Annotated in this window: 145 protein-coding genes (1 of these 145 cut by a window edge); 133 read left to right on the plus strand and 12 right to left on the minus strand. The window is 61.1% G+C overall.

Annotated features, from left to right (window positions below; all coding sequences use genetic code 11):
- The 3 genes from ACI1V7_RS24485 to ACI1V7_RS24495 all read left to right on the plus strand — a co-directional run.
- Positions 1 to 909: hypothetical protein (locus tag ACI1V7_RS24485; RefSeq protein WP_404534601.1), on the plus strand; the 909-nt coding region annotated here is incomplete at its 5' end.
- A 57-nt stretch (positions 910 to 966) separates the two neighbouring features.
- Positions 967 to 1,311 carry a hypothetical protein gene (locus ACI1V7_RS24490; protein WP_404534602.1) on the plus strand — a complete coding sequence of 115 codons (345 nt, stop codon included), beginning with the start codon at positions 967 to 969 and terminating at the stop codon, positions 1,309 to 1,311.
- 55 nt (positions 1,312 to 1,366) lie between these two features.
- Positions 1,367 to 1,639, plus strand: a complete 273-nt coding sequence (locus tag ACI1V7_RS24495) for a hypothetical protein (RefSeq protein ID WP_404534604.1) — start codon at positions 1,367 to 1,369, stop codon at positions 1,637 to 1,639.
- Between the two features lie 555 nt (positions 1,640 to 2,194).
- Here ACI1V7_RS24495 and trfA read toward each other — a convergent pair.
- Positions 2,195 to 3,226 (minus strand): plasmid replication initiator TrfA, encoded by a 1,032-nt coding sequence (gene trfA / locus ACI1V7_RS24500; RefSeq protein ID WP_404534605.1) that lies wholly within the window; start codon positions 3,224 to 3,226, stop codon positions 2,195 to 2,197.
- 62 nt (positions 3,227 to 3,288) lie between these two features.
- Positions 3,289 to 3,702, minus strand: coding sequence for a helix-turn-helix domain-containing protein (locus ACI1V7_RS24505; protein WP_404534606.1), 414 nt, complete (start codon positions 3,700 to 3,702; stop codon positions 3,289 to 3,291).
- 288 nt (positions 3,703 to 3,990) lie between these two features.
- Here ACI1V7_RS24505 and ACI1V7_RS24510 point away from each other — a divergent pair, with 288 nt between their 5' ends.
- The 23 genes from ACI1V7_RS24510 to ACI1V7_RS24620 all read left to right on the plus strand — a co-directional run bounded on the left by ACI1V7_RS24510 (position 3,991) and on the right by ACI1V7_RS24620 (position 14,258).
- Positions 3,991 to 4,221 (plus strand): hypothetical protein, encoded by a 231-nt coding sequence (locus ACI1V7_RS24510; RefSeq protein ID WP_404534607.1) that lies wholly within the window; start codon positions 3,991 to 3,993, stop codon positions 4,219 to 4,221.
- Positions 4,222 to 4,223: 2 nt separating this feature from the next.
- Entirely contained in the window at positions 4,224 to 4,682 is a 459-nt protein-coding gene (locus ACI1V7_RS24515) for a hypothetical protein (protein ID WP_404534608.1), read from the plus strand.
- Positions 4,683 to 4,772: 90 nt separating this feature from the next.
- Positions 4,773 to 5,210 carry a hypothetical protein gene (locus ACI1V7_RS24520; RefSeq protein ID WP_404534609.1) on the plus strand — a complete coding sequence of 146 codons (438 nt, stop codon included), beginning with the start codon at positions 4,773 to 4,775 and terminating at the stop codon, positions 5,208 to 5,210.
- Positions 5,207 to 5,839 carry a hypothetical protein gene (locus tag ACI1V7_RS24525; protein ID WP_404534610.1) on the plus strand — a complete coding sequence of 211 codons (633 nt, stop codon included), beginning with the start codon at positions 5,207 to 5,209 and terminating at the stop codon, positions 5,837 to 5,839. Before ACI1V7_RS24520 ends, ACI1V7_RS24525 begins: the two co-directional genes overlap by 4 nt.
- 80 nt (positions 5,840 to 5,919) lie before the next feature.
- Positions 5,920 to 6,117: a hypothetical protein gene (locus ACI1V7_RS24530; protein WP_404534612.1), complete on the plus strand. Its 198-nt coding sequence runs from the start codon at positions 5,920 to 5,922 to the stop codon at positions 6,115 to 6,117.
- A complete protein-coding gene (locus ACI1V7_RS24535; RefSeq protein ID WP_404534613.1) occupies positions 6,114 to 6,455 on the plus strand; it encodes a hypothetical protein in 342 nt (113 codons plus the stop codon). The genes ACI1V7_RS24530 and ACI1V7_RS24535 overlap by 4 nt, the downstream gene beginning before the upstream one ends.
- A gap of 10 nt (positions 6,456 to 6,465) precedes the next feature.
- Positions 6,466 to 6,672, plus strand: a complete 207-nt coding sequence (locus ACI1V7_RS24540; RefSeq protein ID WP_404534614.1) for a hypothetical protein — start codon at positions 6,466 to 6,468, stop codon at positions 6,670 to 6,672.
- Positions 6,672 to 7,010 (plus strand): hypothetical protein, encoded by a 339-nt coding sequence (locus ACI1V7_RS24545; protein WP_404534615.1) that lies wholly within the window; start codon positions 6,672 to 6,674, stop codon positions 7,008 to 7,010. The genes ACI1V7_RS24540 and ACI1V7_RS24545 overlap by 1 nt, the downstream gene beginning before the upstream one ends.
- The gene (locus ACI1V7_RS24550; RefSeq protein ID WP_404534617.1) at positions 7,007 to 7,381 is read left to right on the plus strand and encodes a hypothetical protein; all 375 of its coding nucleotides are present in this window, start codon (positions 7,007 to 7,009) and stop codon (positions 7,379 to 7,381) included. Before ACI1V7_RS24545 ends, ACI1V7_RS24550 begins: the two co-directional genes overlap by 4 nt.
- Entirely contained in the window at positions 7,378 to 7,596 is a 219-nt protein-coding gene (locus tag ACI1V7_RS24555) for a hypothetical protein (protein WP_404534618.1), read from the plus strand. The genes ACI1V7_RS24550 and ACI1V7_RS24555 overlap by 4 nt, the downstream gene beginning before the upstream one ends.
- A 96-nt stretch (positions 7,597 to 7,692) precedes the next feature.
- Positions 7,693 to 8,151, plus strand: coding sequence for a DUF4262 domain-containing protein (locus ACI1V7_RS24560; protein WP_404534619.1), 459 nt, complete (start codon positions 7,693 to 7,695; stop codon positions 8,149 to 8,151).
- A gap of 115 nt (positions 8,152 to 8,266) precedes the next feature.
- Positions 8,267 to 8,590: a hypothetical protein gene (locus ACI1V7_RS24565; RefSeq protein ID WP_404534620.1), complete on the plus strand. Its 324-nt coding sequence runs from the start codon at positions 8,267 to 8,269 to the stop codon at positions 8,588 to 8,590.
- Positions 8,591 to 8,616: 26 nt separating this feature from the next.
- Positions 8,617 to 8,832: a hypothetical protein gene (locus tag ACI1V7_RS24570; protein WP_404534621.1), complete on the plus strand. Its 216-nt coding sequence runs from the start codon at positions 8,617 to 8,619 to the stop codon at positions 8,830 to 8,832.
- Entirely contained in the window at positions 8,829 to 9,080 is a 252-nt protein-coding gene (locus tag ACI1V7_RS24575) for a hypothetical protein (RefSeq protein ID WP_404534622.1), read from the plus strand. The genes ACI1V7_RS24570 and ACI1V7_RS24575 overlap by 4 nt, the downstream gene beginning before the upstream one ends.
- Positions 9,081 to 9,116: 36 nt before the next feature.
- Positions 9,117 to 9,377 carry a hypothetical protein gene (locus ACI1V7_RS24580; protein WP_404534623.1) on the plus strand — a complete coding sequence of 87 codons (261 nt, stop codon included), beginning with the start codon at positions 9,117 to 9,119 and terminating at the stop codon, positions 9,375 to 9,377.
- A 64-nt stretch (positions 9,378 to 9,441) separates the two neighbouring features.
- On the plus strand, positions 9,442 to 9,801 hold the full coding sequence (locus tag ACI1V7_RS24585) for a hypothetical protein (protein WP_404534625.1): 360 nt from the start codon (positions 9,442 to 9,444) through the stop codon (positions 9,799 to 9,801).
- Positions 9,798 to 10,031: a hypothetical protein gene (locus ACI1V7_RS24590; RefSeq protein ID WP_404534626.1), complete on the plus strand. Its 234-nt coding sequence runs from the start codon at positions 9,798 to 9,800 to the stop codon at positions 10,029 to 10,031. Before ACI1V7_RS24585 ends, ACI1V7_RS24590 begins: the two co-directional genes overlap by 4 nt.
- Positions 10,032 to 10,385: 354 nt before the next feature.
- A complete protein-coding gene (locus ACI1V7_RS24595; protein ID WP_404534627.1) occupies positions 10,386 to 10,727 on the plus strand; it encodes a hypothetical protein in 342 nt (113 codons plus the stop codon).
- A gap of 201 nt (positions 10,728 to 10,928) precedes the next feature.
- Positions 10,929 to 11,411, plus strand: coding sequence for a hypothetical protein (locus tag ACI1V7_RS24600; RefSeq protein WP_404534628.1), 483 nt, complete (start codon positions 10,929 to 10,931; stop codon positions 11,409 to 11,411).
- A gap of 751 nt (positions 11,412 to 12,162) precedes the next feature.
- On the plus strand, positions 12,163 to 12,420 hold the full coding sequence (locus ACI1V7_RS24605; RefSeq protein ID WP_404534630.1) for a hypothetical protein: 258 nt from the start codon (positions 12,163 to 12,165) through the stop codon (positions 12,418 to 12,420).
- A 258-nt stretch (positions 12,421 to 12,678) separates the two neighbouring features.
- Positions 12,679 to 12,873, plus strand: coding sequence for a hypothetical protein (locus ACI1V7_RS24610; RefSeq protein ID WP_404534631.1), 195 nt, complete (start codon positions 12,679 to 12,681; stop codon positions 12,871 to 12,873).
- Complete coding sequence (locus ACI1V7_RS24615; RefSeq protein WP_404534632.1) at positions 12,870 to 13,010, plus strand: hypothetical protein; 141 nt, start codon at positions 12,870 to 12,872, stop codon at positions 13,008 to 13,010. The genes ACI1V7_RS24610 and ACI1V7_RS24615 overlap by 4 nt, the downstream gene beginning before the upstream one ends.
- A 588-nt stretch (positions 13,011 to 13,598) precedes the next feature.
- A complete protein-coding gene (locus ACI1V7_RS24620; protein ID WP_404534633.1) occupies positions 13,599 to 14,258 on the plus strand; it encodes a hypothetical protein in 660 nt (219 codons plus the stop codon).
- A gap of 383 nt (positions 14,259 to 14,641) precedes the next feature.
- Here the strand turns inward: ACI1V7_RS24620 and ACI1V7_RS24625 are convergent, their stop codons facing one another.
- The gene (locus ACI1V7_RS24625; protein ID WP_404534634.1) at positions 14,642 to 15,052 is read right to left on the minus strand and encodes a hypothetical protein; all 411 of its coding nucleotides are present in this window, start codon (positions 15,050 to 15,052) and stop codon (positions 14,642 to 14,644) included.
- 134 nt (positions 15,053 to 15,186) lie between these two features.
- Between ACI1V7_RS24625 and parA the strand changes: the two genes are divergently transcribed.
- Complete coding sequence (parA, locus tag ACI1V7_RS24630) at positions 15,187 to 15,819, plus strand: ParA family partition ATPase (protein ID WP_404534635.1); 633 nt, start codon at positions 15,187 to 15,189, stop codon at positions 15,817 to 15,819.
- Positions 15,816 to 16,112, plus strand: a complete 297-nt coding sequence (locus ACI1V7_RS24635; protein ID WP_404534636.1) for a hypothetical protein — start codon at positions 15,816 to 15,818, stop codon at positions 16,110 to 16,112. The genes parA and ACI1V7_RS24635 overlap by 4 nt, the downstream gene beginning before the upstream one ends.
- Here ACI1V7_RS24635 and ACI1V7_RS24640 read toward each other — a convergent pair.
- The gene (locus tag ACI1V7_RS24640) at positions 16,109 to 16,678 is read right to left on the minus strand and encodes a type II toxin-antitoxin system VapC family toxin (RefSeq protein ID WP_404534637.1); all 570 of its coding nucleotides are present in this window, start codon (positions 16,676 to 16,678) and stop codon (positions 16,109 to 16,111) included. The genes ACI1V7_RS24635 and ACI1V7_RS24640 overlap by 4 nt on opposite strands.
- Positions 16,669 to 16,863: a hypothetical protein gene (locus tag ACI1V7_RS24645; RefSeq protein ID WP_404534639.1), complete on the minus strand. Its 195-nt coding sequence runs from the start codon at positions 16,861 to 16,863 to the stop codon at positions 16,669 to 16,671. Before ACI1V7_RS24645 ends, ACI1V7_RS24640 begins: the two co-directional genes overlap by 10 nt.
- Positions 16,864 to 17,125: 262 nt before the next feature.
- On the opposite strand from ACI1V7_RS24645, the gene ACI1V7_RS24650 reads away from it, so the two are divergent.
- Positions 17,126 to 17,317 carry a hypothetical protein gene (locus tag ACI1V7_RS24650; protein WP_404534641.1) on the plus strand — a complete coding sequence of 64 codons (192 nt, stop codon included), beginning with the start codon at positions 17,126 to 17,128 and terminating at the stop codon, positions 17,315 to 17,317.
- Positions 17,318 to 17,652: 335 nt separating this feature from the next.
- Here ACI1V7_RS24650 and ACI1V7_RS24655 read toward each other — a convergent pair whose 3' ends face one another.
- The 3 genes from ACI1V7_RS24655 to ACI1V7_RS24665 all read right to left on the minus strand — a co-directional run bounded on the left by ACI1V7_RS24655 (position 17,653) and on the right by ACI1V7_RS24665 (position 18,565).
- Complete coding sequence (locus tag ACI1V7_RS24655; RefSeq protein ID WP_404534643.1) at positions 17,653 to 17,949, minus strand: hypothetical protein; 297 nt, start codon at positions 17,947 to 17,949, stop codon at positions 17,653 to 17,655.
- An 11-nt stretch (positions 17,950 to 17,960) separates the two neighbouring features.
- Positions 17,961 to 18,245, minus strand: coding sequence for a hypothetical protein (locus tag ACI1V7_RS24660; RefSeq protein WP_404534645.1), 285 nt, complete (start codon positions 18,243 to 18,245; stop codon positions 17,961 to 17,963).
- Between the two features lie 113 nt (positions 18,246 to 18,358).
- Positions 18,359 to 18,565 (minus strand): hypothetical protein, encoded by a 207-nt coding sequence (locus ACI1V7_RS24665; RefSeq protein ID WP_404534647.1) that lies wholly within the window; start codon positions 18,563 to 18,565, stop codon positions 18,359 to 18,361.
- A gap of 476 nt (positions 18,566 to 19,041) precedes the next feature.
- On the opposite strand from ACI1V7_RS24665, the gene ACI1V7_RS24670 reads away from it, so the two are divergent.
- Positions 19,042 to 19,296, plus strand: a complete 255-nt coding sequence (locus ACI1V7_RS24670; RefSeq protein ID WP_404534649.1) for a hypothetical protein — start codon at positions 19,042 to 19,044, stop codon at positions 19,294 to 19,296.
- On the opposite strand, the gene ACI1V7_RS24675 is transcribed toward ACI1V7_RS24670, so the two are convergent.
- Positions 19,297 to 21,027, minus strand: a complete 1,731-nt coding sequence (locus tag ACI1V7_RS24675; RefSeq protein WP_404534651.1) for a DEAD/DEAH box helicase — start codon at positions 21,025 to 21,027, stop codon at positions 19,297 to 19,299.
- Between the two features lie 72 nt (positions 21,028 to 21,099).
- On the opposite strand from ACI1V7_RS24675, the gene ACI1V7_RS24680 reads away from it, so the two are divergent.
- From ACI1V7_RS24680 to ACI1V7_RS24805, 26 genes are all read left to right on the plus strand, one after another.
- Positions 21,100 to 21,750 (plus strand): ParB/RepB/Spo0J family partition protein, encoded by a 651-nt coding sequence (locus tag ACI1V7_RS24680; protein WP_489672320.1) that lies wholly within the window; start codon positions 21,100 to 21,102, stop codon positions 21,748 to 21,750.
- Between the two features lies 1 nt (position 21,751).
- The gene (locus ACI1V7_RS24685; protein ID WP_404534655.1) at positions 21,752 to 21,922 is read left to right on the plus strand and encodes a hypothetical protein; all 171 of its coding nucleotides are present in this window, start codon (positions 21,752 to 21,754) and stop codon (positions 21,920 to 21,922) included.
- Complete coding sequence (locus ACI1V7_RS24690; protein ID WP_404534657.1) at positions 21,922 to 22,107, plus strand: hypothetical protein; 186 nt, start codon at positions 21,922 to 21,924, stop codon at positions 22,105 to 22,107. The genes ACI1V7_RS24685 and ACI1V7_RS24690 overlap by 1 nt, the downstream gene beginning before the upstream one ends.
- Complete coding sequence (locus tag ACI1V7_RS24695; protein ID WP_404534659.1) at positions 22,104 to 22,772, plus strand: ParB/Srx family N-terminal domain-containing protein; 669 nt, start codon at positions 22,104 to 22,106, stop codon at positions 22,770 to 22,772. Before ACI1V7_RS24690 ends, ACI1V7_RS24695 begins: the two co-directional genes overlap by 4 nt.
- Complete coding sequence (locus tag ACI1V7_RS24700; protein ID WP_404534661.1) at positions 22,769 to 22,927, plus strand: hypothetical protein; 159 nt, start codon at positions 22,769 to 22,771, stop codon at positions 22,925 to 22,927. The genes ACI1V7_RS24695 and ACI1V7_RS24700 overlap by 4 nt, the downstream gene beginning before the upstream one ends.
- A complete protein-coding gene (locus ACI1V7_RS24705) occupies positions 22,924 to 23,109 on the plus strand; it encodes a hypothetical protein (RefSeq protein WP_404534663.1) in 186 nt (61 codons plus the stop codon). Before ACI1V7_RS24700 ends, ACI1V7_RS24705 begins: the two co-directional genes overlap by 4 nt.
- Positions 23,106 to 23,765: an ATP-binding cassette domain-containing protein gene (locus ACI1V7_RS24710; protein WP_404534665.1), complete on the plus strand. Its 660-nt coding sequence runs from the start codon at positions 23,106 to 23,108 to the stop codon at positions 23,763 to 23,765. Before ACI1V7_RS24705 ends, ACI1V7_RS24710 begins: the two co-directional genes overlap by 4 nt.
- Entirely contained in the window at positions 23,758 to 24,084 is a 327-nt protein-coding gene (locus ACI1V7_RS24715) for a thioredoxin family protein (protein ID WP_404534667.1), read from the plus strand. Before ACI1V7_RS24710 ends, ACI1V7_RS24715 begins: the two co-directional genes overlap by 8 nt.
- A 67-nt stretch (positions 24,085 to 24,151) precedes the next feature.
- Positions 24,152 to 25,126, plus strand: coding sequence for a hypothetical protein (locus ACI1V7_RS24720; RefSeq protein WP_404534669.1), 975 nt, complete (start codon positions 24,152 to 24,154; stop codon positions 25,124 to 25,126).
- Positions 25,101 to 25,424 (plus strand): winged helix DNA-binding protein, encoded by a 324-nt coding sequence (locus tag ACI1V7_RS24725; RefSeq protein WP_404534671.1) that lies wholly within the window; start codon positions 25,101 to 25,103, stop codon positions 25,422 to 25,424. The genes ACI1V7_RS24720 and ACI1V7_RS24725 overlap by 26 nt, the downstream gene beginning before the upstream one ends.
- Before the next feature lie 338 nt (positions 25,425 to 25,762).
- Entirely contained in the window at positions 25,763 to 26,416 is a 654-nt protein-coding gene (locus tag ACI1V7_RS24730) for a hypothetical protein (protein ID WP_404534673.1), read from the plus strand.
- Complete coding sequence (locus ACI1V7_RS24735; RefSeq protein ID WP_404534675.1) at positions 26,416 to 27,681, plus strand: phage terminase large subunit; 1,266 nt, start codon at positions 26,416 to 26,418, stop codon at positions 27,679 to 27,681. The genes ACI1V7_RS24730 and ACI1V7_RS24735 overlap by 1 nt, the downstream gene beginning before the upstream one ends.
- A 40-nt stretch (positions 27,682 to 27,721) precedes the next feature.
- Complete coding sequence (locus ACI1V7_RS24740; RefSeq protein WP_404534677.1) at positions 27,722 to 29,359, plus strand: phage portal protein; 1,638 nt, start codon at positions 27,722 to 27,724, stop codon at positions 29,357 to 29,359.
- Between the two features lie 78 nt (positions 29,360 to 29,437).
- Positions 29,438 to 30,310, plus strand: coding sequence for a DUF6651 domain-containing protein (locus ACI1V7_RS24745; protein WP_404534679.1), 873 nt, complete (start codon positions 29,438 to 29,440; stop codon positions 30,308 to 30,310).
- A gap of 129 nt (positions 30,311 to 30,439) precedes the next feature.
- Positions 30,440 to 31,372: a major capsid protein gene (locus ACI1V7_RS24750; RefSeq protein WP_404534681.1), complete on the plus strand. Its 933-nt coding sequence runs from the start codon at positions 30,440 to 30,442 to the stop codon at positions 31,370 to 31,372.
- A gap of 82 nt (positions 31,373 to 31,454) precedes the next feature.
- Positions 31,455 to 31,910 carry a hypothetical protein gene (locus ACI1V7_RS24755; protein ID WP_404534683.1) on the plus strand — a complete coding sequence of 152 codons (456 nt, stop codon included), beginning with the start codon at positions 31,455 to 31,457 and terminating at the stop codon, positions 31,908 to 31,910.
- Positions 31,910 to 32,755, plus strand: a complete 846-nt coding sequence (locus tag ACI1V7_RS24760) for a hypothetical protein (RefSeq protein WP_404534685.1) — start codon at positions 31,910 to 31,912, stop codon at positions 32,753 to 32,755. The genes ACI1V7_RS24755 and ACI1V7_RS24760 overlap by 1 nt, the downstream gene beginning before the upstream one ends.
- Positions 32,755 to 33,396 (plus strand): hypothetical protein, encoded by a 642-nt coding sequence (locus tag ACI1V7_RS24765; protein WP_404534687.1) that lies wholly within the window; start codon positions 32,755 to 32,757, stop codon positions 33,394 to 33,396. Before ACI1V7_RS24760 ends, ACI1V7_RS24765 begins: the two co-directional genes overlap by 1 nt.
- Positions 33,389 to 33,739 carry a hypothetical protein gene (locus tag ACI1V7_RS24770; RefSeq protein WP_404534689.1) on the plus strand — a complete coding sequence of 117 codons (351 nt, stop codon included), beginning with the start codon at positions 33,389 to 33,391 and terminating at the stop codon, positions 33,737 to 33,739. Before ACI1V7_RS24765 ends, ACI1V7_RS24770 begins: the two co-directional genes overlap by 8 nt.
- 5 nt (positions 33,740 to 33,744) lie before the next feature.
- Positions 33,745 to 34,125, plus strand: coding sequence for a minor capsid protein (locus ACI1V7_RS24775; RefSeq protein ID WP_404534691.1), 381 nt, complete (start codon positions 33,745 to 33,747; stop codon positions 34,123 to 34,125).
- Positions 34,125 to 34,598, plus strand: a complete 474-nt coding sequence (locus ACI1V7_RS24780; protein WP_404534693.1) for a hypothetical protein — start codon at positions 34,125 to 34,127, stop codon at positions 34,596 to 34,598. Before ACI1V7_RS24775 ends, ACI1V7_RS24780 begins: the two co-directional genes overlap by 1 nt.
- 81 nt (positions 34,599 to 34,679) lie before the next feature.
- Positions 34,680 to 35,216, plus strand: coding sequence for a hypothetical protein (locus tag ACI1V7_RS24785; RefSeq protein ID WP_404534695.1), 537 nt, complete (start codon positions 34,680 to 34,682; stop codon positions 35,214 to 35,216).
- Positions 35,217 to 35,315: 99 nt separating this feature from the next.
- Entirely contained in the window at positions 35,316 to 35,639 is a 324-nt protein-coding gene (locus ACI1V7_RS24790; RefSeq protein ID WP_404534697.1) for a hypothetical protein, read from the plus strand.
- Between the two features lie 11 nt (positions 35,640 to 35,650).
- Entirely contained in the window at positions 35,651 to 35,998 is a 348-nt protein-coding gene (locus tag ACI1V7_RS24795; protein ID WP_404534699.1) for a hypothetical protein, read from the plus strand.
- A 3-nt stretch (positions 35,999 to 36,001) separates the two neighbouring features.
- Positions 36,002 to 40,474: a phage tail tape measure C-terminal domain-containing protein gene (locus ACI1V7_RS24800; RefSeq protein ID WP_404534701.1), complete on the plus strand. Its 4,473-nt coding sequence runs from the start codon at positions 36,002 to 36,004 to the stop codon at positions 40,472 to 40,474.
- 32 nt (positions 40,475 to 40,506) lie between these two features.
- Complete coding sequence (locus ACI1V7_RS24805; protein WP_404534703.1) at positions 40,507 to 40,830, plus strand: hypothetical protein; 324 nt, start codon at positions 40,507 to 40,509, stop codon at positions 40,828 to 40,830.
- A gap of 1 nt (position 40,831) precedes the next feature.
- On the opposite strand, the gene ACI1V7_RS24810 is transcribed toward ACI1V7_RS24805, so the two are convergent.
- On the minus strand, positions 40,832 to 41,308 hold the full coding sequence (locus tag ACI1V7_RS24810) for a GIY-YIG nuclease family protein (RefSeq protein ID WP_404534705.1): 477 nt from the start codon (positions 41,306 to 41,308) through the stop codon (positions 40,832 to 40,834).
- 9 nt (positions 41,309 to 41,317) lie between these two features.
- Positions 41,318 to 41,779, minus strand: coding sequence for a hypothetical protein (locus tag ACI1V7_RS24815; RefSeq protein ID WP_404534707.1), 462 nt, complete (start codon positions 41,777 to 41,779; stop codon positions 41,318 to 41,320).
- Positions 41,780 to 41,915: 136 nt separating this feature from the next.
- On the opposite strand from ACI1V7_RS24815, the gene ACI1V7_RS24820 reads away from it, so the two are divergent.
- The 41 genes from ACI1V7_RS24820 (at position 41,916) to ACI1V7_RS25020 (ending at position 75,564) form a co-directional block, all read left to right on the plus strand.
- A complete protein-coding gene (locus tag ACI1V7_RS24820; protein WP_404534709.1) occupies positions 41,916 to 42,548 on the plus strand; it encodes a phage minor tail protein L in 633 nt (210 codons plus the stop codon).
- Positions 42,541 to 42,912, plus strand: coding sequence for a C40 family peptidase (locus ACI1V7_RS24825; protein WP_404534711.1), 372 nt, complete (start codon positions 42,541 to 42,543; stop codon positions 42,910 to 42,912). The genes ACI1V7_RS24820 and ACI1V7_RS24825 overlap by 8 nt, the downstream gene beginning before the upstream one ends.
- The gene (gene gpJ, locus ACI1V7_RS24830) at positions 42,902 to 47,629 is read left to right on the plus strand and encodes a TipJ family phage tail tip protein (RefSeq protein ID WP_404534712.1); all 4,728 of its coding nucleotides are present in this window, start codon (positions 42,902 to 42,904) and stop codon (positions 47,627 to 47,629) included. Before ACI1V7_RS24825 ends, gpJ begins: the two co-directional genes overlap by 11 nt.
- Positions 47,626 to 48,084: a hypothetical protein gene (locus ACI1V7_RS24835; protein ID WP_404534713.1), complete on the plus strand. Its 459-nt coding sequence runs from the start codon at positions 47,626 to 47,628 to the stop codon at positions 48,082 to 48,084. Before gpJ ends, ACI1V7_RS24835 begins: the two co-directional genes overlap by 4 nt.
- Positions 48,074 to 49,456, plus strand: a complete 1,383-nt coding sequence (locus tag ACI1V7_RS24840; protein WP_404534715.1) for a tail fiber domain-containing protein — start codon at positions 48,074 to 48,076, stop codon at positions 49,454 to 49,456. Before ACI1V7_RS24835 ends, ACI1V7_RS24840 begins: the two co-directional genes overlap by 11 nt.
- 60 nt (positions 49,457 to 49,516) lie before the next feature.
- Complete coding sequence (locus tag ACI1V7_RS24845) at positions 49,517 to 51,412, plus strand: hypothetical protein (RefSeq protein WP_404534717.1); 1,896 nt, start codon at positions 49,517 to 49,519, stop codon at positions 51,410 to 51,412.
- A 62-nt stretch (positions 51,413 to 51,474) separates the two neighbouring features.
- Positions 51,475 to 51,795 carry a hypothetical protein gene (locus ACI1V7_RS24850; protein ID WP_404534718.1) on the plus strand — a complete coding sequence of 107 codons (321 nt, stop codon included), beginning with the start codon at positions 51,475 to 51,477 and terminating at the stop codon, positions 51,793 to 51,795.
- Positions 51,796 to 51,804: 9 nt separating this feature from the next.
- Positions 51,805 to 52,062 (plus strand): hypothetical protein, encoded by a 258-nt coding sequence (locus ACI1V7_RS24855; RefSeq protein ID WP_404534719.1) that lies wholly within the window; start codon positions 51,805 to 51,807, stop codon positions 52,060 to 52,062.
- Entirely contained in the window at positions 52,059 to 53,015 is a 957-nt protein-coding gene (locus tag ACI1V7_RS24860) for a hypothetical protein (RefSeq protein WP_404534721.1), read from the plus strand. Before ACI1V7_RS24855 ends, ACI1V7_RS24860 begins: the two co-directional genes overlap by 4 nt.
- A gap of 9 nt (positions 53,016 to 53,024) precedes the next feature.
- Positions 53,025 to 54,110 (plus strand): hypothetical protein, encoded by a 1,086-nt coding sequence (locus ACI1V7_RS24865; RefSeq protein WP_404534723.1) that lies wholly within the window; start codon positions 53,025 to 53,027, stop codon positions 54,108 to 54,110.
- A 10-nt stretch (positions 54,111 to 54,120) separates the two neighbouring features.
- Complete coding sequence (locus ACI1V7_RS24870) at positions 54,121 to 55,092, plus strand: hypothetical protein (RefSeq protein ID WP_404534725.1); 972 nt, start codon at positions 54,121 to 54,123, stop codon at positions 55,090 to 55,092.
- Positions 55,093 to 55,188: 96 nt separating this feature from the next.
- Positions 55,189 to 55,899 (plus strand): hypothetical protein, encoded by a 711-nt coding sequence (locus ACI1V7_RS24875; protein WP_404534727.1) that lies wholly within the window; start codon positions 55,189 to 55,191, stop codon positions 55,897 to 55,899.
- Positions 55,900 to 57,348, plus strand: a complete 1,449-nt coding sequence (locus ACI1V7_RS24880) for a hypothetical protein (protein WP_404534728.1) — start codon at positions 55,900 to 55,902, stop codon at positions 57,346 to 57,348.
- On the plus strand, positions 57,339 to 57,878 hold the full coding sequence (locus ACI1V7_RS24885; RefSeq protein ID WP_404534730.1) for a hypothetical protein: 540 nt from the start codon (positions 57,339 to 57,341) through the stop codon (positions 57,876 to 57,878). The genes ACI1V7_RS24880 and ACI1V7_RS24885 overlap by 10 nt, the downstream gene beginning before the upstream one ends.
- Complete coding sequence (locus ACI1V7_RS24890) at positions 57,875 to 58,411, plus strand: hypothetical protein (protein WP_404534731.1); 537 nt, start codon at positions 57,875 to 57,877, stop codon at positions 58,409 to 58,411. Before ACI1V7_RS24885 ends, ACI1V7_RS24890 begins: the two co-directional genes overlap by 4 nt.
- 51 nt (positions 58,412 to 58,462) lie before the next feature.
- Entirely contained in the window at positions 58,463 to 58,819 is a 357-nt protein-coding gene (locus ACI1V7_RS24895) for a hypothetical protein (protein WP_404534733.1), read from the plus strand.
- Positions 58,812 to 59,279: a hypothetical protein gene (locus tag ACI1V7_RS24900; protein ID WP_404534734.1), complete on the plus strand. Its 468-nt coding sequence runs from the start codon at positions 58,812 to 58,814 to the stop codon at positions 59,277 to 59,279. Before ACI1V7_RS24895 ends, ACI1V7_RS24900 begins: the two co-directional genes overlap by 8 nt.
- Before the next feature lie 11 nt (positions 59,280 to 59,290).
- The gene (locus tag ACI1V7_RS24905) at positions 59,291 to 59,899 is read left to right on the plus strand and encodes a hypothetical protein (RefSeq protein WP_404534735.1); all 609 of its coding nucleotides are present in this window, start codon (positions 59,291 to 59,293) and stop codon (positions 59,897 to 59,899) included.
- Positions 59,896 to 60,360 carry a hypothetical protein gene (locus tag ACI1V7_RS24910; protein WP_404534736.1) on the plus strand — a complete coding sequence of 155 codons (465 nt, stop codon included), beginning with the start codon at positions 59,896 to 59,898 and terminating at the stop codon, positions 60,358 to 60,360. Before ACI1V7_RS24905 ends, ACI1V7_RS24910 begins: the two co-directional genes overlap by 4 nt.
- On the plus strand, positions 60,357 to 60,794 hold the full coding sequence (locus ACI1V7_RS24915) for a hypothetical protein (RefSeq protein WP_404534737.1): 438 nt from the start codon (positions 60,357 to 60,359) through the stop codon (positions 60,792 to 60,794). Before ACI1V7_RS24910 ends, ACI1V7_RS24915 begins: the two co-directional genes overlap by 4 nt.
- Positions 60,794 to 62,527: a hypothetical protein gene (locus tag ACI1V7_RS24920; protein WP_404534738.1), complete on the plus strand. Its 1,734-nt coding sequence runs from the start codon at positions 60,794 to 60,796 to the stop codon at positions 62,525 to 62,527. Before ACI1V7_RS24915 ends, ACI1V7_RS24920 begins: the two co-directional genes overlap by 1 nt.
- Before the next feature lie 94 nt (positions 62,528 to 62,621).
- Positions 62,622 to 62,975, plus strand: a complete 354-nt coding sequence (locus tag ACI1V7_RS24925; RefSeq protein ID WP_404534739.1) for a hypothetical protein — start codon at positions 62,622 to 62,624, stop codon at positions 62,973 to 62,975.
- 1 nt (position 62,976) lies between these two features.
- Entirely contained in the window at positions 62,977 to 63,612 is a 636-nt protein-coding gene (locus ACI1V7_RS24930) for a glycoside hydrolase family 19 protein (RefSeq protein ID WP_404534740.1), read from the plus strand.
- Between the two features lie 10 nt (positions 63,613 to 63,622).
- A complete protein-coding gene (locus ACI1V7_RS24935) occupies positions 63,623 to 63,841 on the plus strand; it encodes a hypothetical protein (RefSeq protein WP_404534741.1) in 219 nt (72 codons plus the stop codon).
- Positions 63,838 to 64,281: a hypothetical protein gene (locus ACI1V7_RS24940; protein ID WP_404534742.1), complete on the plus strand. Its 444-nt coding sequence runs from the start codon at positions 63,838 to 63,840 to the stop codon at positions 64,279 to 64,281. The genes ACI1V7_RS24935 and ACI1V7_RS24940 overlap by 4 nt, the downstream gene beginning before the upstream one ends.
- A gap of 10 nt (positions 64,282 to 64,291) precedes the next feature.
- Positions 64,292 to 64,465, plus strand: coding sequence for a hypothetical protein (locus ACI1V7_RS24945; protein WP_404534743.1), 174 nt, complete (start codon positions 64,292 to 64,294; stop codon positions 64,463 to 64,465).
- Between the two features lie 402 nt (positions 64,466 to 64,867).
- Positions 64,868 to 65,635, plus strand: coding sequence for a PhoH family protein (locus tag ACI1V7_RS24950; protein ID WP_404534744.1), 768 nt, complete (start codon positions 64,868 to 64,870; stop codon positions 65,633 to 65,635).
- Positions 65,636 to 65,754: 119 nt separating this feature from the next.
- Positions 65,755 to 66,480, plus strand: coding sequence for a hypothetical protein (locus ACI1V7_RS24955; RefSeq protein ID WP_404534745.1), 726 nt, complete (start codon positions 65,755 to 65,757; stop codon positions 66,478 to 66,480).
- A gap of 75 nt (positions 66,481 to 66,555) precedes the next feature.
- The gene (locus ACI1V7_RS24960; protein WP_404534746.1) at positions 66,556 to 67,011 is read left to right on the plus strand and encodes an LSm family protein; all 456 of its coding nucleotides are present in this window, start codon (positions 66,556 to 66,558) and stop codon (positions 67,009 to 67,011) included.
- The gene (locus ACI1V7_RS24965; RefSeq protein WP_404534747.1) at positions 67,011 to 68,477 is read left to right on the plus strand and encodes a DnaB-like helicase C-terminal domain-containing protein; all 1,467 of its coding nucleotides are present in this window, start codon (positions 67,011 to 67,013) and stop codon (positions 68,475 to 68,477) included. The genes ACI1V7_RS24960 and ACI1V7_RS24965 overlap by 1 nt, the downstream gene beginning before the upstream one ends.
- Before the next feature lie 97 nt (positions 68,478 to 68,574).
- A complete protein-coding gene (locus ACI1V7_RS24970; protein WP_404534748.1) occupies positions 68,575 to 69,681 on the plus strand; it encodes a DNA primase in 1,107 nt (368 codons plus the stop codon).
- A gap of 95 nt (positions 69,682 to 69,776) precedes the next feature.
- Positions 69,777 to 70,226, plus strand: coding sequence for a WGR domain-containing protein (locus ACI1V7_RS24975; protein WP_404534749.1), 450 nt, complete (start codon positions 69,777 to 69,779; stop codon positions 70,224 to 70,226).
- Positions 70,226 to 70,432 carry a hypothetical protein gene (locus ACI1V7_RS24980; protein WP_404534750.1) on the plus strand — a complete coding sequence of 69 codons (207 nt, stop codon included), beginning with the start codon at positions 70,226 to 70,228 and terminating at the stop codon, positions 70,430 to 70,432. Before ACI1V7_RS24975 ends, ACI1V7_RS24980 begins: the two co-directional genes overlap by 1 nt.
- Positions 70,433 to 70,446: 14 nt before the next feature.
- Complete coding sequence (locus ACI1V7_RS24985; protein WP_404534751.1) at positions 70,447 to 71,127, plus strand: hypothetical protein; 681 nt, start codon at positions 70,447 to 70,449, stop codon at positions 71,125 to 71,127.
- Positions 71,128 to 71,142: 15 nt separating this feature from the next.
- On the plus strand, positions 71,143 to 72,546 hold the full coding sequence (locus ACI1V7_RS24990) for an ATP-dependent DNA ligase (protein ID WP_404534752.1): 1,404 nt from the start codon (positions 71,143 to 71,145) through the stop codon (positions 72,544 to 72,546).
- Complete coding sequence (locus ACI1V7_RS24995; protein ID WP_404534753.1) at positions 72,543 to 72,905, plus strand: hypothetical protein; 363 nt, start codon at positions 72,543 to 72,545, stop codon at positions 72,903 to 72,905. Before ACI1V7_RS24990 ends, ACI1V7_RS24995 begins: the two co-directional genes overlap by 4 nt.
- Positions 72,902 to 73,228: a hypothetical protein gene (locus ACI1V7_RS25000; protein ID WP_404534754.1), complete on the plus strand. Its 327-nt coding sequence runs from the start codon at positions 72,902 to 72,904 to the stop codon at positions 73,226 to 73,228. The genes ACI1V7_RS24995 and ACI1V7_RS25000 overlap by 4 nt, the downstream gene beginning before the upstream one ends.
- Entirely contained in the window at positions 73,221 to 73,418 is a 198-nt protein-coding gene (locus tag ACI1V7_RS25005) for a hypothetical protein (RefSeq protein WP_404534755.1), read from the plus strand. Before ACI1V7_RS25000 ends, ACI1V7_RS25005 begins: the two co-directional genes overlap by 8 nt.
- A gap of 53 nt (positions 73,419 to 73,471) precedes the next feature.
- On the plus strand, positions 73,472 to 74,134 hold the full coding sequence (locus ACI1V7_RS25010) for a hypothetical protein (protein WP_404534757.1): 663 nt from the start codon (positions 73,472 to 73,474) through the stop codon (positions 74,132 to 74,134).
- 105 nt (positions 74,135 to 74,239) lie between these two features.
- Positions 74,240 to 74,503 carry a hypothetical protein gene (locus tag ACI1V7_RS25015; RefSeq protein ID WP_404534758.1) on the plus strand — a complete coding sequence of 88 codons (264 nt, stop codon included), beginning with the start codon at positions 74,240 to 74,242 and terminating at the stop codon, positions 74,501 to 74,503.
- Positions 74,500 to 75,564: a site-specific integrase gene (locus tag ACI1V7_RS25020; protein ID WP_404534759.1), complete on the plus strand. Its 1,065-nt coding sequence runs from the start codon at positions 74,500 to 74,502 to the stop codon at positions 75,562 to 75,564. Before ACI1V7_RS25015 ends, ACI1V7_RS25020 begins: the two co-directional genes overlap by 4 nt.
- Before the next feature lie 86 nt (positions 75,565 to 75,650).
- On the opposite strand, the gene ACI1V7_RS25025 is transcribed toward ACI1V7_RS25020, so the two are convergent.
- A complete protein-coding gene (locus tag ACI1V7_RS25025; RefSeq protein ID WP_404534761.1) occupies positions 75,651 to 76,094 on the minus strand; it encodes a hypothetical protein in 444 nt (147 codons plus the stop codon).
- Positions 76,095 to 76,398: 304 nt separating this feature from the next.
- On the opposite strand from ACI1V7_RS25025, the gene ACI1V7_RS25030 reads away from it, so the two are divergent.
- The 36 genes from ACI1V7_RS25030 to ACI1V7_RS25205 form a co-directional block, all read left to right on the plus strand.
- The gene (locus ACI1V7_RS25030; protein WP_404534762.1) at positions 76,399 to 76,590 is read left to right on the plus strand and encodes a hypothetical protein; all 192 of its coding nucleotides are present in this window, start codon (positions 76,399 to 76,401) and stop codon (positions 76,588 to 76,590) included.
- 303 nt (positions 76,591 to 76,893) lie between these two features.
- Positions 76,894 to 78,807: a cobaltochelatase CobT-related protein gene (locus tag ACI1V7_RS25035; protein ID WP_404534763.1), complete on the plus strand. Its 1,914-nt coding sequence runs from the start codon at positions 76,894 to 76,896 to the stop codon at positions 78,805 to 78,807.
- Positions 78,808 to 78,939: 132 nt separating this feature from the next.
- Positions 78,940 to 80,133, plus strand: coding sequence for an AAA family ATPase (locus tag ACI1V7_RS25040; RefSeq protein WP_404534764.1), 1,194 nt, complete (start codon positions 78,940 to 78,942; stop codon positions 80,131 to 80,133).
- Between the two features lie 24 nt (positions 80,134 to 80,157).
- Complete coding sequence (locus ACI1V7_RS25045; protein ID WP_404534766.1) at positions 80,158 to 80,913, plus strand: sigma-70 family RNA polymerase sigma factor; 756 nt, start codon at positions 80,158 to 80,160, stop codon at positions 80,911 to 80,913.
- Complete coding sequence (locus ACI1V7_RS25050) at positions 80,910 to 81,569, plus strand: hypothetical protein (protein WP_404534767.1); 660 nt, start codon at positions 80,910 to 80,912, stop codon at positions 81,567 to 81,569. The genes ACI1V7_RS25045 and ACI1V7_RS25050 overlap by 4 nt, the downstream gene beginning before the upstream one ends.
- 37 nt (positions 81,570 to 81,606) lie before the next feature.
- Complete coding sequence (gene dnaE, locus ACI1V7_RS25055) at positions 81,607 to 85,062, plus strand: DNA polymerase III subunit alpha (RefSeq protein WP_404534769.1); 3,456 nt, start codon at positions 81,607 to 81,609, stop codon at positions 85,060 to 85,062.
- The gene (locus tag ACI1V7_RS25060; protein WP_404534770.1) at positions 85,059 to 85,265 is read left to right on the plus strand and encodes a hypothetical protein; all 207 of its coding nucleotides are present in this window, start codon (positions 85,059 to 85,061) and stop codon (positions 85,263 to 85,265) included. Before dnaE ends, ACI1V7_RS25060 begins: the two co-directional genes overlap by 4 nt.
- 84 nt (positions 85,266 to 85,349) lie before the next feature.
- Positions 85,350 to 86,519, plus strand: a complete 1,170-nt coding sequence (locus ACI1V7_RS25065; protein ID WP_404534771.1) for a hypothetical protein — start codon at positions 85,350 to 85,352, stop codon at positions 86,517 to 86,519.
- 57 nt (positions 86,520 to 86,576) lie between these two features.
- Complete coding sequence (locus ACI1V7_RS25070; protein WP_404534772.1) at positions 86,577 to 87,473, plus strand: hypothetical protein; 897 nt, start codon at positions 86,577 to 86,579, stop codon at positions 87,471 to 87,473.
- 62 nt (positions 87,474 to 87,535) lie between these two features.
- On the plus strand, positions 87,536 to 88,441 hold the full coding sequence (locus ACI1V7_RS25075) for a 5'-3' exonuclease H3TH domain-containing protein (protein WP_404534773.1): 906 nt from the start codon (positions 87,536 to 87,538) through the stop codon (positions 88,439 to 88,441).
- A 10-nt stretch (positions 88,442 to 88,451) separates the two neighbouring features.
- Positions 88,452 to 89,456, plus strand: a complete 1,005-nt coding sequence (locus tag ACI1V7_RS25080; RefSeq protein ID WP_404534775.1) for a RecA family protein — start codon at positions 88,452 to 88,454, stop codon at positions 89,454 to 89,456.
- Between the two features lie 73 nt (positions 89,457 to 89,529).
- Positions 89,530 to 89,883 carry a hypothetical protein gene (locus tag ACI1V7_RS25085; protein ID WP_404534776.1) on the plus strand — a complete coding sequence of 118 codons (354 nt, stop codon included), beginning with the start codon at positions 89,530 to 89,532 and terminating at the stop codon, positions 89,881 to 89,883.
- Complete coding sequence (locus ACI1V7_RS25090) at positions 89,880 to 90,266, plus strand: hypothetical protein (protein ID WP_404534777.1); 387 nt, start codon at positions 89,880 to 89,882, stop codon at positions 90,264 to 90,266. The genes ACI1V7_RS25085 and ACI1V7_RS25090 overlap by 4 nt, the downstream gene beginning before the upstream one ends.
- The gene (locus ACI1V7_RS25095) at positions 90,267 to 90,629 is read left to right on the plus strand and encodes a hypothetical protein (protein ID WP_404534778.1); all 363 of its coding nucleotides are present in this window, start codon (positions 90,267 to 90,269) and stop codon (positions 90,627 to 90,629) included. It begins immediately after the preceding gene.
- Positions 90,630 to 90,705: 76 nt separating this feature from the next.
- The gene (locus ACI1V7_RS25100) at positions 90,706 to 91,074 is read left to right on the plus strand and encodes a cell wall hydrolase (protein ID WP_404534779.1); all 369 of its coding nucleotides are present in this window, start codon (positions 90,706 to 90,708) and stop codon (positions 91,072 to 91,074) included.
- Between the two features lie 19 nt (positions 91,075 to 91,093).
- Positions 91,094 to 92,161 carry a metallophosphoesterase gene (locus ACI1V7_RS25105; protein WP_404534780.1) on the plus strand — a complete coding sequence of 356 codons (1,068 nt, stop codon included), beginning with the start codon at positions 91,094 to 91,096 and terminating at the stop codon, positions 92,159 to 92,161.
- Positions 92,158 to 92,478 carry a hypothetical protein gene (locus ACI1V7_RS25110; RefSeq protein ID WP_404534781.1) on the plus strand — a complete coding sequence of 107 codons (321 nt, stop codon included), beginning with the start codon at positions 92,158 to 92,160 and terminating at the stop codon, positions 92,476 to 92,478. The genes ACI1V7_RS25105 and ACI1V7_RS25110 overlap by 4 nt, the downstream gene beginning before the upstream one ends.
- A 9-nt stretch (positions 92,479 to 92,487) precedes the next feature.
- On the plus strand, positions 92,488 to 94,431 hold the full coding sequence (locus ACI1V7_RS25115) for an AAA family ATPase (protein WP_404534783.1): 1,944 nt from the start codon (positions 92,488 to 92,490) through the stop codon (positions 94,429 to 94,431).
- Positions 94,421 to 95,080 carry a hypothetical protein gene (locus ACI1V7_RS25120; RefSeq protein WP_404534784.1) on the plus strand — a complete coding sequence of 220 codons (660 nt, stop codon included), beginning with the start codon at positions 94,421 to 94,423 and terminating at the stop codon, positions 95,078 to 95,080. Before ACI1V7_RS25115 ends, ACI1V7_RS25120 begins: the two co-directional genes overlap by 11 nt.
- A 15-nt stretch (positions 95,081 to 95,095) precedes the next feature.
- Positions 95,096 to 95,725 (plus strand): hypothetical protein, encoded by a 630-nt coding sequence (locus ACI1V7_RS25125; protein WP_404534785.1) that lies wholly within the window; start codon positions 95,096 to 95,098, stop codon positions 95,723 to 95,725.
- Positions 95,726 to 95,802: 77 nt separating this feature from the next.
- Entirely contained in the window at positions 95,803 to 96,252 is a 450-nt protein-coding gene (locus tag ACI1V7_RS25130; protein ID WP_404534786.1) for a hypothetical protein, read from the plus strand.
- Between the two features lie 76 nt (positions 96,253 to 96,328).
- A complete protein-coding gene (locus tag ACI1V7_RS25135) occupies positions 96,329 to 98,698 on the plus strand; it encodes a ribonucleoside-diphosphate reductase subunit alpha (protein ID WP_404534787.1) in 2,370 nt (789 codons plus the stop codon).
- Positions 98,695 to 99,180 carry an AP2 domain-containing protein gene (locus tag ACI1V7_RS25140; RefSeq protein WP_404534789.1) on the plus strand — a complete coding sequence of 162 codons (486 nt, stop codon included), beginning with the start codon at positions 98,695 to 98,697 and terminating at the stop codon, positions 99,178 to 99,180. The genes ACI1V7_RS25135 and ACI1V7_RS25140 overlap by 4 nt, the downstream gene beginning before the upstream one ends.
- A gap of 65 nt (positions 99,181 to 99,245) precedes the next feature.
- Positions 99,246 to 100,190, plus strand: a complete 945-nt coding sequence (locus tag ACI1V7_RS25145; RefSeq protein ID WP_404534790.1) for a ribonucleotide-diphosphate reductase subunit beta — start codon at positions 99,246 to 99,248, stop codon at positions 100,188 to 100,190.
- Between the two features lie 80 nt (positions 100,191 to 100,270).
- Complete coding sequence (locus ACI1V7_RS25150; RefSeq protein WP_404534791.1) at positions 100,271 to 100,570, plus strand: hypothetical protein; 300 nt, start codon at positions 100,271 to 100,273, stop codon at positions 100,568 to 100,570.
- A gap of 53 nt (positions 100,571 to 100,623) precedes the next feature.
- A complete protein-coding gene (locus ACI1V7_RS25155; protein WP_404534792.1) occupies positions 100,624 to 101,478 on the plus strand; it encodes an FAD-dependent thymidylate synthase in 855 nt (284 codons plus the stop codon).
- An 11-nt stretch (positions 101,479 to 101,489) separates the two neighbouring features.
- Entirely contained in the window at positions 101,490 to 101,789 is a 300-nt protein-coding gene (locus ACI1V7_RS25160) for a hypothetical protein (RefSeq protein WP_404534793.1), read from the plus strand.
- A gap of 76 nt (positions 101,790 to 101,865) precedes the next feature.
- Entirely contained in the window at positions 101,866 to 102,609 is a 744-nt protein-coding gene (locus ACI1V7_RS25165) for a hypothetical protein (protein WP_404534794.1), read from the plus strand.
- A gap of 2 nt (positions 102,610 to 102,611) precedes the next feature.
- The gene (locus ACI1V7_RS25170; RefSeq protein WP_404534795.1) at positions 102,612 to 102,908 is read left to right on the plus strand and encodes a hypothetical protein; all 297 of its coding nucleotides are present in this window, start codon (positions 102,612 to 102,614) and stop codon (positions 102,906 to 102,908) included.
- The gene (locus ACI1V7_RS25175; RefSeq protein ID WP_404534796.1) at positions 102,905 to 103,537 is read left to right on the plus strand and encodes an AAA family ATPase; all 633 of its coding nucleotides are present in this window, start codon (positions 102,905 to 102,907) and stop codon (positions 103,535 to 103,537) included. The genes ACI1V7_RS25170 and ACI1V7_RS25175 overlap by 4 nt, the downstream gene beginning before the upstream one ends.
- A 98-nt stretch (positions 103,538 to 103,635) precedes the next feature.
- The gene (locus ACI1V7_RS25180) at positions 103,636 to 104,067 is read left to right on the plus strand and encodes a hypothetical protein (RefSeq protein WP_404534797.1); all 432 of its coding nucleotides are present in this window, start codon (positions 103,636 to 103,638) and stop codon (positions 104,065 to 104,067) included.
- A gap of 7 nt (positions 104,068 to 104,074) precedes the next feature.
- Positions 104,075 to 104,500 (plus strand): hypothetical protein, encoded by a 426-nt coding sequence (locus tag ACI1V7_RS25185; protein WP_404534798.1) that lies wholly within the window; start codon positions 104,075 to 104,077, stop codon positions 104,498 to 104,500.
- Positions 104,501 to 104,509: 9 nt separating this feature from the next.
- Complete coding sequence (locus tag ACI1V7_RS25190; RefSeq protein WP_404534799.1) at positions 104,510 to 104,884, plus strand: DUF1566 domain-containing protein; 375 nt, start codon at positions 104,510 to 104,512, stop codon at positions 104,882 to 104,884.
- 104 nt (positions 104,885 to 104,988) lie between these two features.
- Positions 104,989 to 105,291 carry a hypothetical protein gene (locus tag ACI1V7_RS25195; protein WP_404534800.1) on the plus strand — a complete coding sequence of 101 codons (303 nt, stop codon included), beginning with the start codon at positions 104,989 to 104,991 and terminating at the stop codon, positions 105,289 to 105,291.
- Positions 105,284 to 105,586 (plus strand): hypothetical protein, encoded by a 303-nt coding sequence (locus tag ACI1V7_RS25200; protein ID WP_404534801.1) that lies wholly within the window; start codon positions 105,284 to 105,286, stop codon positions 105,584 to 105,586. The genes ACI1V7_RS25195 and ACI1V7_RS25200 overlap by 8 nt, the downstream gene beginning before the upstream one ends.
- 41 nt (positions 105,587 to 105,627) lie before the next feature.
- On the plus strand, positions 105,628 to 105,907 hold the 5' portion of the coding sequence (locus tag ACI1V7_RS25205; protein ID WP_404534802.1) for a hypothetical protein. The gene runs 29 nt beyond the window's last position; only the first 280 of its 309 coding nucleotides appear in the window; it begins with the start codon at positions 105,628 to 105,630; the stop codon falls past the right edge of the window.

Here is a 105,907-nt window from a genome sequence, read left to right on the forward strand (position 1 = left end):
CTCGAGGAACTCGAGGGCAACGATCCGACTGTCGGCACGACCGCTGACGAGATCATCGAACCGGAAGTGGTCGACGCAGCCGATGCCCTGATCGACGCGGTCAGCGCGGAAGCGGCCGACACCGTCGCCTCGATGAACGTGGAAGCCGCTGACGAAAACGCCGACCTGGACGTGGACGCTCTGCTGGATGACGTGGGTGCTGCAGCGCCGGTCGATGCAGCTGCGGCAGGCAGTGACCTGGTGGACGATCTTCTGGAAGACGTGGCCCAGCAAGCGGCCAGCATCGAAGCCAAGCAGAAGCTGTACGCCGAACAAGATGCGCCCGAGATCGGCGCTGCCGGCGACGTGCCGCAGACCGATGCAGACGCCGTCGCTGCAGCCGGCACCGAAAAGAAGCCGCGCAAAAAGAAGGATGCGGCGCCGAAGGAGCCGAAGCCGGCCCGTCCCACCAGCGTCACCCACAAGCCCGGCGACCTGCTGATGGCCAAGCTGGGCGCGAAGTCGGGCGACTACCTGATCTTCGACGCTGACCCCGCCGTCAATGAGACCAAGGTGGCTGAGTTCATCGCGCGGATGAACGACCGCGATGCAATCGCCGACAAGGTGCGCGAGAAGATCATCATGCTCATGACTTGGATGGCGGGCGGCGGTACGGGTACGTTGAACGAAGTGCTGCGTCGCACGTTCACGGTGTTGGCGAAGGACGGGACGCTCACGTCCGGTGACAAGGGCAACCTGCAGCAGGATCTGCTGGCGAAGCCGTACAGCATGGGCACCGCCCGCAGCCAGGCGAACCAGATGTTCATGGCTCTGCCCGAGCTGGGCCTGACGCTCAAGAGCAAGGGCGCCATGGTTCCCAATCCGGATAGCATCATGCTGCAAGCCATCAACGCTCAGCTCGGCTTGTAATCCAACCTGGGGAGGCGCTCGCCTCCCCGACTCACTCACAAATGACTTAGGAACATCATGAACGACAAATTGAAAGGCTTACCCGATGACGCGCTCGTGCGCCTGAAGCTCCAGGTTGACGCTGAATTCAAGCTCCGCAAGGGCAAATTGTTCGCGATCGGAAAGCTGGCTACCTTTTTTTCGGAGAAACACGATCGTGAGATCCAGGTCAAGATCACCGGACGTGGCCCGAAAAACGTGCAAGCAGTGGAATGTGACGACTACGGCAATCCGATCGGTTCGGCGCGCTGGCGAATCCACCCGAGCTTCCTGATGCCGGTACTACCCAAGCCGAAACCCGTCGTGACACCTACCGGTGCTGGCAAGGATCGGCCGACCGCAGTACCTGGAGGCGCCTGGTAATGGGCCAGTGCAGCGAACGGATCGGCGCCACAACTACAACCTGAATGAGGAACAGATGGACCAGAATATCAAACGTCGTACCTTCAACAATACTGCCGCTGCCTTGATCGAGTACGACGCCGGCGCAGCAGCACGCGAAGGCGCCTGGAATCGCGTTGAGCAGAACGTGGACGCGGATGCTGCGCAGCAGGCTGACCTGCTGGCGTTGCGTAAGGTTCAGGAGGCCTTCCACAAGGATACGAGCGACATCAACTCCCTGGACAACTGCTATCGCGTGGACATTGATTTCATGCGGCGTGTAGCGCACGTCGATCTGACTCCTGCCTGACCGCCCTCCCCTAGCGCCCTGTTGGGCGCCATTCTTTGTCTTTACAACAGCCTTGGCTTGTAGGTGGATCGTTTTGACTGCTCGGTTGGTGGATCGTTTTGAGTAGATTTAGGGTGGATCGTTTTGAGCGCTACGCAGGTGGATCGTTTTGACTGCTCAGCAGGTGGATCGTTTTGACTGCTCAGCAGGTGGATCGTTTTGAGCAGATGTCGAAGTTGGAGCTGCCTTTAAGGTTATAACTGGTTAAAACAGGTTAACGCCTGTGGACAAATTGCATAAGCTCTTGATCTGCTTTGTGATATTCGTCATGCCAGGTGGATCGATTTGATCAAATCCAAGATCGATTTGAGTAAAAGCAGGATCGATTTGTGCTGCTGGTGGATCGTTTTGACTACCCTTTCGAACGCTGGTGGATCGTTTTGTGTGCTCAGTGGATCGCTTTGACTAGGCAAATTCGCAGTTTTTGACGCGGTGGTGGATCGTTTTGACTAGTCATGCCTGCGTTTACTCCTGTTGGTGGATCGTTTTGAGTAAAAATTGGTGGATCGTTTTGAGTTACGCTGGTTCCGGTGGTGGATCGTTTTGAGTAGCCGGTGGATCGTTTTGAGCTGCATGGCCTGCGCGCGTGACCTTCACCAGTTTTCCTCCGGCGCCTTCGACAACTTCTCCATGGGACAAGACGCCGGCCTCGATCAGCTCGTCCAGGTAGCGACGGATCACCCGCGGCGTGTCTTTCTTGCTGGTCTCGAGCCTCAGCATCTTGGCAAGCGACTCAGCCAGCACTGCGTTCGGCTGGCGATGGCTACCGAAGTATGCTTGAAGCCGGCGTGCGCCTGCGGACAGGTTCTTGCGCGCTTCGAAGTCGACCAGCGTAAGGTAGGACTCAGCGAAGAGGGTCGTCAGCCTCTTGTTCAGTTTGATTTCCCAGGACAGGTTCCCTTGCGGGATTCCGTCTACGACTTTCGTCGCGCCTGAGAAAATAGGGTCGCCGTCGACCAGCGACATCATCATCCCGCTCAGCTTGTCTTCCGGCGACAGCAGGTTCAACTGTTCGCGTCGCTCAAATTCCTCCAGGTCCGCGTATAGCTGTGCCAGCACTTCGGGCGCGGCGCCCTCCTCTCGCGCGCGTTCGCAGGCAAGTGCCTTTGTCAAACGCGCAGAGTAGACCGTAATGACGCCACCCTTCAGTCGTTCGATGGCGCGGAATATCTCGGTGTAGTAGTGCTGCATCTGCCGCTTGCCGGTCAGCTTGCATAGCTGGGCATTGGAGATGCGAACGGTCATGTCGTCCGTAGACAGCGCGCGTGCCGCATGGGCCAGCGCCAGGAAGATGTCTTCGTCGCTGCTGCGCAGTTCTTCGCCGGTATAGGTGACGGCGCCGGTGCCGAGGACGAATAGCTTTTCGCTCTTGAAGTGGCGGCGCGGCTTGCGTACGTCAGCGCAGGAGAACAAAGCTGAGCGTGCCAATTCGTTCGCGATTGCGCGCCGTTCTTCTGGCCAGAATGACATCTGTGCCGGCGTGTATTTCTCGATTTTTGAGGCGGCGACGCGCTGCTTTAGCTTATCGGTGACAGGCTTATTTGCCATAGAGGGATACGGCTGATAAATAAAGCCAAGGATACGCGATGCGTGGGACTACGGCAATCAGATCAGGGCGCAGTGACTTCTCTGGTGTATGTGCGCAATGCCGCTACTGTGGCTCTTAGTTCTGCTGGGTTCAGCTGGAGTGACTTCACTACCAGGAGAAGTTCTTGTTCGGACCCTGACATGCCACATGTTGGGGGCGGCATGTACAGCCGATCGATCACGTCCAATAGTTCAGGCTGGTACTCGCGCATGGCGAGCTGGAACAGCTCCTTTGGGTCAGCTTTGAACTCCTCGGCAAATTGCTGAACACGTATCAACGGCAGTTTTGCCTTGCCGGCCAGGATCATTGAAAGAAGATTTGGCGGGATGCCGATTGCTTCCGCGATCGCAGCCCGGGTGCGGTGAGCGATTACTTGGTGGAGATGCCGGTCAAGATATTCAACGACTGTTTCCGGCTTTGTTGACGAATATTTCATACATTAACTATAGGCAAATCTCATTACAGGGTCAACGCTGACTGATAGCGCGTCAAAAATGGCGACTATCATATGTGGTGAGATCGCACGGTGAGCAGTTGGATCAGCTTCAATGCACCAGCATACCAGTGCAAAGTCCGATAGCTGTAATCCCTTCTATTAAAGTCCACGGCATATTGACAGGAGTTGTTTTTAGGCAACGACAAATAAGTCATCGGTGACTTGTGCATAAATCAGTAATGACTTACCATGTGTTTGTCGCGACGTGCGACGTACTAGGGAACCACTATGAGCACTCAAACGATGGAAGTCGACTTGTCGACGAAGGACGCGCTGCGTGCGCTGAACGAAATCAACCACAGCCGGACGGTCGCGCTGACTCACCGTACTGGCGATCCGATCGAACACGGCAACGCTTACGAGATCATGGCGGACGGTATGTCGATCGGCATGTTCGTGAATCTGTACATGGACGGCACCTGGACCGCCTCCGCGAATATCGCCCTTTCGGGAGACTGAGCATGGGCAAGATCCACGACCGCCTCAAGGCGGGTCAGCAGCGCCAGCACACCGTTACGGTGGACGCGCGGGTTGCTCACGTCTTGGCCTCTATGACTGGCAAATCCAGGGTCGTCGACACGGCGCGCCGCATGAGCGTTTTCCTGCAGGACTTGGACCGTGTGCGTGCGGACCGGAGCCTGGACACCGCCGGCCGCCATTTCACCATGCAGCGCCTGGCCACCGAAGCGAAGGCACTGGGCCTGAAAGGTCGCTGGAATTTGCTGTGCAACCGGACCCAATGCCTGCGCACGCCGGCTGTCTGGTACAACCGCGGCAGCTACGCTTTCTACTGCGAGGATTGCGCGCGCGAGTTGAACCGCGTGAATGCGCGTGATGCGGAAAACCTTAAACCCGGAACTCCGCTTTGCCGCAAAATCGTAAATGCGGAAGAGGCGGCAGATCTGCACTGCATGTCCTAGAAGTGGGTCGGCTACTCAAAACGATCCACCCACACGCCATTGCCCGCTCTCGATAATAGACCTATCGAAACTGATAACAGAAAGCAACACATGGAACAAACTCGTGCAGCTTATCATGCACTCGACACGACGCTGGCCAAGTTCATGCCTGTCGCCCAACGCATGGTCCTGACCTCCCAGCTCGCTGGCGAGGAGGCCGAGGGAATTGCCCAGTCCGTCAACGCGATCGCCAAGGTCATCGCGGAGATGCCCGAGACCTACCAGACCGAAGGACAATGCGGAAGCGCGCTGGTGCACCTGCACTATTTCATCGGCAGCGTCGAAGCCTGGATTGTCGAGAAGGACCGCGGCGACCCGGACAACGGCGACACGTCCCAGACCCAGGCGTACGGCCTGGTCACGCTCACCGGCAACGTGGAGGACGGAGAGATCGGCTACGTCAACATCGAGGAGCTGGTCGCGGCCGGCGCCGAGCTGGACCTGTACTGGACCCCGAAGACCTTGGACCAGGTGCAGGAGCAAAAGTGAGCATCTACCTGCAACTGCGCGACGCTGGCGTCATGCGCGCGCTGCGCCACCCTGCCCTACGTGGCCTGCCGCGCCTGGCACGCGGCGCATTCTGTGCGGTCTACGACAAGGGCGACACGGTCCTCAAGCTAACGTGCGACCCGGTCTCCTACGAATTCGGCGCCGGTTTTGCGCGTCCGCTTGGTGATCACTTTCCGCAGCTGGTGGATGATTTTGACTGTGTTGGCGAAACCCGGGCCGGCGATCCGCTCTACTTGTTTGAGGTGGAAAAGCTGCAGCCGATCCGGCGAAACACGCGGCGCGAGATCAAGCTGGCGGCGGGCCGGCTGTGCGAATCAGTGGACGCGACGTGGTCGAAACATCGCTGGTCAGTGCGTCACTCCAGCAGTGACAGTGTGGCGTCCTATCGCGCCCTGCAGGAGCTGGCTGCCAACGAGGCATTTCCGAACACCGTGCGTGACGCCTTATCCGAACTGGCACTGTTTGCCGGGAACCATGGAGCGATTGTCGACTTCCACCAAGAGAATGTCATGCTGCGAAATGACACCATCGTCCTGAACGACGTCGTAGTAGGCGAAGAAGCACTTGGCAAGTTCAATCGAAAGCGGCACCCCTGCGGCGGCTGGTGAGGATAAGTCACCGGTGACATTGTCGTGCCTGTAGCTGGGCGCGACAATGAGAACTCGACAACAAAAGCGCAAATGAGGAAATGATGCAAACCTTAATTACGGAACACACGAAGAAGCCTGGTCGCGGCTGGCAAATGGGCCGGCAGGCGCCCGCGAACGACCCGAGCTGGTCGCCCGCTGACCGCGCCTGGATCAACACGCTGATGGAGACCGGCGACGACGTGATTACCGTCGGCGACACCATGTATCAGGCTCAGTGGGTAAAGGACGCGAAATGAGCCTGACGCCACGCGAACACCTGAAGCTCCACGGTTCCCTGCCCGAGCGCCAGCTGGAGCAGTTGATCGAATGGCGCGAGCGCACCGAGGAAGTCGTTAGCACCACCGCCTACCTGCAAGAGGCGCGCGGACAGTATCCGGCTGAGGACTTCTTGGCCTGCCCGATCGAGCGCTTGCACCAGCTGGCGAAGAAGCTACGCGGCGAGAACCGTGAGGCGCTGCTGGGTATCATCGAGTCGCTGGACGACATCGCACAGACCACCTTCAACGCCGCCGACTACGGGCGCTCCGAACTGCGCAAGGCGGAAGCGGCGCTCGGTTCGCTGGATAACGACTGAACAGGAAACCATGAGCTTGACTACTGAACAACACCCGATGACCGAGGTGGAATACGCCAGCATCGGCGGGAGCTGCTGCCCATACTGCAAATCGACTCAGATCGCCGGCGGCAGTGTCGATGTGAACGCCGGCGGCGCCTACCAAGAAGTATCCTGCGGCGCCTGCGATAAGGAATGGACCGACACTTACGCCCTGACCGGCTACCAGGAGACCTGATGAACCTCAACGCGAAAGAAACGGCCCTGATCCTGGCCGGCCTGCGGACCCTGCAGGAACAGATGGTCAACGGCGGTACGCGCGACCTGTCGGCCGGCGTGCTCGAGACCCTGGACGACGCTGACATTGCCGAAGGCGGCATCGACGACATCGACAGCCTGTGCGTGAAGGTGAACACTGACGACAGCGCCGAGCGCGCGCTGAACATCATCGCCACACTGCGCGCCCGCCTTGCCGGCTGGATGGAGATCGCGGACGAGGAAGACGAGCGCGAGCTGGACCAGATCGCCCTGGACGAAGCGGACGACTTCCTGCTCGAGGCGGGGCGGACGCCATGAGCGACGAACCGCAGTTCTTGAACCGCTATCGCCACTGCGAGCAAGAATGGACGGACGAATGGAGCTGCACATGCAACGACCGTTGTCCGACGTGCGGCGCCGAGATTGAGCCGCACTTGTCGGAAGACCTGAGTGTCGGCTTCGATCCGACCAACCCCGGCGAGATCGACGTGGTCGACGAGAATGGAGATGTGATCGGCTCCACCGCGGCGCCGAAGCCGGGCATGGAAACGCCCGAGCTGGACAAGCTGCTGACCGAGCTGATGGACACCGACGTGCCGATGGCCAGCCAGGCGGACCTCAACCACCTGTTCGGCATCAAGCCGGCGCCGCCCAGCCCGTACGGCGAGGAATTCGGGAGCTTTGGATGAGCGCCGGTCGTCACCCGATGCAGGAGAACGCCTGGAACGACATCAAGGAGGTCGAGAAGGCGGCCGGCTGGGATGCCTGCGACGACTGCGGCGAGCCGGTCTCGCTGCTCAAGGAGGTGAAGCTGTCGGAGGGCAGGCAGCGTTACCACTGCACCTCCTGCATGCAGCGCTACAACGTCCGCTGGCACCGGTATACGAACTTCGGCAGCTTCTGATCGTCCACCCACACGCCAGCGCCAGGTCGCGATAATGCATCTGTTGCACGCATTACCGCAAAAGCGCAAAACCTTAAACACAGAAATGAGGAAATAATGAACATTCAAGCACGCACCCGCGCCGACATCAAGCGCGTCGGCTGGTCCGTCATCGGCGTCTTCGCCAGCGCCAACAGCCCGACGTTCGCCTACACGATCGGCGCCACCGAGACCCTGGAAGCACCCGAGCTGCTGCTGTTCGGGCTGCGCGGCGAGTATGCGGCGCCGATCCTGAACTCGCTCAACGAGAAGGTGCGCCAGTCTGGCCAGGCCTTCGCCGACGGCACCGTGGTTGACGACGTGGCCAACCTGCCCTGCGTGATCAAGGACATCAGCCAGCTCGCCGCCGAGCCGTGGTGCGTCCAGGCCCTGCACCTGTACGACGGCACGCGCCTGAACCCGAAGTTCCAGATGGTCGTGCTGCCTGACCAGAAGGGCCTGTTCCCTTGGGATGCCGGCTACGACGAAACGGACGGCCGCATGCGCAAGATCCAGCCCGAGCTGTGGAAGGTGTAAAGGCGCTGTGAGGGCCGACCACCATCGCCTGTGGTGGCCCTCGATAATAGCTCTGTCGCAAATGCGATTAGTCGCAAAAGCGCAAAACCTTAAAACCTGATTCACGGAGAACTGTATGACCATCGCCCACGTTTTATTCCCACCGTCCTACCTGCAGCGCGACGCATGGTTCGCCAGTGCGCAGCCGCAGCTGATCGCTGCGCACCAGGACAACCGCTACCAAACCGCCGGCGTCATCGAGGTGGGCGAGCTGCGCGGCGAAGCAGCGGCGGACGAATGCTTCGACCTGACGAACAATCCGGGCCGCCAGGACCAGCGCGACCAGGCATGGCCACGCCGGCGCTCGATCTCGGTCGGCGACATCGTCCACGTCGACGGGCAGACCTTCTTGTGCCAGAGCGTCGGCTGGGTGGAAATCAGCAAATCCGCAGAATCGTAAATCCTCAAATACGGAAAGGCAGAAATATGGATGACGAAAAGCAACCCCTGCGCTGCCCGAGCTGCGGCAGCGAAGGCGACTTCAAGATTGCGGCGACGGTGTGGGTGAGGGTGGCCGGCGCCGACTCGCTCGCGATCCTGGACGAAGAAGGCGACCGGGAATACGGCAGCGAGGACGCATGCCGCTGCGACGACTGCGGGCATCAGGCCCGCATGGGTGACTTTTACAAGGAAGAAGAATGACCACGACAGCAACGAAGTCGTCCGACTACAAGCACATCGCCGTCTGGGGACGGCGGCTCGGCTCGATGCGCTACTACATCGTCGACCAGCAGGAGCGCGCCCTCGCCGCCGGCGCACCGATCAACGCCATCTATAACCGGTACGCCAGCGACAGCACCGGCCCGACGCGTGAATGGGTGCTCGCCAGCGAGATCAAGGACGACGAGCTGCGCGAATTCATCAACAGCGAGGCTGCGAAACTCAAATAAGGAAAGCCGCAAAACCGTAAAGGAGTAAAACTGGAAATGCAGACCATCGAATGCAAGCGCGTGGACCTGTGGGACGGTGGCGATCGCCATAACTTCGGGTTCCGGATCGCGGCGGACGTGCCTGACAGCGTGATAAAGAAGAACGACCCGCACTGCCTGATCACGAAGGAGGTCATCACCGTGTTCGGCAGTCTCGAGGAGGTGGCCGAGAACAGCGTGCAGAAGCTGCGCAAGTCGGCCTGGGCCAAGCTCTCGCCCCAGGAGCGTCAGGCGCTGAACCTCCAGGAACCCTCGTAGGACACTTGTCGCTCTCCGCGCCGCCAATGCCCATCGCCTATTTCTAGTTGAGAAAATTACCTCATTGAAACAGCGCGACGCGCACTACCTGGAGAGCAACATGCTTTGGATCATCACGAAAGACCACTCCGAGACCCGCCAAGAGGGTCACGTCAATCCCGGCTCCCGCGCGCGCTACCTGGCATGGTCAGGTGCGCCGGCCGAAGCCCGCGACTCCATTCGGTCGACGTGGGCAGAATCCTGCGAAACCGAGTTCCGCTTGCTCGACGCCGACGGCAACGTCTGCTACGAGGGCGTGTGCCACGACCTCGACAACCAAGACGGCGACAGTGCGTTCGAACCGCTGGACTGGGCCGAGGGCCTTATCGGCGCAACGTCTATGCAGTATGGGGTCAAGGGATCGGCCGGCTGGAGGGAACTGTGAGCGCGGCGTACGACGTCACCGACGAAATGATCCGCCAGGTCGTCGGGATGGGCGACCCCTACCAGGCCATCATGAGCCTGATGGATCGAGTGGGTATGCGGCATAGCCACACCCGGATCGAGGCCTACCAGGAGGATGGATGGGTAATCGGCGGACCTCATGCGCGCATGGCGATACTGGTGTACTGGCGTGCGATGGAGCAGCTGCGCGAACCAGAGCTTTGTTGTTAGGCAAACAACAAAACAGGCTTCTCACGCCTGTTTTTGTGTGAGGTTTCCCTTCCATGGAAAAGATTAATGAAATCAATGCCTTATGCCAACATCAGTGCAGAGAACTTGCTTACCAAACGCTGATCTCCTGACTGTGTAGGTCAGCACAGAATATCAGCTCAGCAGAACCATCAGGCAAGCGCACCAGATCGACGCATACGCTCTTGGATTGACCCGGTTGAGACCTGCACACCAACCGAAGTCCCGACGCCCCAGAAGCCCGTTTTGACCCCGGCATGCATAAGTGTTCCTGGCCCAATCCGCGGTATAGTTGAGACAATCAGTCATCGGTGACATATCAATGAGGAGAGATCAATGGAGCACATTCAGGGAACCACTATGCGGATCGACGGGGTGAAGTGCCGGCCGGCAGGCCCGCTGGACATTCAGCTGTACCAGGACGTGACGCGCGCCTCCGTCGAGTACGCGAACGAACATCTGACCGAGGAGATGATCGAGCAGCACACCCCGCCGATCGAGCTGATCCGCCTGACGAACAAGGCAAAGGCAGAGCTGGACCGGATGGGCTTTATGTACACGCCGATCGGGTTGTTTGTCCGCGACGAACCGGACATCCTGCAAGACAGCAGTGAACAGCTCATCGCGGACGGGAAGCACAAAGCCGTGACCGAACTGGCTCGGATCATGCAGATGTAGCACCGGCGCTCCGTGCGGGGTAAAGGCGCCTCATAAAAGGTCAGTGGACAAGAACACGCCTGAAGGCGCACACGGATTATAGCGCTGACAAGACTTATCACCGCCGCATCGTTCCTGAAGTATTTAAGGTTTTAAGGTTTTACAGTTATGAAGTACCTATAGAAGAGGGTGGACAACCCCAAGCACAAAGAGGACATCGGAATGGCCAAGACGCCACCCAAACACTACATCGCGTTCCCGGACAAGAGCTGGATCGACGCGGAGGGATATGACCAGTACCCGGCAGAGCACCGAATGAAGCTCGCCGGCTGTGCCTGCATCCTCGAGAACGACTGGAAGCAAAGCGCTTACCGGGACGACAAGTTCTGGAACCCGGTGACGATCGGCATGAGGGTCGAGCTGCCGAAGAACCACTTCATCGTGTGGAGAACGAACTGGGACGGCGACAACGTGAACACGGCTTTCGCCCAAGACAAGCACCAGTTTGCGGCGAAGGCAAAGCACAGCCCAAACCACATGATCGGCGCGGCCTGTGTGCGGGCAATCTCAATCGCGCAGGCTGAACGCATTGCTCAGGAGAGCAGCTTCTGGAACCCGGTAGACGAGAAGATCATCGATCAGGCCCAGGAGGACATCAGGCAGGAGAGGGCGGCCCGGCGCAACCACTACCCGGAGGCATGGTGAAACCGTAATACCTCAAACAAGGCAATGCGGAATACCTCAAATACGGAAAGCCGCAATTCCTCAAAACCGTATAGACGGAAGACATTGGAGACAACCACGACGAAGGACAACGGAAAGAGCTACAACCGGGAGGAGAACATCACACATGCCTACGATCACATAGACATAGATGCCTGTAGAGAGAACGCCTAACACACGTCGCGCGTAGAAGCCTGCCAGATGTAAGTTTTGCGTGGCTACGTATTGGACACGTCAATCCACGCAGATTCCCGGCAATCCTTCTACCACAGCCCAGAACCCGCATTCCGAGCCGCTCCCAGAGGGAGAAGCACCCAGCGAGGCGCCTCGCAGACCATCCAACCGGCTGCCAGGACCGGGCCTGCCTCGTATAAGGGCGTCGCCAAGGATCTATAAGGGCACCTTACACATCGGCGCGAAATGTATAAGGTCGCATCCTGACTATACCCCGGAAATCTATAAGGTCGACCTTTCGCCAAGGAGAAAACGATCTTATAGGAACGCCAGCTTCGGCGAAGGGCATTTCCGGGGTTCCTCGTGTGCGCGCCCGGCGGCATGCGCTCCGGTCTGGCCAGGATCTTCCAAGGATGTGCCTGCCGGCCGCGCTCGAGCACTCCAGGCGACGCCATGGCGGCTGCAGACAACCTGGTCGGCGGGACGCACAGGGCCGAGCACACGCCTGCTTGCGGGCGTCATACTACTCACTCACCACTGACTTATAAGGGAAGACACCATGAGCAAGACCTTACGACTGGAAAACTTCGACATCGACGCCGACACCAGCGCGACCATCAACGTGTATGACGGCGAGAACGCGCTGATCGGCTTCGTGAAGTTCGACTTCACTGCCTGTCATCACAAGGTCGAGATCAGCCTGCCGACCGAACCGTACTACGTGCAGACCGCGTGCGCCGACGAAGCAGCGCAGCTCCTCGATTCGCGCTTCGACGAAGATGCAGAAGCCTACGACGAGATCACCATCGACCTGTAAGGGCAGGGCGCGCAGGCGCCCTTGTTCCTCCCAGGCCAGGCCTAGGCTTTTCCTCGGCCAGCCGACAGGCCACCAGGCTGCAGGCCGGCACCAGGCCATTCCAAGGCGGCGCCGAGGCCACCAGGCCAGGCGAGAGGGGAGGGCAGAAGGCTAGATTCACCCAGCCACCCAGCGCCAGCCACATGCCTGTTTCTGGTCGCGATCATGACGGTACTGCAGCACGACGCAGCAGCAACCAACCATAGAGAGAACCGCATCATGACCGTCACCACCATCGCCAACGCACACAACTTGACCGCCCGCACCACCCGCGCATCGGCAGCGCTCTTACCCGTAGCGATCACCTCGCACCTGGTCCTGGACAACGACACCGGGCGCGTGGTCGGCATGCAGCGCAGCATGACCCTCCAGGGCCGCTCGTTCAGCAGCGCCATTACCCCGGTGCTGGCATGAGCGCCGACATGATCGCCCAGTACCGGGCCAAGCTGCGACGCATGGGACGCTGGATGCGCCCGCGCTACCTGCGCAATCAGGGCGTCGCCTTCGAAGACGCCTACTTCATCATCTTCGGGCGCGCGCCGCGGTTATAGCGCCGCTGCCTGACCCAGCACAGCAAGGGCGCCGGCGGGCGCCTTTCGTGCGCGCCACCCGCAGCCGAGGAGATGCCATGGAACAGCGCCAGCATGACGGTGGACGCGCTGCCTCGGCGTCGCCATGGAACGGCAGCCGCGGCGACGGTCTATTGGCGGTTCTATGGTCGGCAGCTTCGGCGACGGTCTTTCGGAGGTTTCATCAGCCCGGCGCGCCGTGGACCAGCCGGGCAGCCTGCCCAATGCAGGATGATGCCTGGTGCCCGCCATGGCAACGCCTGACCCAGGAATGCGCCTGAATGAGCGGGCAGGCGGGCGTGCTCGCGTGTACAGGTCCGTTGCGCTTCCGTCAAGCGATCCGCTGGAATACAACACGAATTCTCACGCAAAAATAATTCACGCAAACGCTTGTAAGTCACGACTGACTTATCTATAATTACTACATCGAGACAGACAAAACGATCTGACCGAAGCAGTAAAGCTCTTTAACAATTTAGCGTGTCAAGTAATAGGGCAAAGTCCCGCAGATGAAACGACACAAACACTATTTCAACACTACTTAAAAGGGGTAACAAAATGGGTAAAGCAATGAAAGCATCAACCATCGTCAACAAACTCGCTGCATCGGTTAGCGCCCGCGTTCAAGTCTTATTAGACGCTGGTGAGCACGTCGCAAGCGAGTTTAAGAAAATCAACGAACTCTACCAGCCCGAAGGTAAGCATCGCGGTTCGTTTGAACGTGCGGTCGAAGCGGTTAAAGATCAAATCGATTTCGATTTCTTGCTCAAGATCATCGGTAAAGCAAAGCAAGATGGTGCGAACGATAGCAACTATGTGCAAGCAAAGGTAATCGAGAAAATCAACAAACTGATTTTCGCACTCGCAAATAAAGACTTGCGCGCAACTGACAATCATACGCGGTCGCTGATGGTCAATGCGATGCTCAACGGTAAATTGTCGAGCAAAGCAGCGTTCGCTACGCTGGTTAAAGTCGAATGGGGTGAAGATATTAGCGAAATGCTGCGCGAGCGTAACAACTACACAGCAGGGACGGGCAGCACGCAACTGTCTAGCACGAAAGAGACTATGCGCATTCTCGGTCTGAGCATCAACCCGAAGGGCACGAAAAACGCTGACTTCTGCTTCACTGATGAAGGGCAAGCCCTGTTCTGCGAACGCTTCGAGCGCATTGCAGCGCTGGTGACGAAAGCAGAACAGATCGAAGAAGAACTCAGCGAAAACAAGTAAGTCACAAATGACATATGCAAGGGCAATGCGCCCTTGCATTAAGGGGGAACGATGAAAAGTGAATACCTGAAGCAAGAGAGAGCAAGCAAGGGCAGCGCGCTTGTGGTCGCGCTCGCGCTGCTGTTCGTCGCGGTCGATGTCGCATTGATCGCGCGTCACATGTAGCGCAAGTGGCCAGCCCGTAGCGGGCGCGCACGTCGGGCGCCCAAGGTCGAAGTCCTAGACGGATTTCGCACCCGCCATGGCCCTGCCTTCCTCAACTTCCGACCTCGGAACGACCTTCCTTATATTTCCGGGCGGTTCCGGAAACGCCTATCCTTATACTTCCAGGCCAATGATCCCGGCGCCCAATTCCCCAAGTCCCAGGATCCCAATTTCCCTGATCAGCACTCCTGGACCCCGGACAGCCATTTACGGATTGCCGGCTCGTACTTGCGGACGCCGGCCTCGGCAAAAACGGTCACGTCCGCGGCGCCATCGCCGGCCGCCTTGATCTCGATGACGGTTTGGGTCCGGACGCCCCAGACGCCATGCAGGCCAGTCGTGATCGTGCCCGACTGGGTGTCCGTGTAGAGGTCGCCCTGGACGATGCCCTGCGCCGTGACCAGGCTCCCCTGCTCGCAAGCTCGCTGGCGAGCCAGGATCTCGCGATACGCCGACTGGTAGCCCTGGTTCAAGACGAACGACGCCCTGTGGTCAGGCCCCGCGCTGCGAAGCTCAGAAGGTGCTGTCGCGCAGCCAGTGAGGGATACGAGGGCGCCCGCGAGGGCGAGGTACATGGACTTCTTGAGCATGGGGTTCTCCGCGTGGTTGACGCGAGATTCTACCTTGCCGCGTAGCAAGGACATAGGCTTGCAAAACCGTCAGAACTGAAATACGATTCGCCTTATTCACGGATTGCCGTAAATCCGATTTTGAGGAGATCCATTTGAAAGTCATCGCGTTCCTGAACCAGAAGGGCGGCGTGGGCAAGACCACACTGGCCATCGGTATCGCCACCTTCCTGTCCCGGCTTGGACATCGCGTCCTGCTGATCGACGCAGATCCGCAAGGCAGCGCCTTGGACTGGGCGGCCGCGCGCCAGGGCGATCCCATTTTCCCCGTGGTGGGTCTCCCGCGTCCGACCATCCACCGCGAGATCGACCAGATCGGCGCCGACTACGACTTCGTGGTCATCGACGGCCCGCCGCGCGTGACCGACCTGGCGCGCAGTGCCATCATGGCTGCCGACCTGGTGGTGGTCCCGGTACAGCCGTCGCCATACGACGTATGGGCAGCCGAGGAGATCATCAAGCTGATCGAGGAAGCGCGCATCTATAAGGAAAAACTTAAAGCCGTATTCACGGTGAACCGTAAAATTGCAAACACGGCCATCGGGCGGGACGTAGGCGAGATTCTGGGGCAGTACGCTCTGCCGACGCTGAACTCGACCGTGACCCAGCGCGTCATCTTCGCCGAGGCTGCTGCAGAGGGTAAGGCGGTGTTTGAAATTGATGCGGAGGGTCCGGCTACCCTCGAGATGGCCGAACTGACCCGGGAGATTCAGGAGGCCCTGGCATGAGCACCGGCAAGAAAGTAGCATTCGGCCCGCGGCCGGCGCATGGTACGACGTCGACGCCAGATCCAGAAGCGTGGATCCGCGATCGGGGCGGTGTTGATGATGCCGCTGCAGCACCGGCGCCAGAACCGGAGGTGCCCAAGGAGCCAGCCAAGCGCCTGACCTTCGACATCCCGGCAAGCCTTCACGCCCGGGTGAAGTCGGGCTGTGCCTTGGAAGGTAAGAAGATGAACGAGGAGATCATCAAGCTCCTCGAGGCGCGCTGGCCGTCGAATGCGGGTCAGACGAAACCTTAGCGTGGTTTTTTGATAGCCTTAACGTAGGCGCCTATACCCTTCGGTGAAACTGGTCGATACTCGGCCAATTCAAAAGTGAATTGTGCAAAAGGCTCAAATGACTGAAATTGGCTCAGGCCGGTAATCGCTATCCGGCGTTCGGTTGAAGCCGGTTCGCGCACATTGGTTACTTTGCCGGTAGCGGAATCAAAGTCATAAGGTACATGAACCCTGATTCCGCGATCGACAAAATCCGAGGGATTGCGAGTTACCAGCGGGATATGGTGAACCTTGGCCGTTGCGCCAATAATCGCATCCGGTAACTTCACCTTCGGCGGCACAGCCAAACTGCGCTTTCGTATTTCGATAGCCACATCTGTTACACGTTGGTCGATTTGAATGATTTCAAACTCGGCCAGGACAGCATCAAGCAAAGCTTTTTCATGCTCTCGCTCACCCGCGCGCAGCTCCATGTACGTGATGACACTGATCGCGGGCTTGTCATAATGGGTCAATTCAGCCGTAGCTTGTTTGACGCCATTGAGCATGTCGATGAAAATGTTCGTGTCGAACAGAATCAGTGCCATTCAGCCCTCAGTTGCTCCTGGGCTTCAATGCCGTCCCTTGGAATGTCCGTACGGTCTTTCCACAAACCCTCCGCGGCTTTCAAAGCGGCCAGACGGCGCGCGCGGGCCTGAAGTAGCGCGTCTTCAGCCACTGGTGTGTCCGCAGGCTCTGCGCGGTATTCGTACTCCTTCATCAGGGTGCTCATCTCACACCTCCCTTGCTCAAATATGATCAATGCACCCAGTTTAGCGCATTCATTTGCGACTGTGGTTGTGGCAACCAGGCTAAGTTGACGGCCGCTTGCGCGCCCAGTGATATACTGTTCTTATATACAGTATTTGTTGAGGGGAAACATGCGTGCCGTCGTTCGGTTGCTATTTGAGGATGGAGGCCGGCCATTGCCATTGCACCGCTTGGCGATGCCCCCGCACTTGCATAGCGGACAGTTCGACTTCGGGGAGGTCTACATGCGCGAGTTCCGTCGTACAAGCTATTGCGCCTCCCTCATCACGGACAATGGGGGCAAGCTGACGCTCTACGACGCCGTACTGCGGTATGCCAAGGAGGACGAAATGACGTTCAGCGGCCTGGAACTGGACGAGTTGGGAACCAAGTTCACGGCGATGTCTTGGCGCGTGAAGCTGGTGCCAACCGAATAGCCGCTCACCACGATGTCTGCCGGCGTCGCAGGACGGTCTTTGACTACTTGGCCCGCCAGGCGCGCATGTGATCTTCGTAATCCAGGCTCACCAGTGATCACCTCCGATGTATGAGCCTGTTGGGCGCAAAGGCCTCCCCCAGACATCCACCTCTACCCAAGAGCCGTTTTCCACGTAGCGCAGACAGGCATCGAGCGCTGGCACTTTGACCTCACTGTTCTCGATCTTGCGCCCATCGTCCTTGACATGCAGATAGCGGCCGTCGTCCGTGACCTCGATGTATCGACAGTCGTTGGGGAAATGCAGCTCTAGGCACCGTCGGGTGAAATACCTGCTCACCACACCAGCTCCACGATCGTTGCCGGCGCGTCCGGATCGCTGGTGCGCTTCTTGGAGAGGATCTCCAGCTCGGCCAGCGTCGGGGCGTACCAAGTGCCGTCTTCGCGTCGCACCACCTCGGCCCAGTTGCCCGAATCGACCAGGCTGAGCGCGTCCTTGAAGCTCCAGGGGCACATGCTGCGCACCTGACCGTCTTCGGCCATGGCGCGCCGTAGTGTGCAGCTGTCGTCCTCTGGAAATTCGTACTCGACGTGGTGAATGCGGTCGTTGATCGGCAGGGCGCCTACCTTCATGAAGATGCGCTTCACTGCGAGCCTGCGCGGCCGAGGATGTCGGCCAGCTCATCCGGCGACAGGGATTTGAGTTTGGCCATCGTCTCCCGAGCTGCAGCGCGCTGGGCCAGCTTCGCCTGGCGTTTGCTCTTGAAAAGGCGGTCGAATAACGTGTCCGGCTCAGGCATGTCAATGTCTTCCACCAGCACCTCGATGACCTCGCCCTGCGTGAGCTGATAGGCCTTGGCCAGACGGTGCAGGCGGTCGCGCGCGGCCGGGTCCAGGTCGATGGTGTAGCGGGTGGTCTTGCTGCTCAAGGTATGCTCCGAAGAATAAATCACTGATGAGTGATTATAGTGCGCGAGCGAATATCTCACGCAAAAAAAAAGCGCTCATAAGAGCGCTGGAGGAGACACATCAATGTCGGTGGTCAGGCCACAAGGTCGGCGGTGAAGCCGATCGGCCTTGATTCATCTTTGGCATCGACACCCGGGGAGGCGAAGAAGCCAGGTTGCGCGTTCAACGGGAACGGCACCAGAAAGGCAAGCGCCAGCAGGGCCAGCGGGTTGTGCTCGACGAAGATCACGAAGCACACGGCGACTACGATCAGGATGTTGATGATCAAGGTGTGTTTCATGGCGTCCTTAGTAAGTCATCAGTGAATCAATCATAGCACCGCTACCGGCGCTCTGCAAGCGCCATCTACTTTCGATTTTGCGGCTTGCTGAACCCCAACCACAGGATTTATACTGTATATTCATACAGTGCTTTCGGCGCAATGTTGTGCGTCAGCAAATTGTTGTTGCAAGCTTGAACATTATCGACTAGGATTTGACTTCGCGAAGGAATGTTCCTTTGCTTTTTCCTACGGATAGTTGTTCCTAATGTTGCCAGCCTGCACATACAGAGACTTTACAAACTGCAGAAGATGCGGGTCTTAAAGACTCAATCTTTTGTTCAGCTTTGTTTCCGGTTCGCCGGTTAATAGTTTTTGTATGTGAGTTTGCTGCTCGCTTTATTAAGCCAATGTTTATTAATGCATTGGCAGAGCGAGGATAAGCGTCTGTTTCCCCAATTTAGGGGAAGCGTTATCGTAATTTTGAAAGGAGCAACATGAAATCCCAATATAAAATCGTTCTGACTTCCGCCAATGACTCGCAAGATTGCGAGTCCGAGCATATCAACTTCGATACCTCGCTCACGCCCGCCAATGAGGCGATCCTCGCCCAGGTAGTCACCGACACCATCTGCAAGCTCTATGAAAAGCAGGGGCGCGAAATGCTCTGCGTCTGGGAGGTCGATATGCTCGGCTACGAGGCGGCGTTCTATCAATCGAGCGACAAGCCACGCCCCGCAGCGCAGGCATGATCAAGCCGCGGCGCGCTCCTGCAGCGGGAATCCCATGGCCGGCAGGTCGAAGTCCCTGCCGTTCTCGTAGACGAACCGCTCAAAGCCAGGCGTGCCCTTGATGATCTCCTGGCGTTGCTTCGCATGTCCGACCAGGTAGTCGTTGAAGGCATCGGCGAAGTCCGTGACGTAGCACACGTTCGGACCGACCTTCTTGGCCCGCAGGCCGCGGCCGATGCGCTGGCGCAGCGCCACCTCGGCCTTGCCGCCGCCGGCAAGGAAGACGTGCCCCACCGCCGGCACATCGACGCCCACGTCGAGGATCGTGGTCCCGATCAGTACGTCGATCAGGCCGGCGGCCAATTTCTTCAGCGCGCGCTTGCGCCCGTCCTGGTCGTCCTCGCCACGGATGAAATCGACGCGCAGGCCCACCTCCCGCATTGCAGCCTCCAGCACCTCACCATGACGGGTCTGCTGGATCAGGACCATCGAAGTGAGACCATGATCTGCCATGCGTTTGCACTCGGCGACGATGATCTCGTTGCGATGCTCGTTGTCAACGATACCCAGACGGTACGCTGACTGCCAGCCAGTGCCGCGCGCCAGCTTGGCCGGCTTGTGCCGCAGCGGAATGAACTTGAAGTGGGGCTGCGCCAGGATGCCGCGGTCGATCAGCATCTGCTCGGTGATCTTGATGGCGATCGGGCCGGAGCACGCCATCAAGCGCATGTTCGATTCCTCGTCGCCCTTCATGAATGGGGTTGCTGTCAGCGCCAGGCGATAGTGGGCGTTCTTGCAGTGGCGCAGGATCTCGTAGTAGCTGTTGCCTGACGCCTCGTGCGCTTCCTCCAGGATGACCAAGCCGAATCGTTCGAGCAAGGCGATCGTGCGCGCGCGGTCGCGCATGTGGGCCGACACTTTGACTGCTGCGTCGGCGCGCATGCTCTCGGCCAGCTTCTTTCGCTCTGCCGTCTGGGCGGCTTCGAACACCTTTAGCTTCTCCTTCCTGGCGGCAAGCGGGCCGCCCAGCGCCAGCAGTTGGGTCTCGTAAGCCTTGTAGTCCTTCAGCTCCTTCTTGACGCGGGCGTCCATCATCTTTTCCAGCTCGCCGTCGACTGTCTTCTCCTCGAGGCGCGCGATCAAGGTCTGGACCATCCCGACGCACATCTTCTTGACGGCTTGCCGGCCGTCGGCAGTCGTGTGCCCGAACTGGCCGTCACCCAGCACCGAGACCGGCGTGCCCATTTCTTCGAACGCATCCTTCATCTGGTACATGAGGATGCCGCGCGTGGTCAGGAACAAGGTCGGCAGGTTGATCGAGGCGAAGGCCATGCGCGCGATCCGGCTCTTGCCGCCGCCGGTGGCCACCTGGGCGATGATCTGGCCGTGCTTGCGCAGCCGTTTGACCACCTCGGGCTGGTAGTCGTAGCGCGGGTCGTAGCCAAACGAGTCGATCTCGGGCAGCTCCGGGCCTTGCGGTTCGGGCAGGGGCTTACGGACATGACGGATCTGGTAGCCCTGTTGCCGCAGCTTCGCCGACACGTAATGCACGAAGCCGGCAGGGAAGGTGCCCAGCTTGAAATCGAGGAAGGACGATCGGCCGTCCCAGTTGCCACGCTTGAAGGCGATGCTGTGCTCGGCGCCGCCGACGGCATACGACAGGATGTCCTGGACCGCCAGCTTCACCTCGCGGCTCGGCTCATGCAATTTGGCGACGGTGGCGTTACTCGCGATGGTGATTGTGAGGCTCATTTGGCTTGCCAAGTTTCTAGATTAGGAATAAAGTATAAGTCACCACTGACTTATATGCAATCACACTCAGGTATGCAACAAATTCTCATGCAGCAAGCGGATCCACGGTCACTCAAGCCGAATCCCTGGAACACCAATGTGGTCTCGCCAGACAACGAGGCAAAGATCGATGCCTCGATCAAGCGCCTGGGCATGTTCAAGCCGATCATCGTTCGCATCCTTTCCGATGGGTCGCTGCAAATTCTTGGAGGCGCCCACCGTCGCGATTCCGCGATCCGTCTGGGCATGGCCACCGTCCCGGTGATGAACCTGGGCCACATCGACGACAAGAAGGCCAAGGAGATCGGCATCGTCGACAACGGCCGCTACGGCGAAGACGACACGCTCGGCCTGGCCGAGTTGCTGGAATCGCTGGGCGGCGCCGACGAGCTGGCTGCCTTCATGCCCTTCACCGACGCGGACTTCAGCTCGATCTTCGCTTCTAGCAATATATCGCTCGATGATCTTGAACTCCCGGACGACGACGGGTCAGCCCCAAGCGCACCGGCGCCAAAGGCGGCCCAGACGCACGCCGTCATGCGTTTCAAGGTGCCGCTGGGCGACGACTCCACGATCGCCGACGCCATCGCGAAGGTCCAGAAGGAGCAGGGCTTCACCGACGAGGACACGCTGTCCAACGCAGGTAATGCCCTGGTCCACATCATCAAGCGCGCGGGGTACTGAAATGGCCACCAAGCGCTACGAGTTCTGCGACAGCTGCGTGAACGCCGACATCCCCTACGAGTGCCGGCGCTGCCGCGACGGCGATCAGTTCGAAGCCGTCGACCTGGTCGAGGAGCTGTCGGTCCACGAGCTGCGCTTCATGGCCAATCCCAACTACCAGGAAGACGAATAATGATCCAGTGGTGGCTTTTCCCGTTTCTCTGCACCCTGGCAGCCGTCTTCCTGATGGGCCTGACGCACTACGACTGCAACCTGCCGTATCGGGGCTTCATGACGGTTGCGATCCTGGTCGTTGTCGCGCCGATCCTGACCCTGATGTGGCTTTTCTGTTTTCTTCTTTCCCTGATGTGCCCATGACCCAAGACATCAAATCCAACATCCAGCTGTGGGATACCGCCCGCGTCAAGCCCTACAGCCAGAATGCCAAGATCCACAACGACGCGCAGGTGAGCAAGATCGCCGCCTCGATCGAGAAATTCGGCTGGCGTGGAAACCCCATCGTCGTTGATGAGAACGATGAGATCCTGGCTGGCCACGGCCGGCGCCTAGCCGCGATCAAGCTGGGCCTGGCGAAGGTGCCGGTCCTGCAGATGACCGACATGACCGATGAGGAGAAGCGCGCCTTCCGTCTCGCGGACAACCGCGTGGCCATCTCCGATATCGACGCCGACATCCTGGCCAAGGAGCTGTCCGACCTGGACTTCGACCTGTCCGGCATGTTCGATGCGAAGGAACTTGAATTCGTCACCGCCGACCTGGGCGAGCTGAACCCGGACGCCTTCGTGACCAACATGGACGTGGAACTCGAGCAGCAGGCGGCCGAGACCACCGCAACAATCGCCGCTGCAGCCGACAAGCCTGTCGCGATCGGTAAGGCGCTGGGCTTCAAGACGATCCGCGGCGCGGACGAGCGCGAGGTCGCGATCTTCATGGCCCAGCTGGAGGAGGACTCGGGCATGGCCGGCGCAGAAGCCTTCATGGAATTTGTGCGCACCATGAATAAGTCACCGGTGACGAAATGAAAAGTGAATTTTACTGCTGGCTGGCCAACAAGCTGCCGCGTGGCCTTGCGTACTGGTGCGCGATTCGCGTGATGTCGCACGCTGCATGCGCGAATCCGGCCCAGGAGGTCGACACCCTGACGCCGGCCCAGTGCCTGAAGGCGTGGCCCAAATGACCGAGCTGAAGCGCGGCCGCATTGTCCTGGGCGGCCAAACCCAGACGACCCGGGGCATGGGCTGCCACTGCAGCGGCCCGGCCTACGGCACCCCCTATTGCCCCTGCACGCTCGCGTGGATGCAGGGCCAGGTCGACCCGGACGAGGGCGACCACGACGACTACGAGGATCGCAAGAAATGACCACCTACACCATCGACAAGCGCTACGAGACCTCCGTTGAGCGCACCCCGCGCGTGCTCGCGCTGGCCGAAGCGTTCGGCCTGGGCCTGGACGACAAGGAATTCGTCGTGTTCGACAACCTGAAGCTGGACATCGAGCAGGGCGACGTGGTCTACGTCACCGGCCAGTCCGGCGCCGGCAAGAGCACCGTGCTGCGCGAGCTGCAGCACCAGATGGCCGAGGAGGGCCTGGTCGTCGCTGACATCGACAAGGTCGAGCTGGAAGACAAGCCGCTGACCGACCAGATCGGCGCCACGCAGGAGCAGGGCCTGGCCTACCTGTCGCTGGCCGGCATCAACGACGCCTACCTCTACCTGCGCAAGCCCGCGGAGCTGTCGGACGGCCAGCGCTACCGCTTCCGCCTGGCCAAGCTGATCGAGTCCGGCGCCAAGGTCTGGGTCGCCGACGAGTTCCTGGCCGTCCTGGACCGCACCGCGGCCAAGATCATCGCCTACACGCTGCAGAAGACCGCGCGCCAGGTCGGCGCCACCCTGCTCGTGGCCACCACGCACACCGACATGGTCGACGACCTGGCGCCGAGCCTCTACATCGAAAAGCGCTACCGGGAAAAGATCCTGGTCGAGCGCCCAACCACTGAAGGATCCGAAAATGCATAACACCCACAACACCGCCTTCTTCGACGACGTGCTCAAGGCCTCCTACGCCGAGCCGGTCGTGGTCATGTTCCACGCCAGCTGGTGCGGCCCCTGCAAGTCGATGAAGCCGCTGATCGAGCGCCTGGCCACCGACATCGGATTCACCCTGGTCGGCGTCGACGCCGGCACCGAGCGCCAGCTGGCCGCCAGCGAGAGCGTGCGCGCCGTCCCGACCCTGATCGTCTACAAGGACGGCAAGGCAGTCGGCAGCCCGTCCGCCGGCGCCAAGACCGAGACCGCGCTGCGCACCTTCCTGGCCACCGCAGGAGTCTGGGCATGACCACGTTCGAATGCTTCGCCCTGGCCATGGTCGGCGCCGGCGCATTCCTGATCTGGAAGTGGCCGGCATGATCATCCTGGACAACGAGGACATCCTGGTCGAGCGCCGCGCGCGCCCGGCCGGCCACCGCCTGTCGCTCCTGAACCGCATCTACATCGAGCGCGGCACCAAGGAGGACTGGGAAGTGCTGCACGAGCTGCACTACAAGGCCGACAAGACCGGCATCGGCCCGCGCTACTGGCGTTGCATGCTCGATGGCCAGGTGATCGGCGTGGGCGTGATGACGGTGCCGAAGATGCTGCTGTCCGGCCGCAACGAGGCGATGAAGTACATGCGCCCGAACGTGAACGGCCGCGACACGCGCCTGGTCAACCGCACGCGCGCCATGTGGCTCAACGCCCAGGCCTGCACGAACAGCCGCCTAGTGCTGGACACGATGTATCGCGGCGCCGGCATCGCCTACCGCATGCAGAACCTCATGATGCGCATGACCGGCTGCCGATTCGTCGAGTTCCAGTCGTCGATGAGCAAATTCAACCCGTTCGCGGCCAAAGCCGGCATGCGCTTCACGAAACCGAAGCGCTCGGCCAACTACGCGAAGGGCCTGGCCTTCTTCCAGCGCTGGTTCACCTCGATGCCGATGGATTACGTGGGCATCAAGGAGGAGATCGACGCCATGTCGCCGGCGGTGCAGAAGAAATGCGTCGCCGAGATGCGCAAGTTCTACTACACCTGCTCATCCATGGAAAAGTCGGGCGATAACCGCGCCAACGGCACCAGCCGGGTCGATGGCATGGAAGTGGGCTACCTGCTCAAGAGCCTGCAGCAGTTGGTCCTGGCCAGCCCGCTCTACGGCATCTTCGAAAACCCTGACCACGGCGTCGAGCTGCCCGCGCGCCTGCCGCTGTTCGCGTTCGACAACCAGAGCCTGACCGAACCGCTCGACTTGGCGCGCGCACGCGAGCAAATGAGCACCATCCCGGCCCCCAAACTGACCGACATCCCGGAAGACGAAGATGAACCTGACGACGAAACAGATTGAACTGCTGCGCGTGATCGGCGCCGGCAACGGCCCGGACCAGCCGTGCGACCTGGACGAGATCCTGGACCGGGTCCGCTACGAGACCACCAAGGCGAGCCTGCAGTTCTCGATCCGCGCCCTGGTGGCCCACGGCCTGGTCGAGAAGCTGCCGACGGAGAAGCGCCGCGGGCGCCAGCGCCGGCCGATCGCCGTGACCGAGCTGGGTCGGGGCTACGCTGGCGGCACCGGACCTGGCGCGCGGGTATCCGTCACGCCCGAGGAGGACGAGATGGAAGAAATCGTGGAATTGATGGAGTAGCAACTTATCACTCCCGCGACTGATTGTCCTTTCCTGAACTTATGACTCGTAAGTTGTTTCCATAGGATGAGGTGGACTTATGCTTTCTTTTGGGAAACTTATGCATGACCCCCTTTTCTATAAAGTATTTCATACTTAGAAAACATAAGTATTTAATGAATTACTTTTGGGAAGGGTTGGCGTACATAAGCTCTTCGGAATGCATGAGTTCACTGCTGATAGATAAGTCACCGGTGACTTGACATGATGCGGCAAAAGGATTACAGTCTGCCCGGTATTGTTCCTCCAACGGGCGCCTCTCCCTGCGCCCGTTTTTTTTGCCTGAAGGAATTACAGTAGTGACAGCAGCCGCAAAGACCACGAAAAACCGTCTCACCGTGAAGCAGTGGGCCGAAGCCGAAGCTCTCTGGGAGAGCGGCGCGGTCACGTACGAAGACCTGATGACCAAGTTCGGCCTGGCTCAGTCCTCATTCGAACGGCACTTCAAAAAGAAGGGCATCGTCAAGGGTGCCAAGGCCGCGGCGATCAAAGCCAAGGTCGACGAGAAGCTGGCCGTCGCCGCGATCGACGAGGCGACGATCATCGCCGCCCGGATTAAGGAGACCAAAGAGCAGCACTACACGATGTCGGCCAACCTGTCGAAGCTGGCCTATTCGGAGATCCTGCAGGCGAAGAAGGACGGCCAGCCCGTTGCTGTCGCCATGAACAACCTCAAGGCGCTGGACAAGGCGATGGACGTGCTGGCCAAGGCCCGCACCGAGCGCTACGCCATCCTGGGCCTGGACCGTCCGGACGCTGTGAATCCTGACGAGCTGCCGGAACTGGTGATTTCCGAGCTGACCGCGGAGCAGATCGAGGAGATGCGCAAGCGGGATGAAGCCGACCTGGACGAGCTGCCGGCCGGCGCCAACCAGAGCGTCGTGCAGCCTGACGAGGAAGACATCGACGAGGGCGAGGACGACGATCCTGACGCGGTGGTCGAGGAATCCTGATGGCGATGAAGTCGTCCCTCAAGCTGCACCCCAAGCAGATGCTGGTCTACAAGTCGCAGAAGCGATTCCGCGTCGTGGTCGCCGGCCGTCGCTGGGGCAAGACTGCGCTTTCGCGCGTCCTCATCATCACGCGCGCGCGAAAGCGCAAGTCCAAAATCTGGTACGTCGCCCCGACGTACAAGATGGCCAAGCAGATTATGTGGAACGACCTGCTGGAGGCCATCCCGAAGCGGTGGATCCGCAAGGTCAACGAGACGCGCCTGGAGATCACGCTCGTCAACGGCACCATCATCGAGCTGAAGGGCGCCGACAAGGGTGACTCGCTGCGCGGCGTGGGCGTCGACTTCCTCGTGCTGGACGAATTCCAGGACATCGACGCCGAGACCTGGACCAAAGTCCTGCGCCCGACCCTGGCTGACCGCCAGGGCCACGCGATCTTCATCGGCACCCCGAAGGCGTACAACTACCTCTACACGCTGTACCAGTACGGCCAGCGCGGCGAGGTGTATCTGGACGACAAGGGCCGGGAGCGGCCCAACGCCTGGGCATCCTGGCAGTTCCCGACCATCACCTCGCCCTTCATCCCGAAGTCCGAGATCGAGGCCGCGCGCAATGACATGGACGAGAAATCGTTCAAGCAGGAATTCGAAGCCAGCTTCGAAACCATGTCCGGCCGCGTCTACTACCCGTTCGACCGGATGGAGCACACCGGCAGCTACCCGTTCAATCCGAAGTTGCCGATCTGGGTGGGCATGGACTTCAACATCGACCCGATGTCCACCGTGATCTTCCAGCCGCAGAAGAACGGCGAGCTGTGGGCGGTCGACGAAATCGTCTTGTTCTCGTCGAACACCGAGGAGATTTGCGAGGAGCTGGAGAAGCGCTATTGGCGCAACCTGGTGCAGATTGTGGTCTACCCCGACCCTGCCGGCGGCCAGCGCCAGCACGCGCGCGGCGAGACCGACCTGGACATCTTGCGCGAGAAGGGCTTCAAGCGGATCAAGTACCGCAAGAAGCACCCGGCGGTCGCCGACCGGGTCAACGCCGTGAACCGAATGCTCAAGGCGGCCGACGGAACCATTCGCTTGCGAGTGGACGAAAAGTGCAAGCACTTCATCAACGCACTGGAGCAGACGATCTACAAACCTGGCAGCCGCGACGTGGACAAGTCCGGCGGCACCGAGCACAGCGCCGACGCGGGCGGCTACGCGATCGAGCTGGAATTCCCGGTGCGCAAGGTGGAGATCGGTGGCATGTCTCGATGAGCTTGACACATAAGTCACCAGTGAATTACTATCCATCGCCATGACTACTCGACTTGAAACCGCCAAGCCAGGCGTGATCGGCACTATCGACCCTGTCGAGGCCAGCGCTTCGACGCAACTGGCTGTCCTCACGGATGATCAGAAGCGTCTGCGCGCGCTGATCAGTCGCCGGCACCCGGAATACGCAGAAAGCAAGCCCCACTGGGAATTCCTGGACGCGACCTACGAAGGCGGCCGCGAGTGGTTCCAGAACGGGAACATCTTCCGCTACATCAAGGAAGGCGAGAACGAATATCGCGACCGCCTGGCGCGCTGCTACCGCTTCAACCACACCCGCGAGGTGGTCGACCTCCTGAACAAGTACCTGTTCAAGCAGCACATCACCCGCAACGAAACCGATGCCCCGGAAAGCGTGAAAGCATTCTGGGAGCGCGCCACGAAGAACGGTCTGGGGATCAAAGACTTCGTGCGCAAGGCGGGCAAGCGCGCCTCCGTGCTGGGCCGCATCGGTATCGTGGTCGACAACAACGCCAAGACCGACGCCGTCATCTCCAAGGAAGACGAAAAGAAGGTCGGCGTGCGCACCTATGCGTATGTCGTCGGCCCGACCCAACTGCTGGACTACGCTTTCGACGACGACGGTGAGCTGAGCTGGATCCTGATTCAGGAGGTCGCGCGCGACGCTGCCGACCCGATGACCTCGTCGGGCGCACTGATCCCGCGCTTTCGTCTGTGGACCAAGACCGAGTGGCGCCTGTTCGAAGAGCGCCAGATCGGTCGCACGAACAAGACGCGCATCGTCGAGATCGCCAACGGCCAGCATGCCCTTGGCGTGGTGCCGGTGATCCTGCACGACCACATCATCTCGGACGAGGAATTCACCGCGCCGGCCCTGATCGACGACATCGCCTACCTGGACCGCGCGACCGCGAACTACCTGTCGAACCTGGACGCGATCATTCAGGACCAGACGTACTCCCAGCTGGCCATGCCGGCGCAGAACGTGCTGCCCGGCTCGGACAACTACAACACCCTGATGGAAATGGGTACCAAGCGGACGTTCCTGTACGACGGCGAGGGTGGCGCGCAGCCGTTTTACTTGTCGCCGGATCCGAAGCAGGCCCAGATGATCCTGGCGGTCATCAACAAGATCATCAACGAGATTTACCACACCTGCGGCCTGGCCGGCGAGCGCACCAAGCAAGACAACAGCATGGGCATCGACAACAGCTCGGGTGTGGCCAAGGCATACGACTTCGAACGGGTCAACGCGCTGCTGCAAGCGAAGGCAGACAGCCTGGAAGTCCTCGAGAACAAGATCGTGCGCCTCGTCGCGCTGTGGAACGGCGAAGAGACCAAGGTGGAAAAGGACCTCGTGACCTACCCGGACAACTTCGACACCCGCGGCCTTTACGACGAATTCGACATCTCCGCTCGCCTGATGCTGATCGACGCACCGAAGGAAGTGCGCCAGCAGCAGATGGAAATGGTCATCGACAAGCTGTTCCCGCAGCTGGCCAAAGACCTGAAGGCGAAGATGCTCGAGGCCCTGAAGGACTGGCCGGTCGATCCGATCGAGCAGGCCCAGGCGATGGCTGCGGCCACCGCCCCTGACCAGGCCGCGCTTCAAAAGAGCGCCGCCGGCGAAACCGCCAAAGAAACCATGGCGGGCAAATAACCCAAACCCAGCGGCGCCAAGCGAACAGGCGCCGCGCAACAACCACTTGACCGAGAGATAGGTCAGAAAGGCAACGAAATGCACCCGAAATTCTGGAAGTTCCCTGGCGCCGCATACCGCGATCAAGCCACCGGCGATGAAGGCGGCAAGTCCGCTGGCGGCGGTGGCGCAGCTGAGCCGACCGAAGCGGAAAAGGCCGCAGCTGCGGACGCCGCTGCCGCCAAGGTCGCAGCTGACGCCGGCAAGCCGACTGACGCGGAAGCCAAGCTGCTCAAGGAAGTGATGCAGAAGAAGGAAGCCCTGAAGGTCGCTGAAGCTGACGCTGCCGCCGCAAAGGCGCGCCTGGCGGAATTCGACGGCGTGGACCCGGCCGAGATCAAAAAGCTGCTGTCCGAGCGCAAGACCGCTGAAGAAGCGGCTCTGGCCGCCAAGGGCGATTTCGAAACCCTGAAGACTCGCATGGCCGAGGAGCACACCAAGGTCACGACCGCGCTGCAGGACCAGGTCAACGCACTGACCCAGCAGCTGGCCGCCAAGGACCGCATCGTCGACGAGCTGTCGGTGGGCACCCAGTTCAGCCAGTCCGCGTTCATCAAGGACGAAACCACCATCCCGCCGGCGAAGGCGCGCGCGTTGTACGGCGCGCACTTCGATCTGGAAGACGGCAAGGTCGTCGGTTACGACAAGCCGCGCGGCGCCGCCGGTCGTGCACCGCTGGTGGACCAGCTGGGCAACAACGTTGCCTTCGAAGATGCGATGCGCAAGATCATCGAGGCCGATCCGGACAAGGACTCGCTGCTGCGCTCCAAGGTCAAGCCGGGCGCCGGCAGTACCTCGGCCGCACCGGGCAAGGTCGTGACCCCGCCCGCTGCGAACCTGAACACCACCTCCAAGATCGCCGCAGGCCTGCAGAGCTTGAACCTGCTGGGCAGCGTGAACCAAGTGGCTTAAGCCGTCTCTCAGATAAGTCACCGGTGACTTGACAACACGGCCAATCTGGGGTATTGTCCTGACTCATCCGGTGACTAGAGAGACTTAGGCCAGAGATAACTTTTTTCTTTCTTTTCAAGGATCTAAGATATGCCTTTGCTGCGCCAAGAAGCCGAGCATCTGAGCAATAACCAGCTCATCTCCGGCGTCATCGACGAAATCATCGAACGCGACGACCTGTTCGCCATCCTGCCCTTCCTGAAGACCGAGGGCAAAGCGTACGTCTACAACCGCGAGAAAACCCTGGGCGGCGCCGACTGGCTCGACCCGAACGACTCGATCAACGAGTCGGCTGCTGGCTTCCAGGAAGTCGTGGCGAAACTGCGCATCCTGGCGGGTGACGTGGACATCGACAAGTTCCTGCAGGCGACCATGAGCGACACCAACTCGCAGATGGCCGTGCAGATCGCGAAGAAGGCCAAGGCCGTCGCGCGCATGTTCCACCAGACCCTGGCCACCGGCGACGCCACCGTGAACCCGAAAGCCTTCGACGGCCTGCCGGTGCTGCTGAAGCAGGCCCAGGACTACGCCGCAACCGCTGGCGGTTCGCAGATCGTGTCGGCCGGCGCCAACGGCAACCCGCTGACCCTGACCATGCTGGACGAGCTGTGCGACGCCGTGCCGAACGGCGCCGACGTGATCGTGATGCGTCGCGGCACCATCCGCGCGTTCCGTGCCCTGCTGCGCGCTACCTACGGCACCGACGCTGTCATGCAGCAGCTGGAAAACTTCGGTCGCCCGATGCTGACCCACAACGGCATCCCGGTCATCATGAACGAGTTCCTGTCGGGCGCTGAGACCCAAGGCACCAACGCCAATACCACCTCGGTGTACGCGCTGCGCCTGAACGAATCGGACGGCCTGCACGGCCTGTACGGCGGCGACAACGCCGGCATCGTGGTCGAGAACATCGGTACCGTGCAGAACAAGGATGCAACCCGCATCCGTCTGAAGTGGTACACCGGCCTGGCCCTGAAATCGACCCGCTCGATCGCCGGCCTGAAAGGCGTCACCAACATCTAATCCTTGTGACTCAGTCACCGGTGACTTAGAATAGAAAGGCGAGCTTCGGTTCGCCTTTTTTTACATATTGCAAAGGAAAACCATGAAGCTGCGACTGACCCAACCGGGCTATGAATCCTTTACCGGCCAGATGGGCACGGTGTTCTTCGAAGACGGCCTGTCCACCGCGGACGTGAAGCCGATCGATGCCGTGCGCATGGCGGCCCAGTTCCTGTGCGAATGGGAGGATGGCTCGGCCGCCTCCGTGGCCCAGTCGATTCTGGACCATGCTTTCGCCACCACCAATTCCATCCCGTCGGCGATCAACGCTGACCAGGCGCTGGCAACCCAGCGCGCGGAAGCCGCCCAGCTGGCAGGCCATACGCACCAGCCCGACGGCACCGCGGCGCCGGCGCACCGCTACACCGAAGACGAGCTGTCGGCGATCGCTGACGAGCGCGGCATCAAAGGTCTGCGCGCCATCGCCGAGCCGCTGGGCGTCAAAGGCAACTCGATCTCGGATATGATCCGCGCGATCCTGGGCAAGCAGGGGGCCTAATGGACATGTTTTCCGCAGGTTCGGCGGTTCTGCTGTCGGTACCGCTTCAGGACAAGAGCGGCAACGCGCTTGACGTTACGGCGGTCTCCTATCGCATCACCGACCAGAATGGTGTGGAGCTTGTGGCCGTGACCACGCTGGACGACTTCAGTCCAGGCTCGGAGACCGCGGACATCACCGTGCCTGCGGAAGACAACCAGATGGCCCCGGGCGAGGCGCGCGCCATGCGCAACGTCGAACTGACGTGCACCATTGCCGATGTCAACACCATCGTTCTGCATGCGCCGTACGTCATTCAGGTGGCGGATCCGCTGGTGGTGGGTACAAACTCGTTCTCGAGCTTTGCCAAGGCCGAATTTACGGCGCTGTCGATCCCGGGCCTGACTGCCTGGGCTGCCGCGTCGGAAGACGAAAAGATCGCGGCCCTGATCGACGCACGCGCCCACATCGTCCAGCTATCGTTCGCGCCCCTCAATTCCAACGTGAACTGGGGTCAGGACAGCCTGAACTACATCCCGGAAGGCACCTACGACACCGACTACGTCGGCAACAGCAACATGTTCCTGTTCAACGGCAACCTGGATCTGCTGCGACCGAGCCAGTTCGCGGCGCTGCCCACGCGCTTTGTCGATGCCCTGGTCAAAGCGCAGGTCGCCGAGGCCGACTATATCCTGGGCGGTGGCGACATCGAGAAAAAGCGCCAAGACGGTCTTGTCATGGACAACATCGGTGAGTCGCGCCAGAGCTTCAGGCAGGGCAAGCCCCTGCAGCTGCCGGTCTGCCGCCGCGCGCTGGCGTACCTGTCCTACTTCGTGACCTTTGCCAAGCGGATCGGGCGCTGCTGATGGAATACGACCGCTACGCGCAGTCCGTTCGCGCCGAGTACGAAGTGTTTGCCAGCGGCCTGATTGCGCGCTACCTGGCCGTTGCAAGGACCGGAATCGATGCCGTCGGCGCGTTCCGGCTCGACGCGCTGGCTGGTATCAGCAAGCTCTTGGGGCGCGCCATCGCACTGACCAACGACTACCTCGCCCCGCTGGGCGGTGGCGTCGTCAGGGACGTGCGTGAGCTGCCCTGGCTCGACCAGTTGCGACAGATCGCCCTCAAGAATCTGAACGACATGATCGTCAAGCTGATGGGTGGCGGGGTGCGCCAGGCCGACATGCTCAGCCGGCCGGCTGGCGCCTTCGGTGCGCTCCTGCAGAAGAAGCTGGAAGCGCCACGCCTGACCCTGCGGGACCGCGCCGGCCGTGCCTGGAAGGCCGACACCCTCGTAGCCACCTACGCGCGCGACTTCGCCTACCAGGCTTACCTGGACGCACAGGTGGCGCGCCTGAAGGGGGAGGGCGTTGAGGTGGCTACGATCGTGTATCCGGACCAGACCCACCGCAGCCACGGCATGCAGGTGCGCCTGGACGACATCGACAAGATCCGCAAGACGATCTTCCACCCGAACTCCAACGCACGACTGGTGGCCCATGTTTAAACCGAACCTCCGCTGCCGGATCCAGCTTTCGTCCGGCGAGAACGACGTGTACGGCCAGCCGATCCCCGGCCGCTTCGTCAACGAGCGCTGCGCCGTGGTCAAGCTGGAAATCTCCAACGAGAAGACCTCGGTGCGCGCCGACAGTTCCGCCTCGCGCGGTAATGCGATCGAGGAAGAAGTGGTCTCGATCATCCTGCTGACCAACAAGACCAAGGCGGAGAAGGACGACATCATCGAGGTTTCGGGCGTGAAGCTGCGCATCGCCGCGCGCCACCCGCGCTTCGATGTGACAGGCCGCCTGGACCACTACGAAATCAGAGCAACCATGTGGGCCGAAGCATGAACGTAATGCCACTCGTCAACCGCCTCGAGGCGCTGCAGCTTGGAAAAAAAGGCTCCAGCTTGTTCGTAAACATGCTGCCGGCAGAAGCGCGCCACGGTGTTCTGGTTCGAAGTCCGCTCAATGGCACACCCATCAACTACGAGCTGCCAGGCTACTACCAGGCCAAGTTCACCGTGATCGTGCGCACGCCGGCTGCAGAATACGAGAAGGGGATGGCTCTCATGAAAGAGGTCACGTTTGCGCTGACGGCGAGCAACCTGCAGGTCGAGGACCAATTCTTCAACTACGTTCGCCCGCGCACTCAGCCCGTCGTCTTCCCACTCTCGGCCGGCAACCTGCTGGAAATTTCCGCCCAATTCGACGCGAACTACGTGGAGCAGGTCTGATGGGAGTGAAGGTCAGCGGAACGATCGGCGTGGGCCAGATGCTGCTGCGCCTGGACACGACCGCGAAGCGGCGCGTGCTGCGCGAGTTGTATGCCCAGGCTTACCGTACTCGTGACCTGGCGCGCCGGTTTGCGCCGCACGATCTCGGCAATCTGGAGGAGGCCATCAAGGTTCGTCCGGAGCAGCAAGGTCCGTTGCGCGATGGGGCCGGCCGCTTTGCTCGCCAGGAGATCGAGGTCTACATCGATATGGAGATGTCCGTTCCGGAGCGCCCTGGGAAGACAATCGGCGATTACGCCTATGAAATCCATGAACACCTGTACCCTTATGGCCCTTGGCAGCTGGGGCAGCGCTCCATAGCCAAGCAACAAGGGCAGAGCGAACAGGTTGGCGGCGGCTTCCTCGAGCGCGCGGCCGAGGAAATCGAAGAGCAGCTCGACAAAGTTCTCCTGGACATCCTTCGAGACTTGTAGTAGTGGCCACCACTGATCTTTTATGGTATATTCCAAGATCAGTCATCGATGACTTATCTACCTTTGCAAAGGAGTTTTTGAATGGCAAGTGATACTAAAAACGTCAAGCTGGGCGTGTGCAAGGTCTTCTTCAACGGGAAAGACCTCGGCTACACCCAGGGTGGCGTCGACGTGTCGGTCAAGACCGACACCCACGCGGTCAACGTCGATCAGTTCGGCAAGACCACGATCAACGAATACATCATGGGCCGCACCGTGACCGCGAAAGTCCCGCTTGCCGAGACCACGCTGGACAACATGGTTCGCATCATGCCGGGCGCGACGATGATGGAAGACGGCACGGATCCGGACAAGAAATATGTGGAAGTGACCACCGGCATCGGCACCGATCTGCTGTCGATCGCACGCGAGCTGCGCCTGCACCCCGTCAGCCTGCCGGACGGAGACTTCTCGGAAGACTTCGTGATCCCGCTGACCGCGACCGCCGGCGCCCTGGACTTCGCCTACAAGCTGGAAAACGAACGCATCTTCAACGTCGACTTCACCGGCTACCCGGACCCGGCGACCAACAAGCTGTTCTACGTCGGCAAGCGTCCGCCGGTCTCGTACCCGGCCTAAACGGGCTGTGTAGGTAAGTCATAAATGACTTATTAATTTGACGCCAAACCCAGGCCCGCTGCTTCAAGCGGGCCTGCTTTTACCTGAGAGGAAATACCCATGAAGATCCTGAACCTCGACAAGCTGAACAAGGCGCCGGAGCGCCAACTGACCATCGACGGCGTCGATTATCCGATCCAACCGCTGTCCGTGGAGGGCTTCATCGAGACCACGCGCGCCGTCGAGAAGATCGTCACCGAAGGCGGCAGCCCGGCAGCCCAGCTGGACGTGACCATCGACATGATCCTGCGCCAGGTGCCGACGCTCCCGCGCGAAAAGCTGACCCAATACACCCCCGAAACCCTGGAAGTGATCGTCAAGTTCATCCGGGGCGAAGACGTCGAAGGCGCCGAGCAGGCGGCCGAGGGCGAAGCGGGAAAGTAGACGACCCGCAGGTGGAAGAACTCGACTTCGGGTTCTTCTTCTGCCGGGTCTGCCACTTCTATTCCACCGGCTATGAGCAGGCGATGCGCTTGCCGCTCAAGACGTTCTGGCTGATGTCTTCGAACATCGACCGGATCGAAGCCAAGAAAGACATGCGCGCCATAACAGTCGCCCAGATGGCACAGGCGACGCCCGATGGTGTGCAGAAATTCCGCGACGCGCTGGTTATCGAAGCAGGGGAGATCGTCAAGCTCGACGGCGCCCAGGACGACCCACGCACAGCGAAGCGCGACGAAGCCGGCTTTGCGGACCTGAAGCGCATGGCTGGAGAGGGCATCGGATCACTACGAACGAGGTAAGGCATGGTAGGTAAGGAAATCAAGGTCACACTGTCCCTCGATGACAGTGGTTTTTCGATCAAGACAAAGGTTGCCGGGGAGGGCGTGCGCAACCTGGAGAAGAACCTTGGCGGCCTTACCAGCCAGGTCAACAAGACCGAATCAGCGCTCTCCAATGCCGGCCAGTCCGTCAAGGGCTTCGCTGACGGGTTTGGCGCACTGGAAAAGTCCCTGGCCTCGTCCGTTGCAACCCTGACTAATACCGTCGCGAACAGTTTCAACATGCTCGCGACCCAGAGCAAGCAGGCGACGAAGCAGGTCAAGGACGAAGCGACCGCGGCGATTGACGCGAAGATGCGCGTCCTCAAGACCGAGATCGAGACGAACCGCCAGCTGCTGCAGCAGCGCGGCAAGATGCACGCGGACATGCGCAAGGTCGAGTCCGATGCCAACGCCAAGGCGCTCGCCCTGGAACTGGAAGCCGAGAAGCTGCGTCGCAGCAAGAAGGCCGGCTCCGCGGTGGCCGCCGCCAGCAAGGAAGACGAGGCGGCACGTTACCGCGCCAGCGCCGAGGCTATCAAGGCCCAGGTCGCGGCCGTCGAGCAGTCCATCAACGCCACTCGCACAGAGCAGGCAACCCGCAATTCCCTGATCGCCTCGCTCGAGGCCGAGCGCGTCGCGGCGGTGGCTGCCGCGCAGGCCAAGCGCCAGCTTGCTTCGGTGTCGACCGCCGTCGGCAGGTCCAATGACGCCGAAATTGCCCGCATTCGCGCGGCTGCAGCTCAGCGCGACGCCGCCGCCGGCGCCCAGCAGAAGAAGTCTGCCGAGGACATGGCGCGCTACAAGAAGCAGCTGGCGGACCAAGAAGTGCGAGACGCGCGCGCCGCGGAAACCGAACGCACCCGGGCCGCGCGCGAAGCCGCTGCCGAGCGCCGTCGTATCGCCGCTGAAGAAGCGCGCGCGGTCCGCGCCGAAGCCAAGGCAATCGCCGACATGTGGAAGGGCATGGCCAAGGTATATGCCGGCTCGAAGATCCGCCAGGGCCTGGACAGCTCGGTTGACGCCGCCGACGACAGCGAGCGCTCCCGCATCATGGTGCAGGCGCTGAACCTGCCCAAGAGCGAGGAGCAGGCTCTGTTCTCCAAGGCGCAGCGCATGAGCGGCCAGCTCGGCTTCGCGTCTACCACAGACGTGATCAAGTCGCAGATGTCAGCCATCTCGTCGCTTGGCTACAACCATACCGGGGTGATCGACGACACGCTGGGTCAGGCCATGAAGGCGGCCAACAACATGGAGCTGCTTGGTTTCGGCCACGGCGACATGCAGTCGACGCTTCGGAACATCTACGGTGTGGCCGAGATGCGCCAGCAGACGGGCGACTCGGGCGCCATACTCAAGACGTTCGACCTGCTGAACAAGTCGCTGGTCGGCACCGCCGGCAAGGTCACGCTGGCCGACGTGGAAACCGTGCTGCGTCGTGTCGGCGCGGGTGCGGCGCGCCTGTCCGATGACGGCCTCGTCAACCTCGTCGGCCTGGCCGACCAGTTCAAGGTAGCTGGTGGTGACGGCGGCAACGGCGGCGGCGTGTCCACCGTGGGCACCATCATCAAGATGATGCAGGCGTACGCTACCGGCAAGGGCAAGAGCAACAAGGCGGTCGAGCAGTTTGCCGGCGCCGGCATCCTCGACGAGAAGGGCCTGGACCTGTCGAAGGACGACGCCGGCGTTATGAAGCTGGCCAAGAACGGCACCTTCAAGAACGTCGATCTGTGGCTGAAAGACCCGGTCAAGGCGATGCAGGAGATGGTCCCGCAGATCGTCGCCTACACACGCAAGGACGCAAACAGAAAGAGCTTCTACCAGGGGCGTGACGACAGCCTGGTCGAAAACCAGATGCTGGCGGTTCAGGTCTACCTGCAGAAGCTGGGCATCACGCAGTCCGCGGCGACGGCCGTTACCTCGGTCGGTACGCCGGCGGCGGCTGAGCGTCTGCATCACCAATCTGCGACCATCAACAATTCCGACACCGTCGACCAGACCGCGCTGCGCCTGCAGGAGGCATATGCTGGCAAGGTGAAGGACGCGACTGCGGCCTGGACCAACTTCAAGACGGTAGTGGGTGACAGCGTGCTGCCGGTGATCAAAACGGTCCTGGACTACGTCACCAAGTTCGTCATTTCCCTGAAGACGTTCGCGCAGAACAACCCGCTGGCCACTACGGCGACCACGATTGGTGCGGCCTTTGCCGGCGTGGTTCTGTCCATCCAGGGCTTCCTGTCGCTGTTCGGATCGAACGGCGTGATGGGCGCGATCCGTTCGTTCATCGGCCTGGCGCCGGCCGTCGCCGCTGGCACCGGTATCATGGGCACCGCCCTGAAGACCCTCGGCACCGTGTTCAAGGGCGTCATGGCCGTGTTCCTTGCCTGGGACATCGGCTACATGCTGGGCACCTGGCTGTCCGAGGTCGACCTGTTCGGCATCACCATTGGCCAGCACTTCCAGAACATCTTCACCAACATCGAAGTCGGATGGAAAGAGCTGGTCCTCAACGGTGAGCAAATCTGGGCCAAACTGCGCAACTTGTCGTTCATCGACAGCGATGACGAGTACGCCAAGAAGACCGCGGACATCGAGGCGCGCAAGAAGGTGCTGGCTGATTATCAGAAAATGATGATCATCACGCCGGAAAACAGCAAGCCGCAGGCGCCGCCGAAAAAACCGCTGACCAAGGCGACCGACCACAAAGTGGACGATCCCAAGCCGATCGACGAAGACTTCGCCGACCGCATGAAGGACGCCGCCAACAAGCCGAAACGCGAGCGCGCGGAACGCGACCCGCTGATGAAGGCTCTAGGCGAGGAGCAAGGTCGCATGAACGCGGCCAAGACCAAGCTCGATTCGCTGGTGGCCGGCGGCGAGACGCTGGAGTCGCTGCGTCAGCAGGCAATCGACCTGGTGCGCGGCAAATGGGAAGCAGGCGACTACAGCAAGGATCACAGCGCCGCCGAGAAGGACCGTCCGGACTGGAACGGCAAGAAGATGCAGGACCTGGTCGAGGCGACCCAGAATGCAATGCTGTATAGCGAGCAGGTCAAAGCGATCCAGTACGCCAACGAGCGTGTGGCCGCCACAGCGCTCGAGGCGAACGCATCCCTGAACCTGCTGGAGAAGGGCGGCGTGGCCAAGCAGACGGATGCCTTCAAGGCCCTGTCGAAGGAACTGGCGCGCACCGAGGAGCGCCTTGGCGCCGGCGTTGACGGCTTCAAGAAGTGGGACTTGGCCAAGTCTGAGGCCCTGTTCGGCCAGGCACGTTCGGACACGAACTCGTTCGCCATGTCGTACATCGACAAGAACCGCGAGGGCAATGCTGGACTGCTGCCGACCGAGCGCGCACGTCTGAAGGCTCAGCTGGACGCCCAGCGCCAGAACGAGGAAGCGCAGATCGCGATGCGCCAGGACACCCTGCGCAAGACTTACCAGATGAACCGGGACGCGCTGGAGACGGCCGACCTGGGGCCTGGTATCGAGACCGAAGAGAAGCGTCAGGAGAAGATCACCGCCCTGGATGCACTGTACCAGCGCGAGCGCGATGAGACGGACAAGGTGTATAACGAGCGCCGCCGCATCCGCAACGAGGAAGAAATCCGTCAGCTGGAGTCGTCGGCCGACAAGCTGGCGCGCGAGTGGAAGGACACCTACAAGGCCGTCGACCAGGCGGGCGTGAACGCGATGGACAGCTTCACCTCGATGCTGACGAACACGCTCACCAGTGGCAAGCTGGAGGTAGGCAACTTCGTCAAAGGGATCCTGACAGACATCGCCAACGCGAAGATCAAGGAAACCCTGGCCGACCCGCTCAAGCAGCTGGTAAATACCGGCACGAACTACCTGAACAAGACCCTGTTCGGTGGTGCCGGCTCGGCCGCGGACACGGCCAGCGCCGCGAAGAAGATGGCCGCGGAAACGGCGGCGACTACGGCAACCACGAGCATGAGCAGTACGATCGTGACGATGGTGATCCCGGCCCTGCAGATGATGGCTCAGTCAGCTGCGCAGGCCAGCGGTAGCAATCTTGGCTTCGGCCTTGGCAGCATGATCGGCAGCGCCGGAGCATCGTCTGGCGCAATCGAGAACGTGCTGTTCGCCAACGGCGGCATCATGACAGATATGGGGCCGCTGGAGCTGCGCAAGTACGCCAATGGCGGTATCGCAACCAGCCCGCAAGTTGCCATCTATGGCGAAGCCGGCCCGGAAGCCTACGTTCCGCTTCCAGACGGCCGCTCGATCCCTGTCACGATGAAGGTCCAGGGCGGTAGCCAAGCTGCAGCAGCGCCGTCGGTGGCGGTCAACGTGATCAACCAGACCAGCCAGTCGGTAAACGCGCAGCAGTCGGGTGGCCTGCGCTTCGACGGCAAGCAGTATGTTCTCGACGTAGTGCTGCAGGCTGCAACCCAGCCGGGCGCCTTCCGCTCCTCCATGAAAGACGCACTGAAATGACCAACCCTGTTTTTCCCAAGATGGACAAGGATATGGACTCCTCGCTCTACGCAGTAGAGCAGGAGGACAAGTCGCTCAAGACCCAGATGGATGGCGGGTACGTCGTCTCCCGGGCCAAGCACACCCGCAAGCCGCGCAAGACCTTCAAGATCGGCTACACCGCGCTGCTGGCGCCCGACAAGGGGCGCTTGATGGACTTCTACGATATCGTCGACTGCAGCCTGATCTTCGACTGGTTCGATCCGCCGACCCAGAAGACGTATCAGGTGCGCTTCGCGGCGCCGCCGGCCTACAACTACAAGGGCATTGGCTATACGCAGCTGTGGGACGTCCAGCTCCAGCTCGAGCAGGCGTGAACTATCGGCCCTTGTTCGCGTTTTTATGGGCGTGGAATATCTCATGGTATTGGTCGAGATTGTCCAGAGTCCACCGGCGGGCCAAGATGCCTCTTTTCTGCAGTAGTTCGGTTATATCATTTGCGAGCTGGCCCGCAAGGACATGGGCGTTGATTACATCCGGAAGAGATGCATCGAACAGGCTTGGGTACATCGGAAACAGATGGAAGATTTCCTTCCCATACTCAGTACGAAAGGGCGCAAGCGCAGGGTGTATGACCTGTTTTTCCACCCATTTCATGTCCTCCACCTCCCATGCGTGGAGCATAAAATAAGGCGCTTGAACGCCCGAAGTAAACAAGCTTGCCTCTCTGTCTACTGGATTTTGTGTATGGCCGATTTTTACCAAATGAACAGATTCGATCATCATGGCCATATATACGAATTGCCGCCCAACGCTATTGTCGGGCGACCCCATTGGCATAGGAAGTAAACTCATGTGATATCCTTAGTTTTGAACGAGCTTCAATGCGATTTCGCACGTCCTCTTGCCACGCGCAAGTCCAAGCGCAGAAGTCGCGCCTGTCGGATCCTGCAATACAACGATGTCGTCCGTGGTTTTCTGTTGAACGTACCGAGTATTCGCTTCGTTGAGGGCGTACACAATCATTTGCTCTGGCGTTTGCACATCCTTGAAAGCGTCGGACAGCTTGATACAGGCATTGACATTTGCGCCAATCAAATACCAGGTGTCATCTTTGGGCGCTTCCAATGTTGGCGGCTGCGCGGTCGTCGGGGTTGAATCAGCCACTGTAAGCACTGGCTTCACTTCTTCTTTTACGGATGGCTGCGAGGGCGGGCCGCTTTCCGCTTTCTGTTGGACGAGGCTAGGGGCCTCTTGTGCGTTTCTCGAGCAGCCAGAAAAAGTGAGAGCGAGACCTGCCAGAAGACTTGCTGCATAGAATTTCATGGGCCGCCATTCAATAATTATCGTCTTACTATTTTACTTTCCAAATAGTAATTAGGCCATATGTTTTATATCATGAATAGCAACACCTCACAGAGATCGTTGATAAGTCATCGGTGACTTAGTATAATCGGCCGCTATGGCTAAATCCCTTTCCGTAGCAAGCGTCATCGAGAAGAACCGGATCTCCTCGGACACGCCATGGCTGATCTGTCTAGACATCGACGTGGTTGATCCGGACTCAGGTGTTGTCGTCGAGACAATCCATATTGTCCGGAACACTGAGTCGGTTGGCTTCAACGGGCACGAATATACCCCAGCCTCTTTCGACATTCAGCTGAAGGAGGAGTCGGGCGCCCAGCAGACGGTCAGCCTCACCATCAACGATTACTCCCTGGCGATCCAGCAGCGCATGCAAAAGTACGCCGGCGGCGTCGGTTTCACTGTGGCCATCATGGTCGTCAACGCCGACCAGCTGGACGCGCCACCGGAGATCATCGAGAACTTCGAAGTGGTCGGCGCATCCAGTGCCAATTACGCTTGCTCCTTCACGCTGGGCGCCGAGAACAACATTACCAAGACCTTCCCGCGCCGGCGCCAGACGAAGGACTACTGCCAGTGGCGCTACAAGAGCGATGAGTGTGGCTATTCCGGTTCGCTGGCCACCTGCGATCTGTCCTTGAACGGCACGAACGGCTGCAAGGCCCACCAGAACGTCATCCACTTCGGCGCCTTCCCGGGGATCAACACGCGGGACGTGCGCTATGGCTGATGTATCTGACTTGATCGGCACGCCGTTCGTATATGGCGCGCGCGGCCCTGCCGCCTACGACTGCTATGGACTGGTGATGGAGTGCGCGCGCCGCGACGGCGTTCGACTGCCTGACTTTGGCGCCGATACCAACCAGGGTGTGATCGCCGCAATGATGGGCGCGACACTGCCGCAATGGAGGGAAGTCGATTGCCGGCCTGGTGCCGTGGTCCTCCTGCGGGTCGGCCGCCATGTCGCACACGTCGGCTATGTCGTCGATGGCAATCGAATGGTTCATACCTGGGAAAGCTCAGGCGGAGTCACGACGCAGCGTCTGGACGACTGGAAACAACGGATTGTGGGGTTCTACGAATATGCAGGATAAGACGCAGAAGAAGGTGGCGCGGCGTGGTCGCCCGATGATTCCGGTCATCCGGATCACCAACCCGTTCAACCCTCGCGAGCACACGCGCGAGGAGATCGCGTGGCAGCGTAAAAAGACACTGGGCGCGTATTTCCCACTGGCTGAAGCGGCCCCTGTCGTCGTTTCGGTCAACGGCAAGATCATCCCGTCCGAAAAATTCAGCGTGACGTACCTGGACAAGACGGACAACATCGTGGTCTGCCCGGTCCCAACCGGTGGCGGTGGCGGCAAGCAGGTTCTGTCGATTGTTGCAATGATCGCCGTCGCGGTCACTGCCCCGGCGTTGGCTGCTTCACTCAATGGCGCGCTCGGTTTCAGCACTGCGGCCGGCAGCTTCGCAATGGCAGCTACCACTGCCGGTATCGTCGCTGCGGGTTCGCTCCTTGTTGCCTCGATCTTCGCCCCGCCCAAGCCTACGATCTCGACCGGCGACACCAGCGCGTCGTATGGTGCTGACGGCGCCAAGAACACCTCGGTCGAAGGCATTCCGGTCCCGGTCAACTACGGGCAGTTCCGGATGGGCGGCAACATCCTGGGGTTGTTCACCGAGAACGTCGCCGACGACAATCAGATTCTATACATGCTGCTGTCGGCGGGCGAGGGTCCGATCGCGTCTATTTCCGATGTCGAGATCAACGACAATCCGATCGCCGACTACGGCACCGACGTGGAAATCGAGACCCGCCTTGGCGGATCGCCGCAGGCGACCATTCCCTGGTTCAGCAAGGTTGTCGTGCCGCAGAGTAAGAGCATCAAGCTCGATACCGATTGGACGTACCACACCACCACGACACCGGTCGATATGCTGCGTCTCGACTTCGCGGCCCCGTCTGGTCTGTTCAAGGCTGACTCCAAGAGCGGCAAGACCAATACCTATTCTGTCCCGCTGGAGGCGCAGTACCGGCCGGCCGACGGCTCGGGAGACTGGACTGCGTTCGCGTCTGACGACGTGACGGGGTATTCGGACGCTCATGGCCGCAACGAGGGCGGGAAACTGGTATGGCGCAGCGGCAGCGGAGCGGTCATCACGGATCCGGATGCCCTGACCTATCTGAACAACAACTCGACATCTGCGGCCATCGTTGCGCTCGGCATGGACCTGAGCGTGCGCGTGCCGGTCTACTCGAGTAGCATGGCCATGACCGCTGCAAAGCGTTCGGTCGTACGGCGTTCATACACGTCTACGAAGCTGGCCAACAAGAAGTACGAGGTGCGCGTGCGCCGCACCACCGAGGACAGCAAGGACGACCTGATCGTCGACGACGTGTACCTCACGGACGTGAACGAAATCGTGATCCAGGCAATGAGCTACCCGAACACGGCGCTGCTGGCCCTGAAGATCAAGCTGGGCAGCAAGATTTCCAGCGCGCCAAACGTGACCTTCATGCATGGCGGTCGCCTCATTCAGGCTTACGGCGCCCAGCTGGAGGGCGCTCAGCCTGGCTGGTACACCGCGGCGTCGAAGAACCCCGCCTGGGTGGTCTGGGACATGCTCACGCACCGCCGCTACGGCGCCGCCATGCCGACATCTCGACTCGACTTCCCAGCCTTCCAGGAATGGGCGGCTTACTGCGAGGAGCAGGGGTATGAATGGAATGGCCCGATCGATACCGAAATGAACGTCTGGGATGCTGCCCAGCTCGTGCTGCGGGTGGGCCACTCCCAGCTGGTCAATGTCGGCACCCGCTACACCGTAGTCACCGAGAAACCGGGCGATCCGGTGATGATGTTCTCGGTGGCGAACATGATCGAGGGCACCTTCAAGGAAACGTGGCTGGGCACGCAGGATCGCGCCAACGAGATCGACGTGACCTTCTTCGACAAGACGGACAAGTTCAAGCAGCGCACGGTGAAGGTTTATGACCCGGCAGCGCTGACGGCCGGCGCCAAGCAGCGCACGTCGGCGATCACACTTTATGGCGTTACCGACTACGAGACGGCGTACAAGGAAGCTCAGTTCCAGCTGAACCTGAACCGTTACATTCTGCGCACCGCCGAGTTTTCGGCGCCGCTCGAGGCCGTCGCCTGCTCGGTTGGCGACCTGATCTACATCCAGCACGATATGACCGAATGGGCAGTAGGCGGACGCTTTGAGTCCGGCTCGAGCGCATCCGTTGTCCAGCTGGATCGCCCGGTCAAAATCGATGCGAGCAAGCAGTACAAACTGCTGGCCGCGTTCGATACCGTCAAGCGCGCCGCCGGCGCGGTGCTGTCCGTCGTCGGCACGTCGCTGTTCTTGAGCGGCTATGACGGCAAGTCGCCTGTCAAGCGGATCCAGATCAATGGTCGCGACATGCGCGTGGCCGGGACGTTTGACCACGGTAGCGGCTACGGCATTATCGTGGAGGACACGACCGGTATCTCGCCTGGCCAGTCCTATACCTTGTGGGACACGGACGTGATCGAGGAGTCCAACGTCGTTGTCGAGCCGGGGGAGCGCACTGTCGTGACCTTGCAGACGCCTCTGTCCGTGGCGCCGGCCCAGTTCTCCAACTGGATGTTTGGCGAGGTCGACAAGATCAAGCAGGCCTTCCGTGTGAGGGCGGTGACGGGCACCCACGAATACAAGCGAGACATCGCCGCGATCGAGTACAAGCCGGAGGTCTACGATTTCTCGCGCTATGGCACGAACATGCCCACGATTCCGCCCAAGGACGGCGTGATCAGTGCGGTGCGGGGCCTGACGCTCTACGAAGAGACCTATGTCACCGGCTCCGGCATCGTCTCCAGCGTCGTCGCGTCCTGGAACGCACCTGCCGCCGGCAGCTATGCGGGAGCCTGGGTGTTCGTGCAGAAGAACGATGGACCCATGGTCAAGCTGATCGACGCGAAAAGCGTCACGTCCGCAGTGGTCCCGGCAGAGAAGGGCGACGTGGTCAAGGTGCAGGTTCAGGCCTACGACATCTTTGGCAAGGCCAGCCCGCTCGAGCTGGCTCCCACTGCGACGCATACTGTTGTCGGCGAGGTGTCTGGGATCGACGTGGGTGGCGTTACCGGCGCCGGGTTCACCTGGTCCGGCCGTGACTGCAAGATCAACTGGCGTTACAACTCGACCACGCACAGCTACGAATTCGGATCGGAGCCGACTGGCGCCGACGCCGGCGCGCTCGACCCTCACTTCAAGGACTACGAGATCCGCGTCTACGACAAGGATCATGCGGTCCTGCGCCGAACGGAATATACGGTCGATAACAGCTACACCTACATCTACGACAAGAACTTTGCCGACGGCATTACCCGCCATCTGGTGTTCGAAGTCCGTATGCGGGACACGTTCAACAACCTGGGCGCGCCGGCAACGCTGGAAGCGTACAACCCGCCGCCTCGTATCGTCAGCGCCAGCGCTGTTTCCACGTTCGACTCTGCCACGATCCGGTACACCCATTCGGATGACCCGGACTTCACCGGCGTGCTGTGCTGGCTGTCCCAGAACAAGGGGAACGTCGCCGACGACCTGCCGGATAACGCCTACCTCGTCTACAACGGCCCGGACAGCCAGTTCAGCCTGCCGTCCCTGATGTTCGACGCCGAGTATTACTACCGCCTTGCGGCCGTGGACGCGTTCGGCCCGACCGAGCTGGTTTTCGACGGCGTGCGCACGTTCAAGACCACCAATCTGAATGTGGATGCCATCGCTGACGGCGTGCTCAAGGATTCGCAGCTGATCCCGGCTCTGCAAAGCCGCATCGACCTGATCGACGCCGACGAGTTCGTGGCCGGCAGCGTCAACGCGCGCATCAACTACCTGCGCGAGTCCGTGTTCAAAGGCCCGGACGGCCTGCCGGCGGCGTATGCGCGCATCCAGGCGATCGACGACGTGTCGAGCACCAGCACTTCGGCCAACGCTCGCACGCTCGCATCGACGATTGCTAACGTCGGGCAGAACACGTCGTCGATTCAGGCGCTCAACAACGTTTCGGCCTCGTCAACTTCGGCAGCCGCCAAGGCGCTGTATCAAGTCACCTCGAGGCTGAACAACGTCGGCGGCGTGACCATCGAGCAGGCCTACCAGACCCAGGCCAACCTGGTCGACGGCTTGAAGGGCCAGTACACGGTCAAGATCGACAACAACGGCTATGTCGCTGGCTTCGGCCTGGCCTCGTACAGCAATGCCGCCGGCCAGACCACGTCCGAGTTCATCATCAACGCAGACAAGTTCGGCGTGATCATGCCGTCCTACCCGGGCGTCAAGCCGTTCACCATCGGCACGGTCAACGGCGTGCCGCGCGTGATCCTGTCGAATGCCCTGATCGGCGACGCCAGCATTTCCTCGGCCATGATCGGCAACGCGCAGATCAACAGCCTGAAAATCCAAGGCGAGGCAGTCACGGTCCCGATCGTGTCCTCGGTCCCGGAGAACGGGCGCCGCGGTCGCGGCAAAGGCCTGTTCGACATCGTCAACGAGGGCTATATCAAGCTGGAGCAGACCGGCATGATCTACGTGCTGGCCACCGCCGGCCAGCACTTCCCCGAAAAGAACGACTACTGGACCTTCCAGATTCGCGTCAACGGGCAGACCTTGCGCGACGTAGGCGGCACGGTAGCGCTGGACGCAGCAGCACTGTCGGTGTGCGTGGGCCTGCCGGCCGGCACGCACCATGTCGAACTGGCATGGGCTGGCGAAAAGTCTGTTCGACTCGCCTACAACGAACTCTTCATGATGGGTGTGAAAAAGTGAGCATTCAGTACACAGTTTACGATGAAGTGACCGGGGCAATCCTGCGCACCGGCACCGCGCTGACCGAGGCGTCGGCGCGCCTGCAGGGTAGCAAGCCGGGCACGAAGGTGACGTTGATCGGCAGCGATCCGAACAACGAAGTCGTCGATGTGACGCCGATCGGCATCGACCCGGGTACGCTGCCGCGTCAGGCGATGCAGGTGGGCGGCGTCGCAACGGCCGTCAACAAGTCCAGCATCACGGCCGACGGCACCGATACATTCGTCATTTCTCCGGTCCCGAATGGCGCCTCGTATGACATCTATCTGCCGACCAATCTCGGTCTCGCTCAGCCGCCAGACGGGATCGTCACCGACGGCAAGCTGGAAATCACCACAACCGTACCGGGCGTGTACAGCGTGCGCCTGGCTTTTCAGACCTATATGGATTTTCAGGTGAGCTTCAATGCGAATTGATATCCGTCCAGCGCCGGCCAATGCGCTGAACAACCTCAAGGCTGCAGGCGTTATCAAGGCCATCAACTTGTCCTGGGTGCTGCCTGTATCCGACCCTGGCTACCGGGCCGCGCAAATCTGGGTCAATACGGCGAATGACCGCGAAACCGCGACGCTCCTGGACACTGTCGGCGGCAACACGTACTCGATGGCCGTAACGGACACGAACACTCGCTACTTCTGGATTCGCTCGGTGAACGAGTATGGTCGCACCGACGGCCCATTTACCGGCCCAGCGAGCGCGGCCGGCACCCTGATCAACGGTAGCGACTTCGCGCGCGGTGCCATTGACCTGCAATCGGCTGCCGTTATCGGTAAACTCGCGGCCGGAAATGTCACCGGTCTGGGCGCGCTGGCCATTCTTGATACCGTGGGCGTGGCCAAGATCACTGGTCTGGGGGCGCTGGCAACGCAGAACAACGTAAGTGCCTATCAGGTAACGAATTTGGGCGACCTGGCATACGCCGACTCGATTGCGGCGAACAATATTGGCGCAGGCACGCTGGCAGCCGGTGTGGTCTACGCGGGCAAGCTGAGCGCGGACCAGCTCTACGGCGGCACAATCAGCGGTATCAGCATGAACATCAGCGGTAATCTGGTGGTCAACGGCTCGACCGGTTACACACAGCTTTACACGGCCAATCTGACCAGGTGTACAGGCTCGAATGGTGACGCCGGTGGCCTTCCAGCATTTGCGCCCACCTCATATGGCGCTGGTCCGGCAATCAATACGAATGGCGGGAGCAGTGGTAACGCGATCGTGATCAGCGGCGGGGCCAACGGTATCGTCCAGAATGGCGGTGGCACTAACTGGATGAAAAGTATTGTTTGTATTACCGACAATGCTTTCGACCTTGGCGCTCCATCAAACCGGTGGCGAAACATCGTCGCAGCGAACGGCACCATCGTGACCTCGGACGCTCGCACGAAAAAGGATGTCGAAACTTCCGATCTGGGTTTGTCGTTCATCAATTCCCTGCGTCCGGTCAAGTACCGCCAAATTGTGTCGGAGAACAGATATGAGGACGGCAATCAGCCTCCGGTCGAAGTGGGACCGATGCCGCCTGAAATGCCACCAACGATCACGCCGGTCCCGGGTACTCGTCTGCACTACGGGCTGATTGCGCAAGAGGTGCGCGCCGCATTGCAAGATAACGGCGTAAACGACGCAGGCATTTGGTGCATCGACAACCCAGATGATCCCGATTCTCGCCAGGCGCTGCGCTACGACGAGCTGATCGCGCCGCTGATCAAGGCGGTTCAAGAGCTGAACGCAATTGTCGAAAAGCAGCAGATGCGTATCGCCGATCTGGAAGCAAAACTGGCTGCTTGATTTGTAAGTCACCAGTGATTTATGCTAGACTCGACGCCAATTTCCATATAGGCGATCGAAATGGCGCAGATCAAAAAGACGGTGTCGGTGACAAAGAACAGCCAGACTGTTCTTATCACCGGCGCCGACCTCACGCAGCGGATCAAGAAGAACCACATCTTCCTCATCGAGGGCGAGCTGGTGCCATACACCATCGCTGCCGACTCGACCTATGCCGGCAATGTGACTACAGTCACCCTCACCGGCATGTACAAGGGGGATACCAACGCCAGCGCGCCTGGCGTTTTCGCTGTCGACATGACCTTCCCGGACATGATCCCGACGATTTCGCAAGGGGACGTGGGCACCGCGGCGATCTTCACACAGGCGATGTACAAGATCCAGGACATGGTCACGGCCGTCGCGCCGACTGGTCTGGAGCTGTACACGCAATACTGGACGGACGGTCGTGCCTGGCACGAAGAGATGGGCGCATGGTACGTCGAAGTCGGCGGATGGCATACCGACATTTCGAAGTGGTATTCGGATTCGAACACCTGGCATACCGACGTCCAGAACTGGCGCGCCGATGTCTCGACCTGGCGCCAGAATACGCTCGACGCGCGCGACATGGCACGCAAGTGGGCGTCGCAAACCAGCGGCGAAGTCGTCACCGGCCAGGGCTACAGCGCGCAGTACCAGGCGAACCAGGCTGCGGCCAGCGCGACGCTGGCAAGCAACTGGGCCACGTCGCTGGGCGTGGTGTCGGGCGGCTTGTACGGCGCGCGCTACTACGCGAACGCCGCCGCCGGCAGCGCAACGAATTCGGCAAACAGTGCGACCGCGTCGGCGAACAGCGCGACGGCAGCCGCCACCAGCGAAGCGAACGCGCTGGCCTACAAGAAGGCAGCAGAACAGGCGACCGTCGACGCACCGGCCGTGCATGCCGACCGCCTGGCCGCTGATACGTCGGCATCAAACGCCAAGACTAGCGAGGTCAATGCGCGCACGAGCGAGGTCAACGCTAAGACCAGCGAGAACAACGCCAAGACCAGCGAGAACAACGCGAAGACCAGCGAAGCAGGTGCGCTGTCGTCCAAGAGTGCCGCAGAGGCTGCGCGCGACCTGTCATTGCAGTACCGGGATGCCACTGCTGGCTATGCTCAGGCGGCGAAGGATGCCACCGTCAACGCCATCGCTGTTCGTGAAGACCGCAACGCCGCCGACGCATCGGCTCAAGCTGCAGCGAACAGCGAGGCAGCCTCACTGGCTTACAAAAATACTGCCAGCGACCAGGCGAGCGCTGCAGCAACCTCGGCATCGAACGCGAAAGCGAGCGAGACTGCCGCCGCCGGTAGCGCCAGCGCCGCAGGCACTAGCGCTACGAACAGCGCGACCAGTGCGACAAGCAGCGCGAGCAGTGCTGGTGCCGCGAAAGCGAGCGAGACGAATGCCAAGACGAGCGAAACGAATGCGGCGGGAAGCGCATCGTCGGCCAGCGGTAGCGCAACTACAGCAACGAACAAGGCGAGCGAAGCCGCCGGTAGCGCTACGGCTGCAGCCGCGTCGGCAAGCAATTCCGCAACCAGCGCGACCAGCAGTGCGTCGAGCGCCGACCTGGCGCACAAGTGGGCCGAGAACCCCAAGGACGCCGAGGTGGTGCCTGGAAGCGGCGAATATTCGGCAAAGCACTGGGCGCAGATCGCCGGTAGCCTGGCTTCGGGCGCGATGCTCTACCGCGGAAAGTGGAACGCATCGACTGGCAAATTCCCAGTCACGCCTACGGTCGGCTTCTTCTACATCGTGAGCGGCGCCGGTGTTATCGGAGGCATCGATTATCAAGTCAAGGACATGATCATCTACAACGGCACGGACTGGGACAAGATCGACAACACGGAAAACGAATCCATGGCGGCGATCGAAGCGCTGCGCGCTGAGCTGCGCACAGTCAAAGCTTTGGCAATCCTCGGTTTGTAAGTCACCGGTGACTTGACTATGCTGGATGCTGCCTGTACCATTTCGCAACTATGGAGTTTTGAATGTCTGGACTTTTTGATAGCCAACCGGTAGTAAATATCGGCACGTCGGCCACTCTCATCTATGCGCCGGCCACGGACGGCGTCGGCATGTCTTGCATCGTCGCGAACGCACACTACGCGGCCCTTCCGGTAACGGCGTGGATCGACCGCGCCGGCACCATCATGTACCTGATCCAGGGCGGCGTGCGCGTCAACGCGGGCGACAGCCTGGACATTCTCAAGGGCAGCAAGGTCGCCTTCAAGGCCGGCGACAAGCTCTACGCTTCGTGCCCTGTCGCCAACGTCATGACCGGCATCCTGTCGGCATACAAGGACCAGTGATAGGACGCCATGAGCGCATTTGAAACCCTCGACCTGGGCGGCATCACGCTGCCCGACAACGTTGTGCTGGACGTGTTCTACGGCCTGCGCATCGATCCGACGAACAGCCACTTCAGCATCGATGCGATCCCGCCCGGCCAGGGCACGATCAAGCTGCCGACCGCTGAACTGCAATCCTCCAACGACTACCGCCAGTGGTTTTGGTCGAAGAACCAGCTGCAGTTCTCGATCGACGCCAACGGCCACCTGATCATGAGCGCCGTATGACGACTGTCTTCGACCTGGGCAAGCTGCGCCCGACCTACCGTGGCGACTATAACGCCGCCGCCGTGTATGAATTCAACGATGTCGTGCGCGGTCTCGGTGCCGTGTACGTCTATACCAACAACGTGGCCGAGGCAGGCTTTGCCCTGACCGATGCTACGCACTGGACGCTCCTGATCAACGACGGCATGAACTATCGCGGCGACTGGATCGCCAGCGCCAGCTACGTCAAGAACGACGTAGTGACGTTCGGTGGCGCCGTCTACATCGTCAATGCGAACGTGATCACCGGCGGCGCCGGCCCGGCATCCATGGCGCAGTATTCGCTGCTGGCCGGCGGCACGCGCTGGCGCGGCGCTTGGGTGTCGAATGCCGACTACGTCCCGGGCGACCTGACCACCTCCGGCCTGTCGACCTACCGCGCCAAGAACGTCGTCAAGTCGACGACGGCGCCCAGCGCAGATACGACGAACTGGGAAGTGGCCATGGGCGGCAGCAGCAATGCGGTGGCCAAGGCCGGCGACACGATGACCGGCCGGCTGGTGCTGAGCGGCGGCGTCACGATGGACAAATTCGCCATCGAAAGAATCAACCTCGTCTATGCGTCGCCCACGGCCAACCAGAACGTTTCGCTCGACAGCGGCGCCGCGCACATGTTCACCGGCACGCCGCAGTACGATTTCAATTTCAATTTCGACTGCGCGGCAGGCTTCAACGCGTCGGTCGGCATCGGCCAGGTCGTGACGGCTGTGGCGATCGTGACGAACGGCTCCTCGCCGCATTTCCTGCAGGGCGTGACTGTCGGCGGCACCGCGCCGGCGACGCTGGTCTGGTCCGGTTCGGCGCCAAACGCATCGAATACCGTCGCCAACGCCATCGACATGTACCAGTTCAACATCATCAAGACTGGCGACAACGTCTTCACGGTGTTCGCCTCGCGCACCAAGTATGCGTAAGGAGCCGGCATGCCGCTGATCGAGACCATGGCCGCGCTGCGCTTCGGCTCTGGCGCGGTGGCGCCTGAGAACACCAAGGCCTATCTGTTCACGCGCCTGGGCGTCAGCACCATCACGATCGAGGCGACCGGCGTGTACCGGGTCTATCTGATCGCCGGTGGTGGCGCAGGTGCGCTCGGATATGGCGGCAATGGCGGCGTGGTGCGCGTAGACGTGCCGCTCGTCGCCGGCGAGACGCTGGAGGTGGGCGTCGGCGGCGGTGGCAATCTGGATGGCCACAAGACGCCGTCCAGCTACGCACTGCGCGGCGGGGATGGCGTGGCGAGCGCTGGCGCCGGCGGCGACGGGTCGTACATCAAGGCCGCGGTAAATGTCGGGCGACCGAACTATAGCGGCTACCTGGCGATCGCCGGCGGAGGTGGCGGGTCCGCGGTGCACGCCTATGAAGCCAACCTGGGCGGCCATGGCTACGGAGTCGGCGGAGCGACGTGGTCGGTCAACTGGGCGGACACGCCAAGCCCGGCATACAGTGGTCGAAGCGCCTACAACGCTACGAATCCAGGAGCTGCGGGCGCCGGACAAAGCAACGGATACCCGGGCGGCTCCGCGAACATCGAGGGGAAGCTGACGGGTGCGAATGGCGCGGTCGCCTCCGCAAGTGCAACGCATGGCGGGGCTGGCGGTGGCGGCGCGGGCGGGGGCGCGGGTGGTGCAGGTGGTGGTCCGACTGGAGCTGCGGGCAACCCGGGCGGCAAGATCACGGTGACGTATTCTGTCGCCTACGCAACTGGCGGCGGTGGCGGCGGCGGTGGTCATGCAAACGCTTGCGGCGGCTGTGGAGCGGGCGGTGGGATTCTTGCGTTCACCGGCTATTCGCCTGCGATCGAAGCATGGTCGAGCACCTCCATTCGACCAACGAGCGGCCAACTGTATAACGAGTTCAGGAACCTTGTCGTTCGGGGCCAGAATATCAGCAATCTCGTATCGACCGCTCTGGCCTTGGGTGGCCAGCCTGACGCGAGGGTGGGCGGCGACGGCGCCGTCTTGATCGTTCCAACCTTCGGCACGCCGTCCGCATTCAGCGTTATTTCCTGATGGAGCAAACATGCCTTTTCTGAGCCTTCTGGCCGCCCTGCGCCTGGGCGGCTCCAAAAGTTCCGGTGTTGTGGGCGAATCGGCCAAGATGGTGTCGAAGGGTTCCACGACCTCCCCCATCTATGGCTCTGGCGATGCCAACGGATTTCGCCGCATGTGGCTCAATGGCGGGACACAGACCGGCTTCGCATCTGCCGGGCTGATCACCAGCCAAACGACCGTCTCCGGCGTGTCGAGTCTGTTCTACGACGAAATGATCATTCGCATCCCGGACGAGAACGTGAGCAAGATTCGTATCGCGCTGCAGTCCGGCGGCGGCGGTGGCCCGCACGATGATAGCGATGGCGCAACCGCCTCCGATCCCGGTGCGCTCGGCTTCATCGAGTTCTCCGGCGACGCCCTGAATAAAATTCTTGGCAAGTACATGCTGGTGGTTGTCGGCCGCGCGATTACCGGGTACGGCGACAATACCCTTCCATCTACGCCTTCGCATATTGATCGTGTCAACTTGAACGACGCGATCAGGACGGCAGCGCCAAATGTGACCACGGTGCAGCTCGCTCAGGGTAGCTACGCAGGCTATGGCGCGGTAAATTCCGCCATCGCGATCGCCGACACCATTCAGGGTCTCGACAAGGCGAACAATCCAGACGTGCTGATGTACATTCAGGGCGGTAATGCATCGCCCAATTTCGACGTCGGCGCCATGTATCATTCTGCGGCCTGGGTGAACCCTGCTTATGGATCGGCGAGGGAGACATTCAACGCCTTCAGTACCTACGCGCGCGGCCAGCATGGCGTTTTAAACCCCTCTCCGTGGTCGATCGGGTACGGAGTAGGTTCCTCCATCAAGAGCCGGTTCTGGACCATTCCAAACAACACCGCCGGCATGGGTGGTGCTGCCGGAGACAGCGGCAACGGCAATTACCCAGGCGCGCGCCTTGACGGCAATCCGGCCCTTTTCATCATGGAAGTATCGTGATGCACTTAGCTTACGCCGGGTTTTGCTTTGCCAAGTAAGTCATTACTGACGTATAATCCCACAATGTTAAGGATCCTCGACCTGGAGAAGTAGCAGATGCCCCTTCCGACCATCGACCTCGGCAAAATCAGGATGACCTACAAGGGCGTCTACGATCCGGCCGCGACCTATGAATTCAACGACGTTGCCACCTATGGTGGCAATACCTACGTGTACGTCTATGCGACGGCCCAGGCCGGTCGCAACCCGTCAACCGCAATCGCCTACTGGCTGATGCTGCATGAGGGAACGCGCTTCCGCGGTGCCTTCGCAGTAGGCATGGAGCTATTTGTTGGCGACGTCGTCTATGCCGGCGGCTCGCTGTACCGCGCGCTTAAGGACCACACTAGTGCAAGCGCGGTGGCCGACGAGCAGGCCGGCAAGCTCGGTGTCATCCTGCAGGGCGCGCCTCTGCCGGCGGCCGGTCAGAACGGCAAGATCGTCGGCGTGGTCGGCGGCGCCTACGTGCTGATCGACAACCGCCCCATCGTCATCACCGGCGACACCACGGCCGTCGACGGTGCCACCTACGTCATCGACTATCCCGCGACCAAGCGCAGCTATACGATCACGCTGCCCGCAAACCCGGTCCCGGGAACCTGTATCGAGGTGCAAGACGGGGCCAACATGCTGCAGTCGTATCCCGTCAACGTCGCGCGCAATGGCTCGCTTATTCACGGTGTCAGTGACGACGTGCACCTGAACGTCAACGGCATTTCCATTTCCTTCACCTACGTCAATGCCACCATCGGCTGGAGAATCAACTAAATGACCCTTCCTCTGAAAAACCTGATCGGCGCCACGTTCAGCGATCTGTATCCGAACCGGCCGGTGTGGGCGCTCGTGTCGACCGGCACCACGTCCAGCTTGAACTCGCCGGTTTATTCCACCTACGGCGAGCAGAGCAATTACGCTCCGCTGAACGTCGAATTCCCTGGCACCGCCAAGAGCCGCGCGCGCAACTTCCAGGATGAAATGGCAAACTCTGCCTACACCTTCTCCGGCACCACCGCTGCTCTCACTCTCACCGGCGTCGTTAGTTTCAATGCCGGCATGCTGGGCATTTGCCAGACCGGCACGCAGACCGGCTGCCTGGCCAACTTCGAAGCGTACGACAACGGCAACTATGGCTGGTACAGCTCGGGGAACTCTAGTGCGTTTCAACTCGCAACCGACTCCGGCACCATCGTCGGCGAATCGAACTGGCGTCAATGCTACGATTTGCTGCTGACCAGCACCGGCAAGATTTACAAGGATGAAATCGGTGGCGTGAGCACCACTGCCACTGGCGGCAATCGCCCCTTCATCGATCTGGAAAACAGCGCCATCCCCAACTTCGTCAAGTACGGCACGAACTCGTGGGGTCGCGGTCAGATTGCGCACAACCGCAACACCGGCCGTTTGCTGGTCGCGCAGCCGATCGGTGGCACTAGTGGCACTAAGATCACCTTCCGCCTGCACCTGTTCGACCTGCAAAACAAGATCAGCCGCAACACGACCATCGCCCAACTCAAGCAGTGGATGACTGACGCCACGGTGGCCGGCGCAAATCGCTATCGCTATGTTGACGTGGACCTGGCCAGCCCGCAATGCTACTACGGTGGCACGGCGATCACGCACGACTGCGCCGACACGCAGTTCGCACTGTGCGACAACGACGAAATCTGGGCCTTCAAGTCGTCCGACAATGCCTCTATCGGTCAGAACACGTATGGCAACGTGCTGTTCTCGATCAACCTGACGAACGGCACCTGGCTCACCGGCACCTACGCGGCCACGGCGCGCGTCAATTACTCGGGCACCGGAAACGCTGGTTTGCAGTTCAACGCATATTATGGCGCGCGCCACATGAACTCGGACGACAACTCGGTCATCGCGTTCTACCAGCAGGCTTACTACTACGTCTGCGGCTACTCGCTGGCAATGGTGTCGACCAAGTCGGCCGGCGCCCAGGACTACAACTACGGTTCGAACAACACCGGCGCCATGTTCTCCATCGCGCCTGCCGGCGGCCCGAACTTCGTGATGTCCAGCGCTTCGACGGCCAATAGCGACGGGATTGGACCGGTAATCGGCTTCCTGAACAACGAGACCCTGGCCGCAACCGCAGTCACGCCGAGCTTCGTCGGCTACATGTGGCCTGGCTACAACCGTTCGACCTGCTACGGCACCGCGGACATCGTCTGCAAGGTGCAACCGACCACTGAATGGAAGTGATGATGAAAAAGCAAATTATCTTCGACGAAAATGGCGTCGGCTACGGCGTGGTGATGGTCGAATCTATGCCGGAAGACGCGTTCGAACTCAAGTTCGAATCGAACTTGGCCAATCGCTACAAGCTGGTCAATGGCAAAGTGGTCGACCAGTACAAGGGAAAGACCGAAGACGAAGTGCTCGCCGACATGGCGGCAGCAGCGGCCAAGGAAGCCGAGCAGCGCCTGGCCGAAAAGGCCGCGCGCGACGCGGAGGCTGCCAAGGCCGGCGTTGCAGCCATCGAAAAGGCGCGCGTCATCACCAACCTGCGCTTCATGGATCTGTTCACGGCCGAGGAGCTGCGAACCATCTACACGGTGGCGAAGGCTGACGTGACGGTCGAAATCTGGCTGGACAAAATGCGCGCGGCCAAGGAGGTGATTCTGGACGAGGACCGTACCGTGGCCGGCCTGAATGCCTTGAAGAAGGCGGGGCTGCTGACCGATGCGCGCGTGGCGCGCATTCGCGCCAACCAGCTCCCGGAGCCGGCATGAACTACGAGCAGGCACGAAGCAATATCAAGACGGGCGACCTGATCGGTGTGCGTGACGTGCATGGCCTGCTGGGGAAGGCTACGACCTTCTTCACTCGCAAACCGTACACGCATACTGGCGTGGCAGTATGGGTCGGCGATCGATTGTTCATGGCAGACCTGAACTCGGGCCGCAATGCATTGCATCCGCTGTCTCAGGTCGGCTCGTTCGACGTGTGTGACCCGCCGGCGGACATCCCTCGCGACTTCATCGAACGTGCGATCTTTGACTGGCTGGCCAAGCCGATCGACTACGGCTACCTGGCCTTCCTGGTAATTGGGCTGCGCTGCTTCCTGAAGCTCAAGACCTTCATCCACTGGCGCAAGATCGTCGTGTGCTCAGGCGGATCGGTCACGATCTACGAGCTGGCAGCCGACGCCATGATCCTGGCCGGCAAGGCGCCGCCATCGGCATGGGAAGATCACAACCGCATGCTTTCACCCGGCGAACTTGTGGAAGAACTCGGGCCACCGAAACTCACAATACGGCCTTGAAGATAAGTCATCGATGACTTATAATCGGAGGATTCCTATAAGGATTCTCCGATGAGTACAGAAGTCGCCTCTGTCGCCCTGAAAATTTACCAGGGCGGCACCTTTCGCGAAGGGTTCACCTTCAAGAATCGCCTCAAGAAGCCCTACGACCTGACCGGCTACCGCGCTCGCATGCAGATCCGGGAGGCAGCAGGCACGCTGGTGGCCGATCTGAACACCGAAAACGGCGGCATCGCCCTTGGCGGCCCGGCCGGCACCATCGACCTGTACATCGCCGACGAAGACACCGCGAAGATGACGTTCGCCTCCGCCAAGTACGACCTGTTCCTCCTGGCACCCAATGGGGATGCCTACCCGATCATCGCAGGCACCGTCACGTTGACGAAAGGGCAGACCCAAAATGCCTGAAATCATCCTGCAAACCGTCGAGCGCATCGACATCGTTACCCAGGCTACACAAGGCCTGCCCGGCATTCCAGGGCCGCGCGGCCTGCCTGGACCGCCCGGCGGCGCCACGCTGGAATACACGGCGGCCACCGACGTCGGCGGGCACCGCGTCGTCATGCTGGACCACATGGCCGGCCTGGTCTACGCCAGCGCCACGGACCTGTCGCACATGGGCCGCGTCATCGGCGTTACTGTCGCTGCCGCCGGCGCCGGCGCCCAATGCCAGGTCCAGAACTTCGATCAACTCGAGGAGCCGTCCTGGAACTGGGATACCTCCAAGCCGGTGTACCTGGGCCAGGACGGCGTGCTCACGCAAATGCAGCCGTCACTCCCGAGCGCCAAATTTTCCATGGTGGTGGGTTTTCCTATCTCCAGCACTTCCCTGTTCGTCAACCTGCGCGAACCGATCGTACTTTCCTAAAGGAGCTGTAAATGGGCACTGCCTCGTCCAAGAAATTTCTCAAGAACTCTGGCGGTTACACCGCCGAGGAAGCTGCAGTCACCACGTCCGCCGGCGCGGGCGACGCTGACAAGATCCCGGCCTTGAACGCTTCCGGCGTTCTGGACGCCTCGATCGTAAACGCCAAGGTGCAGTCGGCCGGCGCGTCGGATTCGGGCAAGGTCGTTGCCCTGGACGGCTCCGGCCGCCTGGACCCGACCGTAATGCCGGTAGGCCTGGGCGCCGACACCGCCGCCATCGTCGCATCGGAGGCGCTCGCCGCCGGTGACTTCGTCAACGTGTTCGACGGTGGTTCGGGCGCGTTCAAGGTGCGCAAGGCTGACGCTACGACCAGCGGTAAGCACGCCATGGGCTTCGTGCTCGCTGCGGTCGCATCGGGTGCAACGGCGACGGTGTACTTCGAAGGCACGAATACCCAAGTGTCCGGCCAGACCCCGGGTGACGTCTTCCTGCAGACCACGGCTGGCAAGGGCGCGGCAACCGTGCCGAGCGCAGCGGGCAACGTCGTGCAGAACATCGGCTTTGCCGTGTCGGCGACTTCGGTCAACTTCCAATCCAACCGTCCGATCGTACTGGCATGAGCATGACTTCCGAACAGCAAGCGGCGCTGGAAAAGCTGGCTGGCCGGGCGTTGTCGGAAGATGAGGTTGCGGCAATCGAGCCGCTGCTTCTGATCCGCAACGACGTTGCCATTGCCGACATCATTTCCGTCGGGCGCACCAAGACGCAAGATGCGCAGGTCGGCATCGGCACTATCTTGACCACAATGAAGCCCAACGGCGGCGCCTTCCTGGATGCCATCACCGAACTGGGCAAGACGAACCGCGACGTGTATTGGGGCATGGACATCATCCAGCGCGGCGTGTTCAACCCGGGCCTGGCCGGCGCGCGCGCATTTCTGAACGACCTGAAGGTCGCGCTGCCGCAGTTTGCCGACGACCTCGACAAGATCAAGATGCTTGCCGATCAGCCGGACCCGATTCACTACAACGAAGTGTCTAACGCCCTTAACAAGGCGGAAGGCAGGGAGACGCTGGTATGAGCGGAGAAACCATTGTCGTGTGGGGCCAGATGAAGGCCCTGGAGACGGCGGGCGCGCAGATCGCCAACAATTCCCTGGTCAAGGCAACGACGGGCTACGACCAGGCGGCGGATGGCCTGGGCTACCCGGACGCGCAGTTCGTCCTGAACGTCACCTTCTCGGCCGCGCCGACGGAAAACACGACCCTGTCGCTGTACGCGCGCGAGCTGCTGCCCGATGGCGTGAACAACACCGACGAGCCGGAAACCACGCGCGCCGGTCGTCCGATCGGCTCATTCATCGTGAACAACGTCACGTCCAAGCAGACGCTGACGCTGAACGCCTACGATCTCCCACCCAAGGCCGACTACTACCTGCACAACAACGGTACTGGCCAGGCCGTGGCCGCAGGCTGGGACTTGAAGATCAAGCCTCGTTCGTACAAGGCGGCCTGATGTCGATTCCTCGCCAAAGGCCGCGGCAGTTGATGCCGCAGATCGACTGGTCGCATCCTCTGGCGCGGTATATTTCGTTCGCCTGGGTTGCTGAATTTCCTGACCGGGATTTGGTATCGGGGAAGCTGGGCAAGTGGAACGGCTCACCATTCCCGCGCACTTCGTTCCCCGATGGCCGTATCGCTGGCCAGATGAACGGGAGCAGCATCGAATTTGGCAACATCGCCGGCGCCAACTTCGGTAATCGTTCCGAGCAGACCATGCTGGCCGAAGTGCACATGCCCAAGGGCGGCAACGGTGAAAGTGGCGGCTACATTTGCGGCCGCATCCAGTCGTCCTGGGACTACCACTTGATCGTCGGAGAATCGCGTCAGCTCGGGTACGCAGTTGGCGGTGACTCGTATGGCATTTTCTACCCGTCCACATCCTATATGGGCGGCCTGGCCTTCATGACGGGCAAGCCAGTGCTGTTGGGAGGCACGTACGACCGCGTCAACCGCAAGATTTTCTGCGACGGCGTACCCTTGGCCAGCCAGGCATTTAGTAACGCATTCTCGACCAGCAACGACTCTTTCGCCATCGGCGCGCGCGGCGGCGGCGGCCAGAACGGCTCGTTCGGTTTTTCGGTCGGCATGGTTGTCCTGTTCACCAAGGCCCTGACCGATGCGGAGATGGCCATGATCGGTGGCGACGTGCGTCAGCTTTTCCGGCAGCAGCGGATCCGCGTCTACAACGACGGCACCCAGTTTAAGCTGACCCAGCGCCGCACGCGCCGCGTAGGCAACCGTGCAGGCGTTCCCATGGTCGACTGGTCCAACCCGATTACCAGAGGCCTGCGCATCGCCGTGAAGGGCGGGCACCAGTTTAATCTGGCCAATAATCGGCCGCTCCTGATGACGAGTGGGCGCATCACGCACGGCGCTGGCGCGGACGGCTCGACCGGATGGAGTATGGTCAACGATGGCATTGGCAACATGGGCTGGTATAGCGGTACTGTGGCTTCCGAGGAAATGCGCGGCGTGAACGAAATGACGCTGATGTCGCTGAACTACTGCCAGGCGCCGGTCGACAATCCGGACAGTGTCGGCGCCGACTTCCTACGCCTGACCAGTCAGAACCAGACAGCATATGGCCATGCTATCGGTGTAGACGCGTACAGCCAGCAGAAGGGCCTCCGCGCGAATTTCCGGTTCGCCAGCTATGGCGGCAATGCCGGCGTGTCTGCAAGCGGGCAATTCGCGCAGGGCAATACCTACTGTGTGGCGGCTACCTACCGGCGAAATGACGCCATTCGGCTGTTCAACAACGCGAAGATGGTCGCCTCCAATACGGTAGGCGACTATGCGCTGGACACCGACACGGTCGGCTACGGCATATGGCTCGGGCGCGCCGGTACGAGCGGCACGCAGATCATCATGCTGTCGCTGGCGTGGGACCGGGCGCTGTCGCCGGACGAGATCCGCAGCATGGCAGACGATCCTTGGCAGATCATGAAGCAGCGAACTCTGCCGGTTTACACGCAGTCGATTCAGGGCGTGATTGCAAAGATTCGCGCCGCGCTGTACATGGGCGGGCAGGGCTACGTCATGCAAAGCCCGGGTGGACTGTCCGTGAAACCGCTGGTCTTGGTCAACGGGAGCGTGCGACAGCGCGTCGCGTCCGAGGGTATTCCGCTGGTGCTCGACGAAGGAGTCGTGCGAACGATCGCGGCTGATGAGACTCTGCAAATTTAACGTCTCAAATAAGTCACGAAATACTTACAAACGTGGGGTCTTCCTGTTAGAATCCCAGGCAGACTTCTTTGCGAGCGAATGACGAAGGATCGACATGAATAACGACCAACAAGGATTTGAAATGCCGAACCAGAGTGTTTTCGACCAGCGCATGGACTCCATGGCCGACGAGCTGCGTGAGATGCGCAGCGCCGTCGCAAAGGTCGCGGAGGCATTGACCAAGCTCTCCATCCTGGAGGAGCGCAACGCCATCACCAACCAAGCAATCGAAAAGATCGCCCATCGCCAGGATAAAGTGGAAGAGAAGGTCGCCACGATCGAGCTGGAGCAGGTCAAATTCGAATCGAACGCCAAGGGCATGGCCACTGCCATGAAATTCATGTGGGGCGCCTTCGGCGGCGGTATCGCATACCTCGGTTCGGAACTGATCAAGCAGTTCGGGCACTAATATGGCCTTGACGCCCACACAGTTCAGCGCCGCCCTGCCGCGGGCCGACGTGCAGTTCCTGCCCTGGCTCAACAAGGCCATCGATCTGGCTGAAGCGAACACGCGCAACCGCCTGCACATGTTCCTGGCCACCGTCGCTCATGAATCGAACGACCTCCGCACCCTCGAGGAAAACCTGAACTACTCGGCCGAAGGCCTGCGCAAGACGTGGCCCTCGCGCTTTTCGGATAAGTCATCGGTGACGTATGCTCGTCAGCCAGACAAGATCGCGAACGTCGTCTACGCCCTGCGCGGCGGTAACGGTGACGAGAAGTCGGGTGACGGCTGGCGTTACCGTGGCGCCGGCGCTATCCAGCTGACGTTCAAGGCGAACCAGCTGGCCTGCGCCAAGTTCTTCGGCAAGAAGCCGGACGAGATCGGCGCCTGGCTGCGAACCCCGGAAGGCGCTTGCCTGTCGGCGGCCTGGTTCTGGAAAACCCGCGGCTGTAATGACTACGCGGACCACGACGACTTCGATGGCGTGTGCGACATCGTCAACCTCGGCCGAAAAACGACAGCGCAAGGCGACGCTATTGGCTTCGTGAACCGTCTGGCGCGTCTGCGCGCGATCCAGGTGGCCCTCAAGACCACAACCTGAAGGAAGCGACATGCTCGACAAACTGCGGGGCGCGCTGCGCTCCAAAACCATCTGGTTCAACGCCGTGGCCATCCCGGTGCTTGCCACTATTTTCGACCAGGCCCAGGCCAATCTTGGCGCGCTGGCGCCTTATCTGGCTGACGACAAGATGAAGGTTCTCGCCGTGATCTCGATCGGCGGCAACATCATCCTGCGGGCGCTGGTAACGGAACGCCTGGAGCACAAATGAACTGGCGCATCCATGCCCTGATCGTCGCGGTGGCGCTGTCCGGTGGCTTTTGCCTCGGCTACCACATCAAGGGTCAGGCCGACCAGGCTGCAGTGGTGAAGCAGGCCAGTGCAGCAGTCAAGGAGGCAAGCGCCGGCATCGTGCAATCGGCAGTTCACAGCCAACAGGTCGAGGCTGCGATCCAGCAAACCGACAGCAATATCGACCAGCTGAAAACGGCCGCACAGGCGCGCCTGCAGAAGGGGAAAACCCATGAACCAACCGCTCGCACTGGCCATGGGCCAGACCACGTCGCCACGACCGCCGAGCAACCAGGAGCGATGGCTGACGCTGCTGCTGGCTGCCGCACTGACGATGTTCTTGATTTCGGCACTGTCCGGCTGCTCAACCGCGCCCGCGACGAAGGCACCATGGAGTCCTCCCCAGGCCACGCTCGCTAAGTCCGAGCCGTTGCCGAAGCTGGCCGACGACCAATCCCAGCCCGACGACGCCCAGTCCACAATCGGCATTGCCGATCTCGTGGACGACAACTTCAACCTGGTCAAGGCGTATAGGCGGCTGGCCAAGCGTCACGATGAACTCGTCGATGCGATAATGCAGCACCTGCAGGCGCAAGCCAAATAGTTTAGATTTTGCCTACAGGGTTGCAGAGGCTGCAGTTGACCGGCTCTGGATATGCACCGCACTTTGTCCCGACATACTCGCCCTTGTCGGGATTTGACTTTTCCACACAGTATTTTAGCGTGCCTTTCCTTGGCATACTTATATCCAGGACGTGATAGTCGACCGCCTTATTGACGTCGTCCTGGCTGAAGTTGGCCTTCGGCTCTTTCTTGCTCGGTTTGTCTGCGGGCATATGGAAATAGAATCGCAAGTTGCGAGAATGGCATGATACACGCAAGCGAAACGGGGCGGTTGCATCCTGAAGAAAACGCAGCGCAAATACCCCAGTTTCTTACTGGTAGATAAGTCACCAGTGATGTATCATCGATGGCTGGTTCACCACTCACCAGCAAGGAAGCGGATATGCCCAAGCACCAGTCATCCAACCGCAGCGCGCAGCGCAATGCCAAACGCAGCGGTGCACAGCACGACCAACACTTCCTCGAGGCCATGCCTCCGTCGCGCCCGATCAAGGCGCCGCCGTTCGAACCCAAGACTGACAAGCAGCGCAAATATGCCGCCTCGATGCGCGCGGGCGGTGTCACGTTCGGTCTCGGACCAGCTGGCACCGGCAAAACCTACGTTGCCGGCACGCTTGCAGCTGAAGCGCTCATGGGGCACACCGTCGAGAAGATTATCCTTACCCGGCCGGCCGTGGAGGCAGGCGGCGAGAACCTGGGTTTCCTGCCTGGCGAGAAGGAAGAAAAGTTCGACCCGTACTTCGACCCGTTCCGCGATGTGCTCGAGGAGCGCCTGGGTGCCTCGTTCGTGGCGTACCTGATCAAGGAGGGCCGGATCAAGTGCGAGCCATTTGCGTATATGCGCGGCAAGACCTTCAAGAACGCCTTCGTGATCCTGGACGAAGCCCAGAACGCAACCACCGAGCAGCTCAAGCTGTTCCTGACCCGCGTCGGAGAAGGTGCCACCGTGGTCATCGATGGCGATGAAACCCAGGCAGACATCCGCGACTCCGGACTGATCGATGCGGCGAACCGCCTGCTGCATATCCCGAGCGTGAAGGTGATCATGTTCCAGAAGACCGACATCGTCCGAAGCGGCTTCGTGCAGGAGGTAGTGGAGGCGTTTGAAGCGCCGGCGCCGTCCCGCGTCAATCCGATCCTGCAGCGCTAACCCGCGGCACCGGCCCCTTGTCCTTGCGACTTGGGGCTGAATAGACTTGGGGCCGCCAGTCCCGTTCTATAAGTTTTTAAGTATTATTACAAAACATTATTTAAGGTTTTAAAGATTATATGGAAACCGAGGACATCCCCAATGCGATTGAAGCCACGCACGGCGCCTTCTTCGGTAGCGGTCTGGACTTCTTCACCTGCGAGGCGCTTGCCATTGCGAAGATCGACCGCAAGAGCTTGGCGCTTGAGCCGGCGCTGTACGAGCGGAAGTGGTTCGACTACCGCCGACTGCATCCGACGATGGCCACCTACCTTCTCGCGCATCATTTCAATATCGCGTACGGGCGCATGATGAGCGAGGCATTCGATCACAAGAAGCGTTTCATGGCTGCCTTCAAGGGAAAAGACGTGATGGCCGCGCGGGAGGTGAAGTCCTTCTGGAAGCTGCGGCAGAAGATCGACGATGCCGGCATCCGATACGACTTCTTCTGCCGCAAGGCGATGGAGTGGTGCATGATCAACGGCTGGCGCCAGCCACCCCGCCCCTCGCACGTCAATACTAACGACGAGATGACTATCTGGATCCTCAACCAGTGGGACGAGGAGCGGCGCGCAAAAATCCAGTGGGCGCAAGACAAGCACTTTGCGGCGTCCAACTGGTGTGGTGCGCCCGACCAGGCTGCGTACGAGCAGTACCTGCTGGAACAGATCATGTCCAAACCATTGCCGCATTACGCCCTTCATGCTGCGCTTTATGTTTACGACGCGCTGCGAATAGAAACGGCGATCGCGAAGTTGCCGGCGGCCGCGGTCGATGCAGCCATTCAGTTCGAACGCGACAGATAAGTCACTACTGAACTATAATGTGCGGGTCAGCGCAACACGATGATGCGCATCCACCCCAATACCAGGAGAAACAACATGACTTTCGCACAAGACAGCACCGACGCAATCCGCCGCGACCAGCTCGAGGCGGCCCGCAGCATGCCCGACGATACCGAAGCCCCGCGCCGCACTACCCTGCGCCTCGCGCCTGGCGCTTCGCGTCCTACCGTCGGCGGCCGCGGTAGCGGCGGTGTCATCGAGAAGAAGAAAAACGTGCTCAAGGGGCACGAGGCCTTCCTGAAGGCGCTGGAAATGAACGGCGCTCGCATCGAAGTCGAGAAGTGCGACGGCACCATGTATCGCGGCATCCTCAAGCACACCGACAAATACTCGATCACGCTGAACGTCACCGAGCGCGGCACCGTGGACGAGCCGGAGCTGTTCGACCCGATCTCCGCGCGTGACCGAGTCATCTTCAAGCACGACATCAGCGAGTTCTCGGCGCTGACGCATCGCCCGAACGCACCGGTGGCAACCGAAGGAAACATGTAATGACCGACGCAGTCGCAGAAGCCGCAGAAGAAGCGGTCGTGGCGATGGTGGGCGCTGCAATGAGCGGCGCCGGCTACGCCCCGCCCCCATCGCCGCACGCAGCGCCCGAGGTGCTGTTCGGCGACGAGAAGTTCGAATTCGACGCGGAATTCCAGACCAAGGTGGCCACGCACGCAATGCGCAACCTGGACTTCCTGCGCAAGATTGCCCACCTGCTCAAGCCGGACTACTTCGAAAATGCCGGCGAGGCGGCGATGGTCAACATCGCACTACGCTACTACCGGCAGTACGGCTCCGTGCCGACCGTCCTGGCCGCGCGTGAGTTCTTCGCCGACGACATTCGTGCGAAGGTGATCCGCAGCGACATCAAGCCGGCGGCGATGGATGCGTTCAAGGCCTGCTTCCAGCCGGCCGCGGACCTGTCCGACGGCCAGTACATTGCCGAGCGCGTTGCGGAGTTCGCGCGCCACCAGGCTATTTCGGCCACGATCCTGCAGTCGGTCGACCTGCTGGAGAAGAAGCAGTTCGACAAGATCGCCAAGAACGTCAAGGCAGCGTGCGACGTGGGCATCAACACCGACGGCGAGGAGTACGACTACTACGAGCGCATCGCAGAGCGTACCGCGGAGCGTGCTGACCGCCTGGCGGGAAAGCTGCCGCCGACCGGGATCACGACAGGCCACCGCATGATCGACGACCTGCTCTACCACAAGGGCTGGGGCCGAAAGGAGCTGTCCGTCATCCTCGGTGGCGCGAAGGCCGGTAAGACCACGTTCCTGATCAACGCTGCGAAGGCGGCGTCGCTGGCCGGCTTCAACGTCCTGTACGTCACCTGCGAAGTGGCCAGCCGCATCATCGCCGAGCGTCTTGACGCCTCGATGACGGACACCGAGATCAAGAATCTCATGGCCAAGATGAAGGAGGTCGAGGGCAAGCTGCGGGCGACCATGCCGCGCGCGGGCAAGATCAAGTTCGCCGAATACCCCTCGGGCACCCTGACGCCGTCCATGCTGCGCGCACTGATCGAGTCATACAAGTCGCCGCGCCTGAATCCGGACGGCACCGTGCGAGAGCCGGTCCAGTTCGACATGATCGTCGTCGACTACGCCGACATCATGGCGCCGGACTTCCGGACCCAGGACGCAATCGAAAACAGCAAGGGTATCTACCTGGCGCTGCGTGCGATCGCGATGGACGAGAACGTCGCAATGCTGTCCGCGACGCAGACGAACCGGGAAGGCATGAAGTCGACCGTGGCCACCGCCACGCACGTCGCGGACGACATCAACAAGGTCCGGACGGTCGACATCATGATCTCGATCAACATCACGGACGAGGAGCGTGCGAACGGCGAGGCGCGCCTGTATTTTGCAGCGTCGCGTAACCAGGCGGGCGGGTTCACCATCTTCATCAAGCAGGAGCTGGAGAAGATGAAGTTCATCGCAAGCATCATCAGGGTGGAATAGACATGAAGGTTCTGCGTACGGTGGGGGTGTGGCTGCGTCGTCTGCTCATGGACGACGAACCGCACATCAAGGGCGACGTGAAATACGGGGGCTGCCAATGAGCCACCGCGCCGCGCATTCTCGTGATGAGGAGCTGCAGGAAGCGATCGACGCCATTGACATCGAGTCGTGGCTCGACGCCGAGGGCGTGCGCTACCGCCACACACGCGGCGCGCGCGGCGCGCAGCTGAACGTGAAGGAGTGCCCCTGCTGTGGCAACTCAAGCTACAAGGTCTACCTCAACGCGGAGACAGGCCTGGGAAACTGCTTTCACGGCGACTGCGAGACGAAGTTCAACAAGTGGAAGTTCATCAGCTCCCACTTGGGCCTGGCCGCGCGGGACGTGATCGAGCACATCAAGTCCTATGCCCGGGAACAGGGATGGCGGCCGCCGCGCAAGCGTGCGATCGCCGTGAGCAACCGCGGCGAGCTGGTTTTGCCCGAGTCGATCCCGATGCCGCATGGTGGCCGCAACCTGAAATACCTGGACAACCGGAACATCAATGGCGACATCGCCGCGTATTTTGAGCTGCGCTACTCGCATCGTGGCCACTTCGACTACGTGAACGAGGAAGGCCACCCGATGCGCCAAGACTACTCCAGCCGGATCATCATTCCGATCTACGACCTGGAGGGCGAGCTGGTCTCGTTCCAGGGCCGAGACATCACTGGCGACGCGGACAAGAAGTACCTGTTCCCGCCTGGCTTCTCGTCGACCGGCAGCCACCTGTACAACTGCTACAACGCCATCGGCGTCGAGCATGTCGTTGTCGGGGAAGGAGTGTTTGACGTGGCCGGCATCAAGGTCGCATTCGACCAGGAGGTGACGCTGCGTGACATCGTGCCGATCGGCTCGTTCGGCAAGCACCTGTCGCACGGCGACGCCGACAGCCAACTGACCAAGCTGACGCTGCTGAAGGAGAAAGGCCTTCGCATCGTCACTTTCATGTGGGACGGCGAGCGCCAGGCGATCCGGGACGCGGTGAAAGCGGCGCAGATGGTGGCCAGCGTGGGCATCAGCGCGCGCGTGGCGCTGCTCCCCAAGGGCAAGGATCCGAATGAAGCATCGCCCGAGGAGGTCCGGAATGCCTTCTGGAAGGCGGCCCCGATCAACAACGCCAGCGCCACGAAGCTGCTACTGGTCGCCGAGCGCGACTACGCTTAGGACGGCTTTGCGGATAAGTCACCGATGAGTAGTTTATCCTGACTCTCATCGGTATTATGAATGCATCGACAGCGCACAGTAGCGCGAGGGAAATAATGACTTACAAGATTGACACGCACTACCTGGAGCACAGCGGCGGGACCAAGTTCTACGAGACTGTGCTGATCCAGGAGGACAACGGGCCAGGCCTTTTGATCAAGCGCTGGGGCGCCATCGCCCTCAAGAACGGCGGCGGGCAGACCAAGTACGAGCGCGGCACCCACAGCGTCGTCGCCGGCGAGGCGAACAAGATCCTGCGCGAGAAGAAGAAAAAGGGCTATGACCACGCGACCAAGAGCGGCGCGCTGCACAGCTGGTCGGGCCGCAGCGATGTCGACGCCGTCATGCTCGGCGCGATGGTCAAGCAGCACTACGGTGCCGACACCGCGGCATACGTAAAGGACTACTTCGGGCTGAACGCCGCTGGCGCCGTCGTCAACGAGGAGCCGAAGCCGCGCGAACCCGAGAAGCCGATCGAGCGTGGCGAAACGTGGGGGAGCTGGTGATGCCAGTTAAGGAGATCAGAAACGCCGCGATCAGGGGATTCGTCGGCCGCCTCACCACCGAAATGCAAGACGCGGTGCGCCAGAACATGCTCTGGAACCTGCGCAACTGCATCGCCTACGAGGCGACGCAGAAGAAAGAAATCGAAGAACTGGAAAAGTACGCCGAACAGGTCGCCGCCAAGGGCAGTGACTGGGGCGCCTGGTAATCAAAGGAGCGAACATGAAGAACAACCCGATCACGCACGACACCCCGTTCCCGCCGGATGCATCCGCCGGCGCGAACAACGCTTACTACCTGCACCACTGCGCGGCGATCGAGCGCGGCCCGGCCTACGCTGCATGTCTCTCACGGCTGCACGACATCGCCGGCGGCCGCAGCAACGAGCGCACGTCCGAATGCGAGAAGACCCTGCGCGAAGGCCGCTGCGTCGCCGCTGGCATGCGCGAGCAGGAGCAGCTGGCTGGCCAGGCTCTGTACTACTTCCCGCGCCTGAACAAGCCTTTCCTGCCCGTGTCGGTGGCGGGCGACTTCGGCGTGCTGATCACGAACCACACCGACCCTGCCCTGATCCCGGCGCAACCGAAGCCGTTCGGCGTGCGCGCCAGTGCTCCCAGCAGGCCTACAGCGCCCGCCAGGACGCTCGACGACCACCTGACGACCGCAACCACCAGCGGCTTCGCGGAAGCGCTCAGCGCGGCCGTAGCGGAGGCCGCAGACACGCCCGCGCCCGCGCCCGCCCAGACGCAGGCCTGGCCAATGATGCCCAAGCCGGCCCCGACGCCAGCGCCGGCGCCCAAGGTCGTCACGGCCGGCCCGCCGCCCAAGCCCGCGCGCCCGCCGATGTTGCCCGGCGAAACCCCTTTGCAATACGCCCGCCGCCTGGCGGCCCAATCTACCTAACCTGAACGAGAGACCATGAACTCCAACGAAATCGCACACCTGATCGAACAGGTTGCGGCCACCCCCGGCAAGAACGACAAGATCGCCCTGCTCAAGGCCCACGCTGGCGATGAAACGCTTAAGCGCGTGCTGGCGGCAGCCTACAATCCCTTGATCAGCTACGGCATCCGCAAGGTGCCCGAACGCAAAGCGAATGACGATCCTGCAGGCTGGGAATTCGACGACGACACCTTCGCGCTGCTGGACAACATGGCCAGCCGCAAGCTGACAGGCGGCGCCATGCTCGAGGCAGTCCAGCAACAGGTGAATGTGCTGTCGTCGCGCAGCGCGGACCTGCTGCGCCGCATCCTGCTGAAGAACATGCGCGCCGGCTTCGACGAAGGCACCGTTGGCAAGGTGTGGCCGGGTTTGCTGCCGGTGTTCCCGTATATGCGCTGCTGCCTGCCGAAGGACGCGAAGCTGGAAGGCTGGAGCTGGGCCGAGGGTCAGATCAGCCAGGAGAAGGCCGATGGCATGTTCATGAACGTGAACCACGAGGCCGGCGGCACCGTGTCGATCTACAGCCGCGCTGGCTCGATGTTCCCGATGGAGAAATTCGAATCGCTGGCGGCTGCGGTGCGCGCGACGCTCGACGAAGATACGCAGAGCCACGGTGAATGCCTGGTGCTGCGCGACGGCGTGGTCTTGCCGCGCGAGATCGGCAACGGCGTGCTGAACAGCGTGCTCAAGGGCGGTGACTTCGAAGCGAACGAGCGCCCGATCTTCCTGGTCTGGGACCAGATTCCCCTGTCCGCAGTGAAGGCGAAGGGCAAGCACGAGACCAAGCAGGTCGACCGCCTGGCCGGCCTGATCCGCCAGCTGCAGCGCAGTGTGGGCGGCGTGGTCCAGCTGGTGCCCACCCGGATCGTTCGCTCGCTGGCCGAAGCGTACCTGCATTACACCGAGCTGCTGGCGAAGGGCAAAGAAGGCACCATCCTCAAGAAGCGCGACGCCATCTGGAAGGACGGCACCAGCAAGGAGCAGGTCAAGCTCAAGCTGGAGTTCGAACTGGACATGGAAGTGCAAGGCGTGGTGCTGGGCCGCGACGACACGAAGAACGCCGGCCGCGCCGGTTCGTTGAAGTGCGCGACGAAGTGCGGGCAGCTGGAAGTGGACGTGGCAATCAAGGGCGAGGCGATGCGCGACGACGTGGACGCGAACCCCGAGAACTGGATCGGCGCCATCATGCCGGTGACGGCGAACATGATCATGCGCCCGTCGGAATCGAACAAGCTGCACTCGCTGTTCCTGCCGCGCTTCACGCAAAGCACCCCGCGCACCGACAAGACCGTGGCCGACACCCTGGCGCGCGCCTTCGCGATCGAAGAAGCGGCGAAGCTGGGCCAGCAGATCGCTGACGACTGGAAGGAAGCAGCATGAGCGACTACCGCTTCGAAGTGACCATCAAGGACGCCACCCGCGCGGAGGCAGGTCTGACCCACGACAAGATCGAGGATCTGGTCCACGAAATCGACGCCCACATCTGGGGCGGCCAGTTCGGCGAGGGCAAGAAGGAATGCGGCGCGCTGGTCGAGATCGAGAAGATGCAGCTGGTCGGCGTGAAGGAAGGCCGCGAGGTCGACCTCGGCGACATTCCGCTGTCGCCCGAAATGAAGATGCGCGAGATCGCGCGCCAGTACGGCGACCCCGACAACGAAGACAACCTGGAGGCCAGCACGGCGCTCTACTGCATGCAAGAACTGATCACCTGGATGAAAGCACAAGGAAAGCTGAAATGAGGCACCAATTCACTATCACTATCGACACGGCAGACCTGCTCGTCGCTGAGCGCGTACGTGACCGCGCGGCCGGCGCTATCGAAGACTTCGTGGAAAGCGCCCGGCCCGGCTTCAACATCGACTGCGGCGTGCTCTCCGCGGTCGGCGCCGACAAGGACCAGGCACCGATTGCGGCAGCACGCACCAAGCGCGAAGAAGAAGGCGAGATCGAGTTCGACGACAACCCCAAGGTTGCGCACGGCGACGGCGGCGCCTATGTGCAGGCATGGGTTTGGGTCAACAACAACGAGATCGCCGATTCGGAAGGAGGCCACAGTGACTGACGCTCAAATGCAAGCGCTGCGCGCGACGATGCCCTGGACCGAGCGGGCCTACTCCAACGGTCGGCACACGATCATCCAGGTGATCGACAACCAGGGGCGCGAAGTGCCGCTGCTGACGCTGGTGCCGTTCATGACCGGGATCAGTCACAAGCTGGCCACGAAGGAGAAAACTGCCGAGACGCCGGGGTGAAGGTCCTGTAAACCGCAATTACATTCTGCTATGCTTGGGCGCTGGAGGAAACCATGCCATCGCTCAAGCACTTCATCGCCGGCACTGCCGGCGTTTCTCATTTATCGCAATCCCCACTCTGGGACCAGGACGTGGAAACCATCACGCCGGCCCAGCTCGTCGCGTTCGTCGCGAAGCTCAAAATGGTCAACCGCGGCGACGAAGCGGAATCGGCCATCGATATCGCCATCAAGCAGGTAGCGGAGGTCGTCAAGCGCGGCGAAATCCCAAGCCCGCCCATGCTCGGCTACAGCCGGCCGAACTTCATCGTCATGACGCAGACCGAATTGCGGCGCGGTCTTGCCTTCATGCGCCCCGAGCAGGCCTACGCCATCATGTTCGCGCTGGAAACCGGGCTTTCGTCGCAAGAGGTGGCGCGCCTCAAACACATCGATCTGCACGACCTTCGTCGAGAGCGCCGACTTTCCGAGATCGCGAATGCCTGTCTCGAGCGCATGCCCCGCCACATCATTTCGCCGTATGTGTTCTGGCGCGCGACCCGGCACAACGGCCGCACTGTTACCGCATCCACGCCGATCATGGATCTGGACGAGGCGGTGTTCGATGCCTTCGGCCTCGTGTGGGGAGAATTGGAACAAGGCTATGCGAATTTGATCTACGCAATGGACGAAGACGAAGTGGACGGCCCTCTTTTCGACCTCATGTTTGGCCGTTGACGCGAGTGTGTTACGATTCTGAAAGGACATGTTTATAAGTCCTTGATTATCCACAAGAGACAGCGGATTGCAAAGCCGTTGACGCGAGTTTAGACCGGAGAGGACATGAAGATAGACGTTGAAGGCCTGCAGGGCATGCTCGACATTTACCGCAGCGCCACCGATTTGAAGATTCCGGTCCATGCTTCACTCAAGGGCCACTTCATCAAAAATCGCCAGCAGCTGCTCGACGGCTTCGCCAAGATGGCCAGCGCCCAGAATATGATGCTCGGCTGCCTGGTGCCGCAAACCGACGACGAGAAGGCGCAGCTGATCGAGGCGAAGCGGATCGTCGAGGAGTTCGGCGACTGGGCCAAGGGGATTCAATGAAGTCCGAGCGCGACCTTGCATCACTCGTCGCGCGCCTCGAAGCGATGCTGGGCGCGCAGCCGGCGCCGATCGCACCCACCAGCGAGCACAAGACGATGGGCGGCCTGATCAATGCCTACCTGCAAGCGGTGGCCGTCTCCAAGTCGGACAAGCTGCTGCTGAACACCCTCTATGGAAGGATCGGGAAGGTCGAGACGCCCGTCCTCGGCTACGAATGGATCGAGGAGTGGATTCAGGAGATGAAGGTGGTCGGGAACCTCAACCCATCGACCATCCGTCATTATGTCGGCGCGGTCGGGCGCTGTCTCGACTGGGCCTGCAGAAAGCGCATTTTGTCGACCTCGCAAAACCCGGTCAGACAGCTGCCAAAAAGCTATGCTCAATACACCGAGAGGGACGCCCAGGTGGCGCTCGCGCAGAACCCCGAGTTCACTGTGCAAGAGGATGATGAGCGGGATCGCCGGCTCGAGCACGGTGAGGAAGACCGGATACGCTGGATCCTCGATAGGAACAAGCCCGAAGGGCGCCAGCGGCCCATGCTGCTGACGTATCAGGCTGCCCTTGAACTGCTGTTCGACCTGGCGCTGGAAACGGCCATGCGCATGCGCGAGATATACACGCTGTCACTGGACCAGGTGGACTTCGATCGACGCACGATTTTCCTGGACCGAACGAAGAACGGTGACAAGCGACAGGTTCCCATGTCGAGTGTCGCAGTGGAGCGGATCAACAAGTACCTGGCGCACGTGGCGGCGGGTGAACGGGGAATGGAGAACTATGCGTTCCCGGGTGGCCGGCTGCTGCCGTGGTGGGATGGAAAGGCCAGCTCTCTGACCAGGACGACAGCAATGCTGAGCCGTCAGTTCGGAAGGATTTTCGACGCTGCAGGCTGTCCGGACCTGCGCTTTCACGACCTGCGACATGAGGCAACAAGCCGGTTCTTCGAACGCACCAGCATGCAAGACTTCGAAGTCATGAAGATCACTGGTCATAGCTCGACCAGGATGCTCCGACGTTATAGCAATATCCGAGGAAGCACCCTCGCGGACAAGCTCTGGTAGCCGTAAAACCGCATTACCTTAAAAACTTATCGCCGCCAAAAAGGCGCTATTTCTAGCGCCTGTCTTGGCGTCGTGTCTGGGCATGATCAGTCGGGTTGTCGTCCAAAATGGGAGACCACGTCAATCAAGGCGCGACGGTCTGCCGCCGTCCGAATCTGCGGATCTGGAACGTTCGACTGGCGCACTGTTTCGATGATCTCGATCTCATTTTGTGTCAACAGCGGCGCCTTGAAGATGTAGTCCTTCAGTGCTTCCCAGGTGTCAGGCTCGTACTCTTGCATGGCCAGCTGAAACAGGTAGGTCGGGTCCACTTCAAGTGCTTTCGCCATCGGGCCAACTTTGGCCATCGGGAGCTTGGTCTTGCCCTGCTTGATCATCGTGATGATGTTCGGCTTGTTGAAGCCTGCTTCCCGGGCAATGTCCAGCTGTTGCTTGCCGCAAAGGTTCACCTGCTGAGTGATGTACTCGGCAACGGTGATATTAGGCTTGCTCGGCTTTTTGGCGAAACCCTTGTCGGCTACTGCGTTCATTGTATGCTCCTTAACAGAATGTTGTATTTCCGTGACGCACTATAGTCACTGCTGAATTAATTTACTCAACTATTATAGCCCTCCAGATAGCAAATAATTACTAAGCTGGCAGCCCCAAGTATGCTTAAGTCTTTGATTTCCTGAAGAATTTCTCGATTAAATTTATTTTTTTGTAACAACAGAACTCACTTTTGATTGTCTAAGAAATAACCATAAAGTAAGTCCCGACTGAACTATAATCCCGTACAATGATTGCGTACCGGACACACATAATGCTGGGTCCTAAATATGGGAGAACCTGGAAGTGAGCAACGCCGTAGATGTAGATAAACAACGTGTTATCAGCCTCGAGGACTTCGCGGACCTGCTGGAAGAAAGCAAGGTCGAGAGCGTCCTGGACTTGGGCGGGACGATCCTGCACCGTGTCATCCACCCAGTCATGGGCGCCTTGGTCCTGATCAACACGACCGGGCTGAACGCCTTAGTAACGCTGTAGTACCGAATCACCCAAGCGCCCGTCAGGCGAGAGCGCAGGAGAGATACCAAACCTGCTTGCCCGTCCTGACGGGCGTTTTTATACTTGAATCTATCAGTCACTAATGACTTCATACGGGAGCTAAAAAAAATGGCATCAAACGACCGAATCTTCATTATGCGGGAGGCTATCACAAAACTCACGCAAATGTTGGCTGGACGCGGCATTCAAGTGACGCAGCGTGGTATTTCAGCATACGTGAAGGCGGACAAGACGGGGCGCCCGTATCACGTCAACCTGCCGTATATCCCGGATAACGCGAATATGGAATTGCTCGACGCGATCCAGGGCTTCCTCGATCACGAAGTTGCGCACATCCTGTTCACCGAATTCCCGCTCATGGGCCAAGCGCAGAAGTTCGGCGCCGGTGGGATGCTGAACCTGATCGAAGACAGCCGGATCGAGCGCGCGATGGCCGAACGGTTCCAGGGTTCGGCGGAAAACATGGCCCGCATGGGCAAGTTCTTCCTTGATAAATACACCACGCCGCACATGAAGGCAGCGCTGGAGAGCGGCAACGACGAGGAGCTGACCGCCGTGCTGACCGTGCCGCTGGTGCGCATGATGGCGGGGCAGCAGGTGTTCGCTGAATATATGCGCGACAAGATGCACCACGTCCAGGAGCTGTACGACAAGATCAAAGACCTGCAGCCGAAGATCGCGGCCGCTGCGTCGACGAAGGACTGCCTGAACCTGGCCAAGACCATCGTCAAGCGTCTGCGCGACGGTGAGCCAGCGCCATCGGACGAAGAAGAAGGCAGCAGCCCGATGCCGATCCCGATGCCCACGCCGAAGGGCGGCAGCAAGGCCCCGAAGGGCAAGGACGAAGGCGAAGAAGCGGGCGGGGCGACCGGTTCCCCGACCGCCAGCGACGACTCGGACGACGACGAGGGCGAGAAGAAAGAAAAGGCTGCCAGCGCCGGCGGCAAGAAGGACGAGCGCGACGAAGAAACTGACGAGGAAGAAGCGCCCGCGGCCGGTGACGAAGAGGGCGACGAAGAAGCGGCGCCGGCACCAGCGGCCGACGACGAAGGTTCGGACGAAGAAGTCGACCCGGAAGAAGACCCCAGCGGCGACCTGTCGGCCGGCGCCGGCGGCGACGAGGGTGATGAAGGCGGCGAGGCGGGCGGTGGCCCGATGGAAGCACCGAACGCGGACGACGAAGTCGACATCGCGAAATCGTCCTCGCTGTCGTGGGAAGCAATCGACCGTGAAACCGCGAAGGACTACGATGACGTGGCCTCGGGCCTGATCACCGACACGACCGCGAAGGCCGCCCTGGCGTCGGACTACCTCGTCTACACGACGGACGACGACATCATCGAACCGCTCAAGGTCGGCAGCGGCTACACCGACTCGATGCTGACCGGGCTGCAGGACAAGGTCGACCACATGATCGGGCCACTGCAGAAAGACCTGGAGCGCGCCATCAGCGCCAAGAGCCTGTCGCACTGGAACCCTGGCCACCGTAGCGGGCGCCTGAACGCTGCAGCGCTGTCGCGCCTGGCCACGCAAGATACCCGCGTGTTCCGCCGCAAGGTCGAGTCCGAGACGAAGGACGTGGCGGTCGAACTGCTGGTCGACTTCTCCGGTTCGATGGACGGCGAGAAGATTCACACGGCCACCCAGGCAGCGTACGCGCTGTCGGCGACACTCGACCGCATCGGTATCCCCAACGAGGTCATGGCGTTCACCACCGGGGCGGCAATGGGCGGCGGCGACCTGAACAAGATTCGCGAGGAGGAGGCAAAGATCGGGCGCCAGTACAGCCGCTACGAGCAGCTGTATATGCCGGTCCTCAAGAGCTTCGCCGAGCGTATGGGTACGGAGACGAAGAAGCGCTTTGGCTGGCTGCCGTACACCAGCAGCATGCGCAACAACGTGGACGGTGAATGCGTCGAGATCGCCGGTCGCCGGCTGATGGCCCGTCGCGAGAAGGGCAAGATCCTCATCGTTCTGTCCGACGGCGCGCCGCACGCATACGGCTATACGAACACGCTGCAGCCACACTTGAAAAAAGTGGTGGAGAACCTGTCGCGCACCGGGATGAAGGTGATCGGCATCGGCATTCAGTCCTCCGAGGTGAAGAAGTTCTACCCCAAGAATTTTGTCATCAACAAGGTCGACGAGCTGCCGGCGGTCGTGATGAAGGAGCTGCGCCAGCTGATCGCCGGCTGACCTCTTCGGATTACCGCTCGGATAAGTCACAAGTGACTTGATAATCCGGGCGGTAATCGGTATCATGCTTTCTGTTGCAGCACTAAATCGAATTTTACTAATCGGGCGAGTAGCCCACCGTGGAGAACCACTATGACCGAAAAAATCACCTGCAAAATCTGTGGCGCGCAAGAGCACGTCATCAAGACTCACCTGGCCAAAGACCACCCCGAATGGACGGTCGAGCGCTACCAGACCGAATACCCGGAAGCCCCGGTGATCTCCCCGTTCGCACAGGAACTGCTGGACAAGAAGCGTCGCGAGCGTGAAGCTGCAGCCGGCGCGGCGCCGGCGGCCACCACGATGGAAATGGCTGGCACCGCCGCCGCTTCCGTTACGACCCTGATCCCGAAAGGCCACCCAACGAAGCGTCCGCTGCACGAGACTTTCGAACTCGGCCGCGTGAAAGCCGCCCTGAGCGCCAAAGGCGATCCGATCCCCATCAGCGTGCTGTCGGCGCATGACCAGCAGGACATGGTGCCGGCGATTTCGGACAACTACGTCTACGACATCGACGAGCTGAAAAACGTGATCCTGGCTCTCGAGCTGAACATTCCGTGCCTGGTCTGGGGCCACAAGGGCGCGGGCAAATCGGAACTGCTGGAGCAGGTGGCTGCGCGCACGAACCGCCCGATGATCCGTGTTCAGCACACGGTCAACACCGAAGAGAGCCACATCGTCGGACAGTGGACGGTCAAGGGCGGTCAGACCGAATTCGAACTCGGCCCGCTGCCGCTGGCGATGATGAATGGCTGGGTCTTCTGCGCCGACGAATACGATTTCGGCATGCCGTCGGTCCTCGCGGTGTATCAGGCCGTCTTGGAAGGTAAGTCACTGGTGATTAAAGAAGCGCCCGCAGACAAGCGCATCATCAAGCCGGCACCTGGCTTCCGCTTCGTGGCCACCGGCAACACGAACGGTTCTGGCGACGAGTCGGGCCTGTACCAGGGAACCATGATTCAGAACTCGGCCAACTACGACCGCTTCGGCATGGTGATCAACAAGAAGTACATGGAGAAAAAGGCAGAGAGCCAGATCCTCCAGAACCACTGCAAGCTGGTGGCCGACGACGCCGACAAGATGGTCGAGTTCGCCACGCTGGTGCGCCAGGCATACGACGGCGCCAAGATGAGCGACACGATCTCGCCCCGTACCCTGATTTACGCGAGCCGCATCGGCGTGATGCGCGGTTCGTTCCGCGTCGGGCTGCAGCTGTCCTTCATCAACAAGCTGGGCAAGATCGACCGCGAAGTGGCTGACGGCCTGGCGCAGCGGATTTTCGGGTAATTGGCAGTAGAGGGGATAGGCATCATGAACGAAACGCTCAGCTTCAAAGAAAACATCGGCCTGGTCCACTTCCACGCCAAGCGTGGGTTTGCGCGGGCACAGCAGGCGGGCGTTCCCCTCTCCTACGACGACATGTTCCAGGAGGCGTCGCTGGCCTTCGTGATGGCCACCCGCGGGTTCGATCCCGAGGCGGGCGTCAAGTTCTCGGCGTACTACACCCGCGCGGCGCACAGCCACTTCAGTAAGGCGATCGGCAAGTTCACCGGTGTGAAGCGCTTGACCGATGAAATGAAGGAGGAGGTTGCCGCTCGCGAAGAGGAGAACGCGCGCCGCCGCGCAGCCGCCCAGAAGGAACTGCCGTCCATTCAATACGGGATCGGGGCACAGTGTTTTGACGACATCGGGCGACCTGGCGGAGAAGGCAGTGGCGACCTGTCATTCGAGGAAACGATCGCCGGCGACTTTCAGTCGCCCGAGGAGATCATCGAAACGAAGCAGCTGATGGACCGGGCGATGGCGAACCTGTCACCGCTGGCAAACCTGATGGTCGATTGGCTGCGCGACCCGCCGCTGGAGCTGGTGAACGAACTGCGCAGCCAGCGTGCCCACGCTGCCGTCGCCGAAGAAGTAGGCGTGCATGCGCGCGCCATGAAGGAAGGACTTTCGCTCGTCACCGTCAAGAAGTTCCTGACGATGCTGGGCGGCGCTACTGAGCGCGAACTGTCGATGGCGGAATGCGAACTGCGCAACGCCGTCAAGTATATCGAGGAAGCAGCATGATCGAACAAAAAGCCCCTGGCTGCTTTGGCGCCGCAAGCGTCTACAGCCAGGATTCATCGGTGTGCAAGGGCTGCGTGGCCTACGACCAGTGCAACAGCGCCTCGTTGGCCACCCTGGAGTCGATCCGCGCGACGGTCGACGTGCGCGACCTGCTCAAGCGCCACGCTGTCGCCCGGGCGAAGGCGGCGCCGGCACCGGCCCAGACCAAGGCAGTCGAGAAATCGCCGATCAAGGTGTCGCAGCCGAAGGTGTCAAACAAGCCCCTGACTCGCACCACGGCCCAGGAGCGTGTGACGTTCGCCCTGACGGTGGAGATGACCAGCACGATCGAGCGCATCGCTGCCCAGAACAAAAAGGCGGCTGACCAGGCGACGACGCTGTGCAAGATGGGTCGCATGAACGACATGCGCGCCATGCTCCCGAAGCGTATGAACCCGTTTGCAGAGGGCGGGCCAGCATACCTGCGCGTGGTCTGCAATCACTTGATAAATGGCGGTTTCACGCGTGCGTCCCTGCGCGTGGCGATGGCCCAGGAGTTGGGCTGGAGCGAGGAGACCGCCGCATCGCACATTTCGATGGCGATTGCGGTGCTGGGAGCGTTCAGGATCGTTGGTAAGGACGGCGACAACATCGTTCTGCATCCTGGTTTGGGTTGAGAGAATTTACGTCACGCATCACGAGAAAGAGGCAGCAATGAACATCAACCACGCTCTGTCTGTACGCAGCGATTTCTCCATCGGACAGTCGCTGCTGCAGGCAGACCATATCATCGACGAGGCCAAGAAGCATGGCTACGAATCCGTCGCCCTGGTGGACGACATGTCGATCCACAACATGGTCGACTTTTCCAACAAGTGCAAGAAGGCTGGCATCAAGCCGATCATCGGCTGCCGCCTGCGCGTGGTCGACGATCCTACCTACCGCAAGCCGAGCAAGGCATCCGGCGAGGTGGAGAAGCCGAACCCACTCGTCATGCTCAAGGTGTACGCCGTCGACGAGACCGGCATCCAGAGCCTGCTCAAGCTGCTGACGAAGGCTAACAGCGCGGAATACTTCTACTACCACAGCCGTTGCGGCTGGCAGGACGTGCTCGCGATGGAGGGCATCATCGTCACGACCGGCGACTTCTACGGCGCCTTCTCGCACCCGATGCGCGACGACATCTTGGCCAACCTGGCTGCCAAGTTCGGCAACCGCTTCTTTGTGGAACTTACGCCGATCGACACGCCGCTGTTCGACCGCATGAACGCGCTGGCCCTGCAGGCGCTGATGGGAAGCCCGGCGCTGCAGCCGCTCGTCACCTATCCCTTCATGTACCGCGACGACGCGGACGCCGACACCCTGGAGGTGCTCAACGTCATCACGACGCAGAACAAGATGTCCACCCCTTGGCGCCCGAAACAGGCGGTCAAGGAGTTCGGCTTCAAGGCCCCACTCGATATCGGCAAGCGCATGCTCGCCGCCCACAAGCGCGCCGCCCAGTGGAGCGGCGTCAGCCAACCTGGTCTGTGGAAGCAGGGCCTGGTCAACATCGAGAAGGTCGCGGGCCTGTGCACCTACGAGTTCAAGAAGCACCCGGTCTCGCTGCCGCAGATGGCGCCCAACGAGTTCGAAGCGCTGGGCCAGAAGTGTATCGCCGGCTGGAAGAAGCGGTTCGGCCAGGAGGTGCTGGGCCACCGTCCCAGCGCCGCAGACATGCCCACGTACCAGACTCGCCTGAAGTACGAGCTGTCCGTCTTGAAGAAGATGGGCTTCGCCGGCTATTTCCTCCTGGTAGAGGACCTGGTCATGTGGGCCAAGAATAACGGGATCATCGTTGGCCCTGGTCGCGGCTCCGTGGGCGGCTCGCTGGTTGCGTATCTGATCGGCATCACCGACGTGGATCCGATCCGCTTCAACCTGCTGTTCGAACGCTTCATCAACCCCGAACGTCTTGACCTGCCCGACGCCGACCTGGACTTCATGTCCACGCGCCGCCACGAGGTCATCGAGTACCTGACGGCCAAGTATGGCGCCGACCGCGTCGCCGGCATTTCGAACTTCTCGACCCTCGCGTCGGCGTCTGCCCTGCGCGACACCGGGCGCGTGTACGAGCTGGATAACCTGGCCCTCTCGGTGACGAAGCTGGTCCCAAAGGAGCACGGCCAGTCGATGACCCTGACTGCCTCCGCCGACGCGGTGGCCGACATCGAGAAGTTCCGCGACGAGCACCCCGGCATCTGGGGCCACGCCCTCAAGCTGGAAGGGGTCATGCGCAACTTCGGCCAGCACGCCGCGGGCACAGTCGTCGCCGGCGAGCCGCTGGTGAACCGCGCCGTCATCGAGACCAGGAGCGACGGCATTCCGGTCACGAATTGGGACAAGCGTGTGGTCGAGGACTGGGGCCTGGTCAAGATGGACATTCTGGGCCTGTCCACGCTCGACGTGCTGGAGATCGCCCGTAAGTACATCAAGGACCGTCACGGCAAGGACATCAGCTACGTGAACCTGCCGCTCGAGGAGCCGGACGTGATGGCTGCATTCGCGCGCGGCGATACGACGGGCGTGTTTCAGTTCGAATCGCCCGGAATGAAGAAGCTGCTGAAGGACTTGGCCAAGGGCGGCCCGCTCACGTTCGAAGACATTTCGGCCGCGACCGCGTTGTATCGCCCGGGTCCGATGGATTCGGGCATGCTCGAGGACTTCGTGGCCATCAAGCAGGGTCGCAAGTCGCCGTATTACGAGCATCCGAACATGGAAGCGGCGCTGGCCACCACCGGGGGCGTCGTCGTGTACCAGGAGCAGGTCATGCAGCTGTCCGTCGACCTGGCCGGCTTCACCGGCGCCGAAGCGGACAACCTGCGGAAAGCTATGGGTAAGAAAGACGCCGACAAGATGGCGGAAATGCGCGACAAGTGGGTCAAGGGCTGCGAGGACAAGTCAGGAATGGACCCTATGACGGCGGGCCAGCTTTTCGACAAGATCGAATCGTTCGCCGGCTATGGCTTCAACAAGTCGCACTCGGTCGAGTATTCCGTGATCTCGGTGTGGACAATGTGGGTGCGCGTGCGCTACCCGGCCGAATACTTCGCCGCCTGCCTGTCGATCGTCGGCGACGAGAAGCTGACGGGCCTGGTCAACGATGCGCGCAGTTGCGGCATCGAGGTGCTGCCGCCGGACATCAACATGTCCACCGACCGCTTCACGATCCCGGACGACAAGCACCTGCTGGCCCCGTTCAGCAAGGTCATGGGCATTTCGGAGAACACGGCGCGCCGCATCGCCGAATTGCGCGAGCAGAACCGCGGCTGGATCAAGGTGCGCGACAAGAAAAAGCGCGACGGCACCCTGGAGCCGGTCTACGGCCCGGACGACAGCGCGCCGGTCAAGGGCCGCTTCGACACCATCGAGGAGTTCTTGCAGACCGCTGCGCAGCCGGGATCGAAGGTCAATGCGCGCGTGGTCGAGAACCTGCGCCTGGTCGGCGCCCTCGCCTCGATCGAACCTGGCGCCAAGCCTGCCCGCGACCTGTCGCGCCGCAAGGACCAGACCGAACTGATGCCGGGCCTGATCATCGATGCCGTCAAGGCTGATCGCACCACGGACGTGACGGAACCCTTCGTGAAGGCGAAGATCATTCACATCGTCCAGGACTACCGCGGCTGCAACGCCTGTGACCTGGCCGGCCAGCCGCATCCGGCGATCCGGATGAAGTCGAACGTCAAGTTCATGGTCGTGTCCGACTGCCCGAACTGGCAAGAGGAGAAGGCCAACAAGCTGATGGAAGGCGACACCGCTGACTGTGTGAAGACTGCGATCAAGGAAGCGGGCATCGCACCGGGCGACGGGTATTTCACGACGCTGGTGAAGGCCAAAAAGAACGATAAGTTCTTGACCAACCAGCAGATGAATGGCTGCGCGCAGTACCTGTCCCGCGAGCTGGACGTGCTGAAACCCCCGATCATCGTGGCGCTGGGCGCAGCGTCGATCAAGCGTTTCCTCCCTGGTCACAAGGGCGGCACCACCGAGCTGATCGGCAAGGCGATCTACGACGCCAAGCTGGACGCGACCATCGTGTGCGGACTGAACCCGCAGCAGATTTACCACGACCCGGCGAAGCAGCTCGTCCTCAACGACGTGTTCGCCAAGGTAGCGGAGATTCTGTCGTGACCAATGACGACCTGAACCGATGCGCCGCGCAGGTGGCGGACATCTTTCAATCCTACGGCCGCTTCAACTGGTGGGTCGACAGGCTGCACAACATGCAGTTCATCGAGGACCAGAAGGACGGCGGAACGATGCATCAGGCGTTCTACCTGCACGCCATCAGCATCGCCGATAAGACCGGTTTTCACTTCGACGGTCTGACCTAAATTGCCGTGCGCGGGAGGGTTCCCTCTCCTGCGTGCGATCTGTACCATCAACCTGTACTACCACTCTCAACTGGAGAAATGAGCATGGCAACCGCACAAAAAGAAATTCCGATCGGCGATGACGAGCTTGACGATCTGATGGCCCAGCTGGAGGCCGAAACCGCTGACGTGGTCGACGCGCCTGCAGCCTCACCGGCGCCGGCTGCGGCTGCCGACGATGACCTGGACGCCCTGGCAGCGGAACTGAACGGCGATCCGGACACGAAGGCGGACGACACCCCGTTCGAACCGGTCGCAGCCACCGACAAGGATGCGGAAATGGAAGCCGAGCTGGCCCGTATCGCCGCCGAGTTGGAGCAGAAGAAGCCGACCGCTGCTGCTGCGCCGGTCGAAAGCAACCCTGACGACGAGCTGGCCGCTCTGGCTGCGGAGCTGGAAGCAACCCCGGCCCAGGATGCGAAACCGGTGACGCCGCCGGCCACGCCCGCCGCCAAACCGACCGCCCTGGAGCTGGCCAAAGCTGCTCGCGCCAAGGTCGTGAGCGAGGAAGTGCAGCTCGCCCCGGCATCGAAGCCGATGCCCACCACTGCGGCGACCAAGCCCACCCCGGAACCTGAACCCGAGCCGATCGTCCACCTGGAGGGCGAAGAAGCCCTGGCGGCCGTCGCTGCATCGCTGGAGCGGGAAGGCGCGACCCTGCGCGTGGCTCCGACCCCGACGCCCACTCCGACGCCGGCGGCCGCGGCTGCAGCGCCGAAGAAGGAGCTGAACCACTACATCGACATGGCCGAGTTCCGCGACGACATCAAGGTCTCGATCAACACCCTGGACGACGCGATGATGCAGCAGGCAGGCCTGCGCGCCTACCACGGCGAACAAGCCGCTCATGCCGAAGCGCAGCACTCGCGTCTCAAGCTGCGCCACGAGGTCGTCGAGGCCCGCCTGTACGACAAGCACCGCAAGGCCCTGGCCCTGACCGGCGAGAAGGTGACCGAGAAGATGGTCGAAAACGCCGTCAAGCAGGATCCGGAATACGTGTCGTCCAAGAACCGCGTGATCGAGGCCGAGACCATCGCTGCCGTGCGTCGCTCCTGCACCGACGCGCTGCGTGACCGCAAGGACATGCTGGTGCAGCTGGGCGCCGACCGCCGTGAAGAAGGCAAGGGCCAACTGCGCATTCTCGCCGCCGAGGGCAACCACCAGGACAAGCGCGCGGCGGCCGCCCAAGTCGTCGGTGGGCTTCGCAGCGCCTAAGATCACTTTTGCCTACCTGTGGCCTCAAAAGTAAGTCACAGGTGAGCTATAATGTGAATGCCCGACGACGAAAGTCTGACGGAACTTAACCAACTGAAAAACCTACCCACGAAAGAACTTATGGACAAGAACAAACTGATGGAAATGATGCTGGCGAAGAAACAGTCCCTGAAAAAGACTGAAAAAACCGCCAAGCTGGAAGCCGGCGAGAATCGCGTGGTGATCCTGCCGGGCTGGCGCGCCGAAGACCCGACGTGGTATCACGACTTCGGCCAGCACTTCATCAAGGACGAGGCCGACCAGATCAAGGCCGTGTATCTCTGCACGCACGCCACGTTCGAAAAGGACTGCGCAGTCTGCTCGGCGTTGGCCGCTGCAACCCGCGCTGCAGCCGACGACGCCCTGACCGAAGTCCTGGGCAAGGCGAAAGCGAGCCGCACCGTTCTGGTCAATGCCCTGATGCTCGACTCGAAAGAGCCGAACACGCCGGTCATCCTGGAACTGAAGCGCGGCATCTTCGAACAGATCCTGGACATCGTGATCGAGTACGAAGGCAAGCCGCTGGACCCGGACGCCGCGATCATCCTGAAGCTGTCGCGCGACGGCAAGGGCCTGAACACCAAGTACAGCGCCATGCCGACTGCCAAGACCCTGAAGGTTCCGGCCGCCGTCCTGGGCAAGCTGCACAACCTGGATGACTACGTCAAACAGGAATCGGAAGAACAGGAACGTCGCGCGATCGGCGCCATCAACAGCGTCGCTGGCGTTCTGCCGGCACCGGGAACTGGCGCAGATACACCGCGCACCCGCCCTTCGGCGCTGGCTGCACCGAAGGGTGCCTCGACTGACTTCGAAGACGTGCCTGACTTCGACAACAGCCCGAGTGCATCGGCTGTTACCGATCCGTCGCTGGACTCGGACATCGACGCGCTGCTCGGCGAACTGCCCGAGTAAGTCGCCGGTGACTGAGTGAGGAGCCGGCCTTGTGCCGGCTCTTTTTCCCTTCGGAGAGACAAATGGCACAAAAGATTCTTCTGATCGACGGCAACGCGATCGGCTACGCCGCCCAGCAGGCGACCAAACTGAACGCTGGCGGCATGGAGACCCAGGCTGCTTTCGGCATCACCAAGACGATCCGCGAACTGCGTATCGAGAACCGCTCATTCGTCCCGATGGTCCTGTGGGACGGTCGCGCCGACTGGCGCTTCAAGCTGCACCCCGAATACAAGTCCAACCGTCGCGACACGCCCGAGAAAGTCGCGATGAAGGCGGCATACGCCAAGCAGAAGCCGTTCATCGAGCGCCTCCTGTCCACCCTCGGCGTTCGCCAGATGACCGCATATGACCGCGAGGCAGATGACTTGGCCGGCTACTTCGTGCGCAAGCTGTCCGCCGACCCGGCGAATGAGATCGGCCTGATCACTGGCGACGGCGACTGGATGCAGCTGGTGCGCCGCAACGTGTGGTGGAAAGACCCGCGTAACGACGCGAAGCTGACCACCGCGGCGAACTTCTACAACAAGACCGGCTGCAAGACCCCGTTCGCCTACCTCGAGACGAAGATCCTGGTGGGCGACACCTCCGACTGCATCTCCGGTGTGGGCGGGATCGGTGAAAAGGGGGCGCCAGAGTTCATCGCTGAATTCGGGAGCGTACGCAATTTCTGGCATCGCTGTGACAGCGGTGAGTTCAAGCCCCGACTGAAAAAGCACATCGGGCTGGCATCGCCCGAGGGCCGCGCGATTTACAAGCGCAACTTCCAAATGATGCAGCTGCTCCAGGTCGAGCCGCCGCCCAAGTCGCAAACGAAGGTCGACGGCGGCAAGTTCGACAAGGAAGCATTCGCCAAAGTGTGCGAGGAACTGGCCTTCGGCTCGATCTTGCGCAACCTGGACGAATTTACCAAACCTTTCGCAAATTAAGGACACCACCATGACCGCAGCAGCACTGATCGCAGCCTTCGACAAAGAGTTCGGCGGCAATGCCGAGCTGGAGGCAATCACCTACCTCGACACCGGTTTCGCGCCGCTGAACTACGCGATCTCCGGAAAGTACGACGGCGGCCTGGCCTACGGCCGCATGTACGAAATCTTCGGCGAGTCCGGCACCGGCAAGACCGCGATCGCCACCGAGCTGATGACCGCGGCCCAGCGCCTGGGCGGCGCCGCCGGCTTCATCGACTGGGAGCGTACCTTCAACGAGGAGCTGGCCCACCACGGCTACGGTCTGAGTACCGAAAAGCCGCTCTGGTTCTACAAGCGCCCCAGCACCTGGGAGGAAGGTAATACCCTCGGCGCCAAGTATTGCCAGTGGATCCGCGCGAACAAGGTGATCCCGGACACTGCGCCGATCGTCATCACCTACGATTCGATCGCCAGCGCCATCCCGCAGTCGATGGCCGAGAAGGAATTCAACGAATACAGCATGAACGACACGACGGCCCTGGCGCGCGTGACATCGACCACCCTCAAGTCGATGGCCATGTTCGCCGAGCGCTTCAACGCCATCTTCGTTTACCTGAACCAGATGCGCCTGAAGCCGGGCGTGGTCTACGGCGACCCGCGCACCACCCCGGGCGGTAAGGCGATGGAATTCTACGCCACCGCGCGCCTGGCGCTGGGCAAGGAGAAGGTCATGCAGCAGGTGGCCGGCCAGAAGGAATTCGTGGGCCAGAAGATCGGCATCCAGGTGGTCAAGACCAAGCTGACCAAGCCGTTCAAGGAGACCGCGATGCGCATGTCCTTCGACGACAACGGCATCGCCTTCTTCGACAAGGAATTTTCCCTGATCGAGGAGCTGGTTGAGGCCAAAAAGCTGACCGAGCCGCGTAAGGGCTTCTACGACTGGAAGGGCACGCAGTATTCCAAGAAGCAGCTGGCCGAGAAGGTGCGCGCCGAAGGCCTGGGTCCGGAACTGATCGCGATCCTGACCAGCTAAGTGCCTGATTTGTAAGTGGTCCGCTCACTATAATTCATCAGGGAATCGCCCCTGATGGATTATGGAGACAGCAGTGCAAGTTCAAGTTTTTGGCTTCATTCCGCCGATTGCTGGCGTGGACGACGAGTTCAACACCTTCCGCCTGGGCCACACGATGCTGAAACGTGTGGCGCCAGGCGATGAGGTCTTCCTGATGGACGAGAAGACCAAAATTGTATTCGGGCGCGCTCGCGTGGAGAGCGTCGAGGGCGGCACGCTCGGAGAGCAGTGCCTGCTGCATGCGGACAAGAACCACCGGGAAGTGGGTAGCGATGCCCCGGAAACTGCACCGGAAAGGTTGTTTGCCTACATGCAGAAGATTTATGGTCCGCACATCGCAAAGCACAATAAGCGTAGTTGCGTTATCTATCTCAAGAGGTTGGAATGAGCGTCGAATTTACCGATATTCTGCAGTTACCAAAGCACAGGGGGAAGACCGTCCAACAGGTGTTTGATATGGACCCGAGCTACCTGCTCTGGCTGCGCGACAAAAAGAAGGATGAGGGCCGGCCGGACTACTTCGATCCAGAAGTGCTTCGCGCCCTCAATGGCGCCATCAAGAGAGACAAGTGGCTGGCCAAGATGCGTGAGCAGTGGAACGAGACACGAGATGGTCGCGTGCTTCCGCCAGGCGTCGTTGCCAATCCCGGCGCGACCACTCCGACGACTACACCGGCGCCGTGGGACGAGGAGCGCCGCCCTAGCCTGTCGGAGATTACCGAGGCCCAGGAGCGCCAGCGCGTTTATGCGGAGTCGTGGGGGAGCTTCTAAGTGGCAAGAGAGCAGCACAAGGTCGCCGGCCGATTCTACGGCGTCTGGTACACAACGGAGGGCGGCAACCGGCTCTACCTGGCCCACCGTAAGCGTGATGCAGTCTGGCGCGAAAAGAACGCCTGGTGCCTAGACATCTATACGTTGGAGCGTTGCCGCGAACAGGGCGTGAAGGCAATCGGAATCATCGTCAAGGACGGCTCCCAGCGCCTCATCTGGCTGACGTTGGTCGAGGACTTCTTCGGCGAGCACAGCTTTTCGCACTTCGCGCACGTCCGTCAGCGCGGGCTGCCGCTTCCGCGCTTCCGTGTCGACCCAATGAAATCCGAGAAAGTAATTGCGAAGTCTCTCAGGATCAAATAGCAAAGATAAGTCATTTATGACTAAATCCTGTCATCAGCTGGTATCATGCTACTGTTGAAAGATTCGAAGGGACTCAATGATTGCAGCAGCACTTCTTTGTTTGGCGTCGGCCGTGTACCACGAAGCTCGCGGGGAATCGACCGCAGGACAGCAAGCGGTGGCGCTGGTAACGATGAATCGCGCGGAGGGAAATCCCCGACGTGTCTGCCGAGAGGTTCACAAGACTGGCCAGTATTCCTGGGTTGGCAAGGGTCTACCGAAGAAGGAGCGCGAAGCCTGGCTTCACAGCCGCGAGATCGCCGCTGATGTACTCTACGGGCGGGTCGATGACTTTACCGGCGGCGCGACCTACTTCCACGCAAAGGCTGTGCGGCCGGTCTGGCGCCACAAATTGAAGTACCTGATGACCATTGGAGGTCATCGTTTTTATCGTCCTTACAAGTAAGTCACCACTGAGGAAAACCATGGAAAAACCATTTGGACTCATAAGCGACACGCACAACCATGCCTGGTCAGCGTTCGCTGAAACCCTGCCGACGGGCGTCAATAGCCGCCTGCAGCAGATCCTGGATGAGACCGTACGCGCGGCCACCGAGGTCAAGAAGGTCGGCGGCGACACGCTGTACCACGGCGGCGACCTGTTCCACGTCCGCGGCTCGATCGCGCCGAGCGTGCTCAACCCGACCCGCGACTGCTACAAGCACATCGTCCAGGAGCTGGGCGTGCGCGTGGTCATCAACGCGGGCAACCACGACCTGGAGGGCAAGGAAGCCGCCCGCATTTCATCGGCAATCACCGCGCTCGAGGATGTCGGCTGCATCGTCGTCAACCAGCCGAGTTACCACGCCTTCGACCACATGGTCGTCATCCCCTGGATCGCCAGTATCGAGAAGCTGAAGGAAGCGATCGAGCACGTCGACCCGGCAGACCGCGCCGGCACCGACCTGCTGCTGCATGCCCCCGTCGACGGCGTGATTCCAGGCCTGCCCGATCATGGTTTGAGTGCCGAATACCTGGCCAGCCTGGGCTTCCGTCGCGTGTTCTCGGGCCACTACCACCACCACAAGCCGATGGAAGACGGCAAGGTCTTCTCGATCGGCAACCTGACCCCGCAGACCTGGAGCGATGTCGGTACCAAGGCGGGCTTCCTGATCGTGGTCGGCGGCGACGTGACGTGGTTCAAGAGCCATGCGCCTGGCTTCGTTGAAATCGACGGCACCACCGATCCGGACGAAGTGCCGCTGATCGCCGATGGCAACTACGTGCGCATCAAGACCAGCAGCACGAAGGTCGCCGACCACGAGGCGTTGCGCCAGTTCCTGACCGACTCGGGCGCCGCCGGCGTGACGATCATTCCGGTGAAGGATCCGGCCAGCGCACCGACCGCGCGTGCAGGCGGCTCGATCCTGAAGGCCGGCGCCACGCTGGAGCAGTCGATCGGCGACTTTATCACCGCCAAGGGCTTCTCGCGCGCGGCCGATCTGTCCAAGGTCTGCGCCGAGATCCTCGCAACCGTAAGGAGCGTCGCATGAGCCAGGTCGGATCCACCATTTTCATCGACGAGCTGAACCCGGGCGAAAGCTGGGCCTTGATCGCACATTCCGCCATCCGGTGTAACGAAGACATGACCGGCTGCAGCGGCATCATGGCGACCTCCAGCGACATCGAGGCGATCATCAAGGCCGACGGCATCGAACATCTGTTCATCTTCCCGCTGGACACCGACCCGGCCGGCCTTTACCTGTGGCGCGGCACCGTCGATGAAGACGGCGACCAGCTGGGCACGACCGAGCGCCTGCATCCAGACTGCATGCAGCACTGGATCGACAACCACGGACAGAAACCGTAAGGACAACAAATGGACATCACCAATCTCTCTATCCGCAACTTCCTGACCGTTGGCCATGCGGAGATCCAGCTCGACCAACGTGGCCTGGTCCTGATCCAGGGCGAGAACACCGACGATACGTCGGCCGCCTCCAACGGCGCCGGCAAGTCGTCCATCGTCGACGCGATCTGCTGGGCGCTGTACGGCACCACGGCGCGCGAAGTATCGGGCGATGACGTGGTCAATACGACCGCCAAAAAAGACTGCGGTGTCGAAGTGACGCTCGACGACGATGGCAAGGTCTATCGCGTCACCCGCTACCGCAAGGACAAGATCAACAAGAACCAGCTGTTCGTCCAACAGAAAGACGGTAGCGCCTGGATCGACCTGTCCAAGGGCACCGACAAGGAAACGCAGGAGGTGGTCCGCAAGGTCATGGGCTGCAGCCTGGAAGTGTTCGTCGGCGCGATCTACGCGGGTCAGGAGGCGATGCCGGACCTGCCGGGCATGACGGACAAACACCTGAAACTCCTGATCGAGGAAGCGGCCGGCGTCGAGGAGCTGGCTGCAGCGTACACCGAAGCATCCAAACGGGCGCTGGCGGCCAAGAAGGACTTCGACGCTGCCGGCGCCGCGGTCAAGTCGCTCAAGCAGCGCCTGGACACGATCAGCGGGGAGCTGACCGCTGCGGAGGGCCAGCACCAGCTGTTCGAGGACGGCCGCAAAGACCGTGCGCGCGCCGAGCTGGCTCGCACCAAGCCGCTGCAGGACCAGATCGCCGGCGGCGAGGGCCTGATCGACGCATACGACGAACCGGCGCTGCTGGCGCGCAAGGACGTGCTGGAGGGCCAGCTGGCCGGCCGGCGAGCGGAAGACGCGGAGCTGGGGCGCCTGCAGACCGCGGCGCGCAACGCCGATCGCCTGGCGGCCACCGCGCGCGCGACGGCGGAGGGCCTGAAGCGGGAATCCGACCGCCTTGAGAACGACCTGGTCAACATCGACGCGAAGGTCGGCACGCCCTGCGGTGAGTGCGGTAAGGCGTACTGCGCGCACGACATGGAAGCGGCCCGCGCGGCGCGCACCACGTCGATCGTGGCCAAGAAGAACGAGCTGGCGCTGGCGCTGCGCGAGTACAAGGCAGCGAAGGGCGCCGCCGAAGCCGCCATGACCGCGCTGACCGAATTCAGCGGCAAGATGACCGACGTGTCGGCGGCCGCCGCCGAGCTGGCCAAGATCAACACCGACATGTCCATCCTCTCCCGCCTGAAGGCGCAGATGGCGGCATGGGGGCGCGAGGTCGAGAACGTCAAGGTCGACGCCAAGGGCAAGCTGACCGAGCCGAACCCCTGGCAGAAGGTCGTCGAGTCCAAGCGCGAGGATCGCCAGCGCGTCGAGAACCAGATCGGTCTGGCGGAAGACGAAGCCAAAAAGCTCGAGGACATCGCTGACCTGTACGACAACGCAGCGAAGGTCTTCGGCCCCGCGGGCGTCCGGGCGCACATTCTCGATACCGTAACGCCATTCTTGAACGCGCAGACCACCGAGTATCTGGGTGCACTGGCGGACGGGAACATTCATGCGACGTGGTCGACCCTGGCGAAGACGGCGAAGGGCGAGCTGCGCGAGAAGTTCAACATCGAGGTGGAGAACGACAAGGGCGGCAAGACCTTCAAGGCCCTGTCCGGCGGCGAGAAGCGCAAGGTCCGCATCGCGACGAACATGGCGCTGCAGGACATGGTCGCCTCGCGCGCCGAGAAGCCCATCAATCTGTGGATCGGCGACGAAATCGACCACGCGCTGGACGAACCTGGCCTCGAGCGCCTGATGACGGTGCTGGACCGCAAGGCGAAGGAGCGCGGCACCGTGCTGGTCATCAGCCACAACGCGCTGACCGACTGGATCGACAACGTCATCACCGTCAAGAAGACGGCAGGCGTATCGGTCGTGTCCGGCGCCACTCACCGTGGCTTCTAAACGCGACGACTTTCTCGATGCTGTGGGCTACCTGATGGCGACGCCAGGTGCCCGCAGCGACGATCCCATTTTCACGACCCCCGCCGAAAAGGTGTCTGGTCGTGAAGTGGATTGGGCCATCTTGGACGAGCCGTATATGCGCGACCTGAAAAAGATGCGTCCGGAAGACTTTAACCGGCTGTACAACGTGGAGTTCACCATGAACAAAGAAGCACACTCCGAAGTATCACAGGCGCTCGACGCGCTTGCTGCCCGCATGAGCGACTACTTCGCCGAGCGGACCGAATCAGAAGTATCGACGACGCTGCTCTCACCAGGCCAGCTGACGGTCGAAGTGCCGGGCAAGGGCTACCGCAGGCAGAACCACATCGGCGGCGAGGAGTTCGTCGCTACGTCGGTGCGTCAGGGCGCCGCCGGCAAGCTGATCTTCGTGTTCAAGCCGACGGCCGCTTCCCAGTACACGAAGATGGAAATGAATGAAGTCGACGCCGCCGCCAACCTGGATGGCTTTCGCGCGACGATGAACCTGGCCGCCGGCGGCGACTTCTTCGCCGAGATCCGCTCGATCCGCGCGCTGGCGACGAAGGAGAAGGAAGCGAAGGAGGTCGTCGAGAAGGCGGCCGTTTATGCCGATTTCGGCTCTTGGTAAAAAGAAAGGAAGCAGATGAGCAACATTATGAAGATCGTGGGCATGGACCCGTCCATGTCCAATTTTGGCCTGGTGCGCGCGGCCCTGGACATCGACACCATGAAGTTCACGGTGCAGAGCATGGAAGTGGTGCGCACCGAACCCGAGAAGGACAAGAAGGCGCGCAAGCAGGTGCGCAAAAACAGCGAAGACCTGGACCGGGCGCGCCTTCTGTACTGCGGGGCGATGGGCGCCATCGAAGGCGCGTCGATGGCCTTCATCGAGGTGCCGGTCGGTAGCCAGTCGGCGCGCGCGATGGCCTCCTACGGGGTGTGCCTGGGCGTCATCGCGGCCGTAGCGGAGAGCCTGCCTATCATTCAGGTCACGCCCAACGACGTGAAGCTGGCCGGCTGCGGTATCAAAACCGCGACCAAGGGCGAAATGATCGAAGCGATGGTGGAGAAGTATCCCGACGCGCCATGGCCTCGCTACGAGCAGAACGGCAAGGGCTTCAAGAAGGGCGACATTCACGCCGGCGAAGCTGAGCACCTGGCCGACGCCTTGGCCGCGATCGAAGCCGGCCTGGTCTCGGATGAATTCCGCCAGACGATGGCGGTCTTGAAATCCTCGCCGTTGTTCAAGAGCCTCATGAAGGCGGCCGCCTGATTGCATCCGCATAGATAAGTCACGACTGAACTATAATTGGTCGTTACCTATCGAAGCAGGAGCTACTAGTGGCCTCATTGATCGACATCTTCAAACCAGGCTGGTCCACCAGCCGGCCTGGTGACATGAAGAACCCCTCCCACATGGGCATGGATCACATCACCGATCGCATGCCGCACCTTGCCAAGCCGACCAAATCACCCAAGTCTACCGGCGTATTCACCGAGGTGGCCGCTAAAGCAGAGGCGCTTGAACGCCAGAGGCGCGACCAGGCAAAGCTGCGCGAAGACTTTATGGCAATGATCAAATCTGGCCACGGCGTCGCGGGGCCGCATGGGATGCGTCAGGTGGTCAATGAGTTTGGCGAGACTGAACTCGTCATGACGAACGGCGCCATGCGTCAGAAGGTAGAGGCGGCGATGAAAGCGGAGCGCGATCAGCTTGTCGCTGCCGGGATCGACATCATCGCCGGCAAACCGGAACCCAAGAACCCCGACCGCCCGCAGACTGAAGTGGATGCGTGGTAGTTTTTGACCCTTATAGTAAGTCATCAGTGACTCAACTATAATCCCACCCCCAACCAAAGCAACAAGGAAAAGCAGAATGCAAGTCACTAAGCGCAACGGTTCGCGTGAACCGCTGGACATCGCCAAGATTCATAAGCAAGTCGAGTACGCATGCCGCGGCCTGAACGTTTCGCAGTCCGAGCTGGAGCTGGGCGCCAACCTGCAGTTTTTCGACGGCATCAAGACCAGTCAGATCCACAACGCCATGATCGGCAGCGCCGCCGGCATGATCTCGGTCGACTGCCAGGATGCGACCTTTGCGGCCGCCCGCCTCGTGCTGCTGTCGGTCTACAAGGAAGCCTGGAACGACATCGAGTACCCGCACCTGGCCACCTACATCGAAGCCGGCATCGGCGCCGAGAAGCTGCACCCTTCGCTGGCCCGCCTGTTCGTCCTGGAAGACCTGAACGACGCCATCCGTCCGGAGCGCGACGAGCAGTTCAACTACATCGGCATCCAGACCCTCGCCGACCGCTACCTGATCCGCAACAAGGTCAAGCGCATCATCGAGTTGCCGCAGCACTTCTTCATGCGAGTGGCCATGGGCCTGGCGCTGCGCGAAGCAGACCCGACCGCGCGCGCCATCGAGTTCTACAACGTGCTGTCCTCGTTCGACTTCATGTCGTCGACGCCGACCCTGTTCAACGCCGGCACCCTCCACAGCCAGTTGGCCAGCTGCTTCCTGAACACGGTCAAGGACCAGATTTCGGCCGACCTGGACGACCCGCAGTTCGCCTCGATCTACGGCACCATCGAAGAATGCGCGAACCTGTCGAAGTACGCCGGCGGCATCGGCACCGACTGGACTCGCGTGCGCGGTGAAGGCGACTGGATCAAGGGCACCGACGGCATCTCCTCGGGCATCGTGCCGTACCTGAAGGTCTACAACGACACCGCCGTCGCCGTGAACCAAGGCGGCAAGCGCCAGGGTTCGTTCGCCCCGTACCTGGAGCTGTGGCACCCGGACGCCTACGACTTCATGGACCTCAAGAAGGAATCGGGTGACGACCGCCGCCGCGCGCACGATACTTATCCGGCATGGTGGGCGTCGGACCTGTTCTTCAAGCGCGTCGAGGAACGCGGCACCTGGTCCTTCTTCTCGCCGAAGGATCACCCGGAGCTGCATGAGCTGTACGGCGACGCCTTCGAAGCTCGCTATACCCAGCTGGAAGCCGAAGGCAAGTTCGTGAAGACCGTGCCGGCGATCGACATGTGGAAGCGCATGCTGGCGTCGCTGTTCGAAACCGGGCACCCGTGGATCACGTTCAAGGACGAGATCAACCGTCGCAGCCCGCAGCAGCACGTCGGCGTCGTCCATTCGTCGAACCTGTGCACCGAGATCACCCTGAACACGTCGGACGACGAGACGGCCGTCTGCAACATCGGCTCGATCAATGCCAAGACCCACGTCAAGGACGGCAAGCTGGACGTGGAGAAGCTGCGTCGCACCGTACGCACCGCCATGCGCATGCTGGACAACGTCATCGACATCAACTTCTATCCGTCGTACCGCGCCAAGAAGTCGAACCTGCGCCACCGCCCGGTCGGCCTGGGCCTGATGGGCTACACCGAATACCTCGTCCAGCTGGGCGTGGACTGGGAAAGCCAGGCACACCTGGATGCGGCTGACGTGCTGATGGAGCACTTCTCGTTCTACACGATCGAGGCATCGTGCGACCTGTCGCGTGAACGCGGTGCCTACAGCACCTTCCCTGGCTCGCTGTGGTCGCAGGGCATCCTGCCGATGGATACCGGCGCGAAGGACGTGCGCGCTGAACTGGTGACGCCGCGCGAGCTTCTGCCGTGGAACCAGCTGCGCCAGAAGGTCGTGACCTATGGCATGCGCAACAGCAACACCATGGCGATCGCTCCGACGGCCACGATCAGCAACATCGTCGGCACCACGCCGACCATCGAGCCGATCTTCCAGCGCGAGTACACGAAGAAGAACCAGTCCGGCCCCTTCATCGTGGTCGATCCGTGCCTGCGCTACGGCCGTCCGGAGCTGTGCAAGGAGTCGTTCGACATCGACGCTGACTGGATGATCGACGCCGGCGCCGTCCGCCAGTTCTGGCTCGACCAGGCCCAGTCGCTGAACATCTTCGTCCCGTTCGGTATCAAGGGCAGCCGCCTGTCCGCGATCTACCTGCGCGCCTGGAAGCGCAAGCTCAAGACCACGTACTACCTGCGCGGTCAGAGCGCCATCGTGAAGGACCAGCCGGCTGTGAGCGAGGAGAAGCTGGCGCAGCTGGTGCAGTCCGCACAGGGAATGCTCAACGGCACCCGCACTTACGAAGAAGTGCGCCGGGAAGTTCAGGACGCGGGCCTGCTGCCGCCGGTCGACGACGAGGACATGTCGAACAAGCTGTGCAGCCTGGACAACCCGGACTGCGAAAGCTGCCAATGATCGTCGCAGGCTCGAAAGTCGGTAAGTGGACCGTCCTCGAGCCTGCATCGCCCGACAACGCTGGCAAACCCCGCTGGATTTGTCGGTGCGAGTGCGGCACCGAGAAGCCGGTGAAGCAGCGCCTTCTGGTGATTGAGAAGTCACGCTCCTGCGGCTGCGCCCGACGCCAACACCTGAGCGAATCCAACACGAAGCATGACGCCAGCTTCACGCCTGAGTACCGGTCCTGGACCGCGATGCTGAGTCGGTGCCGCGATTCAAACAACGACAGCTACCACTATTACGGTGGGCGCGGCATCAAGGTCTGCGCCCGCTGGCAAGAGTCGTTTGAGGTCTTTCTTGCCGACATGGGCAAACGACCGGAGGGAACCAGCATCGACCGCTGGCCCAACAACGACGGCAACTACGAACCAGGCAACTGCCGCTGGGCGACACCAAGCGAGCAAGCCAACAACAAACGCAACAACCGAAAGGAAAAATGATGACCCAAAGCCTTATCGAAAAGATCAACAACCGTCGCCTGATTCAAGGTCCGGAAGACAGGGTGATGTGCATTTCCCCTTTGAAACACAAATGGGCGATGGACGCATTCAAGAAATTTCGAAAAAATGATTGGTTCCCCGAATCCATCGCCATGGGCGACGACGTGACCTGCTACCGCAACAAGCTCGACGACGCCGAGCGCCGGCTGTACGACAAGGGCCTGGCCTTCCTGTCGAACCTGGACGCCTTCCAGTTCGAAAACCTGACCACCAACATCAGCGTCCACGTCACCAGCCCGGAAGCCCAGATGGCGTTCTCGCGCCAGGCCTACGAGGAAGCCAACCACGTCACCGCGTATTCCCTGATGGCTGAAGCTGTGTCGGCGAACCCGCTGGACATCTACGGCATGTACGAGAGCGACCCGGTGCTGGCGGCCAAGAATCAGCTGGTGCTGGACCAGAACGACGAGCTGCGCGGCGGCTTCACCCCGACCAAGTTCGCCCTGGCGATCGTGTCCAACATTTGCCTGGAAGGCATCTATTTCTACACCGGCTTCTTCGGCTTCTACCTCCTGGCCAAGAACGGCAAGATGCTCAAGTCCGCGGACCAGATCAAGTACATCAACCGCGACGAGGAAGCCCACCTGGCCTTCTTCATCGACATGTACCACTGCCTGAAGGCCGAGCGTCCGGAAATCTTCACGGCCGCCTTCTACGCCGCCGCGGAGAAGATCGTGCGCGCTGCTGTCGAGCTGGAGACCGCATGGGGCAAGCACATCATCAGCGGGGGCGTCCTGGGCGCTACCGACGCGATCATCACCGACCGCGTCAAGTGGCTGGCGAACCAGCGCACCGATCGCCTTGGCTGGGCGCCGCTGTACCCCGGCGTGAAGAACCCGACGCCTTGGGTCGAGAAGATCAGCGCCATCAACGGCGTCGAGGTCAACTTCTTCGAAGGCAAGCCTACCGACTACCAGACCGGCGGCGCACTGTCTTTCGACGACTTTTGAGTCCGAAGAAGTAAGTCACGACTGAACTATAATATGTAAGTGAGCGGGGCGACAACGCCCCGCAGATGAAGGAGTAGGAAGTGGGAAACGTCGTCGAATTATTCAAAGCACGCCCTCAAGCGAAACCTGCAGCCGCCGCACCGCGCGCTGCAGCGCCTGTCGAGCAGCGTGAGCAAGGCCCGACCATCCTGGCCAACGCGGGCATGCTCGCCCACGCCGGCATGGAGGGGCTGAACCAGCTGGAGCAGGAGGGCACCGCGATGCAGGTTCTGTCGGCGCTTCTGTTCTACGCCCACCAAGGGCAAGACGATGGCAAACGCGCGCGCCGTGCTGTCCTCGCCATGCAGGAATTGCTGGGCGGATCGCCCGAAGCCGCTTAATTGCCGGTTTCGATTTCATAAAATCGTATTACTTTAAATACAGAAATACAGAAATGACCATTACCGCAAAAGTTGTCGAGCACAGTATCGCGCCGCACGGCAAGAAGCTTGCAACATACCAGCTGCGTTACCCGCGCTTCATCCACGCTGAGCTGATGACGCATCGTGTATTCAGCCGCAACGCCAGCAGCAGCCGCGCGATCCCGGTCGCCAAGATGATCGCCGAGGTGCGCAGCGCGCCGGCAATGCCGATCCACTGGGGCAAGAACCAGCCTGGTATGCAGGCGCACCAGCAGCTGACCGGCGACGAACTGTTTCGCGCCAAAGCACGCTGGATGCTCGCCGCTGAAGTCGCTGCGAACCAGGCAGAGGCGATGGCCGAGATCGGCGTCCACAAGCAGGTCGTCAACCGCATCCTCGAGCCGTTCCTGCACATCAGCGTGATCGTGACCGCCACCGAGTTCGACAACTGGAACGAACTGCGCGCCCACCCGGACGCCCAGCCCGAGATCCACGAACTCGCGCTGCAGATGCAGGCAGCCATCAGCGCCTCGACGCCGGTGTTCCGCCCGATGGACCGTTTGCACGAACGCGCCTGGCACCTTCCGTATGTAACCGTGGCCGAGCGCCAGCAGTACGCAGACCAGCCGCTGTTCCTGGCAAAGCTGTCGGCGGCCCGCTGCGCCCGCGTGTCTTACCTGACGCACGACGGCCGCGAGCCGCTGATCCGGGAAGACCTGAAGCTGTTCGACCTGCTCGTAGGCGCGCGTCCGCTGCACGCTTCGCCGGTCGAGCACCAGGCGTACCCGATGCCGCTGGCCACCCAGCAGTCGAAGAACTTCTTCGGCTGGCGCCAACACCGCGAACTCGTCGAGTTCGACATCTACCACCCGCAACCACAATCCTGAAGGAAGACCTCATGTTTGCAAAGAAAACCACTGCATCCGTCCTCGCCGGCTTCAACCGCACGCTGAATGACCTCCGTGCCGTCGAGCAGGAGCATGCCGCCGAAGCGGAAAACAAGCGCATCGAAGCAGAGCAGGCCCAGGCTGCGCACCAAGCCGCGCTGACCGAGGCAGCAGCCGCACGCACGGTCGCCGGGCGCATCGAGGCGCTGCTGGCCACCTCCGGCCTCGCTGCTGACGACGACGACGAAGGCATCGGCCTGGCCGTCGACGACGGCATCGGCGGCGCCGCACCCCTGCGTTCTGTTGCATAAAGGCAACCCGTTAGATTAACCCACAACCGCGGCGCCGCCGGCGCCGCATAACGTCAACAAGAAAGCAGACCATCACATGGATTCGAAAACCTACATCCCCCAGGCGATCCGTACCGAAGCGGTGCCGGCCCAGCTGAACATCAACGAAGTCGCCTACCACGCCGTGCTCGAGATCGCTATCGCGGCCGCCAAGCTGGCTGACCAGTTCAAGCGTCGCCTGTACTACCCGACCCCCGAGAAGGATGTGCGCCTGGACCGCGAGAAGATGCTGGACAGCCTCAGCACCCTGCACGGCCTGTCTGGCTTCCTGGGCGGCGCCCTGAACTCGGGCCTGGACCTCAACGACCGCATGTCGCCGGACGAACTGACCCGCATGACGGCTGACCTGCCGCCGGAAGTGCGCGACTTCAACCTGAGCAAGCTGAACGTGCGCCTGAACCACGCCGCGCTGGGCTGCTTCACCGAGTCGGGCGAGCTGCTGGAAGCGGTCAAGGCTCAATACGAGACCGGCGCCATCGACAAGGTCAACTTCGGCGAGGAAGTGGGCGACATCGAGTGGTATCAGGCGATCGGCTTCGACGAAACCGGCGTCACCGAAGCCTCGTGCCGCGAGAAGAACATCGCCAAGCTGCGCAAGCGTTACCCCGAGAAGTTCAACGGCCTGGACGCGACCGAGCGTGATCTGGCGGGCGAGCGCGCAATCCTCGAGGGTGAGACCTCACACCTGCTGGCCTCGCCGGCGAACGCTGCCCACCTGGAAGCTTCCCTGGCACAGGCTGCAGCTGGCCAGGCCGTCGAACGCAAACTGATCGAGGGCTAATCATGGCAAGCAAAACCAACCGCTACCCGCGCACGAAATTCCAGCTGACGCCCAGCATGAACGTCCGCGAAATCGTCCTGGTCGGCCCGGCGCAAAGCCGTTTTGGCGAGCGTTACGGCTATGGTGTCGATGCGAAAGGAAAGCAGCATTACCTGGCTTGGCTGCATGACACGCGCCAAGCGGCACTCGAGGCAGGCGAAGTGAAAATGGCCGAACAGGAAAAGCGCCTGGAAACGGCGAAGGTGAATGTTGCCAAGCGCCGTGCGAATCTGGATAAAGCGAAAGGGGCCGCTGCGTGATCGGTCTGATCGGCGGGCACCGCGTCGGGAAGACCTCCCTGGCGAAGGCGTATGCGGAGAAGAACGATGCCGTTTTCCTGGAGACTTCGGTCTCCTCGATGTTCAAGGATATGGGCCACGACCCGGCCGGCACGTTCGACTTCGCTACCCGCTTGACCATCCAGGAGGAGATCCTGAAGCGCCTGGACGTGATCTATGCCGCCCAGCCGGTCGACCAGGCGGTCATCACCGACCGCACGCCCATCGACCTGCTTGGCTACACGATGGCCGAAGCGGTCGGCATGACGGTGACGCCGGAGCTGCAGGACCGGTTCGACGCCTACGTGCGCGACTGCTTCCGGGTGCTGAACAAGCGCTTCGCCACCGTGGTGCTCGTCCAACCAGGCATCCCGCTTGTCGCCGCGGAAGGCAAGGCGGCGATGAACAAGGCCTACATCGAGCACCTGAACAGCATCATGTTCGGCCTGATGATGGACGAGCGGACACGGCCGGCGCACTACTACATCCGGCGCACGATGCTCGACTTCGACGACCGCCTCGCGGCGTTGGAGAGCGCGGTAGGCAAGGCTGAGCGTCTGGCGCACGACCAGGTTGGCGCGTACATCACGGCCGGCGGACTCGTCCACTAGGACACGTCAGGCTAAGTCACCAGTGACTTGTAAGTCCTGACTTTTCTCGATAACATGATGGTTATCGGTAACGCGCAACGTAGCGCAGGGAACATCAAATGACGAACACCGGCATTCCGGAATTAAAGGACGAGATCAATCGAAAGGCGTTTGAAACCGTCGAGTTCCTCTACAACGGGCTGGACAACGGCAAGCTGACGGCGCCGCAGTTCTCAACGGGTCTGGACACGCTGTTCATGGCGGTATCCGGCTTGGTCGATCGCGGCGTCATCGACCTGATCACCGCCGGCAGCGACTACGTCCAGGAGAACAAGGCCCAGCTGATCGCCAAGCGCGCTCTGTACGGCGCCGACGGCACGGTCGTGGTGCTGACCCGCCAGCTGGGCGCCGATTCGTTCCTGGTCGAGATTTATAGGGCCGGCCGTCGCGTCAAGCATGAGGTCAAGGACTACACGCTGGCCAAGCAGGCGACCGACGCCATGAACATCATGACGGACAAGCTGCTCGCCGGCGGCTACGCCGAGCTGTAGGCCCGCCATGAAGTCCGCAACATCACTGGCTGCGCTCCACTCCATCGACATGACCGAGCTGGAGCAGAAGGTGCTGGACACGATCGGCGGCGCCGGTGCGCGCGGCTGCATATCCGACGAGGTCAGGGCGGCATATCCGCTCCTGTCCTACTCGTCGATCACTGCCCGCTTCGCGGCCCTGGAGAAGAAGGGCGCGATCTATCGGGCTGGAGATACCAGACGCGGCGACAGCGGCCGCCGGCAGCAGGTTATGCGCCTTGCTGCGTACGCCGCGACCGTGCCACGCACGAAGCCGCTGGCGGTGCCGAAGAAGAAGCGTAGTGGGTTCCTTAAGGGGCTGATGTACGCGACCAGGATTGTCATCAACGAACCGGACTTGCATTCCGCAAAGAAGGCATTGAGAAAAGAACTGCTGAAGGCAGCAGGAAAATAGGAGAAGAGCATGAAAACCGAAAAGGACCAGTGGCTTGCTGAAAACATGAAGGACGGCGAGCTGTACGCCGGCATCGTTCTCGGCACCGAGGGGAGTCCCGACTATCATCTGGTGCTGTTGCCCAACCAGGCGACTGATGTGAACTGGTCGGCGGCGCGTCAATGGGCGTTCATGCGCGAGGCAGCACTGCCGACTCGCCGCGAACTGGCGCTGTTGTTCGCAAACCGGCGTGACCACTTTGACCGCATCTGGTACTGGGCGGATGAGGAGCATGACACGCGCCCTCAACTGGTGTGGGGGCAGAACTTCGCCAGTGGCATTCAGACTGTCTACGGGAAGCCGTTCCGCGGTGCGGCCTGCGCAGTGCGTAGGATCGAAATCTAAAGTGATGGCAGCGCGCATTCGCACATAAGTCCGCAAATATAAGTTTCAAACGCACTATAATTAATAAGTCATCGGTGACTTTACCGATTAACCAGGAGAAAATCATGACCATCGAAAGTAACGCCGTCGTCTACAACCCCAATCACCTGCTGGACATCCTGCTGGCCAAGATGCAGCTGAAGAACGACGCCGCCCTCGCCCGCATGCTGGAAGTGGCACCGCCGGTCATCAGCAAGATCCGCCACAACCGCCTGCCGGTAGGCGCCTCACTGCTGATCCGCATGCACGAATGCACCGGCATGAGCATCCGCGACCTGCGCGACCTGATGGGCGATCGCCGTACCAAGCACCGCCTGTCCAATGCGCAGGGCAATCCGGCCAAGACCGCAGGTGCGTCCAATGGCTAAGAAGGTCGGCGACTACAAAATCCCGTTCGATAAGGCGGGAAACCAGTTGCACTACGAAGGCTATGGGAATACCGACTGGCGCGACAACGCGCCCTTCGAAGACACCCTGACCTACGAAGGATTCAGCCACGGTCGCAGCGCAGCCTACTTCCACTTCAAGCGGAAGGACGGCGCAGGCGTCACGGTGTTCATGAAGGAGATGTCGGAGATGATCCCGCGCCTGGTCAACGGGCAGATCAGCGGCACCTTCGCCTTCGTGAAGCGCGGCAAGAACTACGGCTGCACCATGCAGTAAGAATTTACAGATTTACGACAACCCTCAAATAAGGAAGCAACATGAAAGTTACGAAACACCAAGCCAAAGACGGTTCCCTGCACGACAGCGCCAAGCTGTGCGAAGCGCACAACCGCAAGCTCAAGCTGGCGCCGGCGATGGAAAAGTTCGTCAACAGCCTGGCAGCCGATGCCCCGGGCTTGGGCAAGACCGACAACGAGCATCCGGTGATCTACCTGGAAGACCTGCCGGCATTCCTGACCGCGCACGCCGAGCTGCTGCAGGCTACGATCGTCAACGCCACCGTCGTGCGCAAACCGCGCAAACCGAAGGCGCCGGCCG

The sequence above is a fragment of the Massilia paldalensis genome (assembly GCF_044901715.1).
Classification (GTDB): domain Bacteria; phylum Pseudomonadota; class Gammaproteobacteria; order Burkholderiales; family Burkholderiaceae_D; genus Telluria; species Telluria paldalensis.

Coding starts and splice junctions, on each gene's coding strand:
- ACI1V7_RS24735 (WP_404534675.1), top strand. CDS start 26,416: ATGGCGATGAAGTCGTCCCTCAAGCTGCACCCCAAGCAGATGCTGGTC.
- ACI1V7_RS24760 (WP_404534685.1), top strand. CDS start 31,910: ATGGACATGTTTTCCGCAGGTTCGGCGGTTCTGCTGTCGGTACCGCTT.
- ACI1V7_RS24535 (WP_404534613.1), top strand. CDS start 6,114: ATGAGCCTGACGCCACGCGAACACCTGAAGCTCCACGGTTCCCTGCCC.
- ACI1V7_RS24900 (WP_404534734.1), top strand. CDS start 58,812: ATGCCTGAAATCATCCTGCAAACCGTCGAGCGCATCGACATCGTTACC.
- ACI1V7_RS24785 (WP_404534695.1), top strand. CDS start 34,680: ATGGCAAGTGATACTAAAAACGTCAAGCTGGGCGTGTGCAAGGTCTTC.
- ACI1V7_RS25070 (WP_404534772.1), top strand. CDS start 86,577: ATGCCCGACGACGAAAGTCTGACGGAACTTAACCAACTGAAAAACCTA.
- ACI1V7_RS24580 (WP_404534623.1), top strand. CDS start 9,117: ATGCAGACCATCGAATGCAAGCGCGTGGACCTGTGGGACGGTGGCGAT.
- ACI1V7_RS24710 (WP_404534665.1), top strand. CDS start 23,106: ATGACCACCTACACCATCGACAAGCGCTACGAGACCTCCGTTGAGCGC.
- ACI1V7_RS25165 (WP_404534794.1), top strand. CDS start 101,866: ATGGATTCGAAAACCTACATCCCCCAGGCGATCCGTACCGAAGCGGTG.
- ACI1V7_RS25170 (WP_404534795.1), top strand. CDS start 102,612: ATGGCAAGCAAAACCAACCGCTACCCGCGCACGAAATTCCAGCTGACG.
- ACI1V7_RS24610 (WP_404534631.1), top strand. CDS start 12,679: ATGACCGTCACCACCATCGCCAACGCACACAACTTGACCGCCCGCACC.
- ACI1V7_RS24860 (WP_404534721.1), top strand. CDS start 52,059: ATGACGACTGTCTTCGACCTGGGCAAGCTGCGCCCGACCTACCGTGGC.
- ACI1V7_RS24725 (WP_404534671.1), top strand. CDS start 25,101: ATGAACCTGACGACGAAACAGATTGAACTGCTGCGCGTGATCGGCGCC.
- ACI1V7_RS24665 (WP_404534647.1), bottom strand. CDS start 18,565: ATGAAACACACCTTGATCATCAACATCCTGATCGTAGTCGCCGTGTGC.
- ACI1V7_RS24940 (WP_404534742.1), top strand. CDS start 63,838: ATGAACTGGCGCATCCATGCCCTGATCGTCGCGGTGGCGCTGTCCGGT.
- ACI1V7_RS24885 (WP_404534730.1), top strand. CDS start 57,339: ATGGAAGTGATGATGAAAAAGCAAATTATCTTCGACGAAAATGGCGTC.
- ACI1V7_RS24625 (WP_404534634.1), bottom strand. CDS start 15,052: ATGCTCAAGAAGTCCATGTACCTCGCCCTCGCGGGCGCCCTCGTATCC.
- gpJ (WP_404534712.1), top strand. CDS start 42,902: ATGCAGGATAAGACGCAGAAGAAGGTGGCGCGGCGTGGTCGCCCGATG.
- ACI1V7_RS25025 (WP_404534761.1), bottom strand. CDS start 76,094: ATGAACGCAGTAGCCGACAAGGGTTTCGCCAAAAAGCCGAGCAAGCCT.
- ACI1V7_RS24520 (WP_404534609.1), top strand. CDS start 4,773: ATGGAACAAACTCGTGCAGCTTATCATGCACTCGACACGACGCTGGCC.
- ACI1V7_RS24975 (WP_404534749.1), top strand. CDS start 69,777: ATGACTTACAAGATTGACACGCACTACCTGGAGCACAGCGGCGGGACC.
- ACI1V7_RS24895 (WP_404534733.1), top strand. CDS start 58,463: ATGAGTACAGAAGTCGCCTCTGTCGCCCTGAAAATTTACCAGGGCGGC.
- ACI1V7_RS24805 (WP_404534703.1), top strand. CDS start 40,507: ATGGACTCCTCGCTCTACGCAGTAGAGCAGGAGGACAAGTCGCTCAAG.
- ACI1V7_RS24685 (WP_404534655.1), top strand. CDS start 21,752: ATGGCCACCAAGCGCTACGAGTTCTGCGACAGCTGCGTGAACGCCGAC.
- ACI1V7_RS24640 (WP_404534637.1), bottom strand. CDS start 16,678: ATGGCACTGATTCTGTTCGACACGAACATTTTCATCGACATGCTCAAT.
- ACI1V7_RS24670 (WP_404534649.1), top strand. CDS start 19,042: ATGAAATCCCAATATAAAATCGTTCTGACTTCCGCCAATGACTCGCAA.
- ACI1V7_RS24980 (WP_404534750.1), top strand. CDS start 70,226: ATGCCAGTTAAGGAGATCAGAAACGCCGCGATCAGGGGATTCGTCGGC.
- ACI1V7_RS24850 (WP_404534718.1), top strand. CDS start 51,475: ATGTCTGGACTTTTTGATAGCCAACCGGTAGTAAATATCGGCACGTCG.
- ACI1V7_RS24925 (WP_404534739.1), top strand. CDS start 62,622: ATGAATAACGACCAACAAGGATTTGAAATGCCGAACCAGAGTGTTTTC.
- ACI1V7_RS24840 (WP_404534715.1), top strand. CDS start 48,074: ATGCGAATTGATATCCGTCCAGCGCCGGCCAATGCGCTGAACAACCTC.
- ACI1V7_RS25105 (WP_404534780.1), top strand. CDS start 91,094: ATGGAAAAACCATTTGGACTCATAAGCGACACGCACAACCATGCCTGG.
- ACI1V7_RS24555 (WP_404534618.1), top strand. CDS start 7,378: ATGAGCGCCGGTCGTCACCCGATGCAGGAGAACGCCTGGAACGACATC.
- ACI1V7_RS24720 (WP_404534669.1), top strand. CDS start 24,152: ATGATCATCCTGGACAACGAGGACATCCTGGTCGAGCGCCGCGCGCGC.
- ACI1V7_RS25075 (WP_404534773.1), top strand. CDS start 87,536: ATGGCACAAAAGATTCTTCTGATCGACGGCAACGCGATCGGCTACGCC.
- ACI1V7_RS24680 (WP_489672320.1), top strand. CDS start 21,100: ATGCAACAAATTCTCATGCAGCAAGCGGATCCACGGTCACTCAAGCCG.
- ACI1V7_RS24740 (WP_404534677.1), top strand. CDS start 27,722: ATGACTACTCGACTTGAAACCGCCAAGCCAGGCGTGATCGGCACTATC.
- ACI1V7_RS24545 (WP_404534615.1), top strand. CDS start 6,672: ATGAACCTCAACGCGAAAGAAACGGCCCTGATCCTGGCCGGCCTGCGG.
- ACI1V7_RS24855 (WP_404534719.1), top strand. CDS start 51,805: ATGAGCGCATTTGAAACCCTCGACCTGGGCGGCATCACGCTGCCCGAC.
- ACI1V7_RS24845 (WP_404534717.1), top strand. CDS start 49,517: ATGGCGCAGATCAAAAAGACGGTGTCGGTGACAAAGAACAGCCAGACT.
- ACI1V7_RS25140 (WP_404534789.1), top strand. CDS start 98,695: ATGATCGTCGCAGGCTCGAAAGTCGGTAAGTGGACCGTCCTCGAGCCT.
- ACI1V7_RS25185 (WP_404534798.1), top strand. CDS start 104,075: ATGAAGTCCGCAACATCACTGGCTGCGCTCCACTCCATCGACATGACC.
- ACI1V7_RS24985 (WP_404534751.1), top strand. CDS start 70,447: ATGAAGAACAACCCGATCACGCACGACACCCCGTTCCCGCCGGATGCA.
- ACI1V7_RS25115 (WP_404534783.1), top strand. CDS start 92,488: ATGGACATCACCAATCTCTCTATCCGCAACTTCCTGACCGTTGGCCAT.
- ACI1V7_RS24745 (WP_404534679.1), top strand. CDS start 29,438: ATGCACCCGAAATTCTGGAAGTTCCCTGGCGCCGCATACCGCGATCAA.
- ACI1V7_RS24565 (WP_404534620.1), top strand. CDS start 8,267: ATGACCATCGCCCACGTTTTATTCCCACCGTCCTACCTGCAGCGCGAC.
- ACI1V7_RS24870 (WP_404534725.1), top strand. CDS start 54,121: ATGCCTTTTCTGAGCCTTCTGGCCGCCCTGCGCCTGGGCGGCTCCAAA.
- ACI1V7_RS24655 (WP_404534643.1), bottom strand. CDS start 17,949: ATGAAGGTAGGCGCCCTGCCGATCAACGACCGCATTCACCACGTCGAG.
- ACI1V7_RS24505 (WP_404534606.1), bottom strand. CDS start 3,702: ATGAAATATTCGTCAACAAAGCCGGAAACAGTCGTTGAATATCTTGAC.
- ACI1V7_RS24705 (WP_404534663.1), top strand. CDS start 22,924: ATGACCGAGCTGAAGCGCGGCCGCATTGTCCTGGGCGGCCAAACCCAG.
- ACI1V7_RS24960 (WP_404534746.1), top strand. CDS start 66,556: ATGACTTTCGCACAAGACAGCACCGACGCAATCCGCCGCGACCAGCTC.
- ACI1V7_RS24495 (WP_404534604.1), top strand. CDS start 1,367: ATGGACCAGAATATCAAACGTCGTACCTTCAACAATACTGCCGCTGCC.
- ACI1V7_RS24955 (WP_404534745.1), top strand. CDS start 65,755: ATGGAAACCGAGGACATCCCCAATGCGATTGAAGCCACGCACGGCGCC.
- ACI1V7_RS24950 (WP_404534744.1), top strand. CDS start 64,868: ATGCCCAAGCACCAGTCATCCAACCGCAGCGCGCAGCGCAATGCCAAA.
- ACI1V7_RS24770 (WP_404534689.1), top strand. CDS start 33,389: ATGTTTAAACCGAACCTCCGCTGCCGGATCCAGCTTTCGTCCGGCGAG.
- ACI1V7_RS25090 (WP_404534777.1), top strand. CDS start 89,880: ATGAGCGTCGAATTTACCGATATTCTGCAGTTACCAAAGCACAGGGGG.
- ACI1V7_RS24780 (WP_404534693.1), top strand. CDS start 34,125: ATGGGAGTGAAGGTCAGCGGAACGATCGGCGTGGGCCAGATGCTGCTG.
- ACI1V7_RS24970 (WP_404534748.1), top strand. CDS start 68,575: ATGAGCCACCGCGCCGCGCATTCTCGTGATGAGGAGCTGCAGGAAGCG.
- ACI1V7_RS24890 (WP_404534731.1), top strand. CDS start 57,875: ATGAACTACGAGCAGGCACGAAGCAATATCAAGACGGGCGACCTGATC.
- ACI1V7_RS24510 (WP_404534607.1), top strand. CDS start 3,991: ATGAGCACTCAAACGATGGAAGTCGACTTGTCGACGAAGGACGCGCTG.
- ACI1V7_RS25035 (WP_404534763.1), top strand. CDS start 76,894: ATGGAATTGCTCGACGCGATCCAGGGCTTCCTCGATCACGAAGTTGCG.
- ACI1V7_RS25050 (WP_404534767.1), top strand. CDS start 80,910: ATGATCGAACAAAAAGCCCCTGGCTGCTTTGGCGCCGCAAGCGTCTAC.
- ACI1V7_RS25190 (WP_404534799.1), top strand. CDS start 104,510: ATGAAAACCGAAAAGGACCAGTGGCTTGCTGAAAACATGAAGGACGGC.
- ACI1V7_RS24810 (WP_404534705.1), bottom strand. CDS start 41,308: ATGAGTTTACTTCCTATGCCAATGGGGTCGCCCGACAATAGCGTTGGG.
- ACI1V7_RS24790 (WP_404534697.1), top strand. CDS start 35,316: ATGAAGATCCTGAACCTCGACAAGCTGAACAAGGCGCCGGAGCGCCAA.
- ACI1V7_RS24645 (WP_404534639.1), bottom strand. CDS start 16,863: ATGAGCACCCTGATGAAGGAGTACGAATACCGCGCAGAGCCTGCGGAC.
- ACI1V7_RS24490 (WP_404534602.1), top strand. CDS start 967: ATGAACGACAAATTGAAAGGCTTACCCGATGACGCGCTCGTGCGCCTG.
- ACI1V7_RS25045 (WP_404534766.1), top strand. CDS start 80,158: ATGAACGAAACGCTCAGCTTCAAAGAAAACATCGGCCTGGTCCACTTC.
- ACI1V7_RS24815 (WP_404534707.1), bottom strand. CDS start 41,779: ATGAAATTCTATGCAGCAAGTCTTCTGGCAGGTCTCGCTCTCACTTTT.
- ACI1V7_RS24875 (WP_404534727.1), top strand. CDS start 55,189: ATGCCCCTTCCGACCATCGACCTCGGCAAAATCAGGATGACCTACAAG.
- ACI1V7_RS24775 (WP_404534691.1), top strand. CDS start 33,745: ATGCCACTCGTCAACCGCCTCGAGGCGCTGCAGCTTGGAAAAAAAGGC.
- ACI1V7_RS24690 (WP_404534657.1), top strand. CDS start 21,922: ATGATCCAGTGGTGGCTTTTCCCGTTTCTCTGCACCCTGGCAGCCGTC.
- ACI1V7_RS24515 (WP_404534608.1), top strand. CDS start 4,224: ATGGGCAAGATCCACGACCGCCTCAAGGCGGGTCAGCAGCGCCAGCAC.
- ACI1V7_RS24695 (WP_404534659.1), top strand. CDS start 22,104: ATGACCCAAGACATCAAATCCAACATCCAGCTGTGGGATACCGCCCGC.
- ACI1V7_RS25065 (WP_404534771.1), top strand. CDS start 85,350: ATGGCAACCGCACAAAAAGAAATTCCGATCGGCGATGACGAGCTTGAC.
- ACI1V7_RS24765 (WP_404534687.1), top strand. CDS start 32,755: ATGGAATACGACCGCTACGCGCAGTCCGTTCGCGCCGAGTACGAAGTG.
- ACI1V7_RS24530 (WP_404534612.1), top strand. CDS start 5,920: ATGATGCAAACCTTAATTACGGAACACACGAAGAAGCCTGGTCGCGGC.
- ACI1V7_RS25125 (WP_404534785.1), top strand. CDS start 95,096: ATGAGCAACATTATGAAGATCGTGGGCATGGACCCGTCCATGTCCAAT.
- ACI1V7_RS24600 (WP_404534628.1), top strand. CDS start 10,929: ATGGCCAAGACGCCACCCAAACACTACATCGCGTTCCCGGACAAGAGC.
- ACI1V7_RS24930 (WP_404534740.1), top strand. CDS start 62,977: ATGGCCTTGACGCCCACACAGTTCAGCGCCGCCCTGCCGCGGGCCGAC.
- ACI1V7_RS24995 (WP_404534753.1), top strand. CDS start 72,543: ATGAGCGACTACCGCTTCGAAGTGACCATCAAGGACGCCACCCGCGCG.
- ACI1V7_RS25195 (WP_404534800.1), top strand. CDS start 104,989: ATGACCATCGAAAGTAACGCCGTCGTCTACAACCCCAATCACCTGCTG.
- ACI1V7_RS25200 (WP_404534801.1), top strand. CDS start 105,284: ATGGCTAAGAAGGTCGGCGACTACAAAATCCCGTTCGATAAGGCGGGA.
- ACI1V7_RS24595 (WP_404534627.1), top strand. CDS start 10,386: ATGGAGCACATTCAGGGAACCACTATGCGGATCGACGGGGTGAAGTGC.
- ACI1V7_RS25010 (WP_404534757.1), top strand. CDS start 73,472: ATGCCATCGCTCAAGCACTTCATCGCCGGCACTGCCGGCGTTTCTCAT.
- ACI1V7_RS24915 (WP_404534737.1), top strand. CDS start 60,357: ATGAGCGGAGAAACCATTGTCGTGTGGGGCCAGATGAAGGCCCTGGAG.
- ACI1V7_RS25040 (WP_404534764.1), top strand. CDS start 78,940: ATGACCGAAAAAATCACCTGCAAAATCTGTGGCGCGCAAGAGCACGTC.
- ACI1V7_RS24755 (WP_404534683.1), top strand. CDS start 31,455: ATGAAGCTGCGACTGACCCAACCGGGCTATGAATCCTTTACCGGCCAG.
- ACI1V7_RS24965 (WP_404534747.1), top strand. CDS start 67,011: ATGACCGACGCAGTCGCAGAAGCCGCAGAAGAAGCGGTCGTGGCGATG.
- ACI1V7_RS24620 (WP_404534633.1), top strand. CDS start 13,599: ATGAAAGCATCAACCATCGTCAACAAACTCGCTGCATCGGTTAGCGCC.
- ACI1V7_RS24550 (WP_404534617.1), top strand. CDS start 7,007: ATGAGCGACGAACCGCAGTTCTTGAACCGCTATCGCCACTGCGAGCAA.
- ACI1V7_RS24905 (WP_404534735.1), top strand. CDS start 59,291: ATGGGCACTGCCTCGTCCAAGAAATTTCTCAAGAACTCTGGCGGTTAC.
- ACI1V7_RS25180 (WP_404534797.1), top strand. CDS start 103,636: ATGACGAACACCGGCATTCCGGAATTAAAGGACGAGATCAATCGAAAG.
- ACI1V7_RS24750 (WP_404534681.1), top strand. CDS start 30,440: ATGCCTTTGCTGCGCCAAGAAGCCGAGCATCTGAGCAATAACCAGCTC.
- ACI1V7_RS24825 (WP_404534711.1), top strand. CDS start 42,541: ATGGCTGATGTATCTGACTTGATCGGCACGCCGTTCGTATATGGCGCG.
- ACI1V7_RS25155 (WP_404534792.1), top strand. CDS start 100,624: ATGACCATTACCGCAAAAGTTGTCGAGCACAGTATCGCGCCGCACGGC.
- ACI1V7_RS24715 (WP_404534667.1), top strand. CDS start 23,758: ATGCATAACACCCACAACACCGCCTTCTTCGACGACGTGCTCAAGGCC.
- ACI1V7_RS25100 (WP_404534779.1), top strand. CDS start 90,706: ATGATTGCAGCAGCACTTCTTTGTTTGGCGTCGGCCGTGTACCACGAA.
- ACI1V7_RS24920 (WP_404534738.1), top strand. CDS start 60,794: ATGTCGATTCCTCGCCAAAGGCCGCGGCAGTTGATGCCGCAGATCGAC.
- ACI1V7_RS24560 (WP_404534619.1), top strand. CDS start 7,693: ATGAACATTCAAGCACGCACCCGCGCCGACATCAAGCGCGTCGGCTGG.
- ACI1V7_RS24570 (WP_404534621.1), top strand. CDS start 8,617: ATGGATGACGAAAAGCAACCCCTGCGCTGCCCGAGCTGCGGCAGCGAA.
- ACI1V7_RS24990 (WP_404534752.1), top strand. CDS start 71,143: ATGAACTCCAACGAAATCGCACACCTGATCGAACAGGTTGCGGCCACC.
- ACI1V7_RS24880 (WP_404534728.1), top strand. CDS start 55,900: ATGACCCTTCCTCTGAAAAACCTGATCGGCGCCACGTTCAGCGATCTG.
- ACI1V7_RS24575 (WP_404534622.1), top strand. CDS start 8,829: ATGACCACGACAGCAACGAAGTCGTCCGACTACAAGCACATCGCCGTC.
- ACI1V7_RS24865 (WP_404534723.1), top strand. CDS start 53,025: ATGCCGCTGATCGAGACCATGGCCGCGCTGCGCTTCGGCTCTGGCGCG.
- trfA (WP_404534605.1), bottom strand. CDS start 3,226: ATGGCAAATAAGCCTGTCACCGATAAGCTAAAGCAGCGCGTCGCCGCC.
- ACI1V7_RS25015 (WP_404534758.1), top strand. CDS start 74,240: ATGAAGATAGACGTTGAAGGCCTGCAGGGCATGCTCGACATTTACCGC.
- ACI1V7_RS24650 (WP_404534641.1), top strand. CDS start 17,126: ATGCGCGAGTTCCGTCGTACAAGCTATTGCGCCTCCCTCATCACGGAC.
- ACI1V7_RS24635 (WP_404534636.1), top strand. CDS start 15,816: ATGAGCACCGGCAAGAAAGTAGCATTCGGCCCGCGGCCGGCGCATGGT.
- ACI1V7_RS24615 (WP_404534632.1), top strand. CDS start 12,870: ATGAGCGCCGACATGATCGCCCAGTACCGGGCCAAGCTGCGACGCATG.
- ACI1V7_RS24605 (WP_404534630.1), top strand. CDS start 12,163: ATGAGCAAGACCTTACGACTGGAAAACTTCGACATCGACGCCGACACC.
- ACI1V7_RS25135 (WP_404534787.1), top strand. CDS start 96,329: ATGCAAGTCACTAAGCGCAACGGTTCGCGTGAACCGCTGGACATCGCC.
- ACI1V7_RS24910 (WP_404534736.1), top strand. CDS start 59,896: ATGAGCATGACTTCCGAACAGCAAGCGGCGCTGGAAAAGCTGGCTGGC.
- ACI1V7_RS25145 (WP_404534790.1), top strand. CDS start 99,246: ATGTGCATTTCCCCTTTGAAACACAAATGGGCGATGGACGCATTCAAG.
- ACI1V7_RS24800 (WP_404534701.1), top strand. CDS start 36,002: ATGGTAGGTAAGGAAATCAAGGTCACACTGTCCCTCGATGACAGTGGT.
- ACI1V7_RS25080 (WP_404534775.1), top strand. CDS start 88,452: ATGACCGCAGCAGCACTGATCGCAGCCTTCGACAAAGAGTTCGGCGGC.
- ACI1V7_RS25160 (WP_404534793.1), top strand. CDS start 101,490: ATGTTTGCAAAGAAAACCACTGCATCCGTCCTCGCCGGCTTCAACCGC.
- ACI1V7_RS25000 (WP_404534754.1), top strand. CDS start 72,902: ATGAGGCACCAATTCACTATCACTATCGACACGGCAGACCTGCTCGTC.
- ACI1V7_RS24540 (WP_404534614.1), top strand. CDS start 6,466: ATGAGCTTGACTACTGAACAACACCCGATGACCGAGGTGGAATACGCC.
- ACI1V7_RS24935 (WP_404534741.1), top strand. CDS start 63,623: ATGCTCGACAAACTGCGGGGCGCGCTGCGCTCCAAAACCATCTGGTTC.
- dnaE (WP_404534769.1), top strand. CDS start 81,607: ATGAACATCAACCACGCTCTGTCTGTACGCAGCGATTTCTCCATCGGA.
- ACI1V7_RS24700 (WP_404534661.1), top strand. CDS start 22,769: ATGAAAAGTGAATTTTACTGCTGGCTGGCCAACAAGCTGCCGCGTGGC.
- ACI1V7_RS25020 (WP_404534759.1), top strand. CDS start 74,500: ATGAAGTCCGAGCGCGACCTTGCATCACTCGTCGCGCGCCTCGAAGCG.
- ACI1V7_RS25110 (WP_404534781.1), top strand. CDS start 92,158: ATGAGCCAGGTCGGATCCACCATTTTCATCGACGAGCTGAACCCGGGC.
- ACI1V7_RS24820 (WP_404534709.1), top strand. CDS start 41,916: ATGGCTAAATCCCTTTCCGTAGCAAGCGTCATCGAGAAGAACCGGATC.
- ACI1V7_RS24675 (WP_404534651.1), bottom strand. CDS start 21,027: ATGAGCCTCACAATCACCATCGCGAGTAACGCCACCGTCGCCAAATTG.